The organism is Aneurinibacillus tyrosinisolvens, from assembly GCF_001015055.1.
Lineage (GTDB): Bacteria > Bacillota > Bacilli > Aneurinibacillales > Aneurinibacillaceae > Aneurinibacillus_A > Aneurinibacillus_A tyrosinisolvens.
This window is the reverse complement of sequence record NZ_BBWZ01000004.1, coordinates 173,014-261,848: the sequence shown is the minus strand read 5'-3', so window position 1 is coordinate 261,848 and position 88,835 is coordinate 173,014. Positions and strand designations below refer to the sequence as shown.

General features: G+C 47.5%; 79 protein-coding genes, 5 pseudogenes, 1 riboswitch and 1 other annotated feature (1 of these 86 running past the window's edge). Of the genes and pseudogenes, 22 read left to right on the top strand and 62 right to left on the bottom strand.

The window, feature by feature from the left end; genetic code table 11:
* Positions 1-31: 31 nt before the first annotated feature.
* The 6 genes and pseudogenes from MBEAL2_RS06130 to MBEAL2_RS06105 form a co-directional block, all read right to left on the bottom strand.
* Positions 32-1,108: a D-alanine--D-alanine ligase gene (locus MBEAL2_RS06130; RefSeq protein ID WP_047151415.1), complete on the bottom strand. Its 1,077-nt coding sequence runs from the start codon at positions 1,106-1,108 to the stop codon at positions 32-34.
* A 243-nt stretch (positions 1,109-1,351) separates the two neighbouring features.
* A complete protein-coding gene (locus tag MBEAL2_RS06125; RefSeq protein WP_047151414.1) occupies positions 1,352-2,248 on the bottom strand; it encodes an ABC transporter permease in 897 nt (298 codons plus the stop codon).
* 13 nt (positions 2,249-2,261) lie between these two features.
* Positions 2,262-3,265, bottom strand: a pseudogene (locus tag MBEAL2_RS06120) (ABC transporter permease).
* A gap of 77 nt (positions 3,266-3,342) precedes the next feature.
* Positions 3,343-4,985, bottom strand: a pseudogene (locus tag MBEAL2_RS06115) (ABC transporter substrate-binding protein).
* Between the two features lie 45 nt (positions 4,986-5,030).
* Entirely contained in the window at positions 5,031-6,002 is a 972-nt protein-coding gene (locus MBEAL2_RS06110; RefSeq protein ID WP_047151413.1) for an ABC transporter ATP-binding protein, read from the bottom strand.
* Positions 5,968-6,978, bottom strand: coding sequence for an ABC transporter ATP-binding protein (locus MBEAL2_RS06105; protein WP_047151412.1), 1,011 nt, complete (start codon positions 6,976-6,978; stop codon positions 5,968-5,970). The genes MBEAL2_RS06110 and MBEAL2_RS06105 overlap by 35 nt, the downstream gene beginning before the upstream one ends.
* 226 nt (positions 6,979-7,204) lie before the next feature.
* Here MBEAL2_RS06105 and MBEAL2_RS06100 point away from each other — a divergent pair, with 226 nt between their 5' ends.
* On the top strand, positions 7,205-7,708 hold the full coding sequence (locus MBEAL2_RS06100) for a GNAT family N-acetyltransferase (RefSeq protein WP_047151411.1): 504 nt from the start codon (positions 7,205-7,207) through the stop codon (positions 7,706-7,708).
* A gap of 2 nt (positions 7,709-7,710) precedes the next feature.
* On the opposite strand, the gene MBEAL2_RS30035 is transcribed toward MBEAL2_RS06100, so the two are convergent.
* From MBEAL2_RS30035 to hutH, 5 genes are all read right to left on the bottom strand, one after another.
* Positions 7,711-9,693: a response regulator gene (locus tag MBEAL2_RS30035; protein WP_082129785.1), complete on the bottom strand. Its 1,983-nt coding sequence runs from the start codon at positions 9,691-9,693 to the stop codon at positions 7,711-7,713.
* A 29-nt stretch (positions 9,694-9,722) separates the two neighbouring features.
* Complete coding sequence (locus MBEAL2_RS06085; protein WP_052947519.1) at positions 9,723-10,619, bottom strand: response regulator; 897 nt, start codon at positions 10,617-10,619, stop codon at positions 9,723-9,725.
* Complete coding sequence (locus MBEAL2_RS06080; protein WP_052947518.1) at positions 10,619-11,929, bottom strand: ATP-binding protein; 1,311 nt, start codon at positions 11,927-11,929, stop codon at positions 10,619-10,621. The genes MBEAL2_RS06085 and MBEAL2_RS06080 overlap by 1 nt, the downstream gene beginning before the upstream one ends.
* 77 nt (positions 11,930-12,006) lie before the next feature.
* Positions 12,007-13,257: a DUF445 domain-containing protein gene (locus MBEAL2_RS06075; protein ID WP_047151409.1), complete on the bottom strand. Its 1,251-nt coding sequence runs from the start codon at positions 13,255-13,257 to the stop codon at positions 12,007-12,009.
* 54 nt (positions 13,258-13,311) lie between these two features.
* Positions 13,312-14,805 (bottom strand): histidine ammonia-lyase, encoded by a 1,494-nt coding sequence (gene hutH / locus MBEAL2_RS06070; RefSeq protein ID WP_047151408.1) that lies wholly within the window; start codon positions 14,803-14,805, stop codon positions 13,312-13,314.
* Positions 14,806-15,105: 300 nt separating this feature from the next.
* On the opposite strand from hutH, the gene larE reads away from it, so the two are divergent.
* The 4 genes from larE (at position 15,106) to MBEAL2_RS06050 (ending at position 17,929) form a co-directional block, all read left to right on the top strand.
* Positions 15,106-15,930 carry an ATP-dependent sacrificial sulfur transferase LarE gene (gene larE / locus MBEAL2_RS06065; protein WP_269082444.1) on the top strand — a complete coding sequence of 275 codons (825 nt, stop codon included), beginning with the start codon at positions 15,106-15,108 and terminating at the stop codon, positions 15,928-15,930.
* The gene (larB, locus tag MBEAL2_RS06060) at positions 15,927-16,733 is read left to right on the top strand and encodes a nickel pincer cofactor biosynthesis protein LarB (RefSeq protein WP_047151407.1); all 807 of its coding nucleotides are present in this window, start codon (positions 15,927-15,929) and stop codon (positions 16,731-16,733) included. Before larE ends, larB begins: the two co-directional genes overlap by 4 nt.
* Positions 16,730-17,536: a nickel pincer cofactor biosynthesis protein LarC gene (gene larC, locus MBEAL2_RS06055; RefSeq protein ID WP_369405471.1), complete on the top strand. Its 807-nt coding sequence runs from the start codon at positions 16,730-16,732 to the stop codon at positions 17,534-17,536. The genes larB and larC overlap by 4 nt, the downstream gene beginning before the upstream one ends.
* Before the next feature lie 192 nt (positions 17,537-17,728).
* Positions 17,729-17,929, top strand: a complete 201-nt coding sequence (locus tag MBEAL2_RS06050; protein ID WP_047151405.1) for a cold-shock protein — start codon at positions 17,729-17,731, stop codon at positions 17,927-17,929.
* 105 nt (positions 17,930-18,034) lie between these two features.
* Here MBEAL2_RS06050 and fadH read toward each other — a convergent pair whose 3' ends face one another.
* Positions 18,035-18,799, bottom strand: a complete 765-nt coding sequence (gene fadH, locus MBEAL2_RS06045) for a 2,4-dienoyl-CoA reductase (protein ID WP_047151404.1) — start codon at positions 18,797-18,799, stop codon at positions 18,035-18,037.
* Positions 18,800-18,962: 163 nt separating this feature from the next.
* On the opposite strand from fadH, the gene MBEAL2_RS06040 reads away from it, so the two are divergent.
* Positions 18,963-19,172 carry a hypothetical protein gene (locus MBEAL2_RS06040; RefSeq protein WP_047151403.1) on the top strand — a complete coding sequence of 70 codons (210 nt, stop codon included), beginning with the start codon at positions 18,963-18,965 and terminating at the stop codon, positions 19,170-19,172.
* A 143-nt stretch (positions 19,173-19,315) separates the two neighbouring features.
* Positions 19,316-19,816 (top strand): spore coat protein, encoded by a 501-nt coding sequence (locus MBEAL2_RS06035; RefSeq protein WP_047151402.1) that lies wholly within the window; start codon positions 19,316-19,318, stop codon positions 19,814-19,816.
* A 74-nt stretch (positions 19,817-19,890) separates the two neighbouring features.
* Here MBEAL2_RS06035 and MBEAL2_RS06030 read toward each other — a convergent pair whose 3' ends face one another.
* The 3 genes from MBEAL2_RS06030 to MBEAL2_RS31655 form a co-directional block, all read right to left on the bottom strand.
* Complete coding sequence (locus MBEAL2_RS06030) at positions 19,891-20,631, bottom strand: hypothetical protein (RefSeq protein ID WP_161798178.1); 741 nt, start codon at positions 20,629-20,631, stop codon at positions 19,891-19,893.
* 129 nt (positions 20,632-20,760) lie between these two features.
* On the bottom strand, positions 20,761-20,997 hold the full coding sequence (locus MBEAL2_RS06025; RefSeq protein WP_047151400.1) for a hypothetical protein: 237 nt from the start codon (positions 20,995-20,997) through the stop codon (positions 20,761-20,763).
* A 75-nt stretch (positions 20,998-21,072) separates the two neighbouring features.
* Positions 21,073-21,240, bottom strand: coding sequence for a hypothetical protein (locus MBEAL2_RS31655; RefSeq protein ID WP_161798177.1), 168 nt, complete (start codon positions 21,238-21,240; stop codon positions 21,073-21,075).
* 96 nt (positions 21,241-21,336) lie between these two features.
* Between MBEAL2_RS31655 and MBEAL2_RS31650 the strand changes: the two genes are divergently transcribed.
* Positions 21,337-21,870 (top strand): hypothetical protein, encoded by a 534-nt coding sequence (locus MBEAL2_RS31650; protein ID WP_047151398.1) that lies wholly within the window; start codon positions 21,337-21,339, stop codon positions 21,868-21,870.
* A complete protein-coding gene (locus MBEAL2_RS06010) occupies positions 21,867-22,793 on the top strand; it encodes a Na/Pi cotransporter family protein (RefSeq protein WP_047151397.1) in 927 nt (308 codons plus the stop codon). The genes MBEAL2_RS31650 and MBEAL2_RS06010 overlap by 4 nt, the downstream gene beginning before the upstream one ends.
* On the opposite strand, the gene deoC is transcribed toward MBEAL2_RS06010, so the two are convergent.
* From deoC to gpr, 19 genes and pseudogenes are all read right to left on the bottom strand, one after another.
* Positions 22,790-23,467 (bottom strand): deoxyribose-phosphate aldolase, encoded by a 678-nt coding sequence (gene deoC, locus MBEAL2_RS06005; protein ID WP_047151396.1) that lies wholly within the window; start codon positions 23,465-23,467, stop codon positions 22,790-22,792. The two genes, MBEAL2_RS06010 and deoC, sit on opposite strands and share 4 nt — an antisense overlap.
* Before the next feature lie 129 nt (positions 23,468-23,596).
* Complete coding sequence (locus MBEAL2_RS06000; RefSeq protein ID WP_047151395.1) at positions 23,597-24,655, bottom strand: DctP family TRAP transporter solute-binding subunit; 1,059 nt, start codon at positions 24,653-24,655, stop codon at positions 23,597-23,599.
* Positions 24,656-24,742: 87 nt separating this feature from the next.
* The gene (locus tag MBEAL2_RS05995; protein WP_082129783.1) at positions 24,743-26,047 is read right to left on the bottom strand and encodes a dicarboxylate/amino acid:cation symporter; all 1,305 of its coding nucleotides are present in this window, start codon (positions 26,045-26,047) and stop codon (positions 24,743-24,745) included.
* A gap of 84 nt (positions 26,048-26,131) precedes the next feature.
* Complete coding sequence (locus MBEAL2_RS05990; RefSeq protein WP_047151394.1) at positions 26,132-26,842, bottom strand: response regulator; 711 nt, start codon at positions 26,840-26,842, stop codon at positions 26,132-26,134.
* Positions 26,843-26,848: 6 nt separating this feature from the next.
* Complete coding sequence (locus MBEAL2_RS05985) at positions 26,849-28,444, bottom strand: ATP-binding protein (RefSeq protein ID WP_047151393.1); 1,596 nt, start codon at positions 28,442-28,444, stop codon at positions 26,849-26,851.
* A 141-nt stretch (positions 28,445-28,585) separates the two neighbouring features.
* Positions 28,586-29,926 carry a tRNA (N(6)-L-threonylcarbamoyladenosine(37)-C(2))-methylthiotransferase MtaB gene (mtaB, locus tag MBEAL2_RS05980; RefSeq protein ID WP_047151392.1) on the bottom strand — a complete coding sequence of 447 codons (1,341 nt, stop codon included), beginning with the start codon at positions 29,924-29,926 and terminating at the stop codon, positions 28,586-28,588.
* A gap of 40 nt (positions 29,927-29,966) precedes the next feature.
* On the bottom strand, positions 29,967-30,698 hold the full coding sequence (locus tag MBEAL2_RS05975) for a 16S rRNA (uracil(1498)-N(3))-methyltransferase (protein WP_047151391.1): 732 nt from the start codon (positions 30,696-30,698) through the stop codon (positions 29,967-29,969).
* A gap of 15 nt (positions 30,699-30,713) precedes the next feature.
* Positions 30,714-31,745 carry a 50S ribosomal protein L11 methyltransferase gene (gene prmA, locus MBEAL2_RS05970; RefSeq protein ID WP_082129782.1) on the bottom strand — a complete coding sequence of 344 codons (1,032 nt, stop codon included), beginning with the start codon at positions 31,743-31,745 and terminating at the stop codon, positions 30,714-30,716.
* Positions 31,746-31,802: 57 nt separating this feature from the next.
* Positions 31,803-32,924 (bottom strand): molecular chaperone DnaJ, encoded by a 1,122-nt coding sequence (gene dnaJ, locus MBEAL2_RS05965; protein ID WP_047151390.1) that lies wholly within the window; start codon positions 32,922-32,924, stop codon positions 31,803-31,805.
* Between the two features lie 124 nt (positions 32,925-33,048).
* A pseudogene (gene dnaK, locus MBEAL2_RS05960) lies at positions 33,049-34,915 on the bottom strand (molecular chaperone DnaK).
* 39 nt (positions 34,916-34,954) lie between these two features.
* Positions 34,955-35,551, bottom strand: coding sequence for a nucleotide exchange factor GrpE (grpE, locus tag MBEAL2_RS05955; protein WP_047151389.1), 597 nt, complete (start codon positions 35,549-35,551; stop codon positions 34,955-34,957).
* Between the two features lie 12 nt (positions 35,552-35,563).
* Positions 35,564-37,108 (bottom strand): TCP-1/cpn60 chaperonin family protein, encoded by a 1,545-nt coding sequence (locus tag MBEAL2_RS05950; RefSeq protein ID WP_047151388.1) that lies wholly within the window; start codon positions 37,106-37,108, stop codon positions 35,564-35,566.
* A 21-nt stretch (positions 37,109-37,129) separates the two neighbouring features.
* Positions 37,130-38,164 carry a heat-inducible transcriptional repressor HrcA gene (gene hrcA, locus MBEAL2_RS05945; protein WP_047151387.1) on the bottom strand — a complete coding sequence of 345 codons (1,035 nt, stop codon included), beginning with the start codon at positions 38,162-38,164 and terminating at the stop codon, positions 37,130-37,132.
* A 72-nt stretch (positions 38,165-38,236) separates the two neighbouring features.
* On the bottom strand, positions 38,237-39,391 hold the full coding sequence (gene hemW / locus MBEAL2_RS05940) for a radical SAM family heme chaperone HemW (RefSeq protein WP_047151386.1): 1,155 nt from the start codon (positions 39,389-39,391) through the stop codon (positions 38,237-38,239).
* 93 nt (positions 39,392-39,484) lie between these two features.
* Complete coding sequence (gene lepA, locus MBEAL2_RS05935; protein ID WP_047151385.1) at positions 39,485-41,299, bottom strand: translation elongation factor 4; 1,815 nt, start codon at positions 41,297-41,299, stop codon at positions 39,485-39,487.
* Between the two features lie 356 nt (positions 41,300-41,655).
* Complete coding sequence (locus MBEAL2_RS05930) at positions 41,656-42,768, bottom strand: M24 family metallopeptidase (protein WP_047151384.1); 1,113 nt, start codon at positions 42,766-42,768, stop codon at positions 41,656-41,658.
* 115 nt (positions 42,769-42,883) lie between these two features.
* On the bottom strand, positions 42,884-43,198 hold the full coding sequence (locus MBEAL2_RS05925) for a DUF3679 domain-containing protein (RefSeq protein WP_052947517.1): 315 nt from the start codon (positions 43,196-43,198) through the stop codon (positions 42,884-42,886).
* Positions 43,199-43,211: 13 nt separating this feature from the next.
* Complete coding sequence (gene spoIIP, locus MBEAL2_RS05920; RefSeq protein WP_052947516.1) at positions 43,212-44,396, bottom strand: stage II sporulation protein P; 1,185 nt, start codon at positions 44,394-44,396, stop codon at positions 43,212-43,214.
* A gap of 158 nt (positions 44,397-44,554) precedes the next feature.
* Positions 44,555-45,667, bottom strand: coding sequence for a GPR endopeptidase (gene gpr, locus MBEAL2_RS05915; RefSeq protein WP_047151383.1), 1,113 nt, complete (start codon positions 45,665-45,667; stop codon positions 44,555-44,557).
* Between the two features lie 149 nt (positions 45,668-45,816).
* On the opposite strand from gpr, the gene rpsT reads away from it, so the two are divergent.
* Positions 45,817-46,083 carry a 30S ribosomal protein S20 gene (gene rpsT / locus MBEAL2_RS05910; protein ID WP_047151382.1) on the top strand — a complete coding sequence of 89 codons (267 nt, stop codon included), beginning with the start codon at positions 45,817-45,819 and terminating at the stop codon, positions 46,081-46,083.
* Positions 46,084-46,155: 72 nt separating this feature from the next.
* Here rpsT and holA read toward each other — a convergent pair whose 3' ends face one another.
* The 9 genes from holA to MBEAL2_RS05865 all read right to left on the bottom strand — a co-directional run bounded on the left by holA (position 46,156) and on the right by MBEAL2_RS05865 (position 55,882).
* The gene (gene holA / locus MBEAL2_RS05905) at positions 46,156-47,238 is read right to left on the bottom strand and encodes a DNA polymerase III subunit delta (protein WP_052947515.1); all 1,083 of its coding nucleotides are present in this window, start codon (positions 47,236-47,238) and stop codon (positions 46,156-46,158) included.
* A gap of 175 nt (positions 47,239-47,413) precedes the next feature.
* Positions 47,414-48,694 (bottom strand): zf-HC2 domain-containing protein, encoded by a 1,281-nt coding sequence (locus MBEAL2_RS05900; protein ID WP_047151381.1) that lies wholly within the window; start codon positions 48,692-48,694, stop codon positions 47,414-47,416.
* A 1-nt stretch (position 48,695) separates the two neighbouring features.
* Positions 48,696-49,238, bottom strand: a complete 543-nt coding sequence (locus tag MBEAL2_RS05895; protein ID WP_047151380.1) for an RNA polymerase sigma factor — start codon at positions 49,236-49,238, stop codon at positions 48,696-48,698.
* 66 nt (positions 49,239-49,304) lie between these two features.
* Positions 49,305-51,707, bottom strand: coding sequence for a DNA internalization-related competence protein ComEC/Rec2 (locus MBEAL2_RS05890; RefSeq protein WP_082129779.1), 2,403 nt, complete (start codon positions 51,705-51,707; stop codon positions 49,305-49,307).
* Positions 51,708-52,346 (bottom strand): nucleoside triphosphate pyrophosphohydrolase family protein, encoded by a 639-nt coding sequence (locus tag MBEAL2_RS32390; RefSeq protein ID WP_047151378.1) that lies wholly within the window; start codon positions 52,344-52,346, stop codon positions 51,708-51,710.
* A 104-nt stretch (positions 52,347-52,450) separates the two neighbouring features.
* Positions 52,451-53,038, bottom strand: a complete 588-nt coding sequence (locus MBEAL2_RS05880; RefSeq protein WP_047151377.1) for a hypothetical protein — start codon at positions 53,036-53,038, stop codon at positions 52,451-52,453.
* A gap of 95 nt (positions 53,039-53,133) precedes the next feature.
* The gene (locus tag MBEAL2_RS05875) at positions 53,134-53,655 is read right to left on the bottom strand and encodes a deoxycytidylate deaminase (protein WP_152667717.1); all 522 of its coding nucleotides are present in this window, start codon (positions 53,653-53,655) and stop codon (positions 53,134-53,136) included.
* 98 nt (positions 53,656-53,753) lie between these two features.
* Complete coding sequence (locus MBEAL2_RS05870) at positions 53,754-55,052, bottom strand: homocysteine synthase (RefSeq protein ID WP_047151376.1); 1,299 nt, start codon at positions 55,050-55,052, stop codon at positions 53,754-53,756.
* A gap of 107 nt (positions 55,053-55,159) precedes the next feature.
* Positions 55,160-55,266: riboswitch (SAM riboswitch) on the bottom strand.
* A gap of 64 nt (positions 55,267-55,330) precedes the next feature.
* Positions 55,331-55,882 (bottom strand): helix-hairpin-helix domain-containing protein, encoded by a 552-nt coding sequence (locus MBEAL2_RS05865; RefSeq protein WP_052947514.1) that lies wholly within the window; start codon positions 55,880-55,882, stop codon positions 55,331-55,333.
* A 211-nt stretch (positions 55,883-56,093) separates the two neighbouring features.
* Here MBEAL2_RS05865 and MBEAL2_RS05860 point away from each other — a divergent pair, with 211 nt between their 5' ends.
* On the top strand, positions 56,094-56,342 hold the full coding sequence (locus MBEAL2_RS05860) for a DUF2533 family protein (protein WP_047151374.1): 249 nt from the start codon (positions 56,094-56,096) through the stop codon (positions 56,340-56,342).
* Between the two features lie 206 nt (positions 56,343-56,548).
* Complete coding sequence (gene comER, locus MBEAL2_RS05855; RefSeq protein WP_047151373.1) at positions 56,549-57,367, top strand: late competence protein ComER; 819 nt, start codon at positions 56,549-56,551, stop codon at positions 57,365-57,367.
* Positions 57,368-57,425: 58 nt separating this feature from the next.
* Here the strand turns inward: comER and MBEAL2_RS05850 are convergent, their stop codons facing one another.
* From MBEAL2_RS05850 to MBEAL2_RS05780, 14 genes and pseudogenes are all read right to left on the bottom strand, one after another.
* Positions 57,426-58,445 (bottom strand): ABC transporter substrate-binding protein, encoded by a 1,020-nt coding sequence (locus MBEAL2_RS05850; RefSeq protein ID WP_047151372.1) that lies wholly within the window; start codon positions 58,443-58,445, stop codon positions 57,426-57,428.
* 96 nt (positions 58,446-58,541) lie between these two features.
* Positions 58,542-59,915, bottom strand: coding sequence for an HD-GYP domain-containing protein (locus MBEAL2_RS28945; protein WP_052947513.1), 1,374 nt, complete (start codon positions 59,913-59,915; stop codon positions 58,542-58,544).
* 118 nt (positions 59,916-60,033) lie between these two features.
* Complete coding sequence (locus MBEAL2_RS28940; protein WP_052947512.1) at positions 60,034-61,746, bottom strand: S8 family serine peptidase; 1,713 nt, start codon at positions 61,744-61,746, stop codon at positions 60,034-60,036.
* Between the two features lie 494 nt (positions 61,747-62,240).
* A pseudogene (gene leuS, locus MBEAL2_RS05830) lies at positions 62,241-64,699 on the bottom strand (leucine--tRNA ligase).
* 62 nt (positions 64,700-64,761) lie between these two features.
* Positions 64,762-64,993: a binding site (T-box leader), on the bottom strand.
* Positions 64,994-65,056: 63 nt separating this feature from the next.
* A complete protein-coding gene (locus tag MBEAL2_RS05825) occupies positions 65,057-65,824 on the bottom strand; it encodes a class I SAM-dependent DNA methyltransferase (RefSeq protein WP_047151370.1) in 768 nt (255 codons plus the stop codon).
* Positions 65,799-66,140, bottom strand: a complete 342-nt coding sequence (gene rsfS / locus MBEAL2_RS05820) for a ribosome silencing factor (RefSeq protein WP_047151369.1) — start codon at positions 66,138-66,140, stop codon at positions 65,799-65,801. The genes MBEAL2_RS05825 and rsfS overlap by 26 nt, the downstream gene beginning before the upstream one ends.
* Positions 66,141-66,148: 8 nt before the next feature.
* A complete protein-coding gene (gene yqeK / locus MBEAL2_RS05815; RefSeq protein ID WP_047151368.1) occupies positions 66,149-66,736 on the bottom strand; it encodes a bis(5'-nucleosyl)-tetraphosphatase (symmetrical) YqeK in 588 nt (195 codons plus the stop codon).
* Positions 66,726-67,328 carry a nicotinate-nucleotide adenylyltransferase gene (locus tag MBEAL2_RS05810; RefSeq protein WP_047151367.1) on the bottom strand — a complete coding sequence of 201 codons (603 nt, stop codon included), beginning with the start codon at positions 67,326-67,328 and terminating at the stop codon, positions 66,726-66,728. The genes yqeK and MBEAL2_RS05810 overlap by 11 nt, the downstream gene beginning before the upstream one ends.
* A complete protein-coding gene (gene yhbY, locus MBEAL2_RS05805) occupies positions 67,312-67,605 on the bottom strand; it encodes a ribosome assembly RNA-binding protein YhbY (RefSeq protein WP_047151366.1) in 294 nt (97 codons plus the stop codon). The genes MBEAL2_RS05810 and yhbY overlap by 17 nt, the downstream gene beginning before the upstream one ends.
* A 32-nt stretch (positions 67,606-67,637) precedes the next feature.
* Positions 67,638-68,498 carry a shikimate dehydrogenase gene (locus MBEAL2_RS05800; protein WP_047151365.1) on the bottom strand — a complete coding sequence of 287 codons (861 nt, stop codon included), beginning with the start codon at positions 68,496-68,498 and terminating at the stop codon, positions 67,638-67,640.
* A gap of 16 nt (positions 68,499-68,514) precedes the next feature.
* Positions 68,515-69,627 (bottom strand): ribosome biogenesis GTPase YqeH, encoded by a 1,113-nt coding sequence (gene yqeH / locus MBEAL2_RS05795; protein ID WP_047151364.1) that lies wholly within the window; start codon positions 69,625-69,627, stop codon positions 68,515-68,517.
* Positions 69,620-70,146: pseudogene (locus MBEAL2_RS05790) on the bottom strand (YqeG family HAD IIIA-type phosphatase). The gene yqeH and the pseudogene MBEAL2_RS05790 overlap by 8 nt, the downstream one beginning before the upstream one ends.
* 260 nt (positions 70,147-70,406) lie before the next feature.
* Positions 70,407-71,735, bottom strand: coding sequence for an S-layer homology domain-containing protein (locus tag MBEAL2_RS05785; RefSeq protein ID WP_047151363.1), 1,329 nt, complete (start codon positions 71,733-71,735; stop codon positions 70,407-70,409).
* Between the two features lie 93 nt (positions 71,736-71,828).
* Positions 71,829-73,256 (bottom strand): nicotinate phosphoribosyltransferase, encoded by a 1,428-nt coding sequence (locus tag MBEAL2_RS05780; protein ID WP_047151362.1) that lies wholly within the window; start codon positions 73,254-73,256, stop codon positions 71,829-71,831.
* Positions 73,257-73,354: 98 nt separating this feature from the next.
* Here MBEAL2_RS05780 and MBEAL2_RS05775 point away from each other — a divergent pair, with 98 nt between their 5' ends.
* The 4 genes from MBEAL2_RS05775 to MBEAL2_RS05760 all read left to right on the top strand — a co-directional run bounded on the left by MBEAL2_RS05775 (position 73,355) and on the right by MBEAL2_RS05760 (position 78,337).
* The gene (locus MBEAL2_RS05775) at positions 73,355-75,031 is read left to right on the top strand and encodes a sensor histidine kinase (protein WP_047151361.1); all 1,677 of its coding nucleotides are present in this window, start codon (positions 73,355-73,357) and stop codon (positions 75,029-75,031) included.
* Entirely contained in the window at positions 75,028-75,813 is a 786-nt protein-coding gene (locus MBEAL2_RS05770) for a LytR/AlgR family response regulator transcription factor (protein ID WP_047151360.1), read from the top strand. Before MBEAL2_RS05775 ends, MBEAL2_RS05770 begins: the two co-directional genes overlap by 4 nt.
* A gap of 148 nt (positions 75,814-75,961) precedes the next feature.
* Positions 75,962-78,061 (top strand): carbon starvation CstA family protein, encoded by a 2,100-nt coding sequence (locus MBEAL2_RS05765; RefSeq protein WP_047151359.1) that lies wholly within the window; start codon positions 75,962-75,964, stop codon positions 78,059-78,061.
* A gap of 18 nt (positions 78,062-78,079) precedes the next feature.
* The gene (locus MBEAL2_RS05760; RefSeq protein WP_047151358.1) at positions 78,080-78,337 is read left to right on the top strand and encodes a CstA-like transporter-associated (seleno)protein; all 258 of its coding nucleotides are present in this window, start codon (positions 78,080-78,082) and stop codon (positions 78,335-78,337) included.
* 103 nt (positions 78,338-78,440) lie between these two features.
* Here the strand turns inward: MBEAL2_RS05760 and MBEAL2_RS05755 are convergent, their stop codons facing one another.
* Together MBEAL2_RS05755 and MBEAL2_RS05750 are read right to left on the bottom strand one after the other, a co-directional pair.
* Positions 78,441-79,169, bottom strand: a complete 729-nt coding sequence (locus MBEAL2_RS05755; protein WP_047151357.1) for a TrkA C-terminal domain-containing protein — start codon at positions 79,167-79,169, stop codon at positions 78,441-78,443.
* A 22-nt stretch (positions 79,170-79,191) separates the two neighbouring features.
* Positions 79,192-79,629, bottom strand: coding sequence for a DUF2621 family protein (locus MBEAL2_RS05750; RefSeq protein WP_047151356.1), 438 nt, complete (start codon positions 79,627-79,629; stop codon positions 79,192-79,194).
* 160 nt (positions 79,630-79,789) lie between these two features.
* On the opposite strand from MBEAL2_RS05750, the gene trhO reads away from it, so the two are divergent.
* Positions 79,790-80,716 carry an oxygen-dependent tRNA uridine(34) hydroxylase TrhO gene (gene trhO / locus MBEAL2_RS05745; protein ID WP_047151355.1) on the top strand — a complete coding sequence of 309 codons (927 nt, stop codon included), beginning with the start codon at positions 79,790-79,792 and terminating at the stop codon, positions 80,714-80,716.
* A 656-nt stretch (positions 80,717-81,372) separates the two neighbouring features.
* On the opposite strand, the gene MBEAL2_RS31645 is transcribed toward trhO, so the two are convergent.
* Positions 81,373-81,540 carry a hypothetical protein gene (locus MBEAL2_RS31645; protein WP_161798176.1) on the bottom strand — a complete coding sequence of 56 codons (168 nt, stop codon included), beginning with the start codon at positions 81,538-81,540 and terminating at the stop codon, positions 81,373-81,375.
* 295 nt (positions 81,541-81,835) lie between these two features.
* Between MBEAL2_RS31645 and MBEAL2_RS05740 the strand changes: the two genes are divergently transcribed.
* Both MBEAL2_RS05740 and MBEAL2_RS05735 read left to right on the top strand, forming a co-directional pair.
* Positions 81,836-82,438 carry an IMEF encapsulin system ferritin-like cargo protein gene (locus tag MBEAL2_RS05740; protein ID WP_047151354.1) on the top strand — a complete coding sequence of 201 codons (603 nt, stop codon included), beginning with the start codon at positions 81,836-81,838 and terminating at the stop codon, positions 82,436-82,438.
* Between the two features lie 26 nt (positions 82,439-82,464).
* The gene (locus MBEAL2_RS05735; protein WP_047151353.1) at positions 82,465-83,313 is read left to right on the top strand and encodes a family 1 encapsulin nanocompartment shell protein; all 849 of its coding nucleotides are present in this window, start codon (positions 82,465-82,467) and stop codon (positions 83,311-83,313) included.
* Positions 83,314-83,359: 46 nt separating this feature from the next.
* On the opposite strand, the gene MBEAL2_RS05730 is transcribed toward MBEAL2_RS05735, so the two are convergent.
* Entirely contained in the window at positions 83,360-83,842 is a 483-nt protein-coding gene (locus MBEAL2_RS05730) for a hypothetical protein (protein WP_047151352.1), read from the bottom strand.
* Positions 83,843-83,998: 156 nt separating this feature from the next.
* Here MBEAL2_RS05730 and MBEAL2_RS28935 point away from each other — a divergent pair, with 156 nt between their 5' ends.
* Together MBEAL2_RS28935 and MBEAL2_RS05720 are read left to right on the top strand one after the other, a co-directional pair.
* The gene (locus MBEAL2_RS28935; RefSeq protein WP_161798175.1) at positions 83,999-84,337 is read left to right on the top strand and encodes a 2Fe-2S iron-sulfur cluster-binding protein; all 339 of its coding nucleotides are present in this window, start codon (positions 83,999-84,001) and stop codon (positions 84,335-84,337) included.
* Between the two features lie 48 nt (positions 84,338-84,385).
* Positions 84,386-84,640, top strand: a complete 255-nt coding sequence (locus MBEAL2_RS05720; protein WP_047151451.1) for a DUF1507 family protein — start codon at positions 84,386-84,388, stop codon at positions 84,638-84,640.
* Between the two features lie 83 nt (positions 84,641-84,723).
* On the opposite strand, the gene MBEAL2_RS05715 is transcribed toward MBEAL2_RS05720, so the two are convergent.
* Complete coding sequence (locus MBEAL2_RS05715) at positions 84,724-85,236, bottom strand: DoxX family protein (protein WP_047151350.1); 513 nt, start codon at positions 85,234-85,236, stop codon at positions 84,724-84,726.
* Positions 85,237-85,517: 281 nt separating this feature from the next.
* On the opposite strand from MBEAL2_RS05715, the gene MBEAL2_RS28930 reads away from it, so the two are divergent.
* Positions 85,518-88,835, top strand: the 5' portion of a protein-coding gene (locus tag MBEAL2_RS28930) for a WIAG-tail domain (protein ID WP_052947511.1). The gene runs 3,099 nt beyond the window's last position; the window shows 3,318 of its 6,417 coding nt (coding positions 1-3,318); the start codon lies at positions 85,518-85,520; its stop codon lies beyond the right edge, outside the window.

The window sequence follows — 88,835 nt, the reverse complement described above, 5'->3', positions numbered from 1 at the left end:
GGGTAAACCGGCCTCCCTTTCGTTTATCTGTTTATTCGTAGAAACTCTCCGCCACAAGTTCGTTTTCCTTCTTCTCGCGGCAGCGTTCCCCTGCCAGAGAGATTAACCGGTCAATGAGCTCAGGATAGGAAACTCCTGCTTCCTTCCACAGCATCGGGTACATGCTGAAAGGCGTGAAGCCGGGCAGCGTGTTGATTTCATTAATGTACAGTTTGTCATTCTCTTCATCCCAGAAGAAGTCAACCCTGGACAAACCACTGCAATCAAGGGAAAGAAAAGCATTAACAGCCAGCTCTTTCATCCTATCTACTACACTCTGCGGCACATGGGCCGGGATATCGAGGCGTGTGCCGTCGCTCTTATACTTCGCTTCATAATCATAGAATTCGTTGCTAGAAACGATTTCGCCGACCACAGACGTCTTAGGATCGTCGTTACCGAGAACGGCGATTTCCAATTCGCGGCCGGAGATAAACTCTTCGACGATTACTTTCCGGTCGAATTTGGCCGCAAACAAGAGCGCCTTCTTTAAAGAAGCCTGGTCCTTCGCTTTGCTAATCCCGATGCTTGAGCCCATGTTAGCCGGCTTTACAAAGCAAGGAAAGCCAAGGGATTGTTCAACTTCCCGGCAGACTTCATCTATCCCATCCTGCAGCCGGCTGCGTACATAGCTTCGGTACGCACCCTGCGGAATATCGGCGTTGCCGAACACTTCTTTCATCATCACTTTATCCATCCCAAGCGCAGAGCCGAGCACACCGGACCCCACATAAGGAACATCGATTAATTCCAGAAATCCCTGCAGTGTCCCGTCTTCCCCATTCGGTCCATGAATGACCGGGAAAATCACATCTAATTTTTCTTTTAACGCAAAAACATCCGGCGCAGCGTATACCTCGGGCGATAAACGAAGCTCGTCAACATGCTGAGGTTCTTCCTTCACCCATGAACCTTCTACCCACTGTCCGGTAACCTGTATATAAATCGGCAGCACATCATACCGTGCTTTATCCACCGCTTTAATAATGGATAAGGCTGTATGAATGGAAACCTCGTGTTCACTCGATTTCCCGCCGTATATAATTCCTAATCTCTGTTTATTCGCCATGCAGAACGCCTCCTTGTTGTGACCTGGATATCAGGTGCTTGCCTTCCCGTTCCGGTCTGTGCCTATCTTTTCTTTTAACATATGTAGGAATTAAAAAATCGCCAACAGTAATTATCATACCAGTTTTTTTCCCGCTCTACCTCATTCTATTGCAGGAAATATATTCACTTCTTAAAAATAACACAAACCCCGCTTGCTTAGAGCAGCGGGGTTCTATTCAGCGGCGCTGAGAGTCTTCAATAATTAGTGTTTCATTTTCGGATCCAGCGCATCACGCAGTCCGTCACCAAAAAGGTTAAATCCGAGAACGGTCAGCGCAATGGCAAGGCCGGGGAAAAGAACCGTCCAGTACGCGCTTGTTATGTATTGGGCCGAGTCGGCAATCATTTTGCCCCACTCCGGCTGCGGCGGTTGAGCGCCCAATCCGAGAAACCCGAGTGCTGCCGCTTCAATCACGGCCGTAGCAATGCCAAGTGTGCCTTGAACGATGACAGGGGCTAAGCTGTTGGGAAGCACATGGTGGAATAAAATCCGTGCATGCCCCATTCCCATCACTTTTGCCGCCACAATGTACTCTTCTTCCTTGATGGTAAGCACCTTGGCACGTACAAGGCGGCCGTACGTTGGAATGTTAATAATCGCAATGGCAATTAATGCATTAGAAAGGCCCGGACCTAAAATCGTGACAATCGCAATCGCGAGAAGAATGCTCGGAAAGGCAAGCATAATATCGAAAATCCGGGAAATAATTGTATCGGTCCAGCGGCCGAAATACCCTGCAACCAATCCTAAAGCCGTTCCAACAACAATCGATCCGATGACAGAAGAAAAGCCTACCGAAAGAGAAAGGCGGGCACCATAAATGATGCGTGTTAAGATGTCGCGGCCTAAGTCGTCCGTTCCAAGCCAGTGCTGCGCGTTCGGCGCCAGCAGCTGTTCCTTTATATTCCTCCCATCCCATTGCCCCGGTGCGATAAAGGGGGCGAAAATCCCGAGGATGACAAAGAAAAGAATAATCGTGAGACCGACAAGCGCGGTTTTTTGTTTCTTTAGCCTGAGCCACGCATCCCGCCACGGAGTGCTTCGTTTTACCGGTACCGCCTGCACACCTTCGGTATTTGGCTGAATTACACTATCCATCCTTTACCACCCCCTATTTGTATTGAATTCTCGGATCCAGGTAGGCATATAAAATATCTACAATTAAATTAATCATAACGAAAATAAAAGCGATAACAAGAATGCCTGACTGTACAACGGAATAATCACGGAAGGAAATTGCATCGTTAATGTAGCGCCCAATCCCCGGCCAGCTGAAAATCGTTTCGGTCAGTACAGCACCCCCGAGCAGCAAGCCAAGCTGGAGGCCGATCACGGTAAGAACCGGGGTGAATGCGTTCTTTAAGGCATGCTTATAAACAACCCAGAACTCATTAACTCCCTTCGCTCTCGCTGTGCGAATAAAGTCCGATTTCATGACTTCAAGCATGGAGGAGCGTGTCATCCGTGCAATAATGGCCATTGGGATTGTTCCAAGCGCAACGCCTGGGAGAATCAGGTGCTTTACAACATCCCATAAACCCGTCCAGTTGCCGGCGATGATCGTATCGATAATATAGAAATTCGTAATGCTTTCAATCGGCTCGCGTGCGTTGAAGCGCCCGATTGAAGGGAGCAAATCCAGCTTGTCTGCAAAAATCCATTGCTCCACCAGGCCAAGCCAGAATACAGGCATCGATACACCTACAAGGGCAATGAGCATCGCAATATAATCAAACCACGAGGCACGCTTCCAGGCAGCGATAATCCCTGCATTAACACCTACAACAATAGCAAACAGCAGCGCACACACGGCAAGTTCGATTGTGGCGGCAAGATACGGCAGAATTTCATCACTGATGGCCTTCTTCGTACGTACCGATTCCCCAAATCCCCCGTTAGGACGTTTCCTAAGTAGTAAAAGTACTGCATATATAGCGGGTCGTTTAAGTGAAGCTTTGCACGTAAAGCCGCTACCGCATCCGGTGTTGCCCGCTCCCCGAGAACAGCAAGGGCCGGATCACCCGGTATCGCATGGATAATAAGAAAAACAATAAGAGACATTCCGAACAACACAGGAATAAGCTGAAGGAGCCGCCTAATAATGTATGCAAACATGATTTTCACCTACCTTATGATTAAGGAAAAAAGAGTGCATGCAGTTGTGACATGCACTCTTTCGAGAGGTTTCCTTTTTACTTCTTTTCAATCGTAATACCGATAAACTTATCTGTACCTGTCATATGCGGTGTGAAGCCTTTGACATTGCTTCCGCCGGCAAGAGCTGGCTTAGAGTGTACAAGCGGAACGAGCGGTGCATCTTCGTGGATAATCACCTGGGCCTGTTTGTACAGCTCCTCACGAACTTTGTTGTCCGGTGTTGTCTGTGCCTTGATGAGAAGGTCGTGAACTTTATCGCTCTTGTAAAGCGAGATGTTGTTGGCAGCAGGCGGCTTTGCATTATCTTTGTCAAGCAGCACATACAAGAAGTTGTCAGGGTCACCATTGTCACCCGTCCAGCCGAACAATGCCATTGGATGCTCCCCGTTCTTTGTTTTCTTCAGGTATGTTGTCCATTCCATATTTACAATCTTCGTTTTTACCCCGATTTTAGCCAGATCAGCCTGGATGGACTCTGCGATTTTTTGCGGCTGTGCCATGTAAGGGCGCGCTTTTGGCATAGCCCAGAAATCCGTTTCGAAACCGTTCGGATACCCTGCTTCCGCAAGAAGCTTCTTCGCTGCTTCCGGATCATTCTTATAGTCTGTTACATCATTGTTATATCCCATCAGAGACGGCGGCATCGGGTTTTTCGCCGGTTCGCCAAGGCCGCTGAAGAATCCGTCAACGATTGCCTGCTTATTAATCGCCATGGAAAGAGCCTGGCGCACTTTTGGATTGTCGAAAGGCTTCTTCAAGTTGTTAAAAGACAGGTACCCAATGTTATTGGACGGACGGAAAAATACCTGAAGGTTTTTATCCCCCTGTACAGCTTTCACATCGGATGGATTTAAGCCGTCCATTAAATCAATTTCGCCTGCTTTTAAAGCGGTCAGACGGGCTGTATTGTCCGGAATTACGCGGATAAGGAGCTTATCGAGCTTCGGCTCATCCTTTAACCAGTAGTCCTTATTCTTCTCAAGTGTGATCGTATCGTTTGGTTTCCATTCTTTGAAGACGAACGGACCTGTTCCTACGGGTTTCTGGCCGAATTTGTCTTTTTCTTGCTTAATCGCTTCCGGGCTGCCAATCGCAAAACAAGGCATTGCCATGTTTGCCAGGAAAGGAGCCTGTGGTATGTTTAACGTAAATTCAACATGCGTTTTATCCAGGGCCTTTACTTGTTTAATAACAGCGCTCGGTTCTCCTTTAAATCCGCCGAATTGGCCAGGGAAGTAATCAAACTCTCCGCCTGTATGGTACGGGTTTTTCTTATCCATCATGCGCTCGAAGTTGAATACAACCGCGTCGGCGTTGAACTCTGTTCCGTCATGGAATTTTACGCCGTCACGCAGGGTGAATGTCCACACTTTTCCATCGTCAGAGTGCTTCCACTCCGTCGCGAGGGATGGTTCAATCTCCGTATTCTCTTTCTTGTAATCAACGAGTGTGTCAAAAATGTTTTTGGTAACGAGCAAGGATTCCCCATCTGTTACGTTCTGTGGATCAAGTGGCTGGAATCGCTGGCACGGGCAAAAATGAGCGTGCCTCCGCCCTGCTGTTCAGCAGCAGGCTTGGTTGCCGCTTCCTTGCTGCCCCCTGCTGCCTTATCTGCGCCACCACCGCCGCCGCAGCCAGTAACAGCCAAAGACGTAGCGAGAAGGACAGAAGTGAGCATAAATGTCGCCTTCTTTCTAAACTTCACTGCAATACCCCCTTTTGTTTATTCGTTGTATAAATGGCAAGCCACCATATTCCCGTCCCCTAAATTGCGAAGGACAGGACGCTCTGTCCGGCATATGTCCATGCAGGCCGAACAGCGCGGGTGGAATGTACAACCGGTTGGTGGGTTGGAAGGGCTTGGTACGTCTCCTTCCAGAATAATGCGCTCCCGCTTTGCTTTCGGGTTCGCAACCGGAACTGCCGATAACAGTGCCTGTGTATACGGGTGCATCGGCTTGTCGTACAGGCTTTTTTTGTCAGCCAGCTCCACAATTCTGCCTAAGTACATAACAGCGACTCGATCGCTGATGTGTTTCACCACGCTTAAATCGTGCGCGATAAACAAATACGTAAGTCCAAAATCCTGCTGCAGCTGTTTCAATAAATTCAATACCTGGGACTGAATCGATACGTCAAGAGCGGAAACAGGTTCATCGCAAATGACGAGTTTCGGCTGCAGTCCGAGCACGCGGGCAATCCCGATTCGCTGCCGCTGTCCGCCTGAGAACTCATGCGGATAACGGTTGGCGTGAAACGCATTCAACCCGACGACTTCAAGCAGCTCGTGCACCCGTTTTTTCCTCTCGCCAGGTGTATACATGTTATGTACGGCCATCGGTTCGCTAATTAGCTTCTCGACGGTTTTCCTTGGGTTAAGCGACGCATACGGGTCCTGGAAAATAAGCTGCATGTCCCTGTACACTTTGCGCATTTCACGATGGGACAGCGAGCCAACGTCCCTGCCGTCGAAATGAATCTCACCCTCGGTCGGCTCAATCAATCGAAGAATCGAGCGGCCTGTCGTTGACTTTCCGCAGCCGGACTCTCCTACCAGCCCAAAGGTTTCACCACGGTAGATTTCAAAATTAACGTCGTCTACCGCCTTTACCTGCCCGACAACGTTCTGCATAATCCCCTGCCGAATCGGGAAGTACTTCTTAAGATGTTTTACTTTCAACAGAACTTCCGACATGTCCAGTTCCCTCCTCAACAAGAAAACAACGGGATTTCTGCCTGTTCTCCAGCTCATATAATACCGGTTCTTCTGCGTGGCACCTGTCCATTACGTACTGGCAGCGCGGGGCAAATTTGCAGCCGGCCGGCATTTCCGATGGAATCGGGACATTTCCCGGTATGGAATCCAGCCACTCCTTCTCATCATCAAGGGAAGGAATTGACTGCAGAAGGCCTTTGGTGTACGGATGGCTTGGCGATTCAAACAGGGTATCGACATCCGCTTCTTCCACTACTTTACCGCCATACATAACGATGACCCGCTCGCACATCTCCGCTACAACGCCAAGGTCATGTGTAATCATTAAAATCGAAGTCCCATGTTCCTTTTTCAAGCTTCGCATGAGGTCAAGAATTTGCGCCTGGATGGTCACATCAAGCGCGGTTGTCGGTTCGTCCGCGATTAACAGCTTTGGGTTACAGGCCATCGCCATCGCAATGACAACACGCTGGCGCATTCCGCCCGAGAGCCTGTGCGGATATTCACGAACGATTTGGTCAGCGCGGGAAATCCCAACCTGCCTGAGCAGTTCAACCGCCCGCTCCATCGCCTTTTTCTTATCCAGCTTCATATGGAGCCGGATCGTTTCGGTAATTTGTTCACCTATTGTAAAGACAGGATTTAAGCTTGTCATCGGATCCTGAAAAATCATGGCGATTTCATTCCCACGGATGCTGCGCATTTCTGATTCCGGCACCTGTGCAAGGTCTTTGCCTTGAAAACGGATGGCTCCATCGACAATTTTACCGGGCGGAGACGGGATTAAACGCATAACTGAGAGCGAGGTTACACTCTTCCCGCAGCCCGACTCCCCTACTACACCTACCGTTTCCCCTTCCCCTACAATGAGGTCGACGCCATCAACGGAACGAACGACACCATCACTCGTGAAAAAATGAGTTTTTAATCCCTCGACTTCGAGCAGCGGCTTCATTTTTTCACCCTCCAATCTCACGTAACTGATAATATTAACTCCTGCGATTTGTTATAATTGCGTTAATTTTTTGTTAATTTATGAGCCAAGTATATAGTCTTTGCTTTCCTACAACAATAGAAAAAAAAGAAAAAAACAACAGATATTCTTGTTGATTTTCACATGTAAGATAAGTTAACATGTAAGAAAATATCATAACATAATTTGTTTAGGGTGTGAGTTATTCATGTTAACAGATATTCGAATCAGAGATGCCAAAATTAATGATTTGCCCATCATAGTAGATATTTACAATTCAACCATTCCAGGCAGAATGGTAACCGCTGATACAGAGCCTGTTTCTGTCAGCAGCAGGGAACAATGGTTTGAAGAACATTCTCCTTCTTCCAGGCCTCTATGGATTATAGAATACGAGGGGCAAGTGTGCGGGTGGTTAAGCTTTCAATCGTTCTATGGCAGGCCTGCTTATAACGCAACAGCAGAAATAAGCATCTATATTCATCAAGATTTTAGAGGCAAGAAAATCGGCCAATATATGATACAGAATGCGATAGACGCTTGTCCCAGACTCCAGATCAAGACTTTACTCGGTTTCATCTTTGGTCATAACCAGCCCAGCCTTAACCTGTTTTCCAGTTTTGGTTTTGAAAAATGGGCACACCTGCCCAATATTGCAGAATTAGATGGAATCGAGAGAGATTTAATTATTCTCGGTAAAAGAATCTCTTAAAATTACGCTTCTTCCCCGCTTCGCCATTCATATCTATTTTTCGGGCGCCCTACCTTCTGATAGCTAATAATCGTCCGTACTTTGCCTTTTTGCATTAAATAAACAAGGGAACGGTAGACCGTAGGGTAAGCCAGTCCCACTTCTTTCGTGATTTCATCAACCGTACTTGGCTCCAGATTGCTGCGCAAATACTGGACGATGTGGCTGAGGGTCGTTTTACTGATTCCTTTCGGTGAAGCCAATTCTTCTTCCGCCTGGTTTACTGCTCCTCTTCCTTCCTGAGTCCCTTTTGTGAGCTGCGAAAGGCGGATGTGCAGCTGTATCCTTGAAATAAGATCCGGAGCCCGGACCGGTTTCAACGCAAAATCCGTCGCTCCTCTGTCCAGGAAGCGGTCCGCGATTTCCTGCCTTTCATCTACGGTTAAAACAAGGATGGGCACCTCTTTATCCAGCCGGCGGATTTCCTGCACGGCCATCATTCCGTCCATTTCCGGCATATGGTAATCAACAAGCACAACATCAAATCTCTCCCCGGAGAAAAGGTGAAGCCCTTCCCGCCCATTGCTTGCTGTCTCCGTCTGCCAGCCAGCCGCTGAGCAAATTTCGCTGAGCATAAAACGAACCGAAGCATCGTCATCCATAATTAATATTTTCATCTGCCCTTTCCCTCCCCACAGATGCATCCATACGGTTGTTCCTTCTCCAATGCCGCTTTGTATCGTTACCGAGCCATTGTGCCCCTCAGCTACCTGTTTCACAAACGCCAGGCCAAGTCCCGGGTGCCGTTTCGTGCTGTACCCTGCCTGCCACACCCTTTCTTGTTTGTCAGGAGGAATGCCCGGGCCATTATCCGATACGCCGAGCGATACTTCATTTCCCTGAACGCGTGCGTGCAGGGTAACTCTCCCGTTTTCCTTATCCTTAATGGCGTCGAATGCATTATCAAGCAAATTAACGAGTGCCCTCGTTACGCGGATTTTGTTTACCCAGATATATACATTATCTTCTACAGGCATGTCCATGTCTACGCTTACATTTGTTCCGCTCAATCTGCTGGCCCTCACATAATCCATGACTTCCTCCAGGTGAAACCAGCTTTTCCTGTCTTCATACAGCATTTCGGATATCATTTCACTCATAGAAGAAATAGATCTCGAGCATATACGGCAGTATTCTTTTATTTTTTCGTCCGGAACACGCATTTCAATTAAAGAAATAAGGCCCTCCATCGAAGCGAGCGGTGTCTTTAAATCGTGCACCAGGTGCAGCACCTCGCGCCCGGAGCGCGATTGAATGGCCTCCAGCTGCGCCAGGTGCAGCGTTTTTCGATCGTTCCATTTCTGCAGCGACAGCGTAAAAAAAGCGGAAAGAATCGCCGTATTAATGAGCAGGATGAAGCAAACGAGCAGCCCGCCTGTATTGAGCGCCTGGTCAAATCCGATATGCCGGGAAACTTGCTTTATCTCTAGCAGGTAGGGGTGGCTCCCAAAGCCTGCTGCGCTTAAACATGGAACAACCTCAAGCGATTGAAAACCAATCAGCAGCTGGACGAGAATGAAAGACTTCATCGGAAAGCTCAATCTGCCTTTTGCTAGTTTTTGCAGGATGAGCATAGCGAGCAGCAGTAGAATATCCGGAATGCCGAACGTAAATTTGAGCGAATTATATTGCTGAACGGCGAAAGACAGAAGAGGAACCACAGCTAAAGGAAGAGCCGCCTTTATCCACGTCCGCTGCATCCTTTCTCCTACCTCATCCGCAAGTAAAAATGAACCGAGATAATAAGGCAGAGAATAGAGCGTATTCCATAACATGAGAAAAAACAAAGTCAGTATGAGTGAATTCCCTGTCGGCGTGCTTCTGAGCAACTCCATGAGCGGGGCAATCCCCGCGTATTCGGGCTGTACCCAGAAGGGCAGCAGCAGCCCCAGAGCAACGAGGCCAAGCCCCAGCCACACACCACAGGACACAAACAGCTTCAGCACTGGATTCCCTCCCCCATTTTTTCTTTGCTCTATGCATGTTCTTTTGTCTCTAAGTAAAGGGTAAAGATAAATTTTTTCACATTTAAGCGAATGCGGGACACTTCCTCATTTTGCTCAATCTCCCGCATTTTCTGCCTTACATCAGCGAAGTCAAAGTATTTGGAGGCATACATTTCAAACTTGGGGTTGCCGTAGTCTTCCAGGCCAAGAGAGGATAGATTGTGCAGCCCCCTGGCGACCGTTCTGCGAATGCGCTGCTCCATCGCCTTCACTTCACGCTGAATATCGGTATCGGACGAATCCTTGTCTCGTTCACGTATGTAATCGGTAAAAATATCCTTTAAGGCCGGCAGTTCTTTGATACGTTCCTTGCTGTACCGCTCCAGCAGGAATTCAACAAGGTGAATTAAATCCTGGCTTCCTGACTCACCTAAAATCCCAAGGTCCGCCAGCACGCTATGGATATAGGAATCGCTTCGCACCGGGCGCTGTTCCTGCGGCTGTGTATCCAGCATGGCCAGTGTATTGCGTATTCCCTGCAGCGAGCGCTCAAGTGTAATATGGTCCATTACCTTTCTCAGTACAGCTACGACCTCAATCCGATTAATCGGTTTATGTATAAAATATTCCACGCCTTTACTGTACGCCTCTGCCACCATTTCTTTGTGCTCGACCTGGGAAATCATCACATACTTCCCTTTGTAGCCCATATCTTTTAGCCGTACAACCGTTTCAATCCCGTCCTGCTTCGGCATGAGCAAATCAACAAGTACGATGTCACACTTCCGCACCATGATACTGGACTCTACACCAAATCCATCGTCCGCTTCGCCCGCGATATCCCCCAGGTCCTCGTTTTCAATAATATTGTGGAGCATCTTACGCGATGAGGGATCGTCGTCAATAATAAAAAAACTGAATCTCATTATCCCTTCTCCTTTTGCAGAGCGGCAGCGGAAATACAAATAACAAATATGGTGCATTCAGGAGGCTGTCCCTGTTCTACCTCAAGCTTGCCGCCGTACTCGTTCACGATTTGCAGAGCATGGGCAAGACCGATACCGGTCGATGGATTCCCCTTGTTGTCATATTTGGTTGTATAGCCGGGGATAAAAATATACGGCTTATCCCCGCCGGCAATTCCACCGCCGCTGTCGCTTATCCGAATTATAAGGTTTTCTTTCTCCTGCTGGACCCGCACACTGATTCCCCCCTGCTGTTCAATCGCTTCCACCGCATTGGACAGCAAATTGTTTAGGACGGAAAGCAGTGCATATATTTTATCCGTTACCAGATACGTATGGACGGCAGAAGTAAAGCTGATGTTTTTTTCAAGCATCTCCGCGTATTTTTTATTCGCCCCGATAGCAAGGGAGACGATTTCTTCGATGGTCATCTCGTCTACGACGGCCTCCTGCTCGATAATCCTGCTTACGCCGCTGAGAATGCGCTGCGAATCTTTCTTAATCTCATGTACTTCCTCGGCAATGCTCAGCGCGCGCATGGATAGGGGAGGGTCCGCCTGCGGAAGGTGCCCGTGTTTTTCCAGTGGTTTCAAATCCCGGTACAGGTTATATCCGTCTCTCGTCACCTGTTCGATATGCCCCATTACTTTTTTTAAATAAAGGGATTCCATATGAAGGTCGCTGCTTATAAGGAGGAGCTTCTCGAAGCGAAGCCGCTGCTCACGGCTGATTTCACGCAGGTGGCCTATCTGAATCATATTAAAAAAACCGACCACAAAGAAACTGCGGACGAACGCAAGGATAAACAGAAGATAATCCTCCCGGGGCTCAAAAGGGAACAGAGAAGCCCCGGCCGCCAGACTCTTGCGGACAAATAACTCGGTAAGGTTTGCCAGGAAGTCGGCAGAAAAGCCGATAAGCCCCAGTACCAGCGGAATATTCAAGTACCGCCGCACCCTCCCCGCAGTAAGAACAAAACCAAACGTTAAATAGAAGGTTAAAGAGGGAAGATGCGTGAGAAGGCTGGCCCAGACGGTAAAACTGCCCGGTGCTAGTATGTAATCCAGCCACACGCGAAACAGGACAACCGCCCCTCCCGCTAACCCGGATGCCAGTGGAATGGGAGTATCCTGCAGCCACAGGAGGAGAAAGAAGAAGACAGCGCTTCCGAAGCTGATGCGAAACTCGCTGTGGAACGGCACATATTTAAGTTCACCAAACAAAACGGTAGCCGCAATAAGCGCAAGCAGAATAAGCAGTTTTCGATTCACTGTCATCGTCCCTTATCGTATCGTTAGAAAGCCGCAGAGCGAAGAAGCCCCGTTTCCCGGGGCCAGCCTGTGTCTATCTACCGGGCGAGCGTCTGGATTCCAGTCAGGATAAGCCCGATGAGAAAACCGCAAATCGCGCCATTTACCCGGATCCATTGCAAATCTCCTCCGATTTTCCCTTCCATCATTTCGATTAATGTTTCATTGTCCAGCTTATCCAGATTTTCCTTCACCAGTGCGCCAATTTTAGAATGGTTTGCCTCAACGAGCCCGGCAATTTGTTCTTGTAGCCAGTTCTCAAAGCTTTCCATCATTGTCTCATTTTCTTTGATCCTCTCGAGGAGGCGCGCCAGAAGCGGAAGAACGTATTGTTCAGTAAAGCTTTTTTCCTGTACGAATGAGAGCGCCTTTACTTGGAAATCGAGCAGGGTATCAGAAAGCCTGTCCTTTATATCAAGGTTCTCTATCGTATTCTGTTTCCATTCATTGATGCTGGCAAGAGCCTTCGGGTTATGCTTTAGATTTTCCATTTCTTCCCGAACGTAGGCAAGGAGAGCCTGCCTGTTCTTGTTTTCCGGGCGGCGTAAATCGTCCATTCCTCTGACAATAAGCGTCTGGATGATTCCTCCCAGCTTCTCTTCATTCAGCATACCGCTGAAGGATTTCAAAGCGAACTGCATAAAGCCGTCCAGCTCAATGTTCTCAAGCGCGTGCAGGGCGATCCCGCCAAGCTTTTTGCGCGTTTCACTGCGGATTGCCCACTCCCCGGCCCTGGCAAGCAGAAGATCGAGCGCTTTTTCCTCGTATCCAGCCTCAGTAATTTTATCTATGAGACGGTGCAGGATGCGCTGCACATCAATCCCGTGCAAATAGTCCTTTATTTTTTTCTCAAATAAAGGAAGGTAAGCAGACAAATCGATGTTGCCGATAATATGCCGGCTGAGCACACTCAGGCCGGTTTTTACCGTATCGGAATAAAGCTCCCGCTCAAATACATGCACAATTTTTTCAGTAAGGCGGACACTTCGGATTTTTTCTGTAATGCTCTCTTTCGTTAACCAGTCATTTTCCAGTGTATTAATTAAAGCCCCGGTAATTTTATCGCGGTTCTTCGGTAAAAGTGCGGTATGGGGAATCGGGATTCCCATCGGATGGCGGAATAAAGCAGTGACTGCAAACCAGTCGGCCAATCCGCCGACCAGCCCCGCTTCAAACCCGCCCTGTAGAATGTGCAGCACCGTATGGCCTTGAAAAGGAAGTGTGGCGGCAAAGCCTGCCCCCATCACTCCCAGTGAAATTCCTGCAATATGTTTTGCCTGTCCGGACATGAATATTCCCTCACTATTGTTTACTTACGCTTATCATACCTGATTCCCCGGCCTTTAACAAACCTGGTATTGTCTCGTTAACCTTTCGGCCAATTTCTTAATATCACGCGAGAACATCCTGTCTTCCTGAATCGTAGGGACAACGCTCCGGATTTCTTCGTACAGACGCTTTGTACCCATGCCTGCTTTATCCACCCCCCGGAACTCAATGGCCTGCGCCGCACAAATCGCTTCAATCGCGAGCACGTACCTGACGTTCACTATAATTTGCATAGCATGCCGTGCAGCGATCGTTCCCATGCTCACGTGGTCTTCCTGGTTTGCTGAGCTTGGTATGGAGTCTACACTGGCCGGGTGTGCGAGCACCTTATTCTCTGATACGAGCGAAGCCGCCGCATACTGTGCAATCATAAGTCCGGATTGCTTGCCCGGTTCAGGACTTAAGAAAGGCGGCAAATCGTTTAATTGCGGATTTACCAGGCGTTCAATTCTCCGCTCAGAAATATTGGCCAGCTCCGCGAATGCAATCCCCAGATAGTCCATTGCAAAAGCGATCGGCTGCCCGTGAAAGTTCCCCCCGGAAATCACGTGCCCGTCCTCGGTAAAAACAAGCGGGTTATCCGTGGCCGCATTCATCTCAATCTCAAGCTTCTGCCGCACATACTCCATCGTTTGCCGGATGGCGCCATGGACCTGAGGAATACAGCGGAGCGAATAGGCATCCTGCACGCGCAGCTCTCCCTGTCTCGTAATTAAGCGGCTTCCTGCTACGTGTTCTCTTATTCTACGCGCAACTTCCGCCTGCTCCGGGTACGAACGCACATGGTGCACCCTTTCATCGAATGCATCAATAATGCCGAGAAGGGCTTCGAGGGTCATGGCCGCAATGCGATCCGCCCTGTCAGCAAGCTGGACCGCATCCATGTACGCAATGACACCTGCAGCGGTCATTGCCTGTGTCCCGTTAATGAGCGCGAGGCCTTCCTTCGCCTGTAAATGAATTGGTTTTAGCTCTGCACGCACTAGCGCCTCTCCGCCGGACAGCACCTCTCCTTTGTATACAGCTTCCCCTTCGCCAACGAGGACGAGTGCCAGATGCGAAAGCGGTGCTAGATCGCCGCTTGCACCTAGGGAGCCCTGCTGGGGAATGACAGGATGAATGCCGCTGTTAAGAAGAGAGAGCAGAAGTTCAAGCGTTTCCCTGCGAATTCCTGAATAGCCTTTGGCCAGCGCGTTTGCCCGCAGCAAAATCATAGCCCGGCTGATCTTTTCATGGAACGGGTCTCCAATACCGCATGCGTGGCTGCGAATCAAATGCAGCTGCAGATCCCCCACGTCCCCCGCAGGAATCACAACATCGCTGAATTTACCAAAGCCGGTTGTCACACCGTATACTACTTTCCCTGTCTTTACGTATTGTTCTATCACCTGGCGGCTTTTCTGTACTTGTTCCCACGCCTGGGAAGTCAGTTCTACCTTCTCCCCGTCATACACGACTCGCTTTACTTGTTCAAAACTTAAATGGTTTCCATCAATCAATACGGTCATGCTAATCGCCCCTTTATTCCTTTAGAAGTTTATCTCTTTAGACAACGAAAGAGGCTGCCTGCCGGAATTTCACTATTCCGCAGACAGCCTCTTTAAAAATGCATTATGGGTTTTTCCTGTTCGTTTCATATGCGGGCACTCCCATCTATTGCTGTAAACCCTTACTTGTCAGATAACTTAAAGGTAATATACAATTCATTGTCCTGTCAAGCCAAGATGTCAGATACCGTAAAATATAGTCATCCCCGTCCTGTATATGATAAAGTAAAAAATAATATACAACATGGAGGTGTCCCAGCAGTGAACAAAACGCCGGAAGAAAAGAACAGACAGTTGACAGTGATTCTTAAAGAAATGGGACCTATCATGGTAGCGTTCTCAGGGGGGGTCGATAGTACCTTCCTGCTTGCCCGTGCAAAGGAAGCCGCTCCGGAACAACTCGTCGCGGTGACTGCGGCATCGGAGACGTTTCCGACACGGGAATTTACTCTCGCTGTGAACCTTGCCAAACAAATCGGTGTCCGCCACATCCAAACGCAGGTGAGCGAGCTGACAAACGAGGATTTTGTTAAAAACGATCCGACCCGCTGCTTTCACTGTAAGAACGGGCTCTATAGCCACCTGCAGGAGCTGATCGAGCAATATGGAGACGCGTATACGATTGTCGATGGTTCCAACATGGACGATTTAGGGGAGTACCGTCCCGGAATGAAAGCGGCCCGCGAGCTCGGCGTGCGAAGCCCGCTGCAGGAAGCAGAGCTATATAAGGAGGAAATTCGCGCTTTTTCAAAAGAGCTAGGCCTGCCTACATGGAATAAGCCATCCTTTGCCTGTCTCTCCTCACGCATTCCATACGGAACAAAAATTACACAGGAAAAAATCGACCAGCTTGATTTAGCCGAAACATTCCTGTTAAATTTAGGCCTCTACCAGGTACGCGTTCGCCACCATGATAAAATTGCCCGCATTGAAGTCATGCCGGAAGAGATGGCAGCGGTTCTTGCCCACCACGAAGAAATCGATCGTGCCCTTAAGTCCTACGGATTCTCTTATGTAACACTTGATTTGCAAGGATACCGTTCAGGCAGCATGAACGAAGTGCTGAAAGAGGAAGCAGCCCAATGAAAGATAGTTTGACAGAATGGCTCACACAGGTACAGAACGGGACATTGTCCGTACAAGAGGCCCGGGGAAAAATGCAATCATATGAGGAATTGGGTTATGCAACACTCGATACCGACCGGGAGAAGCGCACCGGGTTTCCCGAGGTCATCTATGGAGAAGGCAAAGCGCCAGCCCATTTACTCGGCATATTCAAGCGATTGATGCACCACCACAAAAAAGTGCTGGCTACCCGGGTTGACGAGGCGAAGGCCTCCTTCCTCTTACAGCATTTGCAGGCAGATCATCCTGAAGAAACGTTTCATTATCACACCGAAGCGCGAACCCTGCATTGGATATCACGCCATTATGCAGAGATGCCAAAGGAAGGGTTTATCGCTGTTGTATGTGCAGGCACTTCTGATTTTTCTGTAGCGGAAGAAGCGGCCATTACGGCTGAAGTGATGGGGAATCGGGTGGAGCGTACGTACGATGTTGGTGTTGCCGGACTGCATCGCCTGCTGGATAAAGTATCGCAAATCGAACAGGCAACCGCCGTTATCGTTGTTGCGGGCATGGAAGGAGCACTTGCAAGCGTCATTGGCGGTCTTGTATCGAAACCCGTCATTGCCGTGCCGACAAGCGTTGGATACGGAGCAAGCATGAATGGGCTTGCTGCCCTGCTTTCCATGCTCAGTTCATGTGCGAGCGGCGTATCGGTTGTCAACATCGACAACGGCTTTGGGGCGGGTTACTATGCGGCCACCCTTACCTATACGATCGACAGAGCGGTGCGCAAAGCACTGGACGAAAGGAAAGAAGTATGATGAAAACACTTTATTTTGATTGTTTTTCCGGCATCAGCGGGGACATGACAGTAGGCGCGCTCGTAGATGCCGGGGCTTCAAAGGAACGCATTGAACAGGAATTGAAAAAACTTCCGGTTTCCGGGTATGAACTTCGCTGGAGCCGGGTAGTAAAGCAGGGCATTTCCGCCACGAAATTCGATGTGATTCTCCAGGATGGCAGTGGCAGCGAGGCTTCTCATGAACATACGCACGGCCACGCACATCCCAATGCCCATCACCATGGTCCGGACGTAGAACACTCTCATCACCATCACAGCCATTATGCGGATATTGTTAAAATGATCGATGGGTCTACTCTGGAAGAGGGCGTCAAGGCGAGAAGCAAACAGATCTTTGCGCCCATCGCTAAATCGGAAGCAAAAATCCATAACATTCCTATAGAAGACGTCCACTTTCATGAAGTCGGAGCGATCGATTCCATTCTTGATATTGTAGCTGTTGCGATTGCCATTGAGGAATTAGGTATCGAGAAAATCATTTCTTCACCGCTTCCGCTTGGATCCGGCCATATTCACTGTGCACATGGCGTCTATCCGGTACCGGCGCCGGCTACACTGGACATGATGCAGGGGCTCCCTGTTGCCCATACTTCCCTTCCTTATGAATTAACGACGCCTACAGGTGCTGGAATTATCGCAGGCCAGGCTGCATCTTTCGGAACCGTGCCATCCATGAAGGTAGAGGCAATCGGATACGGAGCAGGCACGCGCGATTTACCCGGAAAACCGAACGTTCTGCGCGTAATTATCGGCCATAGTTAAACTTATGGATTTTATTTGCAATTCGAATGTGCGCGTGCTATAATTTAGTTAACCTTGTATATGAAGTACGCGATTCACATGTTATAAAGAGTGATCACTTCTGACTGGGACTCTTTATAATATGTGAATTTTCTATTACCCAGGTAATTAGATGCCGCATATTATAAGTATTATTATTTTGGAGGTTTTTACATGAACACAGGTACAGTTAAATGGTTTAATGCAGAAAAAGGTTTTGGATTCATCGAAGTTGAAGGCGGCGACGATGTATTCGTACATTTCTCTGCAATTAGTGGAGACGGATTCAAGACGTTAGATGAAGGCCAACGAGTTCAATTCGACGTTGTTGAAGGAAACCGTGGACCTCAAGCTGCTAACGTTGTTAAATTATAATTAATAACGAATTAAGTGAACGCCCCACAGTTATCATAACTGTGGGGCTTTTTGATAGGATCATTAAGTTGGATTTTTACCATGGGACCGCAAGGCTTTTCTCACTTAAAACGGCTGGCGGTTAATCCATTGCCCGCCGTCCATCGTGATGCATTCTCCGTTTATGTACTCAGCCTCGGGCGATAGCAAGTAATACGCCAGGCCTGCAATTTCTTCCGGCGTTCCCAGCCGTTTTAGCGGAACGCTATTCAGCGTCCGGTTATACGCCTCTTCAGATTCCCATAGGCGATCTGCTCCCCCTGTATTTTCAATCGGACCGGGGGCGATTGCGTTAACACGGATACCGTACTTCTTTCCCCACTCGACGGCAAGCGTGCGCGTCATTGTCAATACGCCTGCTTTTGCAGAAGCAGAATGAACGACATGTTCCCCCGCCAGCCAGGCGTAAGTAGCTACCATGTTAAGAATGCTTCCTCGCTGTCCGTTTGCAATCCACTCTTTCCCTACCGCCTGCGTACAGTACCAGGTGCCGTTCAGTACAATGTTAATGACTGAATTCCACCCGTTTATCGATAAATCCTCCGCGGCGCATAGAAAATTCCCGGCCGCATTATTCACGAGATGATCAATTTTTCCAAATGTTTTTTTTGTTTCATCCACCATGTGTTGAACCATTTCTGGATTTCGAACGTCCATTTGGACGCAGAGCACCTGGCCGTCAAATTGTTCAATCTCTTTTTTTGTTTCTTCCATTCGCTCCAGCGTGCGGCCTGTAATGACAACAAAAGCCCCCTCAGCTGCAAATCTTTTTGCCATCGCTTTTCCCATTCCACTTGATCCACCGGTAATAATCACAACTTTTTCTTTCATTCTCCTGCCTCCTACTGTTTTTTGAATACTATTAATTTTAATAAAAATATGCCGAAATTGAAAGCGCTTTATGGGCGAAATAAATTTCTTTCTCTCACTCAACGTTCGCCCTTGCATACCATATTAGTATTAGTTTGATGATATTGGAATGGAGGATGTTTAAATGAGCGATTCCACAGCAAACAATACCGAAAGAGGCGGGAGTCCTATTCCCCAGCCTTTAATTGATTTGCTAGTCAGCGATGTTTTAAGTAAGCACAATGTATCCGAACCGCCAAATCTGTCTGATGAACAGAGAAAACAGCTTAAAGCACTGGTGCAGGATATGCAAAAGCAAGTGGATGAATTCTTAAATAAACAGAAGGAAAAGTGAAGCTAAAGAAAGTAGAAGCCAGGCAAATTGTACTTACATTTGCCTGGCTTCTATTTTTGGATGTTTGACGGGGGCAGTTTGTCTATACATAATCCAAATTCCTTCCATATCATATTACAAATACAAAACAAGGAGGAATAAGAATGAGTGAAAAATCACGGAAACGCCATTGTTCTCGCAAGAAAAGAAAAGGGCATCATCGGAGCCATCGTGCTAGACACCGCAGCAGCTGGTCCGCGCTCGATGCCTGCTCAAGGCATCCGTTTGCAGAGGCTGAAATAACACAGAATGCAGACCAAGTATCCGAAACTACCCAGGTGTCAGCTGAAGCGATTGTCATTAAGGATTCCTGCGATGTAGAGGTGTCGACAACAGACACACAGGCGGCTGTTAATTTGCAAGTTGCATTACAAGTTCTGATCGCGCTTGTCATCAGCGTTTCTATTGGCAGCAGCGAGACAGCAAACGCCATTACACAAGATTTGCTCCAGAAATCGCAAATCAAGCAGGTTAATACGCAAAGAACAATCATTGAGAATTCCCGTGGGGTTAGGGTAACGACAACAGATACAGACGTTGCGGTCAACATCCAGCTTCTCGCTCAGGTTCTTGCTGCCCTGGTTGCAAGATTGAATATTCTGTAATTAACCTTATAAGAAAAAGCGCCTATAGCAGGCGCTTTTTTTTCCTGTATTTCCTTTTATTTATTTACCATGGCTCACTGCTCATTATTTTGTCCGTTATTTTGTCCGTTATTTTGCCCATCATTTTGTCCATAATATTGTCCGTTATTCTGTCCATTATCTTGGCCGCTTATCTGATTTGCTGTGTTTTTCCCTTGTTCATTTTGCTTTTTTCCATCATGCTTGTTTTGTTCTTTGTCCCGGCGCGGCACATTCTCTACGATTGCCGCCAGATTCTGATTCCCATTGTTTCGCAAAGATTTTGCAAGCTCTTTCGGGTCAAAGCCATCTGCAATCATCCGGTCAATCTTCGCAAGGTCACCTTCGCGGATGCCGAAGCTGCGCAGTTGATTGATTGTGTTTGCATCCAATCCAATTCCGGATTGGCCCGTTTCCGGCTGAATGGATGTCATTGTTGTTTCCGGGACTGATTCCATCTGGTTCGTTGAAGAGGCTCCTCCATTAGATGACCCATTCGTATTGTAGGATGAACTGCCCCCGGATCCAGAGTAAACTCCCTCTGTTCTTGCTTCATCAAGCGTCTTATTAAGCGGTGTAGCGGTTATTCCAGTATCCCCGGCGCTGCCTGGGGAGGCAGCCGGATTCTCACTAGATGGCTTTATCAATTGATTGCTATTTGGATGAGTTTCCGTCTTAGAAGCAGGATTGAATTTCATAAATGCTGTGGTAGACACAAGTAGAAGCACGGCTACACTTCCCGCAACCAGCCAGTATACACGTTTTTTCGGAGCCAGAAATTTTATGGATTTCTTCATTAGCAAATGGTTCCTTCCTTTCATTATCCTCCTAACATATTCGCATATTTCACGTTTCTTTTGTAGAGTATAACGCCAGTTCTTTGCAAAATACTACTTTAGATCGATAATGACAAGTAACCATTCTTCCTATGTAAACAACCTGGTAAGCTCCTCATTTCTCCTTTGCTTTTCCTGTTCCCCGGCAAGATCGTATTTTTTCAGCAAATGGAAAACATGATTCAGCTCCTCCTGGCTTCGTTCCCCTTGCAAATACCCGGTAAGAGAGGCTGCAATTTCCGCAGGCAGAAACGCAGAAATCGCTTCCTGCTTCTTCTTTACGTCCTCTAAAGAATGGTCCAGTTTACAGCTGCTTTTTTCGTTCATTGTGCATTCCCCTTTCTATGTCCTGGTTCAGGCTGCTGCCTATTTTATACGCACCTCCCCAGTGTGGTGAATAGTCTATACCGAAAGGAAGGTGTTATGATGAGTTACAATGATGACGAGTATGAAGAGAGACAATTGCCGCTTCAGAATCCACCCGGTAGTGGCTACCCAGGCGGCGGTATCCCGGTGGCGGTCATACCACTGGTTATCCCGGCGGAGCAGGGGGAGGACCCCAGCCAACATCGCCTCCGCCCTCCTATATCCCGCAGCAAAGCCAAGGTCTTTCCAGTCAAGCCGTAAGCCCGTCCAGTCTGCGCATGTGCCTCTATCGCTGGACATATGTCTGGCTGGACAACGGACAGCAATACTGGATTTGGCCTTTTAGGATTCGGCAGCGCACCGTTTCATACTATCGCTATTATCCGCATTACGGCTACGTTGTCGGTGGAACAGACACACGAAGAATTACCTCCTTCGTTTGCGGGCCCTATTAAAAAAGGAAAAAAGAAAGTTCATTCCACTTGCCTTTCCCTTCCGCGAGGAAGGGGCTACTGTCCGCTCCACCTCCCTGCGAGCAGGGCCCACCAAACATCTGGGTATCTCGAAGATGAAGACAATGGTGGGCTTCTCCTGCTCTCCAGGAGGTTCCGCTGGGTCAGGAAGGCCGGTCTGCGTGGACTGCCCTTCCTTTTTTCTAACGTTTTTGACCTTTCGGTCTTTTTCTTTACTACTTTAAAGCAACATATACTTTCCATAATAATAAAAAACATCGCGGGGGCATTTCGGCAAATGCCTCCGCTGCTTGTCATTCCTGTCCTGAAAGCCGCATACATATACGGTATGAAATCAAGGCATTCGGGAGGAATCACATGATATCCATACTGGTACCGCTTCTTGCGGGATTAGCTTTATTTATGGGCGGCATGAGGCTGATGCGAATCGGGCTGTTCAACATCGCCGGGGAACGCATGCGCCACTGGCTTGTCCGTTTTACAAAAACACCAACGCGAGGAATGGTTACCGGCACCATTGTCACCATGCTTATACAGAGCAGCAGCGCTGTTTCCGTCATTACAATGGGACTGGCGAATGCCGGGCTTTTAACCTTTCCGCGGACGATCGGCATCATTCTCGGCACAAATATCGGCACTACGTTTACGACGCAATTAATCGCCTTAAATCTAACCGGCATGGCGTTTCCCATTTTTGTGCTTGGCTGCATCCTGTGGCTTATCCGGCATCCCGTGATTCGTGCGGTTGGAGCCTCCGTTGCCGGTTTCGGCTGCGTTTTTATCGGGATTCAAGTGATGCAGAAAATTGCGCTCCCGCTGCAGCACACCCAGCTATTCGCGGACGTAATGACGCAAATGTCCAGCCATCATATGGGGGGCATTCTGATCGGAACGGTTTTTACCGCTATTCTCCACAGCAGCTCTGCGGTGACCGCCATTACGATGGGCTTCATGAATGAAAATGCGATCCCCCTCACAATGGGGATTGCCATCATCCTGGGCAGCAATGTCGGCACGTGCATTACGGCAATTCTGGCAGCCATAGGTGGCAATACAGCATCCAAACGCGTAGCCTGGGTTCACGTCTTTCTGAACGTGACGGGCGTGCTGCTTTTTCTTCCCTTCATTCAGCTTCTTGCCCATACAGTTACAGCGCTCACCGACCAGCCCGGTTTGCAAATCGCTCATGCACAGACGATATTCAACGTCGTCTGCTCCCTATTGGCTCTGCCGTTTACCAAAGCGATCGCAAAGCTTGCCGCTCTTTCCATTAAGGAAAATTAGTATTGATCGCCGGAAATAGTCTGTCCCTGTACGATCGTGACGCCGCCGCTTGTTCCGATTCGCGTTGCTCCCGCTTTAATCATTTCTTCAGCCGTTTGACGGTCGCGTACTCCGCCGGCTGCTTTGATGCCCATTTCCGTTCCTACCGTCTTTCGCATTAACGCGACGTCCTGGACGGTGGCGCCGCCATAGCCGAAACCGGTTGAGGTTTTTACGAAATGCGCTCCCGCTTCTTTGACCAACTTAGAAGCGCGCACTTTTTCTTCTTCGGTGAGGATGCCGGTTTCAATAATCACTTTAACCTGTGCACTGCCGGCCGATACAGCAACAACACTGACAATATCGTTCAAGACCGTCTCATCATCGCCTGACTTTAATGCGCCAATATTAATTACCATGTCGATTTCATCCGCGCCATCCTCAATTGCCTGGGCTGCTTCGAATGCTTTTACTTCCGATTTATTTGCACCTAAAGGAAACCCTACGACAGTAGCTACCTTTACCTCGCTGCCGGCAAGGTTCTGCTTTGCCCGCTCGACCCAGTGTGGATTGATGCATACGGCAAAGAAATGATTCTCCACAGCTTCCTTGCATAACTTGTCGATCATATCAGCTGTGGCTTCAGGCTTTAGCAAAGTGTGGTCAATGTAAGAAGCGATATTTATGTCCGTCATTTGGTCGTCTCCCTCCGGTTTTCAATTCCGAGTAATTTGTACGCTTTCGTTAAAACAGAGATATTATTATCGTACCCGCTTTTCCTCCTTTCCAGAAATATCGTCCCATCAAGTGTAACGTAAAGACTCTTATGAAGCATCCCTCTTTTCCTCTATAACCTTTCTCCACTCGCGGATGACTGTCTCACCGATAGCATTCTTATACTGATTATATACAGGCAGGAGTGCTTTTTGCCATTCCTGTCTCTCGGCGTCCGTCTGATAATGGATGGAGAGGCCTTTATCTTTCTTAAGCTCCGTCAATGCCTTATTATTCATCTCTTTTGCATAATGTCGAATCCAAACCGTTGTTTCTTCCATCGCCTGGCGAATTGCTTCCTGTTGGCTACCGGACAATTTATTCCATACATCCCGGTTCATCAGTACGGTGTAGCCAAGATAGCCGTGATTGCTAACCGTCATATGGGTCTGTACCTGGTACAGGCGCTTCGAATAAATGTTGGATAGCGTGTTCTCTTCCCCTTCTACCGCGCCGCTTTCTAATTGACGATACAGATCATTAAAGGAATAGCTCTCCGCCTGTGCTCCCAGTACCTGAAACTGTGAGCGAAGCACTGGACTGTCCATGATTCGTATCTTCATGTTTTGAAAATCTGACGGCTTTATTATTTCCCGATTAGCTGTCATCTGCTTAAATCCGTTATCCCACAGCGCCATTCCCATGACATTTGCATCATCAATGGCCTGAAACAAAAGCTGGCCCAGCCTGCCATCCATCGCTTCGCTTACCATTCGCTCATTCATAAAAGCATATGGCAAATCCATCACCATCCATTCAGGATAGCGCGCGGACAGCTTAGAAATGGACGGAGCAATCATTTCAACCTGTCCTTGCCGAAGTGCCTCGAATTCCGTTGCGTCATCGAACAGCGTAGCATTGGGATACGTTCGAATCTCAACCATTCCATTTGTTTTTTCACGGACAAGCTTCGCAAATAAATTGACGGCAAGCCCCTTCGGCGTATTCTCAGCAACGACATGGCTAAAACGAATGACAACCTTTTTATTTAATCCAGCCTGTTCCTGGTCGTAATGAATGGGCTCTTCTTTATTGAAACCAAAGCCGACCGCTACCGCAATCGCCAGACCTGCAAACAGAAATAAAATAAGCCACCAGAGGGATTTCATCTGCCATCACCCCTTTGTTTTCTAGTATCATAACACAAAAAACACTGACAAAAATATTGTCAGTGTTTGAAAGTCAATCATAAAATATTAAATAGAAGCGGTCTTATCAAAATGCTTTGTTCCTGAAATATGATTTTCTGTGGATTGTCCACCTAATGAATCCGTTTCTACTACACGATTCGGGTCAAATTCGTTTTCCATTTTGGAAATTACCACGGTAGCAACACCATTTCCAATAAGGTTAGTAATCGCACGGGCGGTACTCATAAAACGATCGACCCCAAGGAGGAGCGCTATACCTTCGACTGGAACACTTGGGAATACCGCTAAAGTCGCTGCAAGTGTAATAAATCCTGCTCCGGTTACCCCTGCTGCTCCCTTAGAAGTTAGCATCAGTACCCCAAGTAAAGTCAATTGTTGACCCCAACTTAAATCGACCCCAAATGCTTGCGCGACAAACAGAGCAGACATTGCTAGATAAATGTTCGTACCATCAAGATTAAATGAGTAACCTGTTGGAAGAACAAGGCCTACAACCGATTTGGAACATCCGTACTGTTCAAGTTTCTCGACCATTTTAGGTAAAGCAGATTCGGACGAAGATGTACCAAACACCAGGAAAATTTCATCTTTGATGTATTTAATAAATTTTATAATACTGAAACCATAGTATTTTGCAATCGCCCCAAGAACAAGGATAACAAACACTGCCATTCCAGCTACCGTTAGTCCAAATAATTTTCCAAGGGAAACGAGAGAACCTACCCCGAATTTTCCAATTGTATAAGAGATGGCACCGAAAGCCGCGATAGGAGAGTAATACATAATGATGTTAACGATTCTAAAGAATACGTCAGAAAGCTTTTCGAATAAATCAAGAATTCCTTTTCCTCGTTGTCCCAAACCTGCTAATGCACATCCAAATAGAACAGCTATGAATAATACAGGAAGTAACTCCCCTTCAGTTAATGCTCCTACAAAACTGTCAGGGATAATTTTCATGATAAAGTCCATTGCTCCATGGCCTTCTTCTGCTGCTTTTGTATATTTAGAAATATCACCATGAGCAGCATGGCCATTAACGCCTGTACCAGGATGAAATACATTTGCAAATAGAATCCCAATAGCTAATGCAAACGTCGAAACAATTTCAAAATACAATAATGCTTTGCCACCGATCCGGCCAACCTTCTTCATGTCGCCCATTCCGGCGATACCAACGACAATGGTTAAGAAAATAATGGGGGCAATAATCATCTTGATTGCTTTAACAAAAATGTCTGCCAGAACCTTCATATCAGCACCCTGTTTAGGGTAGAATTCGGCAAATAATACACCTAAGATCATAGCAACAATAACTTGAAACGTAAGACTCTTGAAATTAATCTTCATAACTAACCCTCCCCGCATGAATTGTCATGCTTGTCTGATAGATTAATGATAGCGTTTTCTTGAAGGAAGAAAAAGTTTTCGTACTTATTTAACGTTTTGTTCTTTTTGTTCATTCACCCATGTATATACTTTCATCGGCCGGCCGATGGTTCCATACACCATAAGTGATTTAGCTTGTCCTACTGTCTCTAGGTACTCTAAATAGCGGCGTACAGTAACCCGGGACATCCCAATTTGCTGCCCCAGCTCTTCCGCCGAAATTTCCTTCTCACTGTGACGGAGAAAATCAGACACCTGGCGCAGGGTAAACGCCTGAATACCTTTAGGATAGTGTATATCGTGTTCTTCTTTTTTCTCCTGCTCAACCGGTTTACTTTGGTCAAATTGAGGTTGTGAAAAAGTTTCTAACTTGTTTCTCTGGAAGTTAGACTGGTAGCGAAGGAGCGCCTGTTTAATCCGTTCAAACTGAAATGGCTTGAAAACATAATCGACAGCTCCAAGGCGCATAACTCTCATGACAGTCTCCCGATCGTTAGCTGCCGTTACTGCAATGACATCAATATCATAATCGTCCCGCCGGATGATTCGCAGCGTCTCAAGTCCATCCATGCCAGGCATATATAAATCAAGTAAAGCAAGATGGGGACGGAGCTGATTTATTTTCTCCAGTGCTTCATACCCATTCTTGGCAACACCAACAACTTTAAATCCTTCTACACGTTCAATGAAAGACTTGTTAATTTCCTGGACCATCGGATCATCTTCTACAAGCAGAACACGTATCGTCTCACTCATCTTATGTTACTCCTTTCTTTCCATCGGGATTTTTACACGAATCCACGTCCCGTACCCTGTACTGCTCTCAATCTCAATGTCACCGCCGCTCCGCTCTACAATAGAAGATACAAGATATAATCCGATTCCTCTGCCGCTCTCCGCTTTTGTTGAAAATCCCTTCGTAAATATTTTTGCCTGCACTTCATCCGGGATACCTATCCCATTATCTTCAACCTCAATCGTCAGATAACTTTCATCCTGTACAATGGATACATCGACACACTTGTCCCTATCCCATACCTCAGAAAATCCATCAAACGCGTTTTCGATTAAATTCCCGAGAATAATGACCATATCATGGTGGGTAATCCCATTTGGGAAGCAATGCAGTTCACTATACGGATCAATGTGGAGGGCAATATCCAGTTCTTTCGCCCGGCTTACCTTCCCGATGAGCAGCCCAAGCAAGCTGTCGTTTCGGATGCGGTTCCCCACAAAATGGACAAGGTTCTCCTCTTCCTCATCAATCTGAAAAATATAACGCACCGCTTCCTGATCCTTGCCCAGTTGAATAAGCCCGGCGATCGTATGAAGCTTATTGCTGTGTTCGTGGTTTTTCGCACGAAGAGCTTCCACAAACGCTTTAACACCTGTTAATTCTTCCGCAAGCCTGGTCACCTCTGTCTTGTCCTGGAAAATGGCAAGCGCACCGGCTGTTTTCCCTTTTACTTTAATCGGAAAACGATTGCTAAGAATGAGGGTATCTCCAATATAGAATTGTTCATTATAAGCCGGTTTCTCAAGCGTTACAATCTCCGGAAGCCTTGTGTCCGGGATAACTTCCCTTATCTTCCTTCCCAGCGCTTCTCCTTTTACCTTCAGCATTTTCTTTGCAGGCTCATTAATGACCGTGATGCGTTCATGTTCGTCGATGGCGATAATCCCCTCGTGGATGGCGTGGAAGGCAGCCGTTCGCTCATCGAGCGTTCGAGCCAGCTCCTGCGGCTCCAGCTGAAACGTTTGCCGCTTAATATGGCTTGCCAGCAGATACGCTCCCCAGATTCCAAAGCATAAAGTTAACGAAAGGATAAGCATCATTTCACTGCCCATATCGGATAAAATCGCCTGCAGGTGCGGAACCGTGTTCCCAACCATCACAACCCCTACCTGCTGGTGTTCATCATTCATAATTGGGGCGTATGCCCGGACTCCATTCCCCAGCTCTCCTTTGACCCTGTCAACGTATACATGCTCGGCAAACGCAGGCCTCGCTTCATTTATATTAAATAGGGTCCCCACTCTGCTTGCAATCGGATGGGACATTCTTTTTCCCTTCATTGTCACGACAACAATATAATCCGCCCCATAGATCCCCCTAATCTGCTCTACAAGCGGCTGGATGCGCGTCTCCCCTCCCGGATTTTCCACTTCATGCCGAATCTCCGGCACCTGTGCCGTCACTTTTGCCGTTAAAAGGGAGCGCTGGCTTACATCCTCTACCTTCACGTTTGCAATTTTCCCAACGAGGATAATCGTTCCAATCAAGAGAGAAAACAGGACAATACCGAATGAAAGCAGTGTGATTTTCCAACGAATCGGCCAATTGTCCAACTGCAGCATATTTACACACCTTCCTATAGCCTTTATGCATCATACAGAGCGTTTTTTCTCTGTCTTCTCTATCATGTGATTTTTTTATGCAGATATCAATAAGAAAAAGGAGCCATCCGTCGGTGATGGCTCCCATTCTTGCGTCAACCGCTATGCTTTTAGCGCTTCCTCACTTAACACACGGACAAACGTCCCGCCGCAATATTCAACCCCCGGCTTATCCAGGCGAACTTTGCATATGGTTCCGACAAGTGACTCATTCGCAGGAAAAACAAGCTTCAGGTAGTTATCCGAATAACCGACATACAGGCCGCTCTCAGGAGCTTCCTTGTACGGCTCTTCTGGAATGACTTCCAGGACATCGCCTACAAACTTCTCAGCATACGTAACAGACTGCTTATTGGACAGTTCAATGAGCTCGTGAACTCGTCTGTTTTTCACTTCTTCGTCTACCTGATCCTCCATGCGGGCTGCCGGAGTTCCTGTACGCTTCGAATACGGGAAGACGTGAAGTTCAGCGAATTTCATTTCCTCGATAAAACGGTAGCCTTCCCGGTACATTTCTTCTGTTTCCCCCGGGAAGCCGACAATAATATCTGTCGTGATGGCCACATCCGGCAGCGCTTGGTGCAGTTTCTCAATTGTGCGGCGGTATTCGTCTGTCGTATACTTTCTGCGCATACGCTTTAGCACATCATCCTGCCCGGCTTGCAGCGGAACATGCAGATGGCGGCACATCTTGTCTGAAGAATTTAACACTTCAATGACTTCATCCGTAATCTGGCTTGCTTCAATTGAGCTGATGCGGATTCGCTTCAAACCCGGTACTTTGCTGTCAAGGTCTCGAAGCAAGCGAGCCAGGTTGTAGTCTTCGAGATCCTCCCCATAGCCGCCTGTGTGAATGCCGGTAAGAACAATCTCTTTATAACCGGCTGCAACGAGTTTGTTTGCCTGCTCGATTACACTCTCGGGCTTCCGGCTGCGCATAAGACCGCGCGCCCATGGAATGATACAGAACGTACAGAAGTTATTGCAGCCTTCCTGGATTTTCAAGGAAGCGCGCGTCCGATCCGTAAACTCCGGAACGTCAAGCTCTTCGTATTCGCGGGCTTTCATAATATTAGACACCGCGTTAATCGGCTTCCGCTCCTGAAGATACTGGTTCACGTATCCAGTCAGGTTATCTCTTCCCGACGTTCCGACGACAATGTCGACCCCAGGAATGGCCATGATTTCGTGCGGGGTCGTCTGGGCGTAACAGCCTGTAACCGCGATAACGGCATCCGGGTTCCGGCGAATCGCTCTCCGGATAACCTGGCGGCTTTTCTTGTCCCCTGTATTTGTAACCGTACACGTATTAATGACGTATACGTCTGATGTTCCTTCAAAATCGGTTTTTTCATAACCTTCCTGCTTAAACAGCTGCCAGATGGCTTCGGTTTCATAATGATTCACCTTGCAGCCCAGCGTATGAAATGCTACAGTTGGCATCTGCTACCCAACTCCTTATCCAATTTGTTGCCCCAAACTATTACTCGAACTGATATGAAATGCAGGACAGCCCATACAGCGGAGCAGTTTCCGCCCGCAGGATGCGGCGCCCGAGTGATACGATCGTAAGCCCTGCTGCTTCAGCCTCTTCAACTTCCTTCTCATCGAAGCCGCCTTCCGGTCCGATGACCAGCAGGATGGAAGCTCCCTCAGGAACTTCCGTAAGGATGCGTGCCAGCGCAATCTCTTCCTCTTTCTCATATGCAAGTAAAGCATAATGGAAACCCGGAACAGATGCAAGAAGCTCCTTCCATGTCCGCACATCCTCAATGTGCGGAATCTGGCTGCGGTGTGATTGCTCGGCTGCCTCTTTGGCGATTTTGCGCCAGCGCTCGATGCGCTTCTTTTCTTTCTTATCATCCAGCTTCACAACCGTCCGCTGCGATGTAAAGGCAAAAAAAGAAAAAGCACCGAGCTCAGTGCCTTTCTGAATCACCAGTTCCATTTTATCACCTTTAGGGAGCCCCTGTGCAATGGTAACTTGCACCGGAAGTTCCCGGTTTTTCAACGTTTGCTGTATGATTCTCACCCGGACTTCACCTTCGGCAATCGACTCAATAGCACCCACCACATCGCGCCCATGCCCGTTACAACAAATGATTTCGTCTCCAGCCCGGGAACGCATCACTTTGGCGATATGGTTGACGTCATCTCCCGTAATCGTTACATGCTGTTCTGTCATCTGTTCCGGATTCACAAAATATCGCTGCATATTTATTATCCCTCGCTATGCTTGCTTTTCAGCAATGATGCACACCCAGCCGGACGTAAGCGTATCACGCTCATAAATGGTTGGCGGAGCAACCGTATCGGCGGACGAGTAATTGCTGCCTTCTTCACTGTCATACATATCGTGCATATAATGAGACTCAACAATGCGCAAGCCCGCACTCTCCATCGCCGCTTTTACGTCTTCTTCTTTTTGTGTAATGATGCCGGATGCAACAAAAATCCCTCCCGGCTTTAATACGTTTGCCGCATCGTCCACAAAACGGATGATGACCTCGGCGAGAATGTTCGCGACCATGACATCCGCAGGTCCGCTTATCCCGTCAAGCAAGTTGTTCTGTTCTACCTGTACAACATCGGACGTCTTATTTAATTTAACGTTAATGCGGGAGGAGTGGACTGCGACCTCATCGAGATCAAGCGCAAGAACCGACCTGGCACCGAGCTTTGCCGCGGCGATGCTCAGTACACCTGTGCCGCAGCCAACATCAATGACCCGCTCCCCGCCCTTAATGACTTCATCAAGTGCACGAATACAGAGGACGGTTGTCGGATGGGTTCCAGTACCGAATGCCATACCCGGATCCAGCTCAATAATGAGTTCATCCTCTTTCTGTGGCGTGTATTCCTCCCACGTCGGCGTAATGGTAATCCGCTCCGAAACTTCTACCGGCTTATAGTACTTTTTCCAGGCGGTTTCCCATTCTTCTTCCCTTACCTCTGCAAGGCTTACCGTACCGGGCCTCGCATCAATATCGTACAGCACAAGATTATTCACAGCCTCTTTAATCTGGTCCACCGTTTCGCCAAGATAGCTGTTTACGAGCAGGTAGGCTTTTATAATGACACCCTCTACCGGGTAATCTTTTTCAGAAAGCTGATAAATCTCGCCAAATTTATCTTCCCAATCGCGCGTTAAAATCTCCGGGTCTTCAATGACAACACCCGTCGCCCCCGCTTCATGGAGTATGTTCGCCACCGCTTCTACCGCTTCCTGACTGGTATGAATGCTAATCTCAGACCACTTCATTATAAACTCCTACCATCCTCTCGCTGCTGCACGTGATTTGTGAATCGATACGTTTTCTTATATTTCCCCACGCAGCACTTTTTTCATTTTATCAAAAAAGGAAGTTTCCCCGTTGCCGTGCGTTTCTTCGCCGCTTAATTCCCCGAATTCACGGAGCAATTCCCTTTGTCTGTCTGTAAGCTTTGTCGGTGTTATAATGACCACTTTTACATGCTGATCACCTTTACCGGAACGGTTTAAATACGGCACCCCATGTCCGCGCAGGCGGAACTTCGTGCCTGTCTGCGTGCCGGCGGGAACTTTCAGCTTCACTTTGCCATCAAGCGTTGGAACTTCAATTTCATCCCCCAATGTTGCCTGGGCAAACGTAATGGGGATTTTGCAGAAAATATCGTTGCCGTCCCGTTCAAAGAAATCATGCCGCTTCACACGGAAGACAACATACAAGTCTCCCGGAGGCCCGCCGTTCGCTCCAAGTTCACCTTCACCCGGGATGCGCATTCTTGCGCCGTCGTCCACCCCTGCCGGTACACGAATATGAATTTTCCGGCGAATCTTCTCGGTTCCTGAGCCGTGGCACTTGCTGCATTTTACAGAAACAAATTTACCGCTGCCTTTACATGTTGGGCAGACGCGGCGGTTCACGACGCGGCCAAACGGCGTATTCTGCACAACTTCCTGCTGGCCTGCACCGTTACACGTCTGGCATGTCTCCACCTTGCTGCCCGGCTCCGCACCTGAACCGTCACACTTGGAGCAGGTTGTTTCCTTCGGAATTTCAATATCCATCTCTTTTCCGAATACCGCTTCTTTAAATTCGATCTGCATGCTGTACTGTAAATCATCGCCCTGGCGCGGAGCATTCGGGTTACGCCGTCCACCGCCGCCGCCAAAAAACATATCAAAAATATCACCGAAGCCGCCGCCGAAATCTCCGCCGCCACCAAAGCCGCCGCCCTGGGCTCCAGCATGGCCGAACTGGTCATAACCGGCCTTTTTCTGCGGATCGCTCAATACTTCGTACGCTTCCTGCACTTCTTTGAACTTCGCTTCCGCATCGGCTTCCTTATTGCGATCCGGGTGGTATTTCATCGACAACTTACGGTGCGCCTTCTTTATTTCACTTTCTGAAGCGTCTTTAGAAAGCCCCAGAACTTCATAATAATCTCGCTTGCTCATCTTCTTCACTCCCGCACTGCTTACTCACATGCTTCATCATAACAGGTTGCGAAAAAAAGTCAAAGCCAAGTTGCCCTGACTTTGACCCTTCTCGCTGCATGCTGTCTGCTTCTTATTTGTTGTCTTATTTGTTGTCTTTCTTATCGTCTTCATCAACGACCGTATAATCGGCGTCAACGACATTATCATCATTTTTTGCTGAACCGCCTGGCTGGCCTTCGGCTCCCTCAGCCTGTGCCTGCTGAGCCATTTGTTCGTATACTTTCATGGAAAGCTGCTGGACAATTTCCTGCAGTTCATCCTTCGCTTTGCGGATGGCTTCAAGGTCAGTTCCTTCAAGGGCTGTCTTGAGTGCTTCTTTGGCAGTGGTTGCTTTATCAACATCAGCCGGATCCACTTTATCACCAAGGTCTTTAATCGCTTTATCTGTCGCAAACACAAGCTGGTCCGCTTCGTTGCGCAGTTCTACCTGCTCCTTGCGCTGCTTATCGGATTCGGCGTTTTCTTCCGCTTCACGTACCATGCGGTCGATTTCATCGTCGCTCAATCCGGAGGAAGAAGTAATCGTAATTTTTTTGCTCTTTGCCTGTACCAAGGTCTTTCGCCGATACGTTTACAATCCCGTTCGCATCGATATCGAATTTCACTTCGATTTGTGGAATGCCACGTGGTGCTGGCGGGATGTCACCTAATTGGAAACGTCCAAGCGTTTTATTGTCCGCTGCCATCGGGCGTTCACCCTGAAGGATGTGAATATCAACAGAAGGTTGGTTGTCTGAAGCCGTTGAGAATACCTGTGCTTTGCTTGTCGGAATCGTTGTATTCCGTTCAATCAGCTTTGTCATTACGCCGCCCATGGTTTCGATTCCGAGGGAAAGCGGAGTTACGTCCAGAAGAAGAATATCCGTTACATCCCCTGTTACGATACCTGCCTGAATCGCTGCGCCGAGCGCTACAACTTCATCCGGGTTTACCCCTTTGTGCGGTTCTTTGCCTGTAAACTTCTTAATCGCTTCCTGGACAGCCGGGATACGTGTAGAACCACCAACAAGGACAACTTTGTCAATATCAGCTGGTGTTAGTCCCGCATCAGATAATGCACGGCGAGTTGGTCCCATTGTACGTTCCACAAGGTTTGCGCTCAACTCTTCAAACTTCGCACGGCTTAAGGTTACTTCAAGGTGCTTCGGTCCGGAAGCGTCCGCACTGATGAATGGAAGCGAAATTGTTGTATTTACAACACCGGACAAATCTTTTTTCGCTTTTTCCGCCGCATCTTTTAAGCGCTGCATTGCCATACGGTCGGCTGATAAATCAAGCCCGTTTTCTTTTTTAAACTCACTTACAAGGTAATCAATAATAACCTGGTCAAAATCGTCCCCGCCAAGCTCATTATCCCCGCTTGTCGCAATAACGTTTACGCCTTTTCCTTCTTCTTCATCATTGTTAATTTCAAGAACAGATACGTCGAACGTACCGCCGCCCAGGTCATATACAAGGATCGTATGATCCTCGCCCTTATCCATACCATATGCCAGGGATGCTGCTGTCGGTTCGTTTACGATCCGAAGAACGTCAAGACCGGCGATTTTTCCAGCATCCTTTGTTGCCTGGCGCTGGCTGTCGTTGAAGTAAGCAGGAACCGTAATAACGGCCTGTGTTACGGTTTCACCAAGGTATGCTTCGGCATCGGATTTCAGCTTCTGGAGGATCATTGCGGAAACTTCCTGCGGTGTATACTCTTTTCCTTCAAGCGTTGTTTTGTGGGCCGTACCCATGTGACGTTTAATCGAAGCAACTGTATTATCCGGATTTGTAATCGCCTGGCGCTTTGCCGCCTCACCTACGATACGCTCTCCGTTTTTGAATGCGACGACAGAAGGGGTGGTACGGTTTCCTTCCGGATTCGGGATAACAACCGGCTCGCCGCCCTCCATTACTGCTACGCAAGAATTTGTTGTTCCTAAGTCAATACCAATTACTTTAGCCATTTTATGACTACCTCCCAGATTTATATATAAATAGTTATTTTACGAGCTTACTTTTACCATTGAGGGACGGATCACTCTGTCTTTGAGTTTATAGCCCTTTTGGAATTCTTCAATGATAATGCCTGACTCATAGTCGCTGTTCTCTTCCTGCATAACCGCCTGGTGCATGTTCGGGTCGAACGGCTCGCCGACACCCGGAAGCGTTGTTACCCCCTCCTGCTCAAGCACCTGCTGCAGCTGGCGGAATACCATTTCCACACCCTGAATAAGTGACCCGGCTTCCTGTGAATCTTTGCTTGCGGCCAGCGCTCTTTCAAAATTATCCATAGCAGGAAGCAGCGCTTCGATTACACGCTGCGAAGAATACGCAAGCAGTTGTTCTTTCTCCTTATTTGTCCGGGCGCGGAAGTTTTGCAAATCTGCCTGCGCGCGGACAAACTTATTGTAGTTCTCTTCTTTTTCGCTCGTGAGCTGTTCAATCTGCGCTAACAGCTCCCTCTCCCGCGCATCGGCAGCGGATTCTTCTGCCGGCTGCTCCTCGGCGAGTGTTTCTGTCTGAACGGCTTCCTCCTCCACATCGCGAGGCAGGGCCGTTTCCTCTACCGCTTCAGCGGTATTTTTGTTCTCTTCAGACACAGATGGTTCCTCCTATTCTTCTTTCCATGAAGATTTTTTGCGGATGACTGTATGGATCCTGAGTATCGCCTGGCTAACCTCTCCGGCCGATTTTAAACCGTATAGCTTAACAAGCGCAGGATCTACCACACCCGCTTCCAGCATATCTGCACAGTCTCCCGTATCAAAGTCAAATCCGATACTTTCCCGGCTCTCTTCCGCCTGTGCGGCCTTTATTTGCTCGATTTTTTCAAGCGCATTGAAGCCGGCGTTGCGAATCATCTGGGAAAGCGGCTTGCGCAGAGCCGCTGCTACTGCATCGACACCAAAGCCCTCCATTCCTTTTACAGAAGTTTTCCACTTCTCAAGGTGGCGGGAAACGAACAGCTCGATGCTGCCGCCGCCGGGTAAATATCCGCCACGGAGGGATGCCTGGACAGCCGCTGCCGCGTCTTTGGCGATTCTTTCACGCTCACCTACGACTTCTTTCGTCGAAGCGCCGACAATCATCGTTGCCGAAGGAACCCCTCGCCCGTGAATCACGCGCACCTGGCCCAGGTTATCATCGAACAACAGGTGCCCGGCTTCTCCAACGGAGCGTGCAAGTTCATTTACTTCTTTACCCAGTGCGGTTCGTTTTAAAGAGTGGGCCCCCGTATGCCGGGCCACGCGTTCTCTCTCAGACTTGAATACCCGCTGCAGGACAAGAATCCCATGATCGGTGCAGAATTCTTCCGCGATGCTGTCACAGCTTTTGTCCACAACAAGCACATTAACCTCAAGGGATAACAGTTTCTCCAAATTGCGCCGGTACTCTTCCTTCATCTGTAGATAGCGCTGGAACCCGGCTTCCGTCCCAAGGGCTTCATCACCAATTTCTTCCGGTGCGAGCGCATCGTTAAAAACAAGCATCCGGACGTTCTCAAGCTGTACAGGCATCTCTTTCGCCAGCGGATGCTGGTTGACAAGGACGCCATGGAGCAGCTCATTGTCTGTTCCTTCTCTCGCCGTGACCAGCTCGCTGAATGTAAAATCTTCGTCCTTCATCTTCTCAAGGCCGATCAGCCTGGCTCCTTCAATGATGAGCCGTGCAATATCTTCCTGTTCCCGCCCCGCTATACTAGCGATATGGAACAGGCGCTCATCATCGAAGTCCCCAATTTTCACAGCCGCTTTCTCCAATTGATCAAGCGCCTCATTAATCCCCGCCTGCATGCCGGCTACTACCTTGGCAACCGGCACGCCCCGCTGAACAAGGGTTGCTCCTTCTGTAACAAGAGCCGCAGCGAGCAGGGTAGCGGTTGTCGTACCATCCCCTACTTTCTGCTGCTGCGAACGGGCAAGGCCTGTCATCATCCGGGCTGCCGGATGCCTGACTTCCATCTCCTCAAGGATTGTAACCCCATCATTCGTAATGATAACATTCCCATCATCATCAACAAGCATCGTGTCCAGGCCTTTCGGGCCGATCGTGCCTTCGACGGCGCTTGCAACCGCCTGAACCGCGTTCATATTATAAAGCAGGGTGGATAACCGTTCATCTCCTGAAGCTCCCTGTTCACCAGGATGTGAACTCATAAGCATCCCCTTTTCATTTCCTTATTTATCAGCCCGGTATTGCCTCTCAAGCGCCCGGGTAAGATTGCCCGCCAGTTCATCGAGGATTCCCATAACCCGGCCATACTCCATCCGGGTCGGACCGAGAATGCCGAGCGTTCCTACCGGCTGGCCGTCCAGGTGATACGTAGCGGTAATAATGCTGCAGTTGCTCACCGCCCGTTCCGCATTTTCTGTTCCAATTCGCACTTGAATGCCTGACTCATTAGAGCCAAACAGGCGAACTACCATATCATTTTGCTCAAAAAGTTCCAAAATATCCCTTACCTTATCAACATCCCGGAATTCCGGCTGCATCATGATATTGGTCGTGCCCTTCATTATCACATGCTCATCAGGCGTTTGGATAAATGTGTCTTCAAGCACCGCCATTACCTGTTCATACTGCTGAAGATAGCGGCCCAGTTCCTTCGACACTTCGCTGTTCAGCTGGCGGCGAAGATCAACCATCGGTATGCCGGCAAGCTTGGAATTCAATAAATTAACTAGACGCTCGATTTCCCCAACGGAGATTCCATCCGGGATCGTAATCGTTTTGTTTTCTACTTTTCCTGTATCTGTTACAACAATCACAACGGCAGACTGTCCGGACAAAGGAATCATCTGCAGGGCTTTTAACCGCGCTTTTTTTATTTCGTGCCCAAGTACAATGGAAGTGTAATTTGTAAGGCTGGAAAGCATGGCTGCCGTCTGATTTACCGCCTGTTCAAACTCGTAAAACCGCTCGGCAAACATCTTGCGGATTTGCGTAGTGTCTTCCGCCCGCATAAAAGGCATGTGAACAAGCTGATCAACGTAAAAGCGATACCCTTTGTTGGAAGGGATACGGCCCGCAGATGTGTGCGGCTGCTCCAAATAACCGAGCTCTTCCAAATCCGCCATCTCATTTCGAATGGTCGCAGAACTATAGCCGATGTCTTCTCTCTTCGAAATCGTTCTCGAGCCAACCGGCTCAGCGGAACGTATATAGTTATCAATAATCGCATGTAGAATCAATTGTTGACGCTCCGTCAGCACGATGCCCCCTCCTTTGTTAGCACTCTTTCATGTCGAGTGCTAAAGAGCTTACTTAAAAAATACCAAACCACATTAAGTTTTGTCAACTAAACCAAGAAATCTTGCAAAAACTTCGTTGCCTAATGGAATTCCCCGCTTTGTTAACCGGAGTCTTCCTTCTTTCCACTCCAGCAATTGAAGGTCAACGAGTCCTTTAATAACCTCGCCAAATTTCTCTTCCAACCCCACATGGTAGCGCTCATAAAATCCATGTGCCGAAACGCCGTCCATCATGCGCAGGCCCATAATCATATGGTCCTCCATTTGCTCTATCTGGCTAATAGGAAAGGACTCGATGCGAGGCAGGCCCTGCTCGTTTACAAGCTGGATATACTGCTGTACAGGTCCCGCGTTTACATGGCGGTTTCCGTTAACGTAGCCGTGAGCACCGGCCCCTAATCCGTAATAGTGTTCGTTTCTCCAGTATGTCATGTTGTGGCGGCTTTCAAATCCCGGACGGGCAAAGTTGCTAATTTCATACTGGCGGTAGCCTTTCTTCTCCATTTGCTCCATGAGCAGTTCGTACATGGCTACCTCTTCTTCTTCCGTTGGGAGCGGCAGCTGGTCTTTCTCATACAGAGTGTGGAAAAGTGTGTTTTCTTCTACTTTCAGGCTGTAGGAAGAAAAATGGGGCAAATCAAGGGAGAAAGCTTTATCCAGGGTGTTCTGGAACATATCGACGGTCTGATCAGGCAACCCAAAAATTAAGTCAATGGAGATATTATCAAAACCGACTTTCTTTGCGTTTTTTATGCTCTCATATACCTGGGCGCTGTCATGGATCCTTCCTATTCTTTGCAGAAGCTCATCATTGAAAGATTGCACGCCAAAGCTGATTCGATTGACTCCACCATCTTTCATAATCTGCAGTTTTTCAGGATCCGTTGTTCCCGGATTTGACTCCATCGTAAATTCGATTGTCCGGCTTCTGTCCGGGAAGTGCCTGGCAACAGCATCCAGGAAATATTTCATTTGCGGCACGTCAAGGAAGGTAGGCGTTCCGCCGCCAACGAAAATCGTTTCAATGCCGGTCGCCGGGTTTCGCTTCACGGTTTCTTCCATTTCTTTTTCAAGTGCATACAGGTAATCCCACACCAGCTGCGGGTTTTTCGTTACAAAGGAATTAAAATCGCAGTAAAAACACTTGTTTGTGCAAAATGGGATATGGATATATACGGCTTTTACCATACGAAGTTCCCTCTTTCTATAAGAAAAAAGCGGGTGGACAAAAAGGATGCCCCTGTTTATCGCCCGCTTCTTCCATTCGATTGTTTCACTCGTTTAATTGTCGTCCATTTTGAGTACTGCCATAAATGCTTCCTGCGGAATTTCCACGTTTCCGACGGATTTCATCCGCTTCTTTCCTTCTTTCTGCTTTTCAAGCAGCTTCCGTTTCCGTGAAATGTCACCGCCATAACATTTAGCAAGTACGTTTTTGCGCATCGCTTTAATCGTTTCCCGCGCAATGACTTTCTGTCCAATCGAAGCCTGGATCGGCACCTCAAACATCTGGCGCGGAATGAGTTCTTTTAACTTGTCGCACAACACCCGTCCGCGCTGGTAGGCGGTGTCGCGGTGCACAATAATGGAAAGGGCGTCGACCATTTCACCGTTAAGCATGATGTCCATTCGGACAAGCTTGGACTTCTTATATCCGACCAGCTCATAGTCAAAAGAAGCATAGCCTTTCGTGCTTGACTTTAGCTGATCGAAGAACTCAAATACAATTTCAGCGAGAGGCAATTCATACGTAATCTGAACCAGCATTTCATCAATATACTGCATATCAACGAAATCACCGCGTTTTCTCTGGCATAAGTCCATGATTGCACCGACAAAATCCTTCGGTACCATGATGGAGGCTTTTACATACGGTTCTTCGATAAAGTCAATTCGCTGGGCTTCTGGCATTCTGGACGGGTTTTCGATTTCCAGTACTTCTCCGTCCGTCTTCGTTACGTGATAAATTACGCTCGGCGCTGTTGTAATGAGCGGGATGTCGAATTCGCGTTCAATCCGTTCCTGGATAATTTCCATATGAAGCATGCCAAGGAATCCACAGCGGAACCCAAAGCCGAGCGCCTGGGACGTTTCCGGTTCAAACTGCAGCGACGCATCGTTGAGCTGCAGTTTCTCCAGCGCTTCGCGCAAATCGTTATAGTCACTGCTGTCTATCGGGTATATGCCGCTGAATACCATCGGGTTTACTTTGCGGTAACCCGGCAGCCCTTCGGCGGCAGGGTTGTCCGCAAGCGTCACCGTATCACCGACGCGGGTCTCGCGCACGCTTTTAATGCTGGCCGCGATGTACCCTACGTCCCCAACTGTAAGCTCGTCAACCTGCCTGGCAAACGGAGCGTGGGTCCCGACTTCTATTACTTCAAATGTGGCACCCGTGGCCATCATTTTAATCTTAGAGCCTTTCTTTACCACGCCGTCAATGACACGGACGTAGACGATAACGCCACGGTATGCATCATAGACAGAATCGTAGATGAGCGCTTTAAGCGGTGCATCCGGGTCCCCAGTTGGAGCCGGTACCTTTGCAACGATTTGCTCAAGAATGTCTTCAATTCCAATGCCGGCTTTTGCTGAGGCTAGAACCGCATCGCTGGCGTCAAGCCCGATGACATCTTCGATTTCCTGCTTTACCCGTTCCGGCTCAGCACTCGGCAGGTCAATCTTGTTAATGACCGGAATGATTTCTAGATCATTATCGAGCGCAAGATATACGTTGGCGAGCGTCTGCGCTTCGATTCCCTGTGCCGCATCTACAATGAGGAGTGCGCCTTCGCAGGCTGCGAGGCTGCGTGACACCTCATACGTGAAGTCGACGTGTCCGGGCGTATCAATTAAGTGGAGAATATATTCCTCTCCGTCTTTTGCTTTATACTTCAATTGAACAGAATTCAATTTAATGGTAATCCCACGTTCTTTCTCCAGTTCCATTTGATCAAGGAATTGGTCTTCCTTCTCACGATCGCTGAGCGCGCCTGTAAACTCCAGAATGCGGTCCGCGAGCGTGGATTTCCCATGATCAATATGGGCGATAATAGAGAAGTTCCGTATTTTTTCCTGTCTTTTTCTTCGATCCATAGTAAACCTCCCATAGAGGACAAAAATGCACTAAGTTTTATTATATCAGGCAAGCGATATAACAGCAATACGAAAAAAGGGAGTTCATTCCACTTGCCTTTCCCTTCCGCGAGGAAGGAAGAACTCTCCGCTTCACCTCCCTGCGAGCAGAGCCCACCAAACATCTGGGTAGTTCGGAGCGGGAGACAATGGTGGGCTTCTTCTGCTCTCCGGCAGGTTCCGCTGGGTCAGGAAGGCCGGTCAGCGTGGACTGCCCTCCCTTTTTTCTGACACTTCTGACCTTACGGTCCTTTTCTCTACTACTTTAAAGCAGCATGTACTCCTACACCGTAAAGAAAGGGCCGATATAATATAACTCAGAGGCGGGTGAGGTTTTTCGGGAAGGAAGTTAGTACTTCAGCGCCGTTTTCAGTTACAAAAATATCATCTTCAATCCGTACGCCGCCTACGCCCGGCACGTAGATTCCAGGCTCGATCGTAAACACCATGCCGGAAACGATCGGATCCTGATTCTCTCCGTGAACGGAAGGGTATTCATGCACTTCAAGCCCCATTCCATGCCCGGTGCGGTGGGTAAAATACGGGCCGTATCCTTCTCCGGCAATCAGCTCTCTTGCCGCCCGATCGACTTCTGCCAGCGGGCGGCCGGTTCTTACCGCCTGAATCGCCGCTTCTTCGGCCCGCAGCACGGTGTCGTATATTTTTTCCATTTCAGCAGTAGGTTCTCCGAGTACAAATGTACGGGTAATGTCAGAACAGTAGCCATTCTTAAAGACTCCGAGGTCGAACAGAAGGAACTGTCCTTCCTGTACGGTGGTCATGCCGGGTACACCATGCGGGAGCGCGGAATTCGCACCTGCAAGGACCATTGTTGAGAAAGCCGGGAAATCAGCACCCTTTTTCTTCATAACATATTCGAGCTCGGCCACAAGTTCGATTTCGGTTACGCCCGGTTTTACCCGCGTAAGCCCTTCCTGGAGCACGTCTTCGATAAGGCGGATCGCTTCCCTGATTTTGGCTGCCTCTCCCGCTGTTTTGCGATTCCGCAGGAGGGAGATATGACGTCCTATGTCCGTAAAGGATGCTTCCGGAAATGCTTCCCGGAGTTCGTCCGCCTGGCTGAACCTGAGATGGCTCTTTTCAACGGCAATACTTTTGCTGCCTGGGTGCAGGGCCTTTCCCTTGAGCAGGTTACATGGATTGTCTGTATCTGCAACCGGAACGATTTCTTGCACAATTCCAGGAATGTTTCGAAGTGAAGTTTCTGCCTGTTCTTTTTCCAGGGCGGGAACAAACAAAATTCGGTTTCCGTTTCGATTTATCACCAGCGCCATAAATCTTTCATGCGGGTCGCATACAAAGCCGGTGACATAGGCAACAGAAAGCGGGGAGGTAACGAGCACTGCATCGACCTTCTGCGCCTCCATTTTATTTTGAATGGACTGTAAACGCTCAATGTATTGATTCATGTGAGATTCTTCCCCTCAAAAATAATCGGTTCTTCCTTTTAGATTATTCCCTATAATGCCGTGATTTCCTTTTAAAAAAAAGAAACCGCCACCGCGGTTTCCCATTCGTCCTGTATTAAAACCTTCCTTTAATCCATTCCATACTGCTGCGGGCAGCGTTAACAACCCAGCTTCTCACTTCGGTGGCAACCAGGCTAATCCCGTCCCCCGATATTCCGCCGTTCAGAAGCTTGCTGTCCGAAGAAATTTGCTTGCCCAGCACTTCCACTTCCAGCCGCCCGTTATCAACTTTTGTAATATGAAACCCTTTTGACGGTTGATCGGAAGCCCCTTCAACTCGCTGAATCCCTTTTTCCGCCGTATTAATTCCCCATAAAATTCCGAAAACCAGCACACCTACGAGTAAAAAGAATTTTGCCGCAAGCTTCACAGCAAGCCTCCTATCAGGAACGTTTCGGTTTTTGCACTGCATTTACTTTTTCAGCATTCCAGTAAATTCCGGCGACTGCTTCTGCGATGACGTCTGCTGTACGGTAGCATTCCTCCAGCGTGTTATCGACACCGCCTACCTCGATAAGAATCGCGTGGGAGGATACCGACTGGTTATATTCACCATTCCCACCTTTTTTGCCAAATATACCTTTGGAAAGGCCGGGGTATTTTTTCTCGATCGCATTGTGGACTTCCAGTGCAAACCTCTCATTCTTCTCCCAGTTTTTGTTGCGCATCCCGATGACAAAATGAATTCTAGCGTATGTATTCCCTTTAATATCGATGGTGGTCTTGTCTCTTCGCAGGGAATCCCGGTGAATGTCAATTAAATATTGAAGATCGCGGTTTTGTGCAAGAACAGTCTTCACTGTTTTTAACGATTGAGCATAGGACAGAGCATAGGACAGAGCTTGTTCATTCAGTTTTCCTGTAAAATCTGTATTGCTTATAGAGGAGCCGATCCCGTTTTTTTCAAGGGTTTCTGCCACCCTTTTGCTAATCAGTGTTACATTCTTCTTTGGATCCATAGCCAGATTCGGCTCATCCTTCGCTTTAGCCTGCGGCACTGCATCAATCCACGATTCCCGATTGTGGGTATTATAAATAAACACCACTTTCTTCCCTTTCGTCGAAAGAACCGGCTGATCTGCCTGCGGTGCGCCTTCTGCTTTCGCTGTTGTTTCCGGCTGGGCGGCATCCGTTAACGCTTCCGGCGGCGGAGAGGACTCGAACGGCAAATCCGTAATCCCTACATCTTTGCCTGCTACCAGAATGTCTGTGTCAAAGAGGTCAAAGCCGGGAAGCTCGTGGCCAAGCAGGCTGCGCGGGTCATCCGGGTTGATGCTTGTCATTAATCGCAGCGCGAGAGCCGATACATTGACATCCTGCCTGTCAGCCGTTTGTTTTCCCGTAAAATAAGGAACTTCATAGCCGATTATAGTAGACAGAACGCTATTGGACATGGCCACAGTCAGTTTTCCGACGTGCTGGGAAGACAGTCCACTTCCGGACTGAGAAGCAAAGAGAAGGCCGGTGAGAATAAACATAACGGCCGTTCCGAGAGAAAGGGCCAGAAAACTCCTTTGGACACCTGCTCCGTTCAGATTTACAATGAAACTTCTGTATTTACCATACACGCTGCATTCTCCTTTCCCATTCTCTTTCGTGCGGTGACGTTTTCTATCTTCTCTAGCAATCTATGAAAGAATACAGAAAAGTAGAACGCATGAGAAAAGGAAGGGACTAAAGTCCAAGAAAAACGTCGCGGGCAACGACCGCGACGTTTTTCTGTATATCAATGTGTGTAGGCTGATACATTATCCATATCAATCGAGGAATGGAGGGCCGCATTCAGGCCATTTGCGACGATGTTGGCGATATCTTCAACATAGTCGTCCACTTCTTTCGGTGTCACAATCAGGTTATGCCCCAGGGGAGCGAGCACCTCGTGAATGAGCTGGCGTTTGTCTTCTTCCTCTAATTCACCAATCATGCCAAGGATTGCTTTCTTCTCTTCCAGAGTCGGCATATCGTCTTCCGTAAACCTTTTCTGCTTACCGGGGAAATTGAACCCTCCCGGGACAAGCCGGCTCAATGGGCGCGGGTTTTTCGCTTCTTTAACCTGGCGCCCCAGATGAGCCAGTATGTATGTAATCGCGTCATGGACGATCGTTGCCGCGGCCACGACAGTCGGAACTCCCACCGCAATGACCGGAATGCCAAGTACCTCTTTATTTAGCGGCTTACGTTTATTTCCAACTCCGGATCCGGGGCTAATCCCGGCATCCGACATCTGAATGGTTGTGTTTACCCTCTCCAGGGCGCGTGAGGCCAGTGCATCAATTGCGATGACAAAGTCTGGCTTTGCTTTCTCAATGACACCGTATACGATTTCACTCGTTTCGATGCCTGTAATGCCAAGCACACCGGGAGAAATCGCGCTTACTGAGCGGTAGCCCTGTTCAACCTGGTCGGGCATAAGCTGGAACAGATGCCGGGTTACAAGCACATTCTCCACGACCATCGGGCCGACCGCATCCGGTGTTACATTCCAGTTGCCAAGCCCGACAATAAGGGCGCTGTGCTCTTCCTTTATGCCGATTTCCTTAAGGAAGCTGTGAAATTCCTTCGCAAACCGCGTGGCTACCCGGTTCTGCAGCTCGGTATCATGGCTGCGCAAACCCGGCACTTCAAGTGTAACGTAGCGGCCCGGCAGCTTTCCGATGGCCCGGGCGCCTTCCATATTTTCGACGTTAATTTTAGAAACGGTAATTCCGCCTTCTTCACTTGTTTCAAATGTAATCCCATTCAGCTGAGGAGCACCTTGTTTTTGCCCGGCTAACTCTCTCGCTTCCAGCGCCAAATCGGTCCTTATATTGTACATGCTTAAATCAAGCTTTTCCTCCATGCAAATCACCTCGTTTCCATGCTTTCCTGTTCTTCCTCTCTTTATGCAAAAAAACAAGGTTGCAAACAGTTCCTGTACATGATACAATTTCTTTTGTTGACTTTAAGTATAAAGTAGTACTTACTGGATGCACCAAGGAGGTGAATCTAATGCCTAATATTAAATCTGCTATTAAGCGTACAAAAACAATTGAAAAGCGCCGCGCTCACCGCGCAGCTCAGAAATCTGCTCTCCGCACTGCGGTTAAGGGAGTAGAAACAGCCATTGCAACAGGTAACCTTGAGCAAGCAAAAGCTGCTCTTCAGGATGCCAGCAAGCGATTGGACAAAGCAGTAACCAAAGGATTACTCCACAAAAACGCAGCTTCCCGCAAGAAGTCTCGTTTGGCTAAAAAGGTTAACGGCCTGTCCGCTTAATGATATATGAATGCATTCATATCGAGAAAAAGCGACCTATTATGGGTCGCTTTTTCTTTACCCTAAAACAACTCAGGGCGCTTTAATTATATCTTTCATTCCCATAATAAACAGTTCAAGGGCCAGCTCTTTGTCTATCTGTCCCGTTTTGATCCGGTAATCCTCTTCGGCAAGCCGGTTCAAAATTTGCTTTAACGCCTGTTCACTAAATCCCTTCGCCTGCTCTGTGGCGAGTTTGGCGGCATAAGGGTGAACACCAAGCATCGACGCCATTTGCTGGGAAGAATATCCCCTCGGCTGGAGCGTTTTAATTTGGAGAAGAATACGGAACTGGCGGGCGAGGAGCGTGAATATTTTAAGCGGTTCCCCGTTATCCTTGTTGCTGCTATTGCTTTTGTTTAGCTGCTGTAAGTCATAATAAATCCGTACAGCCTCTTCAATTTTCAAGCGCGCGATCTGGTCGATTAACCGGAAAATATCCTGTTCAAGCTCCCGGGTTACGAGCGTTTCTACAACAGCAAGAGTAATCCGTTCCCCTTTCCCTGTATAAAGCGCCATCTTTTCCAATTCCTGATCAAGCTGGCGAAGATTGCTGCCGACCATAGAAATGAGCAGCTGCAAAGCGTCCGGCTCTATCTCCACTTGGAGCCGCCGGGACCGCCTCTGAATCCAATCGGCAAGCGCTGCTTCTTTTAGCGGTGCGCATTCCGTTGTAACAGCCGCTTTTTTTAAAGACTTCACGACTTTTTTCCGCTCGTCCAGCTTCTCTTGGTCTACCTCAAGCAGCAGAACAGAATAGTCCGGCGGATTTTCCATATAGTTTAGCAGTGCGTCAAGATCGTGCTCTACTGCACCCGTTGTTTTAGCACCGGTTAAAAAAAGCGCATTCGTTGCGCGGACCATTCGCCTCTCCCCCATGAAAGGAAACGTTTCCGCATCCTGTAGTACAACCTGAATCGGGGTTTCCCGCAAATCGTACACGCTGTAGTTAAAATCACGATTCGCTTCCTCTATCACGGTCTTTTCAATTAGACCGGCCACTTCATCCATTAAATACTCCTCGGTTCCATACAGCAAATAGACCGGGGCAATGTTCCCCTGCTTGACATTCTTTGCAATTTCCCGCAGCTCCATCCTGTTCACCTCGCTTTTCATTATACCTTTTTCCTGTCCCCTGAACAGCAAGAACCATGGCAGTCATTTGCCATGGTTCTTTTTCCAGTGTGCATATATGTAAACGCTCAGGTTCCGGCGGGGCCCTTCATCCGGATGCTGAACGATAAGCACCTTTGCTTTTACTACATACTACGCACCAGATAAAAAAAGGTGCTTATTTATATACCGGTCTTTCAATGTTTTTTTCCAAATCGATGACCCATTTCTGGACACGCAAATCGGACGGCGCCCCTGGGGACTGCTCCGGGTTATACTGCAGTGTATATTCGATTAGCTGATCATTTATCCAGCGGTACGATACATTGTGCGCAGCGTTCCATGTATGCGTCGCAAAGCTAATTTGTCCTGTTTTATCACGCACAAGAAGCTGGTTGCCGCTTTCACCGACAAAATATTCCCCCTTAGGAGACGGATTTCCCGGCGGCCTATACGCCCCGGATGCAGCATTGTCTTTCTGGCGGGCATCTTCAGTGCCTGTGTTTGCGTTGTTGTCACTCCCCGCAAAGCTCATAATGCCATTGGCTGCTCCCGGATTGGGAGGAGCTAATGCCGGTCCCTCTTTCGGCGCTGCCTGGCCCCCATTCTCCTTCGGGGCTACGGCTACGGCGCTCTTCTCCGGCAGCTTCGCTGCATTCCCGGGAAGCGGGCTTCCCCCATTCTCACCTGGCTTTCCCTTTAGTGGCGCTTCCTTGTTCATATTTTTTTCAGGAGGAGGAGTCTGCTCGCTGTTTTTTTCCGGGCTTTGCGTTTTTCCTGCAGGCTGTCCCTTATCAGGATGCTGCCCGCTGCTTGGAACCGCGCTCTCTTCCGCTGCATTAGGATATGCTGAAGACTCGGAGGTGCCGACTGAATTGTTCTGGCCTCCGATTACAGCCACCCGTTTATTCTCAGCAAGAGCTGGCTTCCCGTGTGCGGGTTCAACCTTTTTCTCCACTGCTGCAGCAGAAGGCGCTGCGGTAGAAGGCTTTGCTGCTTCATTCCCAGCCGAATTGCTCTCTTTGTACTTATTCGGCATGGAAAGGGCGGATTCTTTCTGGGAACTCTCCCCCATATTAAACATCACAACGGACAGCAGCAAGCCCGCGGCGATAAAACCACCCGCAGAACGGTACCAGAACATTTTGTTTCTCTTTATGTCAACTCTTTTCCTCTCAATGGCTGCAACTTGCTCATCCGCAGCTAGGAAAGGAACTCCGCTTTTATTTCTCTCTTGATCAATGATATCAAGCTGGGGCAAAATGGAGCTCACAATACTAAACGGCGGCTTCACCATAGGAAGTTGTTCGAGACGGGTAGAAATCATATGCAGGCGTTCCGCCAGCTCCGCGCAATCCGGGCAATTTGAGAGATGCAGCATGAGCTCTGTCTTTTCGGAGTCGTCCAAATCGCTGTCAAGATCACGTTGTATAAGCTCATATATTTCTTCGCACTCCACCCTATACACCACCTTTCTGATATTCTTTCAACAGTTCCTGCAGTTGCTGGCGCGCTCTATATAAGTAAGACTTCACTGTATTTAGCGGCATGTTCATCACTTCTGCTATTTCCCCGTATGACAAATCTTGAAGATAGCGAAGTGTAATTACCGTTCGCTGGTGCTCTGACAGCTGGTTAATCGCTTCCCGAACCTCTGCCGCCACACCGGATTTTACGACCTCCTGCTCCACATTCTGAAGATCGCGAAGTGTTAGTTCATATTGGTCGATGGAGACAGTTTCCTTCTTTTTTCGAAACTTATCGATACAAACATTCGTAACGATGCGCTGTACCCAGGTTGAAAACTTTGCTTTTTCCTGGTATGTTGTTATCTTCGTATAAATGCGGATTAAAGCTTCCTGCGAAGCATCTAATGCATCATGCTCATTCCCCAGTACATAGTACGCTGTTCGATAAACGGACGGCTCAATTAATTCCAGTAATCGAACGAGAGAATCTCGATCTCCTTCTTGGGCGGAGCGTATTAACTCTGCATCAATCACGCCCTTGCCTCCTCTCCCATACCTTTCAGACGTGGATAGCACGCTGAATGTTGCATAAAATATTGGCTATTTCGCTGTTGCCCGGCAGCGGGCTGCCGGCTTATAAACAAACCCGTTTCTTTCGATTTGGACAACAATGGCGCCGCACTCATCCGTGCGGAGTACCTTGCTGCTATGCGCAATGAGTCTTTCGATTACTTCTGCGTGTGGATGGCCGTACCGGTTTTTCTTGCCAACAGAAATAACGGTTAGAACCGGATGTGTCCGCAGCACCCATGGCTCCGATGTTGAGCTTCTGCTTCCGTGGTGCCCGGCCTTTAAGATGTCTACATTATGTATATCGGTTTCCCGCAAGATTCGCTCCTCTCCCTGCTGTTCAAGATCACCTGTTAGAAGAAGCTTCCTTCCGTACGCCTCCAGAAGGAGAACGACCGAGCTATCGTTACGGCTTTCCCCGGTGCTTTCTTTGTTCGGATTCAGAACATGCCAGCGAATAAAATCTCCTTCTTTCCATGATTGGCCGCTATTTGCCGCAACAACAGGAATATTCCCTTTATTTAGAAGATAAAAAATTTCCTTCATAAGCGAGGTTTCTGTTTTCCGGCTATTCACCATTACCTGCCGGACAGGCATATGGGAAAGCAAATAAGGGATGCCCCCTACATGATCGCTGTCACCATGGGTCAGAACAAGCAAATCCACCTGTTTAATTCCCCGGTAATATAAATAAGGCATGACAACTTCCTTAACCGGATTATAATTATTTCGCCGCTTCTGCCATGGTTGTTCATTCCAGCGCGGCATCGGACCTCCGCCATCGATAACAACGACTTTGCCAGGTGTTTCAATCACGATGGCATCCCCCTGGCCTACATCAAGAAAAGTAATAAGCACACTGTCTCCTGGATGAGAGTCGGTAAGCAAAAGGCAAAAAAGTGTGAGCGGAATGAAAATGTGGGCAGTTACTATTTTCCAATTAAAAATTATTTTACCATACAAAGAGCAGGCGAGAAAGACAATCCAGGCCATATACCCGCACAGCCAGAAAGCGGAAGGCGAGGAAAAAACACCGCGAACGGTATACCACGTTTCCGCTACATAAAGAAATTGTAAGACAGGTGTAAGCATTACGTCTACTACATTTGCAAGAAATAGCCCGAAAGCGGGGTGAATGGCACCAAGAAGCAGAGAAACTGCCGCCAGAGGAGCTATAATAATACTAATAAAAGGCACAAACACGAAGTTAATGAGCGGAGAAATATACGCGTACACATGGAAGTAGTAAATCGTAAGCGGAAAAGAAACGATCGTAGCAGTTACCGTCACTGCGACAAGGCTCTTTAGCGCTTCCTGTTTTATAGGAAGAATGCTGTTAAACCGGGGGACAAAAACAAGCAGGCCAAAAGTAACCAGAAAAGACAATTGAAAGCCAACCTGGTGAATGCAGTACGGATCGTACAGGGCCATCATTAAAAAAGCGGCACCGATGCTGTTCCACCCGTCATGGAATCTTCGCATAAGGAGAGCCCCAAGCACGAGTTCCCCCATAATAAGCGCCCGCATAGCGGACGCGCTTGCGCCTGTCATTAGCACATAAACGGGGAGAATGACGGCGGTGATCATGTAGGCGCGTTCCTTGCCCATGCCGCAAAGGCAAAGCAAATAGACAAGCGCGATAACAAGCAGACTAATATGCTGGCCGGATATGGCAATTACATGCGTAAGGCCGAGTGAGGAAAAGCTCGTGTACAACTCGGGATCGATTTCTTCCTCGGAGCCGAGCAGCATCCCTGCGAGCAATCCTTCCGTTTCATTGCTGTACAACTGGGATAAACGGGTGGTTAACCATGTGCGCGCCTGAATCATGCTTCGGTTTATACTCAATGCGGCAGGTTTTCGGTATATCAGCGATTGGACTTCTGTAATTTTCCCGGTTTTGTGGATTCTCTGCCAGTGAAGAAATTCAGGATAATCAAAAGCACCCGGATTAGTAGGATCAGCGGGAAGCGAAAGTTCAATTTCTCCGGCAAGTTCAGTCCCGTACGTTAAAAGTTTCTCCGCACGTGTCCGCTCATGTTCTGCATGAAAGTAAAGGGTTGTCTGCACCTTCTCTTTCGGTTGAATGGAACTCCCGTCTATTCCGGTAATTTCAATAATAAACCGGCTTCGATCCCCATCGTATTCGGGAGCGCTCTTTATAACCCCTTCAAATGCGGCTTTTTTATCCGGAAGGACGCTGACGTTATGTGTGTCAACCCATATGTAATATGTAAATCCGCCTATCAAGAAAAAGAAGCACAGGATGCAGTTCCACCGATGTTCCCTATACCTCCAGAGAGCCGCAGCTGTAATCGTTAGGCACAGAATAAGAAGCAATAGACCGGAGCGGGCGCTGTTTATAAACTGTGAGGCGCTAACAAGACCACCCAGCATACACAAACCATATAAAAAAAGCGCCCGCTGTCTCATCTATTTCACATATCCGCGCTGTTTTAATTTTTCGATGTGCGAGGTAACGAGAGTATCAATGTCCATCAGGAACGTTTGCTCCAGTATGTACAGCATGGTAAAACAGCACTGCGCAATATGTAATAGGTTGAGCCCGCAGCCCCGGATGACCTGTTCATCGTCGTAGCGGACAAACTCTCCGCTCGCTCCGCGGAATTTGCCGATCCACTGCGCAAACCGGCCAACAGCCACTGAAATGGTAAGCACAGTGCTGTCAAGTGTCACACCCGGAATGACAGGGCGCGGCAGGCTGATGGCGCGATACCCTTCTTCTGTGATTTTCAAATATACATCTCCCGTATCCCTGTCAAGGTATCCCTTGCGGAGCAGTTTCTTCAGGTGCTCCTCCATTAAATTCTCCAGCCGGACATCCGGCGCCAGGTCTTCAAGCACGAACGTCATGGAAATACAGGTTTGAGCAACATCAAGCAGTTCACCTGCCACTCTGTGCAGGGCATCGCGTGCGTTCGGTGTTCCCTGCTCGTCCATCCATTGTAAAATCGCCTCGCTCAGTTCACCCTGCTCCTCGACCAGCTTGTGAAAGGTCGATTCCAGCGAGGGAATAAGCCGGGTAAGGCGGGGCAGCACAATTTCAATCATGGTCTTCTTCCTTTCTGCGTTACCTATGTATGATTTCCTCCTTATTGTATCATGTAAAGCAACAAAAAAAGTAAAAAAAAGGAAAGAGTCGTTTCCTCTTCCCTTTAGTAATTTTGCAATTCATTCAGCTGGCCGGTCAACAGCGCCAACTCTTGTTTAATCATGTGCATATTTGGCTGTTCAATGTCCTGTACCATATAATTATTCAACTTCTCGAGCAGGAAGTTAATCCGCCCTTCTACAATTTGCTGATCAATGTACTGGTCAACAAGAATATTGGATAATTCCTTTTCTTCCCCAAAACCGTTGTTCTCAAAAATCTTTCCTTCACGGAAGTGGATGTCCTTGCTCATTCCTTCTTCATACAGACGAAGCATTCCGGTAGCTCCCATCAGGTAGATAGAACCATAAAACAGGCGAATGAGAGGATTGGTGGCCATTTCGTCTTCCGTAATTCCGTTTATATAAAGACGTCCTTTTATCGGCAGACCTGCTTGTACAACTAAGCGGAACACACCGTGTTCTGTATAAAAACCTAAAAGCAGGGTACCTTGCATTGTTTTCTTCTCTTCTACTGTTATCTCATGTCGTGATTTCGCTTCTTCCACAACACGATACACATCGTCAATACGCTCATGGGCTGCCTGGAAATTATCGCATACACCTCGGATGGTTACTACATTTGGTTGCATTGAAATCACCTCGTTAGTAGTTCGAAAGATTAATCTCTCTTGCTACATCATTACCCCCTTTTTCACCATCCATACCATATATTCGAGTATTTTTGCTAAAAAATATAATTAATCAATGACTTCCTGCTTGACCCGGCCGGCGGGGCATACTCTGCAAGATGGCGAAGCGCAATTCCTTTCTGCGTGAAAAGAGCAGCCACCTTATCGTAATCCTTACTGTAAGGGCGATGGTAAACGACTTCAGTAATCCCGCTGTTCGCAATGAGATTGGCACAGGTCCAGCATGGCTGATCGGTGACATAGACAGCGGCTCCATCGCGATCCGCCTGATCGGTAAAGAGGAGCAGGTTTTGTTCGGCATGAATCGTACGGATGCACTTCTCTTTCGGCACAATCTCCCCGCTCTCGTCCGGTTCATAATATCCCTGCAGCATACAGCCCTCATCAAGGCAGGAAGTAACACCTCCCGGGCTTCCGTTATACGCCGTGCCAAGAATCCTTTTGTTTTTCGTCAGAATTGCACCTACACTGCGCCGGGGACACGTGGCGCGCGTAGAGGCCATGTAAGCCATGTCCATAAAATATTCATCCCACGTCTTTCTCGTATCCAATCGCACTCTTCCTTTCTTCCAGCTTTCCCGTTCTTCTTGCTATTTCTATAGTAAACGAAAGAAAGGAAGCCTGCAAAAGCAGCGCTTCCCTTCTTCTTATTGCTCTATACAGTCGCCAGCTGGCTGGCTTTTAAAGCTTGCTCCAGGTCAGCGATGATATCATCAACCGATTCGATACCGACAGATAGACGGATCATGTCCGGAGATACGCCTGCAGTAATTTGTTGTTCTTCGCTTAATTGCTGGTGAGTTGTGCTTGCAGGGTGGATGACGAGCGATTTCGCATCTCCTACGTTAGCCAGGTGGGAAAGAAGCTGTAAACTGTTAATGAATTTCTTTCCTTCTTCCAATCCGCCCTTAATGCCAAAAGTAAAGATAGAACCTGCACCTTTCGGCAGGTATTTCTGCGCTAATTCATAATATGGGCTGCTTTCAAGTCCCGGATAATTTACCCATGAAACAAGTTCATGGCTCTCAAGATAACGAGCTACTTTAAGTGCGTTTTCCACATGGCGTTCCATGCGCAGGTGAAGGGTTTCTAATCCCTGCAGGAACAACCAGGAGTTAATTGGAGCCACTGCCGCACCGATATCACGGAGAAGCTGAACACGTGCTTTAATAATATAAGCGATGTTTCCTACTGCCTGTGTATATACGATACCATGGTAGCTTGGGTCTGGCTCGCTCAAGCCCGGGAATTTTCCATTATCCCAGTTAAACTTTCCGGAATCAACGATAACTCCCCCGATGGATGTTCCATGTCCGCCGATAAATTTCGTTGCTGAATGGACAACGATATCCGCACCAAATTCGATCGGACGGCACAGATATGGTGTCGCAAATGTATTATCTACAATAAACGGTACGCCATTCTCGTGAGCTACGTCTGCGATCGCCTCCAGGTCAACTACATCGATGCGCGGATTCCCGATCGTTTCCGCATATACGGCTTTCGTTTTATCGTTAATGGCAGCGCGGAAGTTTTCCGGATTAGATGGATCTACCAGATGAACCGTAATGCCCAGCTTTGCGAATGTATGAACGAACAGATTGTATGTTCCGCCATACAGGTTGCTTGAAGCCACAATTTCATCCCCTGCGCCTGCAATGTTCAGGAGGGAGAAAGTAATCGCAGACTGGCCGGATGATACGGCGAGTGCGCCGACCCCGCCTTCAAGCTGTGCTACACGCTGCTCGAACGTATCCTGTGTAGGGTTCATGATACGGCTATAAATATTTCCGAATTCTTTCAATGCAAACAGGTTTGCCGCATGATCGGTATCTTTAAATACGTAAGAACTTGTTTGATAGATCGGCACCGCCCGGGACAGTGTTGTAGGTTCGACTTCCTGGCCCCCGTGTAAGCAAATCGTTTCAAAGTTAAGTTTCTTTGTTTCTGACATCATTATCTTCCTCCTCATATCTTGATTGAATTTTTCAGGGCGATGCTACCAAAAATAAAAACCTCTTCCCGGAAGGAAGAGGCTAGATACTGAGGTATGTATCATCGCTCTCATCTTCCAAAGCCTATTGCTTTGCTGGATTTAGCACCTTGCAGTATAACCTGCCGGTTGCCGGGCTTCTAAGGGCCAGTCCCTCCGCCACTCTTGATAAGAGATGCATATGTCGTTATTGCCATTATAGCCACACTATTCCTACCTGTCAACTTAATCCAAAAATTTTATTTTGCAACAATATGCGGTTTTATTTTCTCAAATGTTTTGGCCCCGATTCCTGAAACGTTCGTGATGTCTTCGATCGTTCGGAACAATCCTTTTTCCTCACGATATTGAATAATGGCAGCCGCTTTTCCGGGCCCGATGCCAGGAATGGTTTGCAGTTGCTCTGAGGCCGCATGGTTTATATCTACTCTAATCTGGCCGGAATCGCTCCCGGCAGGTACTCCAGGAGAGGCGCCTTGTTTGTACGAAGCTTCAGCGGCCTGTTCTCCCTTATGGGGAATATATAGCAAGGCCCCGTCCTGCAAAAGCTGAGCCCCGTTTACCTGCTTGTCGTCAGCTTCCGGGAGCAGCCCGCCTGCCATGCCGATCGCTTCAAACATTCTGGCCTCCCCGTGCAGCGTATACACACCGGGGTGTGCGACCGCCCCTTTCACATCAACAACAATTCGCTTCTCCTGCTTCTTTTCAATTCCTCCGCTTTCATTCTGTTTCCGCCCCGTCTCCTCCGGCTTCTTCTGTTCTTGCACCCCACTTTCCACAATAGGAATCATGGCCTTCTCTGCGTTGTTTTCTTTCCCATAGAAATAAAAATAACTACTACCGATAACAATAAAGAATATAATAATGATAAGTGTTTTTTTCTTGCAAGAAAGAATTCAATCATCATATGCCCCCTGCAGCTTGTGATTGGTTATTGGATTGCCTATAATCTTTGTATACTGCTATTGAAAAAAATGACGGACTATAAAGGAGGTTCATAGTATGAGTGTTCACCACGCAATTTCCGCCCATTCGGCAAAACAGGCGGAGTATATTACCCTTTATCGTAAACTGGACGCTATAAGAGAACTGCGGATCGAGCAGGCTATAGAGCAATGCAAGGCCGGAGAAGAAATCTCAGTCCATGAAATTAATCACGTAACACAGCAGATTAACCAGCTCGCACAGAGCCATCACCTGCCTCCACGCAAGCTTGTAACAATAGAAATGATTAGAGAGATATGTAAATAATTACCATATATTTACATGATAACACATCTCCTAAAATTTGTGTACTGAATCTCCTTTGGGGTCCATATACATGAAAACAGCGGAATAAAAGGAAGGCTACCATACAGCCAGTCTGCGTTTGTTTGCACCTTTCTTTTTCAGTATGGAGGGACAGACAACCTGCCTGAGCTGTCCTGCCTGCTTTAAAAACGGCTGGAGGGATTCAGATGCACATTGGTTTTATCGGCACAGGAAGTATGGGAACGATTTTAATTGAAGCGTTTATTGAATCCGGCGCACTTCTTCCCTCGCAGATTATCGCTTCTAACAGAACAAGAGAAAAGCTTTCTCCTCTTCTCGCAAAGTACCCTGGAATAAATACTGCGGCGAATCGCGATGTCGCTCTACAGGCAGACTTCCTGTTTCTATGTGTCAAGCCACTCGATTACCGTGTTGTTTTGGATGAAATAAGAGATTGCCTGGATGATCAAAAACTTCTCCTTTCCATTACAAGCTCAGTTGGGGTTGAACGGCTTGAATCTTTCCTTACATGCAAAGTTGCACGCGTAATTCCAAGCATAACAAATGCTGCCCTCAGTGGTGCAACACTTGTTACGATGGGCAGAAGGCTGCAGGATGAGGATGCCCAGGCACTGTTTACTCTTCTTTCCGCTATTAGTACCCCGATTCATATCGGGGAAGCTGAAACAAGGATTTCCTCCGACATTGTAAGCTGTGGGCCCGCGTTTTTTAGTTTTCTTCTGCAGCGCTTCATTGACAGTGCTATCCAAGAAACGTCTCTATCAGAGGGGCAGGCGACGGAAATGATGACCCAGATGATTATCGGGATGGGCCGCCTTCTCGAAGACGGCCGCTTCTCGCTGCCGACTTTACAGCAGAGGGTGTGTGTGCCCGGAGGAGTAACCGGGGTCGGGCTGCGCGTCATCGATGCGGAAACAAAAGACGTATTTACGCAGACAATACAGGCGACCCAGGAGAAATTTGCCAGTGATTTGGCTGAGGTAAAGGCATCGTTTTCAAAATAAAATCGCGACGCAAAAAAACTCCTTTCATTCTAAGAAAGGAGTTTTTTGTGCATTTCGTTTATTCGACTATCTGGGCAACTGCCTTGAGCTTTTCAGGAATGGTAAGCCCAAACATCTCTGCCGCCTTCTTGCTAATGACAAGCTGTACATCCTTGGTCGTCTCAACAGGAATTGAACCTGGTTTTTCCCCGCGCAGCACTTTAGCGGCAATGCTTCCTGTCTGGCGGCCCATCTTGTAGTAATCAATTCCATACGTTGCAACAGCACCGCGCTTCACCGTATCACTATCCGAGGCAAACACGGGAATCTTGGCTGCCTTTGCTGTGGACAACAGTGCCTCGAATGAAGAAACAATCGTATTGTCAACAGGGATTAAAATCGCATCCACTTTGCCAACAAGGGATTCTGCTCCCTGTTTCACTTCCCCTGTATTGGAAACGCCTGCCTTCTCAATCGTGATGCCTTTTCCTTTAGCGGCCTGCTCAATCATGTTCAACTGGACACCCGAGTTTACTTCCCCGGTGTTATAAATAACACCCAGCTTCTTAATGGAGGGAACAAACTGTGTAATCAGTTCTACCTGCTTATCCATGGGCGATACATCTGATGTCCCTGTTACATTATCGGCAGGCTTTGCCAGTGAAGGGACAAGCTTAGCGGCCACCGGGTCGGTTACGGCCGCAAACACGACTGGCGTATCTTTCGCCTGGTTCACCACGGCTTGTGCGGACGGTGTTGTAATCGGAATGATTAGATCCTTGTTATCTGCAGCCATTTGCTGGGCAATCGTTGTCGTATTGCTCGGATCTCCCTGGGCATTAAGATAGTCAAGTTTCATTGTTTCCTTATCTTTAAAGCCTTCAGCCGCCAGCTGATCCGTAATTCCTTTGCGAATCGAATTTAACGCGGGGTGGTCGACTATTTGTGTGATTCCTACTTTCACCATTTTCACAGTACTCGCCTGTTCGGCCTTGCCGCTCGTAGACGGCGCGGATGGCGCTGCCTTCTCCTGTCCACAACCTGCAAGAATCATAAATGCCGCCATTAGCGTGATGGCTCCGTTTGCTGCTCTTCTCATCTTATCTCTCCTCCAATATATCTCAGCTACTTGCTCTAAACTGGTTTTATTATAGCATGACAAGTTGTAAGAATACTATAAAAAGATAGTATGTTCCTACAAGCTTGCCTCGGTTATTAATGCATGTTCGGGGAGCAAATCAGTCTCCTTGAGCCTGGCGGAATTACCAAAGAAATAATCTCCTTTTTCCTCCCTTACCCGTATAAACGCTTCAACGATTTGCGGATCAAATTGTGTACCGCTGCAGCTGACTAATTCAGCCACCGCTCTCTCAATGGGCCATCCTTCTTTATAAGAACGGGTCGACAGCATCGTATCAAGCGCGTCACATAGGGAGACGATACGGGATTGAAGCAGGATTTCATCTCCGCTTAACTTGCGCGGATAGCCCGCACCGTTAAAAAATTCGTGGTGCTGGCCGATAATCTTCGAAACAGTTTCCATCCCTTTTACACGTCCAATAATGTTTTCGCCAATAGTCGTATGCTGCTTTACAATTTCAAATTCTTCATCCGTTAGTTTTCCCGGTTTCTGAAGAATGGCTTCACTAATCCCCATCTTTCCGATGTCATGGAGCAGGGCACCGCGTTTTAAATCATACATTTCTTCTTCTGACAGGTTGAGTTTGCTGCCGATTGCCGCGGCATATTTCGCTACTGTGGCTGAATGGCCGAACAGGCTGTTGTCTCTGGCGTCAACGACCTGGGACAGAGTCAGAATGAGCTGGTCATTGTTTGCCCGCAGCTGCTCGTTGAAGTCTGCCAATTGCCGCATCTGTTGGTCTTTCTGCTTAAGAAACAAATGCATATTGCAGCGCATTAAAACTAAAGGAATAATAAATCCAATTAAACCGTATATATTAAACTGTTCATAAACCACCGCTAAAATTACACCGATGAAACCCAACAAACCAGAACTTACCAGGACCCAGTCCAGGGATTCTTTCCATACTGTTAACAGATTTGTTTCGGATGCTAATGCGACAACTGTACAAACAGCTAAAGTATCAATAATAACAAATACAGAAACTGTAACTAATAGAGGGAATATATTATCAACCTGTAATAGAGAAGAGTTGTTGGTTTGAAAGGTATTCCACACTAAGGAAGCAAGAAAGATTACGTTAATTGTTTCACAGACATTAAACAATGCTTTAGTAAAGCCTATGTATCGTGGGATAAATACGAGGGATAGCCCATAGCATGCAGCAAATATAGCCACTTCGAGTGGATTAAACAGAACAACGGCTGCTATAATTATCGCGGTTCCAGCAGATATTCGATAGCTTTGATGATTAATAGTAAGGATATTAAGACGACTGGATTCAAATAAACTGCCTAGGAAGACAAATGGAAGTACGAGCGGGAAAGAAACACTATATTCATTCAATGTAACTTTAAAAAGGATAAAGAGTGTAATCAATACATGAAAAAATATATATATTCTTGTTGTAACCGACAAATTGCTCATTATAGCATCCCTCATAGTAGAAATATGTAGAAAAAGCAGTCAACTGACTGCTTTTTCTACATTATAACAATTTATCCTCTTATATGTTATGGTTCAACAGTACTACAAATAAGATAACTTACTGCGTAGCTATATTCCAGCTTACTTTATTCCAACTTACTTTGTTCCAACTCACTTTATTCCAGCTTACTTTATTCCAGCTTACTTTATTCCAACTTACTTTTGTATAATCAATATCCTTCCCGTTATCTCCAATGTACGGAGACCGCGGCCATTCATTATATCCTCCCGGGGCAATGGACTGTAGCTTCTGTTCATCCTTTGCCAGAGCGACCGCTTTCTCGGCATCGATAACCCCCGCATTATCCGTCATGCCGCTATAAGTTTGAGTCGTATTCGCCAGAACTGCCTTAATCTGATTCGGTGTCAACGAAGGGTTCGCTTCAAGCATCAGGGCAACCGTTCCGGTTACTACCGGTGCTGCCATAGAAGTACCGCTCATCTGAAGGAAATGGCCGGCAAGCACCGCTTCCGGGTGTTCAACTGCTAATATTGCGTCAGAAGAAGGAAGAAGCGATACAATATCGGTTCCCGGTGCGGTAACTTCAGGTTTTGCAACTCCTTCCGCTGTGCTTCCTCTCTTGGACCACGAGGCAAGGGTTGCTTCTTTTGCCTTGTCCTTTCCATTTCCATCCACAGCACCCACCGTAATAACAAACGGATCATTTGCCGGTGCATAGTTAACATCGTTAGGATTTACTTTGTCGTTTCCGGCAGCTGCAATCACTGTAACCCCATTTAACCACAACTGTTCAACGGCTGCGCTTATCGGACTTGCAAGATACGACTGCGAGACGGAAGAAGAAACGGAAAGATTGATGGCTTTAATAGAATACTGATCCTTGAAATCGTATACCCATTGCAGTCCATACAGTAAATCAGCTTCTGTTAATTCTCCGTTATCATTTCCAAGCTTTACATCAATCAAATTTGCTGCAGGCGCAATCCCCGTTATTCCCCCTGCTCCTTTAGCGTTAATGATGCCTGCCACATGTGTCCCATGCCCGTATGTATCATAAGGAGTTGTCGCTTCCGGATTAATGACCGCAGACTCTATCAGGTTAAGCTGGGATGTACTGAAGCTATCTTTTCCGATCCCGCTGTCAAGCACAGCAATGGTCACGCCTCTTCCTTTTTCCTCAACCTTATCAACCTTCACCATTTTGCGGTAATTATTATTTACAATTCCCGCTTTTTTGAATTCATTATTTTTACCGATTTTCTCTTTTCTCTGTTTAAAGCCGGCTATCATAGGCTGGATGGATTGCACAGCAGTTGGCACCTTAATGTCTCCGACTGGACTTTGTACCGGAGCCGCTGCTGCTTCTTGCGGTACGGGCTTTTCACTTTCAGGCACCGGTGTTTCTGCTGCCGGTGTCCCTTTCCCATCCTCCGCTACAGGCGGCGCACTAGTTTCCGCGGGTACTGGATTGGCATTTTCAGCACTATTTGCCGCTGTATCAGTAATCGAATGGGATTGCAGAGGGTGATTTAAGCTATAACGCAGTACACTTTTTTGCTCGCCGAATGCGGCAAGGTTAGCCGCAGGCACTTTTGCGATAAAGCCATTAATCAATGGAATCTCCGCTACAAGCACCCCGCCCGCTGAACGAAGTAAATCCAGCGAATCAACTCCCTTTTCTTTCTGCACAATAATTTCAACCTGCTGTGCTGCACTCGTCTTTGTCATAGGGATAATGGCAACGGATAATAGGGCCAGCATGATTGCTAGCATGGTAATGACGAGGCTTCTGTACTTTACTCTGTTCATTTCTTTACTCCCTTATTTATAAGATTATAATTCTACTATTACTTTAAGTCTTTCAGGTAATATTTTCAATAAGTTCAGCTATTAATTTAGTCACTATTTTACGATTGAACCATTAATTGGTTTTCCGTTTAATGCTCTACTCTAGTAAAGCTTTCCATAGTAAATCACAGATAATCGCTGCTCGCATAATAAAAAGGCCTCCCTCTGAAGAGAGAAGCCTTTTCGTTCCTGGATAAGAAAGCATATATTGCTTTAAAGTGGTAAAGAAAAAGACCGTAAGATCAAAAACGTTAGAAAAAAGGAAGGGCAGTCCACGCAGATCGGCCTTCCTGACCCAGCGCAACCTCCCGGAGAGCATGAAGAAGCCCACCATTGTCTCCCGCCCCGCGCTACCCAGATGTTTGGTGGGCGCTGCTCGCAGGGAGGTGGAGCGGACAGTTCTTCCTTCCCCGCGGAAGGGAAAGGCAAGTGGAATGAACTTCCTTTTTTCTTGCTTAACCAACAACAATGTTAATAAGTTTACCCGGCACAGCAATCACTTTTCGTATCGTTTTATCAGCAATAAGCTCTTTAATTCTGCTGTTCTCTGTAACCATAGCCTCCATATCCTGCTTTGTTGCATCTGCCGGGATAATCAGCTTTTCCCGCACCTTGCCGTTCACTTGAACAACAATTTCTATCTCATCCAGGATGAGCGCGGTCTCATCGAAGGCCGGCCAGGACTGGTGGTGTACGCTGTCCTCTCTGCCGATCATACGCCACATTTCTTCTGTAATATGCGGTGCAAAAGGTGCCAGCAGAATAATGACGGACTCAATCGCATGTGCAAGCATTCCCCTGTCTGCATTCTCAGGATAGGCGTATATTTTGTTCACCAGCTCCATAATCGAACTGATCGCCGTATTGAATTGGCGGCGTTCTCCGATGTCGTCGCTTACCTTCTTAATCGTGGCGTGAAGGGTACGGTTCAAATCCTTTGCCGCTTCATCCCCAAGGTTGACAGGCAGCTTTTGGGCAACAAGTTCAACGTGGCTTTCCACCATCCGCCATACCCGGTTTAAGAAACGGTAGCTTCCTTCTACCCCGCTGTCGCTCCATTCTAAATCACGATCCGGCGGCGCGGCAAACAGGATAAAGAGCCTTCCCGTATCTGCTCCGTACTTCTCAATAATTTCATCCGGGCTTACTACGTTTCCTTTGGATTTGGACATCTTCGCCCCGTCCTTCAGCACCATTCCCTGTGTCAGCAGGCTTTTAAACGGTTCCGTGAAATTCACCATGCCGGCATCATACAGCACTTTGGTGAAGAAACGGGAATAAAGCAAGTGAAGGATGGCGTGCTCGATTCCGCCGATATACTCATCGACAGGGAGCCATTTGTTCGCTTTCTCGGGAGCAAATGGAATTTCATCGTTTTTCGGATCCGTAAAACGCAAATAGTACCAGGAAGAATCAATGAATGTATCCATCGTATCCGTTTCACGGCGGGCTGCGCCGCCGCATGACGGGCAAGTCGTATGAATAAACTCCTCAGATTTAGCGAGCGGGTTACCGGAGCCGTCAATGACCACATCCTCCGGCACCTAACCGGCAAATCTTCTTTCGGAACAGGAACGGTTCCGCAGCTGTCGCAGTAAATCATCGGAATCGGCGCACCCCAGTAGCGCTGGCGGGAAACAAGCCAGTCACGCAGACGATAGGAAACGGTCGCTCCTCCAACATTCCGCTCTTCCAGGTATCCTCCGATTTTCACAAGCGCTTCGCGGTTCGGCATCCCGTTAAATGATCCGGATTGTACAAGCACACCGTCTTCCGTATACGCTTCGGCCATTTCCTCTTCCGGCACAAAACCTTCACCTATCGGCTGGATAACACGTTTAATTGGAATATCGTACTGGCGCGCAAACGCGAAGTCCCTTGTATCGTGTGCGGGAACAGCCATGACCGCACCTGTACCGTAATCCATCAGGACATAGTTGGCGATCCAGATCGGCACCTCTTCTCCAGTCAGCGGATTGCGGGCATAGGAACCGGTAAAGACCCCTTCTTTTGGCGCGTCAGCAGACGTGCGGGTAATGTCCGATTCCTTTTTCATCCGCTCTACAAAGGCAAGCACTTCCGCTTCTGTGTCCTTTCCTTTGATGAGTTCACGGACGGCCGGGTGCTCCGGCGCAAGCACCATAAACGTTACGCCGTAAAGCGTATCCGGCCTCGTTGTAAATACGGTAATCCTGTCATTCAAATCCGGAATTTCAAATGTAACTTCCGCTCCTGTGCTGCGTCCGATCCAGTTTCGCTGCATCGTTTTTACTTTTTCAGGCCAGCCGGACAGCTCATCAAGATCGGCAAGCAGACGGTCAGCGTAATCCGTAATTTTAAAATACCATTGCTCCAGGTCGAGCTTCGTTACTTCTGTGCCGCAGCGCCAGCAGCGCCCGTCTTCTACCTGCTCGTTAGCCAGTACGGTCTGATCGTTCGGGCACCAGTTTACCGCTCCTTTTTTGCGGTATGCCAGCCCTCTCTCATAGAAAAGCAGGAACAACTGCTGCGTCATTTTATAATAGTCAGGTGAGCATGTCGCAATCTCGCGGTCCCAGTCATAGCTGACACCGAGCTGCTTTTGCTGCCCTCTCATAAAAGCGATATTTTCATATGTCCATTTGGATGGCTGGGCACCGAATTTAATGGCTGCATTCTCGGCCGGCATCCCGAACGCATCCCACCCCATCGGGTGCAGCACCTGGTATCCTTTCATCCGCTTGAACCGGGCCGTTACGTCACCGATGGAATACACGCGCATATGCCCCATATGCAGGCGCCCGGACGGGTACGGAAACTGCTCCAGGCAGTAGAATTTCTCCTTGCTGTCATCTTCATTTGTTACATTTGCTTTAGTTTCATTCCAATACTGCTGCCACTTCTGTTCGATTTCACGCGGCTTATACGATTTCATCAGTGTGTACCTCCTCAAGTCGTTAAAAACGCATTAAAAAAACCTCTCGCCCCTGAATAAAATCCAGGGACGAGAGGCTTATGTATCCATACACTCCCGCGGTACCACCCTAGTTAGCACCATATAAATAAGCGCTCCCTCTCGATCCGTATCGCGGATAAAACGGACGATGGTACGTTATGTTCCCAACGCCGGCTCCAAGGTGAGTTCATTGCCTTATGCGGTTAACTCGCACCGTCCGTTAACTCTCTGTATCGCATTCGCGCAATTACTATTCCTCATCTATGCCTTTTCATTTGCAATTTTACCTAAAATTATATGCAAACAAACTAACAAATGTCAACCTATGTACCGGGTTCATTTTTGAGCGGCAAAAAAAGCCCGCTCGCTCTCCTCCGTTATCGGCTGGGTAGAGAAATCCTCAGTAACAGACAACACGGAAAAACCCGCTTCTTCCAGCCATTTTTCCAACTGTGCCATCGAATAAGCCCTCTGCCTGTGAAGCTCATGAAAGCGGCGGTACAATCCGTTCCCTTCCTGCACAAACAGCGACAGGCTGTGTTCCACCGTCTCTTCCTTTGCATCGTACGTGCTCTCCCAGATGTAAGCAACCTGTTCATCCTGGTAGCTAAACGACTCGTTCCCAAAAACCTCTGCGATTTTGTAAGGGGTATGCACGTCAAACAAAAATGTTCCTCCTGGCTTTAATGCCCCATACACATGTGCGAACACCTGCTGAACCCCTTCAGCATCAGGTATGTAGTTTAACGTGTCACAAAAGCTTAGTACGCTGTCCATTTCCTCGTCCAGTTCAAGGTTTCGTATGTCCTGCTGCAGCAGACGCACCTCTCCTTGCGGGTGGCTAAGGGCCAGTTTTCTGCTTGCCACTTCAAGCATCTCTTGCGAGAGATCAACCCCCCACACCGCAAGATTATGCTCAAGCAAATAGCGGGTAAGCGAACCGGTTCCACAACCGAGCTCCGCCACCCGCTTCGGCACGGAACCGGTATGGCGCCAGGCCCGCAGGGCGAACTGCATCCACTGGTCATAAGGGGCATCAGCCATCAGGTGATCGTATACATCGGCCAGCCTGTGGTAACTAGTGGGCGGAAACCGTTCTGGCATCTTTCCACAATCTTTCTATATTATAAAATTCTCGCTCGTCCTTGTGAAATACGTGGACAACCACGTCCCCCAGGTCAATTAAAACCCAGCGCGCCTCGTCATACCCCTCGCGCCCTCTTACCGTAATGCCTGCTTCTTCCACGCCTTTTTTCACGCTGTCCACAATCGCCTGCACCTGCGTTTCAGAATTTCCGTGGCATATGACGAAGTAATCCGCAATGACGGATAATCCGTTAATATCAAGAATAATTACATTGTGTGCCTTTTTATCTTCCGCTGCCTGAGCGGCCAGCTGAGCAATTTCCTGTTCTGTCATATTCGCGTTTATTCCTCCTGTACGTTCTTTTTCTTTTTCGGCTTAACTAAGGAGTTGCGAGCGAAAACGGTTAACGGATATACTTTCTTTTCCCGATTCACAAGGAAAATAATCGTGTTCCCGAACGCTCTTGCCAGCGCATGATCCATATCTTCCTCCGCCAATTCGCGCAGCTCCTCTACTCCGGGAAAATGGCGGCCCGGTTCGATATAATCCGCAAGGCATACAACCTTCTCAAGCGGAGCCATGTTTTCCCGGCCCGATGTATGGTACCGTATCGCATCAAGAATTTCATTATCCTGAATGCCCAAATCCCGCCGGACCACTTCTGCCCCCACATGGGCATGCCACAGTTCTTTGTCGTGTTCAAGTAAATCCTTCGGAATCGCAGGCGTGCGCTCAATGATTTCACGCATTTTATCTTCCGGCCAGAACTTGCAATAATCGTGGAGAATGGCGGCCGTCTCCGCCTGTTTCACATTTACACCATACTTTACAGCGAGCCGGGAGGCGGTTTCCATTACACCAAGCGTATGCTCGTACCGGTGCTTTGTAATCTGTTCCTTCACTGCCGCAAGCAGTTGTTCACGATTCATACAATCCATTCTCCTCTATATATAGTCTTACCGACTCGGGCACCAAATATCGAATGGACTCCCCCGAGAAAGCTTTATGCCGAATTATCGTAGATGAAACGTCAAGCTGCGGCATTTCCACTTCGATTACACGATCCGTATACTCGTTTTGCATGCTGTAACCCGGACGGGCCAGCGCCACGAATTGAACGAGTGACACGAGCTCCTCTATTCTATGCCACTTTGGCAAATACTCAACCATGTCGCCGCCGATAATAAAATAAAAATCCACATTAGGATGCTTCGCCTTGAGAGACAGAATTGTATCGTATGTATACGAAGGTTTATCATCCTTCTTGTCAAGCTCAATCGCCGTAGCGCAGAAGTTCTCATTGCCTTGAATCGCCCTCTCCAGCATAGCCAGGCGATGGCAGTCAGCCGTAATGTGTTTTTCGAGCTTATGGGGAGGGATATGCGCAGGCATAAACCATACTTCGTCTAGTCCAAGCGCTTCGCGTGCCTGTTCAGCCACAATAAGATGGACCGTATGCACCGGGTCGAATGTGCCGCCGAAGATCCCGATTTTTTTCCGTTCTTTATCTTGGAAGCTCAATCGTTTTCTTTTCCTTTGATTCTTTGTAAAGAACGATTGTATTTCCGATAATCTGGACGATTTCGGCGCCCGCGCCCGCGGCAATTTCCTCCGCTACCTCATGTTTGTCTCCCCCATAGTTATTCAAAATCGATATTTTCAGAAGCTCGCGCACTTCGAGAGTTTCCTCTACCTGCTTAATTAAATTTTCATTGACGCCGCCTTTTCCCACTTGAAAAATGGGATTCAAATGGTGGGCGAGCGATCGCAAATGGCGTTTCTGCTTACCTGTCAGCATATCATTCCCTCCTTGTTCTATATGCAAATTCCCTAGCTTCGTTTTTCAAGCTCCTTCATGGCGGCAGCCCGCATTTCATCGACGGGAGCCTTTATTCCTGTCCAATATTCAAAGCTTAATGCCCCCTGGTAAATAAGCATACCCAGACCGCCATGCGTTCTAGCCCCCCGGTTATGCGCCTCCTGAAGCAGCTTTGTTTGAAGCGGATTGTAAACTAAATCGCTGACCAGCATTCCCTCATGCAGTAGTTCCGGGGCCAGTGGTGTTTCCAAAACGTTCGGATGCATCCCTACGGATGTTGTCTGAATAAGAAGTGTAGATTCCTTTATCACGTCAGGAATATCGCCAGGGACCACCGTATGAACAACGGAAGAAGGGTTCACGTGTTTTATGTCTTCAGCCAGTTGCTTTGCCTTATCAACTGACCTATTTACAATCACAAGCGAAGGAAGCCCCGCCTGCAAAAGAGCCACGGCTACTCCGCGCGCACCGCCTCCTGCGCCAATCATAACGGCAGATTGCTTGCGTACATTGATCCCGGATTCCTCCACAAGCGAACGAACGTAGCCTCTCCCATCTGTATTATACCCCACGAGGCGTCCGTTTTCGTTTACAATTGTATTCACAGCCCCTATCAGGGCCGCTTCTTCATCAATTTCATCCAGATAAGGGATGACACTGATTTTATGCGGCACTGTTACATTGACTCCCCGAATGCCAAGCGCCCGGATAGCGTCAACGGCAGATCCTACTCTTTCCGGCTGGATATCAAATGCTGCATACCGGTAATTAAGCCCGCAAACATTAAATGCCCGGTTATGCATCACGGGAGACAAGGAATGGCCAACCGGATGACCGAACAGGCCTGTTAAAACAGTATGGCTATTCAAGATTCAATCTCCTCACATGTTAGATTAGGGAAGGACGCAGGCTTGCCGCAACCCCTTTTGGAACGTGGACGGCCACATTGGCGCCGCTGCCGTGCAGAGCGACCCAGCCGAGACCGGAAATAACCAGGTCATACTTCCCTTCCGGCACTTTGAAAGTAAACGTATCCAGTTTTCCCATGCTTTCCGCCATTTCTTTTCCCGGCGGGGAAAGCATTTCCCCAAGGTGTTTCCCGTAAATTTCATCCGCATTTTCAAGCTTTGTACGGTGAATGTTAAGATGATTGGATACATAAAATACGAACGGCTGCCTATCGCCCCGGACGAAGTCGATCCGTGCCAGTCCCCCGATAAACAAAGCCTGCCCGGATTGAAGCTGGTATACTTTCGGCTTTATCGTCTTGTCCGGCATAACAAGCTTTAATTCGTCCGGAGCGATACGATGAACAATCTGGTCCCGGTTTACAATGCCGGGTGTATCATACAGTGAAGATTTTTCGTCGAGCGGGATTTCAATGACATCAAGTGTTGTCCCGGGGAATTGGGACGTCGTGATTTCCATCTCGGATTCTCCGAACTGTTTGAGCAATCGGTTAATGAGCGATGATTTTCCGACATTCGTTACTCCGACGATATAAATGTCTTTTTTCTGCCTGTATTTGTTCATCGCCTCAATGAGTCTGTCCATTCCCTCGCCGTTTCTCGCGCTTACTAAAACAACATCAACGGGCTTTAAGCCAAGGTCGGAAGCCGATTTGCGGATCCAGTTAATAAGCCGGTTCCGATTGACGTTCTTCGGAAGCAAATCAGCTTTATTTCCAACGAGAAGGATCGGATTGGAGCCGACGAACCGGGGCAGTCCACGAAGCCAGCTGCCATTAAAATCAAAAATATCAACAACTTTTACGACCAGGGATTTTGTATGGCCGATTCCGTTAAGAATGCGGACGAATTCATCATCACCGAGCGTGACGGTCGACGCTTCATTATAGTGCTTAATCCGGTAACAGCGCTGGCAAATAACCGCCTCTCTTTCCAGCGCCGCCGGCGGGGCATACCCTACCTTTGTTTTATCCTCTGTCTGTATTGCCGTGCCGCACCCGGCACAATAAATTTCAGCTTCGTTCTTATCCATTTTTGTCCTCCCACGGAATTTTGCCGCGTTTCCTCATCCAATTAAGTGCGATGCGTTCCATCTGCCTGTTGAACCGTGTAAAAAAGCCATCACTCTGGGCAACAGGCACAACGAGAATCGTATAAAAACCCATCCGTTTTCCGCCCAGAACATCGGTGAACAATTGATCGCCGATAACGACCGTTTCATCCACCCGCAGGCCCATGCGGCGCGTTGCCTTCTTGAAGGCCGATGCTGTCGGTTTCTTCGCCTGGTGAATGAAGGGGACACCGAGGGGTTCCGCAACTTTCGATACACGGGTCCCTTGTTGTTCGAGACGATAACGACGGAAAATCCCCGTTCCTTTAGTTCCTTCATCCACTTTAATAATTGAGGGGTTGCATCGGGCCGGTTCCACTCGATCAGCGTATTATCCAGGTCGGTAATAATCCCTTTGACACCCCGTTTTTTCAGTGCATCTAAATCAATCTCATATACGGATTCAACGTGCAAGTCCGGCAGTAATAAAGAGTAGAGCATGGGATCACTCCAAACGTAGTTTGCTTTAGCACTATTGCTGTATATTTACAAGCTTCTCTTAAATTCCGCGATTTACTATACCATATATATCCTTATCCTGTCATCTTAACAAGAAAAAAGGAAGTTCATTCCACTTACCCTTCCTTTTTTCTAACGTTTTTGACCTTGCGGTCTTTTTCTCTATGACTTTAAAGTAACATATACTTTATCGACAAAAAAGGCATGCCACCGGGCATGCCTTCTTTCCTCTTGTCGTTTATTTATTTATTGGTACCGGTCGGCAGTGCCGGCATCACTTTTGCATTTTTTGCTTCTTCAGGAAGCTGGATGACAATCTTGCCATCGAAATCGCTATATGACATGTTCTGGCTCATAATCATCTGGGTAAACGGCATTCCCTGCTGTGCTGCGTTTCCTTTGAATGTAAGCACGATTTGCATTGAACTTGCCTTTGTAAGCTTCGTTGCCGGATCAACCGTGATGACGCCCTGCATGTAGATGGATTGGATGCTGTTGTCCGCTTGCTCGATCGCTTTCGTCATATCATCCATTCCCTGCATGTTCTGAAGCATGCCAGTCATCTCCGACAGTTTATCAATCCGGCCCTGGAAAGCAAGCTGGTTTCCTCCAAGGCTTCGGTAAAACAGCTTTTTCGCCAATTGCGGCGGAATGGATTGGGTTTGCTGTTTCATCATTTGTTCCATACTGAATGGGAATGCGTTCTCCATTTTCATCCAGCCGGATGGATTGTCTTTATCTCCCGGTACTTTCACGTACATATCTTTTCCAATGATATACTGATCCATTGGCATATCCCCAGGAATGTTAGCATCGCCGGAAGCTTTCATACTTGAAGTCATATGGATGCCGTCAGGCAGTGAGAATTCAGCCTTTGTCTGCACGGTCATTCCGGCAGCTCCCACTTCTGCTTGCTTTCTCTCCGCAGGCGTCATGGAGGCAAGCACCTTTTTATCTAACACCATGCTCATGTGCATGTCACCGGCCATGCGGAACGACTTTATGCCCTGCTGCTTCTGCTGGTTTTCCTTCAGCAGATTTTCCGCATCCTTTCCGGTGGAAAGAAGCGTCCGAACAAACCCTTCCGCTTTCTGCTTCGTCAGCTTGTTCGCGGATTGCTTCCAGTCGTAAGCAAAATGGGCGGCATTAAACCATGTGGATAGGCTGTACGCCCAGTGCTTGGACGAAAGGGAGGAAGAGCCTGACGGCACCGGCTGCTGCGGCATGCCGAGCGCCCGTCCGATAATAGAGAGAGCTTCCGCTTCCGTAATTGATTGGTTCAGCCGGATGGTGTGGTCTGCATATCCGCTAATAATATGGTTCCCGTACAGCTTATTTACCGTGCTGTAGAGCGGATGGCCTGGCGCTACGTCCTTGTATGTACCTTTGGCGCTCACAGCAGGAAGTTCAATGGCATCTCCCACCAGTTTAAAGAATTCTCCGCGCGTGACCTGCTGGCTTTGAGGAACTACTGCAACCGCGCTTTTTGCTGCCAGCGCATGAACCGCCGGTGTCCCCATTAGCATCGCAACGCTCAACATTCCTGCCGCCGCTATGTTTGCCTTCTTCATTTATTGCCCTCTCCCTTCGTAATTCATTTCCTAGATTTTACAACTGTATATACGTGAGAGGAAGAAAAAGGTTTCGATCTGTAAAGGGAATTCTTACGCCCTATTTTTGTGAATCAGTTCCTGCTTCAGCTTCCACAATTCCTCGCTCAAATCTACGTGATATCCATGCGGGTTTGTAAGCCTGCGGATTTCGGGGGATACCCGGGAAAGCTGTTGCTGTGAGTACGTTCGAATTTCTTCAAGCGCAGGGGGCCGTCCCTGACGAACACCCTTCAAAATAACAGGATGCAAAAGATTTTCGATACGGTAATTCCGGATTGTCTTCCGCTTATGCGGAAAGAGCGGATCAAACAAGGTAATTTGGTCGAGCGGAATTTCCTCTCCCTCCAGCGCAATCAAATCAGCGAGGGCCTGTCCGCTTTTCCCATCATAGAACCGGAGTACCTTTTTATAGCCGGGATTCGTAATCTTCGCCGGATTTTCCGATACTTTCAAGCGCGGGACCCATTCCCCATCCTCCTCAGAAGCAGCCAGCTTATATACGCCGCCAAGCGCGGGGCAATCGTAGGAAGTAATGAGATTCGTTCCAACACCCCATACATTGATTTTTGCCCCCTGGTTCTTCAAGTCCTGAATCAGCCGCTCATCCAGGTCGCCTGAGGCGACAATCGGCACGTCTTCAAGACCTGCCTCATCCAGCATCACACGCGCCTCCTTAGACAGGTAGGCAAGATCGCCGGAATCAAGCCGGACGCCGAGCAGCCTTTTGCCTTTTTCTTTTAGGGCAAGGCCGACTTTAATTGCATGCGGAATGCCAACACGCAGCGTATCATATGTATCCACAAGTAAAACGGTTTCATCGGGAAAAGCATCCGCATAAGTCATAAAAGCTTCTGCCTCATGCTCAAACATTTGCACGAAGCTGTGCGCATGCGTTCCTTTTACCGGAATGCCAAAATCGCGTCCCGCCATTATGTTCGACGTAGCGTGCACCCCGCCGATATAGGCAGCACGGGCTCCATAGTAACCGGCATCCGCCCCCTGCGCCCTCCTGAGCCCGAATTCGAGCACGGTATCTCCTTTAGCTTCTCCGACAATTCTCGCCGCCTTTGTCGCAATGAGCGTCTGGTGGTTTATGATGGTAAGAATAGCCGTTTCAATCAATTGGGCTTCAATGATAGGTGCTTCCACCCTAATCAGCGGTTCGCCTGGAAACACGACCGTCCCTTCCTTCATCGACGCTATGCTGCCTGTAAATGTAAGGTTTTTTAACCTCATAAGGAATTCTTCCTCATACGGGTAAACGCTTCGCAAATACGCAAGATCCTCTTCTGTAAAGTGCAGGGACGCAACATATTCAACCACCTGCTCAAGTCCCGCAAAAATCGCATACCCGCCGCTGCAGGGGGATTTTCGAAAATACATGTCAAACACAACACGCCGGTCGGCCATCCCCTGTTTGTAGTAAGCATACAGCATATTAATCTGATATAAGTCGGTGCTCATTGTGAGATTTTTCATAAATTCAGCTCCTTACCGTTGTTTTTTTCCAAAATTGACGCAGCCTGGACCGGTGATATAATTTTCTTAGAAACATCCTATATGGAGGGAGGAGCGTTATGGTAACGATACACCCGCTGTTCCTTTACATGGCGGAGAGGGCTGCGATTCTGGTTGTTTTGGCTTTCTTCCTGTCCCGCTTTCGCTTCTTTCGCAGGATGCTGCAAAGAAAAGAAGGAACAAGAGATAAAATCATTACCATCATTGTCTGCACGATTATCGGAATTCTCGGAACGTATGCGGCTATTCCCATCGAGGGCGCTCTGGCGAATTCGAGAGTAATCGGCCCGGTCATGGGCGGCCTGCTGGGCGGCCCGCTCGTCGGTACAATCTGCGGCCTTCTCGCAGGGCTTCACCGGTATTCTCTCGGTGGATTTACCGACACAGCCTGTGCGGTATCAACAACCGCCGAAGGCCTCATCGCAGGCCTTGTATATTTGCGTTATCACCAGAAGGAGATGCACTGGTTCGTTGCCTGGATCGCCGGATTTATTGCGGAAGCTGTGCAAATGCTCCTCATTCTTGCCATTGCGCGCCCTTATTCGGAAGCACTCCATCTTGTAGAAATTATTGCACTCCCGATGATGTTGGTCAACGCCTCAGCTATCGCGCTGTTCATGATGATTGTCCAGGTCGCAAAACTTGAAGAAGAACGAATCGGCTCAGCACAGGCTCAACGCGCGCTCCAAATCGCCGATATTACCCTGCCGATTTTACGAAAGGGCCTCGATAAATCCTCGGCCGAGCAAACCGCCACTGTTATTTATAAAATGACGGAAGCCGCCGCCGTTGCGATAACGGACAGAGAAAAAATACTGGCCCACATCGGAGTCGGAGATTCCCACCACCGCAAGGGGACAGCATTACAAACGGAAGCTACGCAGGAGGTATTGCGGAACCATGCGATCCTTTGGGCACGTAACAAAGAGGAAATTGGATGCAGCCGGGCGGATTGCCCTCTCCAATCCGCCATTATCGTTCCACTAAAGAAAAAGGATACAGTCGTTGGAACGCTGAAGCTCTATTTCAAGAGGGAAAGAGAAGTCTCAGTCGTCGATTGGGAACTTGCCCGCGGGCTGGCACAGCTATTCTCCACCCAGCTTGAAATCGCCGACCTTGAGAAGCAGGCGGCTCTGCTCGCCGATGCGGAGATCAGGGCCCTGCACGCCCAAATTAATCCTCACTTCCTCTTCAATGCACTCAATACGATTTCATCCTTCATCCGGACAAAGCCGGAAACGGCACGGCAGCTTATCGTTAAACTAAGCGAATTCTTCCGGAGAAACCTCCACCATGGAGGGCAAATGGTAACTGTGCGTGAAGAAATCAGCCACGTCGAAGCCTACCTGGAAATCGAAAAAGCACGATTCGGAGACAAGCTGAAGGTGCATATGGACGTTGCAGCAGAAACACTGCACCACCCCATCCCTTCGCTCATCCTACAGCCGCTCGTTGAAAACGCAGTGAAGCACGGATTGCTCCCGAAGAAAACCGGAGGGACAATACTCATTACAATCCGCAGGGAAAATACGATTCTTTCGATTCAAGTGAAAGACAATGGCGTTGGATTTACAGAATGGGAACCAGAAAAACTGTCCGGGATTGGGCTGCAAAATGTACGGGGCCGGCTCCATTCCTTATATGGTGAACCGCATAACGTTACGATCGAAAGCGATCCGGGCAGCGGAACGCTATGCACGATTACAGTCCCCTGGGAAGAGAGGAAAGTTTCATGATTCGCACGTTAATTGTTGATGACGAAGCACCGGCGCGCTCGGAGCTTCGCTATTTATTGGAGCAGCACCCCGATATTTCCGTTATTGCTGAAGCGTCCAGCGGGGAAGAAGCCATCCATATGGTACACGAACTTTCCCCTGATGTCGTCTTCCTGGATATTCACCTCCATGACATGGACGGTATTCAGGCGGCACAGGCATTGGAACAGTCCGGCTCACAGCCTGTCATTGTTTACGCCACCGCTTATGACGAGTACGCGATTAAAGCGTTTGAAACGGAAGCAGCTGATTACATTCTTAAGCCTTTCAGCACGGACCGCATCGAGAAAACAATCAGCCGTCTGCGCAGGAGGCTTCAAAAAGAGCCTTCTCCTCTAAAAGAGGCAGGAATCGAATCCACCCTGCGCCAGATTGTCGATACGCTGCAGCCGGCCGCAAAAAGCCAGACGTCGACACGCATCCCTGTAGAAAAAGCAAACAGCATCGCTTTTGTCGATGTCGATTCGATCGTTTATACTGCAGTAGAAGGCCGGCATACCCGGATTTATACGAAGACGGCGAATTTCCCGGCCTCATTCAGCCTGCAGGAACTTGAAAGAAGATTGCCGGAAATCAGCTTTTGCCGCATCCACCGGGCCTATATTGTAAACTTGCATGCAATAAAAGAGTTCATCCCCTGGTTTAAAGGAACGGTGCAGGTGAAGATGGACGATATAGAAGAAACGGTGCTGCCTGTCAGCCGTTCGCTTGTGAAAGAGCTTAAAACCCGGCTCGGTTTTTAATCCATATCCTATACATTTCACGCTCTGTTTTTTACTACTCATGCATTGTTTACTACAGCTTATGTAAAAACAATAGGCATTGAAAGCGTTCTCCCTTATGATTGATAATACCAATTCGTTGGAATTTTTTAAAAAGGGGGATTTTTCGATGAAAAGCCGTTTGCTTTCCATTCTTATATGGGCAGGCATCTCGATTGTCGGTGCCGTGGCCTGGGGATGGGTTGCTCTTGTACGCGGAGAAGAGATTAATGCCGCCTGGCTTCTCTTTGCCGCACTCGCCAGCTATGCGGTTGCCTACCGTTTTTACAGCCGTTTTATTGCTCATAAAATTTTTCAGTTGGATGACAACCGCGCAACACCCGCAGAAGTAAATAATGACGGAAAAGATTACATCCCAACGAATAAATGGGTTGTATTCGGACACCATTTTGCGGCCATTGCAGGGGCCGGGCCTCTTGTCGGGCCGACTCTTGCCGCACAGATGGGCTATCTTCCGGGAACGATCTGGATCGTTGTCGGTGTTATCCTTGCCGGTGCCGTTCAGGACTTTATCATTTTAATCGGCTCCATTCGCCGTAACGGGAAAAGCCTTGGCCAGATAGCAAAGGATGAAATTGGCCCGGTTGGCGGGCTTCTGGCAGCGGTTGGTATTATTGCTATTATGATTATTTTAATTGCCGTGCTTGCCCTCGTTGTTGTAAATGCCCTCGCGGATAGCCCATGGGGTACGTTTACAATTGCCATGACGATCCCAATCGCCCTGTTCATGGGATTCTATATGCGCTATATCAGACCGGGCCGGGTTGGAGAAGCATCTATCATTGGTTTCGTACTCATGATGCTCGCTCTTGCCGGCGGGCAGGGGGTGGCAGCGTCACCAACGCTCGCTCCAATGTTTACGTTTTCGCCGGAAGCCCTGGCGATTATGATGATTATTTATGGCTTTATCGCATCCGTTCTTCCTGTATGGATGCTGCTGGCACCACGCGATTATCTCAGTTCCTTCTTAAAAGTTGGAACGATTGGGCTGCTCGCGGTAGGAATTGTTCTAACATTGCCTACCCTGCATATGCCTGCGCTAACAAAATTTATCGACGGTACAGGGCCTGTATTTACAGGAAACCTCTTCCCGTTCCTGTTTATCACGATTGCCTGTGGTTCGATTTCCGGCTTCCACGCCCTCATATCAAGCGGTACAACACCTAAGCTTGTGGCAAAGGAAAGCCACAGCCGGGTAATTGGGTACGGCGGGATGATTATGGAGTCATTCGTTGCTATCATGGCTATCATTGCAGCCTGCGTCCTGACGCCTGGCACCTATTTCGCCATCAACAGCCCGGCGGCGGCAATCGGAACTGACGTGGCTACCGCGGCAAAAACCATTACAGAATGGGGCTTTACCGTCAGTGCAGCGGATTTAACCCAGCTTGCGAATGATGTAGGAGAGAAGTCGATTCTATCCAGAACGGGCGGTGCCCCTTCGCTGGCGGTTGGGATGTCTGTGATTTTCTCTACCCTTGTCGGCGGAAAAGCATTTATGGCCTTCTGGTATCATTTTGCTATTCTTTTTGAAGCCCTGTTCATCTTAACGACGGTTGACGCCGGTACACGCGTAGGCCGCTTCATGGTTAGTGAATTAGTCGGTAATTTCGCGCCCAGGTTCAGGGACACAACATGGCTTCCCGGGAATTTATTTTCCAGCGCGGTCATCAGTCTCGCCTGGGGATACTTCCTGTACGCCGGGGTTATCGACCCGCTGGGCGGGATTAAAACACTATGGCCACTGTTCGGAATTGCCAATCAGATGCTGGCAGCGATTGCTCTTGCGGTTGGAACAACGATTATTCTTAAAATGGGCAAACGCAAATACGCCTGGGTTACCCTTGTGCCGCTTGCCTGGCTCACCATCGTTACGATGAGCGCAGCGTGGCAAAAGCTGTTCAGTTCGAATCCGGCAGTCGGGTTCCTGTCCCATGCAGCGAAATTCTCGGAAATGATTGCCACAGGAAAGCTTCCAAAAGGTGTCAAGACAGTTGAAGCGGCAAAGCAGATGATTTTCAACGACAGGGTCGATGCTGTCATGACAGCGATTTTTGCCGCCATCGTAATTGCTTTGCTGCTTGATTGCATTCGTGTCTGGACCAGCATCATCCGCGGTACGTATCGTGGTTCCCTGCAGGAGTCACCGTACATTCAGTCAAAAGGCGACCCGACAGAATACACTGGTAATCATTCGCATAGTGCATAAAGGAAAGGAGGGGGAGGAATGGCACAGCATTGCTGCACATCGCACACTTCCCAGTCGTCCGAACGGCTTGCCCATATTACGGCAGAGCATTCACTGGCCCGAAAAATACGCTCCGGGTTCCGGATGATTTTCGGCATTCCAGACTACGAGCGATACCTTGACTACTGCCACGCTTTTCCACCCGAGGGAGAAACGGAGCCTTTGTCGGAAAAGGCATTTTTCGAAAAGGCTCTTTACGAGCGATATGGCAGCGGAAAGACAACCCGCTGCTGCTAAACAGTCAGAAAGAAAGTGCAATCTGCGCGCTTCCTATTACCGGAAGACCGTGCTGGATTGCACTCTTTTTTTAATAACCAGATATGCAGGAGTCTCGTTATCGTTACAAAACCTCATTGGTCTTTTGCTCATCCTCGGCCATTTTGTTCGTCCGATCCAGTTCGTCCGCAAATACTTCTTCAATTACGTCCTTCTTGCCGTATACGAGCAGAACATCCCCTTCCTGCACTTCCGCTTTCAACAAATTTTCCCGCAGGATTTCATCCCCTCTTTTTACCAAGAGAATGTTTAAATCCTTGCCCTCACGCAGGCACTCTTTTACGCGTTTTCCTACAAAACCGGAATCCTGAAAAATGTGGACATCTGTCAGCAGGTCGTCTTCCGCCATAAGGAGAACGTCTTCCACAGGAAGCTCATGGGTTAGATTGACCTTTTCCATATGGGTATGCATTTTTCTTTCCAGCCTTTCCTGCACAGCTTTTGATTTCATAACAAAAAGCGAAACAAGAAGGACGATACCAATAATACTTAACTGGGGAATGCCTGAATGCTTTGCGAGAATCGTACTCATAGAGGAAATAATGACAGCCAGGGAGAAAGCGCCGAACAGAATGAGAAACGTTGCGAGCTTTCTTCTCACCGGATGGCGGGCAATCAATTCGGACTCGACCGTCGTGAATCCCGTTCCGGTCAGCATGGAAATCGCCTGGAAGCGCGCAATCTCTTTTTCCAGCCCCGTCAGCCTGAGCAGAACCGTGGAGATTTCGATGACAAGTCCAACAATGACAAAGTAAATCAGAATAAAGACAAATTCGATGTCGATCCTCTCCATTCAGATAGTATGGCGGAGCAATCTATTCGGCTTTTATTTTCAAATGCTGCTCATACGGTGAAAAATCAATCTGCTTTTCCTTTAAGTGGGCCACAAGGAATTTATGGTCCCGGGCCGGCGTTGCCATAATGTACCCCTTCACCACAAGGTCCTGGCTTATTTCGCCCGCCCCTTCCTCCAGAGCGAGCTTCCCGATTTTCGCAGCGATGCTGCGTCTGGCTACATCCCGGAACAATTCCGGCACCGGCTTTACCAGATCATTAAGGAGCTCTCTTGTCTCTTCCGTCCACATCTTTTTCGTTTTATCAATATAATAATCCTGCCAGTCGAGTTCAGACATTCCGTCCTGTTTGGGCATGGATTTTAAAAATTTGCGGAACATAAAAAAACCACCGATCGTAAGCAGCAAAACGAGAACAACCGTCCATAAAATAATAAAAGTGCCAAATAAAGTTGACATTTCTTGCAATCACCACTTCCATAAGTAATCATAAATATGGTACATTATAGTATTGTAAAGCACATTTATAACTTGCTTATGTATTTAATGCAAATTTCTTTGGTCATATTATACCATAAAAATTTGCCTACTTTATAAATAGTTAGGTGGTATTCTCACGATGGAAAATCATAAACCATATCGTGTTTTATTATATTACAAGTATGTCCATATCGAAGATCCTGTTCAATTTTCCGAAGAACACCTTGCTTTCTGTAAAGAGCTTGGTGTAAAAGGACGCATTATTGTCGCGGAGGAAGGCATTAACGGAACGCTTTCCGGTACGCCTGAACAGACGGACCGTTATATGGATGAACTTCGCAAGGACCCCCGCTTTGCTGATATGTTCTTCAAAATTGACGAAGCAGACGAGCCTGCCTTTAAGAAGATTTTTGTCCGCGCCAAAGACGAAATCGTTACCTGGCGTTTTGAAGAAGACGTAAATCCGAACGAAACTACCGGTAAACATCTCAGTCCAAAAGAGTTTTATGAACAGCTCCAAGACGAGGATGTCATCGTTATCGACGGCCGAAATGACTATGAATATGAGCTCGGCCATTTCCGGAACGCCATCCGTCCCGGCGTAAAAACATCCCGTGAATTCCCTGAGTGGATTCGGGAAAATTTAAGCCAGTTTAAAGATAAAAAGGTCTTAACCTACTGCACCGGCGGTATCCGCTGTGAGAAACTGTCCGGGTTCCTCATTAAAGAAGGATTTAAGGACGTGTCACAGTTGGAGGGCGGTGTTGTTACGTATGGAAAAGATCCCGAAGTCCAGGGCCGTCTTTTTGATGGGAAACTGTATGTATTTGATGAGAGGATTTCCGTTCCGGTAAATCGTACGGAGGAAGACGTCATCATTTCAAAATGCCATCATTGCGGCAAACCGGAGGACCGGTATGTAAACTGTGCTAATCCATGGTGCAATGTCCAGCACTTCTGCTGTACAGAATGTGAAGATAAACATAAGCGCTCTTGCTCCAAAGAATGCGAAGAACATAAAGACAACCGGTACGTGCTGGAGAAAGAGCTCCAGCAGCAATCTTAAACCCGGCGGCAAAGAAGGCAGACTGCGACATGTGCGCAATCTGCCTTCTTTCTTTACTGGAAAGCATACCCCTCATAGCTTTCTTCATAGCAAGAAGCGATTGAAAGCAACACCGCCAGAAAAACAAATGCGTAATTTAATTTGTACAGCGCAAACAGTTCCCACATCTGTCTTCCCCGCCTTTCTGCGGAATCATCTGGCTATGACAAAAGTTCCTTTGTTTATAGACATTATATATTAGAATCATATTTTCTCACAGTATATATGGTTAATATTTACCACTGTTTTTCTGTTTTTGTGCTGTTCTTTTTATTACAAAAGCCCCTGCAGGTACCAGCAGGGGCTTTCTTTGTTGGCGGTGTAGCGTCACTCTTCAGGCTGAGATATCGACGAAAGCGCTTCCGTAATAACGTAAACATGGTTGCCTACATTGTACGTATAGTTATCTTCCATTTCATAATGCTCTTTTTGCAGGTCCATTTTTTTCTCCTCCTTTTTATTTCCGTTTATTCATTTTTAGTTCTCATGCCAGCCTACATCTTTTTCCATATAAATCCTTACCACACTTTTAAAGTGTAGTAACAAAAAAGGATAATCCCTGAGGACTATCCATCACTATACTATTCATATTTCGTTTACCTATGCACAATTCTTCGCTAAACCGGAATAGAAGATTCGGCCTCTTCCCCAGATTTTTTACGATAGATAAGCCGGGATAATCCGACACTCATTTCGTACAAGAAGATGAGCGGCAGTTCAAACAAAAATCCAAATGGCAAAGAAAGCTGAATCATACTGGAGAAATCGTCTACTCTTGCATCCATTAATCCGTCGAGTTCCTTGAATTTTTCGATAACTGGTTCAATACGTTCGTAAGGTATCCGGGCTTTTACATAACCCTCCCTATCGCATCTTTCCCTTTGTTTTTTTCATTATATTATAATTGATAAAGATTATCAATATCAATTTATATCTTTTCAGGTTCTACCATGGTAATCAGTTTATATAGAATGATGAGTGGGAATCTTACTTACATAAACCAAAAAACAACAAAATAAACAAGTCAATCATCACAAGAATTACATAGTTATCTGTTGAAAAAGGAGGGGAAATATAATTATGATCGAACATTTATCTCAGCTTCATCCTATATTTGAGCGCACCAGAAACAGCATTACTGTTTTCATGGACATGCTTTCCCCCACGATCACTCAAGCTCAGGATGAACATGAACGGCTTTATTTCCACCACATCTACGAAGAAGAAGAACAACGATTGGAAAGACTCCACCAGTTGATTCCTGCATTATCCCACTTCTTAGAGAACGAACAAACGACCAACATCACAAATCAAGGATTTATTCATCTTCTCCAGGACATTAACCTGGAGAAATTTGGACTGCATAACTTTTTAGAACATTTGGATTTAGCGATGTATCATTTTAAAGATGAAGAGCATACCCGAATGTTAACATCCATGCTACAGCAGACAAAAGCAGATTACCTGTTAGTAAAAGATACCCTCTCCCTTATAAATGAGAGCTTTCCACCTGCTGTTAATTCGGAAACCGGTAAGGGGTCGGAGCAGCACGACGTAACAACAGCCGCACATGACTCTGCACACACTGAGCATACTCCAGTCATTGCTTCACCCGTAAGCGCAGCACTTTCCACACCTACCCGCAAGGGGTTAAGCGTAGGAAGCCTTAAATCCGCCCGTTAATACAAAAAATAAGGAGGTTCATATATATGGAAAAGCAAAGAAGATTCCCTGATTCCCCTCTAAATGAACAGGAATGGAATCGAATGGATGAAACGGTAATCGAAGCGGCCAGAAGACAACTCATCGGCCGTCGTTTTATTGATATTTACGGTCCCTTAGGTGAAGGAATCCAAAGCGTTACTAACGATGTCTTTGAAGAACCCCAGGGTGGAGGGATTAGCCTCCGGGGAGAATCGCTTGAAATGTCGCAGCCGACCCGGCGAACCAATCTGACGATTCCCTTGTTATATAAGGACTTTATCCTTTACTGGCGTGACCTGGAACAAGCGAAGACACTCGGGATTCCTATTGATATGAGCCCGGCGGCTAACGCCGCGATCCAGTGTGCCCGTTTGGAGGATGAGCTCATTTTCAACGGATCTTCTGAATTCGAGCTACCAGGGTTAATGAACGTGAAAGGACGTCTGACCCACATCCGGAGCGACTGGATGCGATCCGGGAAAGCTTTCGAAGATGTGGTGGAAGCTACCAATAAACTACAGCAGATGAACCACACCGGGCCGTATGCCATGGTTGTATCTCCTCAACTGTATTCTCTCCTCCACCGCGTTCACGAAGGAACCAATGTGTTAGAAATTGAACACGTCCGTGAACTGGTGACTGATGGTGTATTCCAGTCTCCAGCGTTCAAAGGAAAAGCTGGTGTTATCGTGTCTACAGGGCAGCACAATTTAGATCTGGCGATCGCCGAAGATTTCTATACGGCTTACCTCGACACCGAGCACATGAACTACCTTTTCCGGGTATACGAGGCGCTCGTCCTTCGTATCAAACGCCCCAGCGCGATTTGTACGTTAGAAGATCCAGATGCATAAAAACAAAGGAAAAAGGCACCTGCGAAAGGTGCCTTTTCTATTCCATCTATGCGATTCTTTTCCGGTTTATCTTTCGTTCATTCTCGCTGCTATATTCGATAAAGGAGAGATCAAGTTCAGCACCAGCCGCATCCATTCCGATATCCTCTGCGATTTGTTTTACTTCTTTCTCAAATACAGGTGTACGGCTCCCCTCATTTATCTGGCACAGCTTTTTTAAGTATTTTAGTTTCTCATCAATTTTCATCTGTTTATACATTCCATTCGACATCTGACAAATGCGCTTATGAACAGGCTGTGAAATAAGAGTAATCTCATCAATATGGGAGAGGAATCGTTTTCCCTCCTCTGTAATAAAACCGACATAATAATTAGCAGCACCTATCCGTTCAATACTCGTGATCACAGAACAAGGGAAATGCTGTCCATCTCGTAGTTGAATGTATCCTGTCTCAATGACCCCACCCACTCGTCTTTCATTGGACAAAACGGTATAAATATCGGCCAATCCATTCACCACATACTCCACTACTGTTCCCTCCTGTTGATCAAAAGTATATTGATTAGTGATATCGATTTTCAATGTCAGTGTACCAAGAAATAAGCATCGCGTCAATAATGATAATTATTCCTAATTAAATTGTGTTAAAATCAATATAACGAGAATAAAGGAAGGAGAGATATTTTGAAACGCCGGGCGTTAACAGTAGGTTCCTTACTCACCAAAAAACAACAAATAATTTCTGCAAGGAAGGAATCCATTCATCAAACCAAAATCCACTTGCAGCAAAATCAATCAAAATTTGAAGTGGATCCTATTATCGGTCAAATACTGTTAGAAGCAGCTCTACAACAGGGGGGATTTTTGGATTTCAAATGCCGGAAAGGTACCTGTGGCCGTTGTACAGTTCAGGTGACAAAAGGTACTTCCCTTTTACTTCCGCCAAACCAGATAGAACAGCAAAAGTTAAATAGGTTTTTAACAGAAGGATATCGGTTAGCCTGTCAAGCTATAATTAAATAATTTATGTGGCTAAATCACTCGCTATGAAAGGGAGTCTGAGTCGTGGATATGAAACAGCGTGCACTGCAGTTAATAAGCATTGAAGTAGAAAAGATTGAGCGCTTGATTCAGGTACAGAAAAACAGTTTGAATAATCCAGTATGCCCCGTTTATGAAGAAGTTCTCGATACTCAAATTTTTGGATTATCACGTATTGTTGACTTTGCTATTGATTTAGAATTATTAAGTGCTGAGCAAGGAAAAGAAATACTAACCGAATTAGAAAAAAGACTTCTTGAACAAATACATTCTGTAATAAAGTAATAAAAACATTCCTCCCCTTCATGCCTAAGAAGAGGAGGAATGCCCTAACTAAAAAAATAATTATGTAGCCTGTTAAAGATCGGTTACGCACTTTGCGGAAGAATTTCTTGCTCCTCTTTTTTAAATAGTTGTTTTCTTACAAATGGAACTACCCATCGATCTAAACCAAATTTCCCTGCATTTAATCCGGCAACAAGGATAAAGAGGCCCATTAAGATCATTTGTGGATTTGTACTTGTTGTTCCTGAAAGCAGATAGGAAAAATTCATACTAAGTCCCATCAATACAGTAAACGTAGTAAACACACCTAAAATAAGTCCAAGTCCTGCCAGAAATTCTCCCCAGGGAACTAACACATTGAAAATCCCTACATTTGGAAGCGCGAACCCATGGATAAAGTCTGCCCACCAACCTTGAACAGCCGGATGGTCACCACTTGCCTTTTTAAGAGCTACTTTCAGAAAACCACTTGCATCAAAACTTCCTCCCGCAATTTTCCCCCAACCAGCTTGTAACCAGGTCCATCCTAAATACAAACGCAAAACAGTTAACCCATACGAAGCATAAAGATGTTCCCTTAAAAATTTAATCACCATACAAAACCCTCCTTAATAATAATAATAATCATTATCGTCGATATTGATTATTATTATTATTTACAGCGTGTATAATGTAAATAGGAAAAAGGTTTTAGATAGTTTATGCAATTTTTCAATTAGAATTTGAAATTCTTAAAAATTATATTTGTGGATTGATTCCCTTATTAATAAGCAGGATGCAAAATTTTTTCATTTCTGATGGGGCCATAACCCAGTCAGATGCATATGTTACAGATGATACGATATAACACAGATGGATTAAAGAAGGAGGAATTCACATGGCCAAAGCTCCCCGAAAACGGCCTCTTCCGAGGAAGAGTAAAAAAAATATAAATGATCCCCTATTAATTAATAATATTGATTTGGATTGGCTTGATACTCTGGGATTGGAAGAGATAGAACAGGAAGCAAAGAACATTAGAAATACAGATCGGAAAAAGCCTGCTCCTATAAAACAGGAGGTGTTCGAACCTGAGTTTTCCGAGCCAGATTTCTTCGCACCAGAACCTTACAGAATGCCCGGGGCGGAAAAAATAGCCCCTATGAAATATGAACCCGCAGAAGAGAAACCCATTCCTATTGTGGAAACAGATAAAATTCCAAATATAGAAGCTCCTAAACCGGCTACTCCTTTACTGATGACGGACCGCAAGGGAGAAAAAACTACAGCATATATTTACACTGACGATCTTATCAACCAGGCAGTAACAACAGAAAAAATCGCTAACTGGGCGATTGATGAAACAAAGATTCAACAGGGGAGCATAAAAACAGAAGCCCTGAAGGATTATGCTGTAGATAGCTCTAAATTAGCAAATCACAGTGTAATCTCAAGCAAGATTGCTCCTGCCTCTATTGACACCGAGCATGTCGCTGATTACTCAATTACTGCAAACAAAATTAAAGATCGGGCGATCCGCGGGGACAAATTAATGAATAATAGCATTACCTCGGATAAGTTAGCCGACAAGACGATTGATTCCATGAAAATTGCCGATCACTCAATCCAAACAAAACATCTATCCGAGCAGATAATCACGACCGACCTTATCCAGGATCATGCGATTACTTCGGAGAAAATAAAGAATGGAAGCATTCAAACAAATAATTTGGCAAAAAATGCAGTTGACTCCGTAAAATTAGCAGATGGTGCTGTAACGACTCAAAAAATAAGAGAAGGTTCCATAACTGGAGATAAAATATGCGAGGAAAGTATTTCCGCTGTTCATCTTCAACCGAAAACAATCCAGCACCACCATCTGGGAGATGTAGTTGTTTATGATAACAATATCGCACCTAACAGTATAAAAACGAAGCATATCGCTGAAAACTCAATCAGTACCCATCATTTGGAGAATGATGCAGTAACTTCGAGTAAAATAGCAAAAAACTCAATAAAACAAAACCATTTAAACGATGGACTTATTAGTAACCAGCATCTTGTTGACCATGCAATCACAGCATCCAAATTAGCTTCTGAATCAGTGTCGACCGACAAAATAGTTGACCTGGCCATTACAACGGTAAAATTGTCCGATAAAAGTATCATCTCACAGAAACTCGCTCCCGGTTCTATTACCAGTGACAAGATAGTTGCTGACAGTATCGTAGCCGAACATATTAAGAAAGAGACCATTGAAGGGCATCACCTGAAACCAAACATTATCGCCACTCAGCACATTCAGAAACAGGCCATTTCGAATGAAAAGCTAGGGCCCGGCTCTGTTACCGGCGACAGGATAGCCGCGGACAGTATAGGATCAGGCCACATTCAGAAACAGACAATTGAGAGTTATCATTTGAAACCAGCCATTATCAACTCCCATCACATTCAGGAGCAGGCGATTTCGAACGCTTTAATTCAAGATGCAGCCATTTCAAATGATAAACTTGCCTCCGATTCTGTTACCGGTGATAAAATCGTCGCGGACAGCATCTCCACTGCTCACATCCAGAATGATACCGTTGAAAGCTATCATTTAAAACCGGGTATCATTACCAGGCACCATATTCAGGAACGCTCCATCTCGAATTCGTTGATTCTGGAGGGTTCTATTTCAAGTGATAAACTCGCTCCTGGTTCTGTTACCGGGGATAAAATAGCTGTAGATAGTGTATCCGCCGAGCATATTCAAAAAGAGACCGTTGATCGATCTCATCTTAAATTGAACATCATTGATGCAGATCACATTCGGGAACAAGCTATTTCAAACGAAAAATTAGCTCCCGCCTCCGTTACGCGTGACAAAATAGCCGCTTACAGTATAACTACGGAGCATATTCAGGAACAGGTCATCGAGGGAATCCATCTAAAACCAGGCACCATTAACTCTGGGCACATTCAAGAGCAGACCGTCTCAAATTCCTTAATTCAAGATGCAACCATTTCAAGCAGTAAACTCGCTCCTGGTTCTGTTACCTGCGAAAAAATAGCGGTGGATACGATAACCGGTGAACATATACAGGAAGAAAGCATCAGCGGCCGTCATTTGAAACCCGATGCAATTGCTGCCCACCATATTCAGGAGCAATCCATCTCTAGTTCGCTGATTCAAGATGCGTCCATTTTAAGCAGCAAACTCGCTCCTGGCTCTGTTACTTCGGATAAACTGGCTGTAGACAGTATTGCCCCCAATCACCTCCAGAACGAGAGCGTCAATAGCCATCACTTGAGAACGAATGCTATCACGACCCATCATATTCAGGAAAAATCCATCTCGAATTCCTTAATTCAAGATGCAGCGATTTCAAATGATAAGCTGGCTCCAAATTCGGTTACCAGTGAGAAGCTCATTGACAACAGCATTGCATCACGCCATATTCAGAAAGAAAGTATTGATAGCTATCACCTAAAACCAAATGCTATTGCTACCGAACATATTCAGACACAGACCATTTCGAATGAAAAGCTAGCACTGGGCTCTGTTACCAGCGACAGAATAGCTGCTAACAGCATAACAGCCGATCATATTCAGAAGAAGGCCATTGAGGGAACCCATCTACAACCAGGTACCATCACCGCCGAGCACATTCAAGAGCAGACGATCTCAAACTCCTTAATTCAAGATGCAACCATTTCAAGCAGCAAACTTGCCCCTGGTTCTATTACCGGCGAAAAAATAGCAGTGGATAGCATAACCGGTAAACATATACAGAAAGAGAGCATCAGCGGCCGTCACTTGAAACCAGATACAATTGCTGCCCACCATATTCAACAGCAGACCATTTCAACTGATAAGCTAGCTTCCGATTCTGTTACCGCTGATAAAATAGCTGCTGGCAGTATAGCTGCGGCTCATATTCAGGAACAGGCCATTACACCTTCCCTGATTCAGGATGGCTCTATTTCAAATACCAAACTGGCTTCCGAATCTGTTACCGGTGGCAAGATAGCTTCCGCCTCCATTACCAGTGACAAAATAGCTGCTGGCAGTATAACTATGGAGCATATCCAAAAAGAAGCGATTGAGGGAATCCATCTAAAACCAGGTGCTATCACCGCCGAGCATATTCAAGAGCGTACGATCTCAAATGCTTTGCTTCAAGATGCAGCCATCTCAAGTGAGAAGCTGGCTCCTGGATCTGTTACCTGTGAA

What these genes read in the sequence shown, in the direction of transcription:
- prmA (WP_082129782.1), bottom strand. Translation starts at nt 31,745, where the DNA reads ATGAAGTGGTCTGAGATTAGCATTCATACCAGTCAGGAAGCGGTAGAA.
- MBEAL2_RS06025 (WP_047151400.1), bottom strand. Translation starts at nt 20,997, where the DNA reads ATGAACGAAAAAAGCAGCTGTAAACTGGACCATTCTTTAGAGGACGTA.
- MBEAL2_RS05975 (WP_047151391.1), bottom strand. Translation starts at nt 30,698, where the DNA reads ATGCAGCGATATTTTGTGAATCCGGAACAGATGACAGAACAGCATGTA.
- larB (WP_047151407.1), top strand. Translation starts at nt 15,927, where the DNA reads ATGAAAGATAGTTTGACAGAATGGCTCACACAGGTACAGAACGGGACA.
- MBEAL2_RS06000 (WP_047151395.1), bottom strand. Translation starts at nt 24,655, where the DNA reads ATGAAATCCCTCTGGTGGCTTATTTTATTTCTGTTTGCAGGTCTGGCG.
- lepA (WP_047151385.1), bottom strand. Translation starts at nt 41,299, where the DNA reads ATGGATCGAAGAAAAAGACAGGAAAAAATACGGAACTTCTCTATTATC.
- MBEAL2_RS06110 (WP_047151413.1), bottom strand. Translation starts at nt 6,002, where the DNA reads ATGTCGGAAGTTCTGTTGAAAGTAAAACATCTTAAGAAGTACTTCCCG.
- MBEAL2_RS05880 (WP_047151377.1), bottom strand. Translation starts at nt 53,038, where the DNA reads ATGCAACCAAATGTAGTAACCATCCGAGGTGTATGCGATAATTTCCAG.
- MBEAL2_RS05740 (WP_047151354.1), top strand. Translation starts at nt 81,836, where the DNA reads ATGATCGAACATTTATCTCAGCTTCATCCTATATTTGAGCGCACCAGA.
- yqeH (WP_047151364.1), bottom strand. Translation starts at nt 69,627, where the DNA reads ATGGATAAGAACGAAGCTGAAATTTATTGTGCCGGGTGCGGCACGGCA.
- mtaB (WP_047151392.1), bottom strand. Translation starts at nt 29,926, where the DNA reads ATGCCAACTGTAGCATTTCATACGCTGGGCTGCAAGGTGAATCATTAT.
- MBEAL2_RS28945 (WP_052947513.1), bottom strand. Translation starts at nt 59,915, where the DNA reads ATGAGCAATTTGTCGGTTACAACAAGAATATATATATTTTTTCATGTA.
- MBEAL2_RS06075 (WP_047151409.1), bottom strand. Translation starts at nt 13,257, where the DNA reads ATGTCCGGACAGGCAAAACATATTGCAGGAATTTCACTGGGAGTGATG.
- trhO (WP_047151355.1), top strand. Translation starts at nt 79,790, where the DNA reads ATGGAAAATCATAAACCATATCGTGTTTTATTATATTACAAGTATGTC.
- MBEAL2_RS06105 (WP_047151412.1), bottom strand. Translation starts at nt 6,978, where the DNA reads ATGAAGCCGCTGCTCGAAGTCGAGGGATTAAAAACTCATTTTTTCACG.
- MBEAL2_RS05870 (WP_047151376.1), bottom strand. Translation starts at nt 55,052, where the DNA reads ATGTCAGAAACAAAGAAACTTAACTTTGAAACGATTTGCTTACACGGG.
- MBEAL2_RS06010 (WP_047151397.1), top strand. Translation starts at nt 21,867, where the DNA reads ATGATATCCATACTGGTACCGCTTCTTGCGGGATTAGCTTTATTTATG.
- MBEAL2_RS06100 (WP_047151411.1), top strand. Translation starts at nt 7,205, where the DNA reads ATGTTAACAGATATTCGAATCAGAGATGCCAAAATTAATGATTTGCCC.
- MBEAL2_RS05780 (WP_047151362.1), bottom strand. Translation starts at nt 73,256, where the DNA reads ATGAAAAATCTCACAATGAGCACCGACTTATATCAGATTAATATGCTG.
- MBEAL2_RS06030 (WP_161798178.1), bottom strand. Translation starts at nt 20,631, where the DNA reads ATGAAGAAATCCATAAAATTTCTGGCTCCGAAAAAACGTGTATACTGG.
- yhbY (WP_047151366.1), bottom strand. Translation starts at nt 67,605, where the DNA reads ATGCTGACAGGTAAGCAGAAACGCCATTTGCGATCGCTCGCCCACCAT.
- MBEAL2_RS05995 (WP_082129783.1), bottom strand. Translation starts at nt 26,047, where the DNA reads ATGAAGATTAATTTCAAGAGTCTTACGTTTCAAGTTATTGTTGCTATG.
- MBEAL2_RS31650 (WP_047151398.1), top strand. Translation starts at nt 21,337, where the DNA reads ATGTCTGGCTGGACAACGGACAGCAATACTGGATTTGGCCTTTTAGGA.
- MBEAL2_RS05765 (WP_047151359.1), top strand. Translation starts at nt 75,962, where the DNA reads ATGAAAAGCCGTTTGCTTTCCATTCTTATATGGGCAGGCATCTCGATT.
- MBEAL2_RS05775 (WP_047151361.1), top strand. Translation starts at nt 73,355, where the DNA reads ATGGTAACGATACACCCGCTGTTCCTTTACATGGCGGAGAGGGCTGCG.
- MBEAL2_RS05735 (WP_047151353.1), top strand. Translation starts at nt 82,465, where the DNA reads ATGGAAAAGCAAAGAAGATTCCCTGATTCCCCTCTAAATGAACAGGAA.
- rpsT (WP_047151382.1), top strand. Translation starts at nt 45,817, where the DNA reads ATGCCTAATATTAAATCTGCTATTAAGCGTACAAAAACAATTGAAAAG.
- rsfS (WP_047151369.1), bottom strand. Translation starts at nt 66,140, where the DNA reads ATGACAGAACAGGAAATTGCTCAGCTGGCCGCTCAGGCAGCGGAAGAT.
- MBEAL2_RS06085 (WP_052947519.1), bottom strand. Translation starts at nt 10,619, where the DNA reads ATGAGATTCAGTTTTTTTATTATTGACGACGATCCCTCATCGCGTAAG.
- MBEAL2_RS31645 (WP_161798176.1), bottom strand. Translation starts at nt 81,540, where the DNA reads ATGGATGCAAGAGTAGACGATTTCTCCAGTATGATTCAGCTTTCTTTG.
- dnaJ (WP_047151390.1), bottom strand. Translation starts at nt 32,924, where the DNA reads ATGAGCAAGCGAGATTATTATGAAGTTCTGGGGCTTTCTAAAGACGCT.
- deoC (WP_047151396.1), bottom strand. Translation starts at nt 23,467, where the DNA reads ATGACGGACATAAATATCGCTTCTTACATTGACCACACTTTGCTAAAG.
- larC (WP_369405471.1), top strand. Translation starts at nt 16,730, where the DNA reads ATGATGAAAACACTTTATTTTGATTGTTTTTCCGGCATCAGCGGGGAC.
- MBEAL2_RS06130 (WP_047151415.1), bottom strand. Translation starts at nt 1,108, where the DNA reads ATGGCGAATAAACAGAGATTAGGAATTATATACGGCGGGAAATCGAGT.
- MBEAL2_RS05825 (WP_047151370.1), bottom strand. Translation starts at nt 65,824, where the DNA reads ATGCCAGAACGGTTTCCGCCCACTAGTTACCACAGGCTGGCCGATGTA.
- MBEAL2_RS28940 (WP_052947512.1), bottom strand. Translation starts at nt 61,746, where the DNA reads ATGAACAGAGTAAAGTACAGAAGCCTCGTCATTACCATGCTAGCAATC.
- MBEAL2_RS05720 (WP_047151451.1), top strand. Translation starts at nt 84,386, where the DNA reads ATGAAACAGCGTGCACTGCAGTTAATAAGCATTGAAGTAGAAAAGATT.
- MBEAL2_RS06125 (WP_047151414.1), bottom strand. Translation starts at nt 2,248, where the DNA reads ATGGATAGTGTAATTCAGCCAAATACCGAAGGTGTGCAGGCGGTACCG.
- MBEAL2_RS31655 (WP_161798177.1), bottom strand. Translation starts at nt 21,240, where the DNA reads ATGTTGGCTGGGGTCCTCCCCCTGCTCCGCCGGGATAACCAGTGGTAT.
- MBEAL2_RS05755 (WP_047151357.1), bottom strand. Translation starts at nt 79,169, where the DNA reads ATGGAGAGGATCGACATCGAATTTGTCTTTATTCTGATTTACTTTGTC.
- MBEAL2_RS05750 (WP_047151356.1), bottom strand. Translation starts at nt 79,629, where the DNA reads ATGTCAACTTTATTTGGCACTTTTATTATTTTATGGACGGTTGTTCTC.
- MBEAL2_RS05950 (WP_047151388.1), bottom strand. Translation starts at nt 37,108, where the DNA reads ATGAGTTCACATCCTGGTGAACAGGGAGCTTCAGGAGATGAACGGTTA.
- MBEAL2_RS05760 (WP_047151358.1), top strand. Translation starts at nt 78,080, where the DNA reads ATGGCACAGCATTGCTGCACATCGCACACTTCCCAGTCGTCCGAACGG.
- hutH (WP_047151408.1), bottom strand. Translation starts at nt 14,805, where the DNA reads ATGACCGTATTGATTGATGGAAACCATTTAAGTTTTGAACAAGTAAAG.
- MBEAL2_RS06050 (WP_047151405.1), top strand. Translation starts at nt 17,729, where the DNA reads ATGAACACAGGTACAGTTAAATGGTTTAATGCAGAAAAAGGTTTTGGA.
- MBEAL2_RS06035 (WP_047151402.1), top strand. Translation starts at nt 19,316, where the DNA reads ATGAGTGAAAAATCACGGAAACGCCATTGTTCTCGCAAGAAAAGAAAA.
- MBEAL2_RS06040 (WP_047151403.1), top strand. Translation starts at nt 18,963, where the DNA reads ATGAGCGATTCCACAGCAAACAATACCGAAAGAGGCGGGAGTCCTATT.
- MBEAL2_RS05850 (WP_047151372.1), bottom strand. Translation starts at nt 58,445, where the DNA reads ATGAGAAGAGCAGCAAACGGAGCCATCACGCTAATGGCGGCATTTATG.
- MBEAL2_RS05930 (WP_047151384.1), bottom strand. Translation starts at nt 42,768, where the DNA reads ATGAATCAATACATTGAGCGTTTACAGTCCATTCAAAATAAAATGGAG.
- yqeK (WP_047151368.1), bottom strand. Translation starts at nt 66,736, where the DNA reads ATGAATCGTGAACAACTGCTTGCGGCAGTGAAGGAACAGATTACAAAG.
- comER (WP_047151373.1), top strand. Translation starts at nt 56,549, where the DNA reads ATGCACATTGGTTTTATCGGCACAGGAAGTATGGGAACGATTTTAATT.
- gpr (WP_047151383.1), bottom strand. Translation starts at nt 45,667, where the DNA reads ATGGAGGAAAAGCTTGATTTAAGCATGTACAATATAAGGACCGATTTG.
- MBEAL2_RS05990 (WP_047151394.1), bottom strand. Translation starts at nt 26,842, where the DNA reads ATGAGTGAGACGATACGTGTTCTGCTTGTAGAAGATGATCCGATGGTC.
- holA (WP_052947515.1), bottom strand. Translation starts at nt 47,238, where the DNA reads ATGAAAAGCGAGGTGAACAGGATGGAGCTGCGGGAAATTGCAAAGAAT.
- hemW (WP_047151386.1), bottom strand. Translation starts at nt 39,391, where the DNA reads ATGGTAAAAGCCGTATATATCCATATCCCATTTTGCACAAACAAGTGT.
- MBEAL2_RS05770 (WP_047151360.1), top strand. Translation starts at nt 75,028, where the DNA reads ATGATTCGCACGTTAATTGTTGATGACGAAGCACCGGCGCGCTCGGAG.
- fadH (WP_047151404.1), bottom strand. Translation starts at nt 18,799, where the DNA reads ATGAAAGAAAAAGTTGTGATTATTACCGGTGGATCAAGTGGAATGGGA.
- MBEAL2_RS05785 (WP_047151363.1), bottom strand. Translation starts at nt 71,735, where the DNA reads ATGAAGAAGGCAAACATAGCGGCGGCAGGAATGTTGAGCGTTGCGATG.
- MBEAL2_RS05715 (WP_047151350.1), bottom strand. Translation starts at nt 85,236, where the DNA reads ATGGTGATTAAATTTTTAAGGGAACATCTTTATGCTTCGTATGGGTTA.
- MBEAL2_RS05985 (WP_047151393.1), bottom strand. Translation starts at nt 28,444, where the DNA reads ATGCTGCAGTTGGACAATTGGCCGATTCGTTGGAAAATCACACTGCTT.
- MBEAL2_RS05865 (WP_052947514.1), bottom strand. Translation starts at nt 55,882, where the DNA reads ATGATTCCTATTGTGGAAAGTGGGGTGCAAGAACAGAAGAAGCCGGAG.
- MBEAL2_RS05890 (WP_082129779.1), bottom strand. Translation starts at nt 51,707, where the DNA reads ATGAGACAGCGGGCGCTTTTTTTATATGGTTTGTGTATGCTGGGTGGT.
- MBEAL2_RS32390 (WP_047151378.1), bottom strand. Translation starts at nt 52,346, where the DNA reads ATGATTGAAATTGTGCTGCCCCGCCTTACCCGGCTTATTCCCTCGCTG.
- MBEAL2_RS05860 (WP_047151374.1), top strand. Translation starts at nt 56,094, where the DNA reads ATGAGTGTTCACCACGCAATTTCCGCCCATTCGGCAAAACAGGCGGAG.